Genomic DNA, 81397 nt, shown 5'->3' on the forward strand with positions numbered 1-81397 from the left:
ATCGCGCCGACCAGCCATTCAATAAGCTTTCCTACGGAGACCAACGCTTGCTGCTCATCGCCCGAGCCATGGTAAAACACCCACCACTACTAATTCTGGATGAGCCTTGTCTTGGCTTAGACGAGATCAACCGACAACTTGTTCTCGCCCTAATCGAGAAAATCTGCCAAAACTCAGAAACCACAGTGCTTTACGTTAACCACCATGCAGAAGATAAAATTCAAGGCATAGAGCATTATTTGGAATTGAAGAAGTAAACATCACTTCTTCAATTCCATAGCATCACAGTTTTCAGTTTTTTCTATTTAAGGTCTAATACTCACCACATGGCCATTATGGGTTGCTAGCCAAATGTGGTTTTTGCCGTTTTGGCTAAGGTAGAGGTTGATGTCTAGTCTGCCGGGGAGTTTGAAGGTATCAATCACTTCGCTCTTTTGGCTTGTGAATTTCACAAGTTTCAAAGTACGAAAGTCTTGGCTTGGTAGTAATAACTCTATGCTGTTGTCATCATCAAAGTTGGCGGCAATGGCCATGTTGAGGTTATCTGAGCCTATGGTGTGGGTAGAGAAGCCTCGAGATTGGCTTTTCAATTCCAGCTTATCGCCGTTCCATTCATAAAACTTTAGTATACCGCCGATATGAGGCGTTTGAACTAAAGCTACTTGCGGGCTTTGTTTAGCGGAAGGGTTAAAGGGCGCTACGGCTAATAAGTGCATCCATCTATGACTGCGACCAATAAAATCCGACACACCCAGTTGTTTCCCTTCTAAAGAAAAGACTTCAATTCTTGCACCTAAGCTACTATCGCTAACAGTCAGTAATATCTCTTGCCCTTGGTTCTCAGGCACGATATCCACCAGCAAAGCTCGCTTGGTTTCAAATACTTGATGGGTAGCTAGCTGATGAGTGCCAACCACTTGGTCGCCTTTCATCACTCGAAACCCTGTGGCGTTATCAGCTGAGCCAAGAATAGGATGGTAATAACGATCACTGTTGCCTATTAACTCAACACGATAGCCATCGTCTGTACGAGATACATCGGAATTATCATGTAAATCGTTTGGGCGAGCATATTCAGTTAAATTAACGCCACCCTGTTTAAAGATACGCTTATCTTTGAGGGTAAGACCAAACTCTTTTAGGGCATTTTCATCTGAGTAGACAGTCACTTTGGATGGAATAAAACTGTCTCGGCTTGGCTGGTACAAGTTACCATCTAACGGGGTAGTGATATCGTGTGCTAACACAGCAGACACCGACACTAGATTCACTATAATAAACAGCAGTACAAGCTTCATCATCTTTAACCCTTCTTTCAATAGAGACGTCTAACTTAAGTGTGCATTCTCACCGTGGCTAGATCAATAGACTTCTGGGCAGACCTATTACCTATCTACTACTTACCTACTTTCTCCCTTTTCTCAACCAATACTCGACAATCAGTAGATTAGGCACCCAACATAACCAAGCTATGTATACAGAAGCTTCAACATATTGAACTCCCATCAAAATAAAAGCTAGTAACTCCACTCGAAAAGTAACGCCAGCAAAGGTTAGGGCAAATGAACGTATCATCCAACGGCGGTGCTCTACAAAATTACCATTGCGGGCATATTGAATACCGATAACTGTCGTGAGCACCCAAAGAGCCGATAGCAAAGAAAAACCAACTGCTGCGACAATCCCCCTTTCTGCATTAAGAGAAACAATCAGGCCAGAAAGACCACCAATTAGTATACAGACTCCATAAGCACGACCTACCCAACGATGAAGAGTGGGTAAATTGCTACGAATTTTTGCAGAAAATTGTATTACTCCCAATATCAAGGCCATAGGAGAAAATGTGATATGTAAAACAAAAGCTGTTAGGTGCTCGGCAAGATGATTTGGCATAACGGCAAATGCATCTGATAAACCTAAAAATAAAAACCGATATGAAGGTAAAGCAATGAGCAGACAGGCAATCGCCATGACATAAAACGCACTTCGAGATGTAAACATAACAACTCCAAAATAAAATTGACAGTGTCAATATAGAGACGTAAATTGACAGTGTCAACAACTGAGAGATATCATGCTCACTATGACAAAAAAGACAACTTCAACTCCGCACCATCACGGTAACCTTAGGGAAGCACTAATCAATGCCGGTTTAGAGCTGCTAGAAACAGGTGGAGCACAAGCCCTCACCTTAAGAAAATGTGCCGCGCTGGCTGGGGTTTCCCATGCAGCACCTGCCAATCACTTCAATGGTCTAGTCAGTTTAAAAGTCGCTATCATGGCGCGTGGACATTTGCTGTTTGCCGAAACCATGCGACAAGCCAGTAGCCAAGCAGAGTCATGCCCTAGAACACAACTAATCGCTATTTGTGAGGGCTATATTCGCTTTGCGAGAACACATAAAACATTGTTTAACCTAATGTTCCAATTTGACTGTATTGATTTGGAGGGGGTTGATGACGCTTCCAAAAACGAGAAGCGCAAAGCGGGCGAAGAGTCTTACGGTATTTTAAAAAAAGCGTGTCTACCATTCGAGCATAATGGTGGCAATTCTCTCAATACAGAAACCATGGTGTGGTCATTAGTACATGGCTATGCGATGTTATTCGCTAATGAGGGAGCTAGCAAACGGGCCATTCCGAGTTTTTCAGAAATTTTACCCAATCTCCCCCTTAAGTAAGCCTGTTCTTTGTGAACAAGCTTACTAGGCATAATTTCAAAAAATTATATAAGCAAAGTTCCTACTAAGCCTGCAATAACAGCATATGCAACCATAGGGAGAATGGTCTTTTTGATAATATAGCCCTCTTGATTCGCTATCCCCAAGATAGTGGAGACTGCAATGATATTGTTGATACATACCATGTTACCCATAGAAGCACCGACAGACTGCAAGGCTAATATTGTCGTCACTGGCAACCCTACTTGCTCTGCAATGCTGTATTGAATCCCTCCAAAAGTGAGGTTAGAAACTGTCGCTGAACCGGAGAAAAAGCTACCCAGTGCGCCTAACAAAGAAGCAAAATAGGACCAACTACTTCCCGTGATACTTGAGAATGCGTTTGCGATAAGAAAAATTGGTGATTGATCTCCCCCCTGCATCATAAAATTCACCATAATCAGGGCGCCAGCCAGTGAAATCATAGGCGTTTTTATGCGTTGCCCTGTATCTAAAAAAGCGGCTGCCACTTGTTTTCTAGACATTTTTAGCAGTGGAATAGCTATTATTACCACCAATAAAAAAGGAATAATGGCAGGCACATATAAAGTTTTATATGACCAACTAACATCAGTTTGAAATATATTATTTATGGATAAAATGAGAGACTGACTCACACTAAAATATGTACCGCCAATATCAACGCCAAACACAATATTATCTTTTAATAATAAGCCTTTGATTCCCAGTTGATTAATTCTTGTAACGATTAAAATCAGAATTAATAAAATCAAAGGAAATAAGGCAACCAACAATTTTCCTAGTTCTACCTTCTCGTTTGTTAATTTACTATTTTCTACGGCACTTAAACCAATACCCTTGTTTGCCAGTAGGACACTGACTATTAAGCCAATCGCCCCTCCTAATAACGCAGGAAATTCGTAATTGAATTGAGCCAAGCACCAGTAGGGTAATGTACAAGAAAGAATACTCAGAAGTATGTAACCTAGGTTAGGTTTAATAAGCGACCAACTAACCACAAACCTCAAAGCCAAAATAGGGATAATGAAACCAGCAACCGCATTAATAAAAGCGCTTTGACTAGATATAGAAAGGAGCGTGTCGTTATCTAGATTCAATACATCGTAACCAAACCACAGAGGGGTACCAACAGCCCCAAAAGACACAGGGACTGAGTTCATAATCAAAGCTAAGATTGCTACCTGAATGGGTTTAAACCCTAAACCGACCAGTATTGGCGCAGCTATGGCCGCTGGCGTCCCAAAACCTGAGGCTCCTTCCAGCATAAAAGCAAATGCCCAACCAATAATCATCAATTGTGCTACGGAGTTATTACTAATAGATTCAAGCCAACTGGCTATCACATTCTCCGCACCCGATATAGCCAGCACTCTGTTTAGTAATATAGCGCCTGCTACTATCGAAATAGGCGTTAAAACAGACAGAACGCCAGCAACAGTGTTTGCCATTAATAATTGAATATCAGAGTAAAAGTAGAAGATTTGTATTAGGCCAGTTAGCAAGGCAACAAAAGGTAAAGCAATATGAGAAGGCCAAGCCTGCTTTTTAGTCATCACGATAATAAGTAAGAAAATAGGGAAGGCAGAAATAATGGTATCCAACAAGGCCATTCTGGTGCTTATCCTTTCACAACATCAACTAAAATAATTACTGCTATCAGGTTACCAATAACGACAATAGGTCAGATATAAGATTTAATTTTTTTTGACGCATTCATAACATAGATCAATTTTTTAGAAAATTCGGCGATAAAATAGGCATTTTTTTCATCGTTATTTCGTTGTTTATGGGCTCCAAAAAAGGCAGAATAAGTTATAACACGTGAGATTTTGTAACCTTAATGAGTTACTTTTTACATAAACACTCATAAAGCCGTAAAAGCAAATATGTGATAGGCTGTTTATAAGACTAATATCCTAAAGAAGACTTGAAAGGTAAGCGCCCTCTGTAATGCTTATCGTAAGCCCCAAAGAAGTGTTAATTCATAAACCAGACAGAATGGCACTAAGGACATTATGCACTTACCCTTAGAACTTCAAAGAGACAAGTTTTTCCGCCTCCGACTCATCACTATATGTGTTTGTGTCGCCGTTGTTGTTTCTGCAATTTATGTTGTTGTCACTTATCGTTTATCTGCTGACCTTGGAATCAAATCCGAATTAGACTCCCTTCATAAGCAAGCTATGCTATTCCACGCAGAGGTACTTCATGCGGAGCAAGGTTTCAGTCACGGTGATACTCATGACGATGCTAATATGCGCTTGACTGAACTGGCTGAACTGATTTATTTGGATGGTCGCGTCGCTCCCAAACGTCGTTATATGGAAGCCTTTGGTGGAGACGTAAGCTGGTCTTTGCAACAAAACATACCATTTAGATACATCACAGCTATAAAAGACACTGTTGAAAAAGTAACGCAGAAAAAACAAAGTTTAGATGGTAGCAGTCAAACCGATTCTACAGACCGCACAGACCACACAGACCACACAGACCACACAGACCACACAGACCACAGCCATTCAAGCATGCCGCATTTGATGATCAATGGCAGTGAAGAAATCGACGGACAGTATTTTCTATGGCAGCTTGTAAAAGGAGACAATTACACTGTCTTTTTTATTGAGGTATCACAGAGCTTAGAAAACTCATTAGTTTTCATTATAAATCGCTTAATTATTACCTCTATTTTGGTATTAGGGATCGCTATTTGGTTAGCTGCCATGCTCTCTGCTTGGGTAGGGAAAAAAGTAAAAAGTAAGAATGAGTCTCTAAGAAGGCTCGCTGGACACGATCACCTCACAGGCCTCCCAAATCGACTTTATTTAACTGGCACTATGAAAAATGTCATGCCAGAAAAACCAATCATCAAGAAAACCAGCGAAGATCAGATATTTAGCGAAGTGGAACCAAAACCAACAATAAACGGTTGTTTATTTGTTATCGACTTAGATAAGTTCAAAGAAGTTAATGATGCTTTCGGCCACTCGGCTGGCGACCATTTGCTAATAAAAGTATCTTCTCGCCTTCTTGCCTCGATAGACCCTAAATATACTCTAGCTCGAGTTGGTGGCGATGAATTTATTATTTGGGCGCCTCATCTCCCGCTAGAACAGTCAATCCCCCTAGCGAAGGAGTTGGTGGCTGTATGTAACGAGCCCGTCATGATCAACCAACTCGCCGTTAATACTGGTGCTAGTATTGGTATTGCCCATTACCCAAACCATGCGACTAACATTGAGTCCTTAATACTCTGTGCCGATGTCGCCATGTATGATGCAAAACAAAATCATAGTGGTTGGAGTGTATTTAATGTTAGAGACGCCAACACGAATAGGGAAAGGTTGCGTTTGCGAGCGGATCTGGTCGACGCCTTCGAGCAGCGTCAAATTAAGCTGTACTATCAGCCTAAGGTGCAGCTATCTGATGGCAAAGTAATTGGTGTTGAAGGGTTAGCCCGTTGGCATCATCCAACGGATGGCGTTCTACAACCGGGTAGTTTTATCGACTTAATTGAGCAAAGTGGCTATGTTCAAGAATTTGGTCGCTACATTATAAAAACAGCCATTAAGCAATTGGCTGAGTGGCAAGAACAAAGTATCTATACCTCTATTGCCATTAACTTATCGCCATACAATCTATTAGACTTAGGGCTATTAAATTTCACTCTTGCCTTGTTAGACAAGTACGATATAAGCCCTTCTCTACTGGAAATTGAGCTTGTTGAATCTTCTACTAATATGAACCTTGAACAAATCTCAACCCAGCTTAAAAAGTTCCGCGAAGCCGGAATTAAACTCGCTATAGATGATTTTGGTACAGGTATGAGCTCTCTATCCTATGTAAGTTCACTCAATGTTCATATGATAAAAGTAGACCGTTCTTTTGTTGACAATGTTGACCTAGATGCCAAAAAACAGGCCGTTATCACAACAGCTATTACTCTAGCGAAGTCTTTTAAAACGAAACTTTTGGCTGAGGGAATAGAAAGCCAAGCCCAAGTTGAATTGCTCATTGAGATGGGCTGTTTATATGGACAAGGATATCATTACGGTAGACCTATTCCTGCTGAAGAAATGGCAAATTTGCTCCACTTAAAACAACCACTTCCTTACTCAGAAAACTAAGCCATATTGATCTTTATGAATGCTTCTAGGAAGTCATTTCGAAATTCATCTCAAGTCAAATATAAGGCGCACAGTATTAATCTACCGTGAGCCTTATATTATGAAACTATAGTACCCTATTCGCCCTTTAAAGCTTGATCAATATCTTGCGCTGAATGACGCTCAGCTAAAGCAACATCCCCCCAAGATCGATTCACTATGCGTCCACGCTGAACTGCAGGGCGCTCTTCAATGGCCTTTGCCCAACGCACCACATGGGTATAACTGGCTACATCTAGGAACTCTGCTGCATCGTACAAATTCCCCAACACTAGGTTGCCGTACCAAGGCCAAATGGCAATATCAGCAATGGAGTATTCGTCTCCAGCAAAATATGTGTGGCTCGCAAGGTGCTTATCCAGTACATCCAACTCACGCTTTACCTCCATAGCAAAACGATCAATTGGATACTGCATTTTAGTCGGTGCATAGGCATAAAAATGGCCAAAACCACCTCCTAGATAAGGAGCAGAACCCATTTGCCAAAACAGCCAGTTTCGACATTCTGTTTTCGCTAAATGAGTGGTTGGAATTAGGGCGTCAAATTTTTCCGCAAGATATTGAAGGATTGACCCTGATTCAAATACCCGAGTAGGTGGAGTTGTACTGTTATCCATAAGAGCGGGTATTTTCGAATTTGGATTAACTTCTACAAAGCCAGAAGAAAACTGGTCACCTTCACCGATATTAATTAAGTAAGCATCATACTCAGCACCCTTTATACCCAGTGCCAGCAGCTCTTCCAACATGATGGTGACCTTCTGACCATTAGGTGTCGCAAGCGAATGGAGCTGTAACGAATGCTCACCTACATCAAGCTGTTTATCATGCGTTGCTCCTGATATTGGGCGATTGGTACTTGCGAACTTGCCGCCATTATCGGATTCCCATTTCCATACTTTAGGTGGTACATAAGTGTGCTCTGAACTCATTGCTTTCTCCATAAATACCATTCATTGTAAGAAATCTATGCTGCTTCACGTCTAACATTTAAACATTGATGATTCAGCGGCGTATTTTTCAATTAAGAATCAAAATATTAATCGCTTTATCATAACGACAATCGAACCACCCAAAAAAGGACATAAGATGAAAGTTCAATTCGGTTTACTTAAAAGCACTTTAGGTGCAGTTGCTATGATCGGCGGTATTGCTATCACCAATACAATTCAAGCAGCTCCCCAAACAATGATTGTAGCAGGCGGATGCTTCTGGTGTGTTGAGTCCGATTTTGAAAAGGTAGAGGGTGTGACGAAAGCGGTTTCTGGGTATATTGGTGGACACCTTGATAACCCAACTTATAAACAAGTTGCCCGCGGTAAAACAGGCCACTTTGAAGCTGTAGAAATTACTTTTGATGATGAAGTGGTTTCTCTCGATACCCTAGCTCACTACTTTTGGAGAACCATCGACCCTACCGATGCTTATGGGCAATTCTGCGACAAAGGAGCACCCTACAAAACCGCTATGTTTTATCAGGATGAAGCCCAAAAATCTGTTTTTGAAGCGTCTCTGGCAGAGGCAAACGAAACCAAGCCTTTCAAAGCAGACATAGTAACGGAAATATTACCTGCCGATACCTTCTACCTCGCTGAGGAATACCATCAAGACTATTACAAAAAAAGCCCTGTACGGTATGGCTTTTATCGATCAAGCTGTCGACGTGACAGTCGTATAGAGAGCTTATGGGGAAGTGTTGCAAGCAAAGAACATCATTAAGCTCACGCCCTGACGGATTAAGTGCCTTAAAGTTTCTAGGCACTTAATCACTGACCCAGTTAGTGACTTTGACGATATGTTTTTAAGCCTCTAAGATAATCAAACTTCTTATTGAGGCCGTAACTATGAACCCTATTCTTGACGCTCAACAAACTCATACATCCATTCGACAATACACCAATAAAGCTATTGATGAAGACTTATTAAGAAAGCTAATCCAATGTGCACAAGGCGCAGCTTCATCAAGTTTCATCCAAGCTTACTCAATAGTACAAGTCACCAACACAGAAAATAGACAGCAAATTGCAGAACTCTCTGGCGGACAGAAATGGGTAGAAACATCAGCAGAATTCTTAGTAATTTGTGCCGACCTCACACGTGTTGAGCAATGTAGTCTACAGCAGGGCTTAGGCCCACTTGAGGGTAATACAGAGCATTTTATCGCTGCCACAACAGATGCAACTTTTATGGCACAAAATCTGATGCTTGGAGCGGAGTCTGTCGGCCTTGGAGCCGTCTTTATTGGCGGTATTCGTAATGACCCAGCTCAGGTATCAGAACTCCTCAATTTACCAGACCAAGTTTTCCCGATTTTTGGTTTATGTTTAGGCTACCCTGACGCAGAACCAGAAATAAAACCTCGCTTACCGATAGATGCTATTCTTCACAAAGACCGTTATGATACTTCCAGCTGCATAAAGGATATATCTGACTACGATGCTCAAATGCAAAGCTATTATCAAAGTCGTGACAGTAATCATAAAAGCAGTAACTGGTCTATTCAGACAGCCAACGCCGTACAAAAGAAGAAACGTGAGCACATGCTCCCCTTTCTCCAAAAGCGTGGCTTTTTGAAATGTTAACGGCTTCAAAAGGCTGACGACCTCACCGCAAAAATAAACCCTTAACTAGAGAGAGAAACTATGATAAATCAAGTACCTAACGTTACTTTTAAGACTCGTGTTCGCAACGAAGCTTTAGGTGGACCAAATCCGTTTGAATGGAAAGACGTTACTACTGATGATCTATTCAAAGGAAAGAAAGTTGTCGTATTTTCTTTACCTGGTGCATTCACACCGACTTGTTCAACATCCCACCTTCCTCGCTATGAAGAACTATACAGTGAGTTTCAAGCGCAAGGTGTTGATGCCGTAATTTGTTTATCCGTAAACGATGCGTTTGTTATGTTCCAGTGGGGCAAAAGCCAAGATGCAAAAAATGTATTCTTGCTTCCTGATGGTAACGGTGATTTCACTCGTCAAATGGGTATGTTAGTGAAAAAAGACAACCTAGGTTTTGGCATGCGTAGCTGGCGTTACAGTATGTTTGTTGAAGATGGCAGCATCACTAAAATGTTCTCTGAAGCTGGCTACCAAGACGACGCTCCAAGTGACCCATTTGAAGTATCCGATGCAGACACTATGCTAGATTACTTAAAATCTCGCTAAGATAAGCGGTTTTTTAGTATTACTGAAAAAAGCGGTGGATTTTAATCCTCCGCTTTTTTAATTTTTCATAGCCGTCTAAATATCTTCTACTCTAAATAATTACTACTTCCATTCAAAGTTTCAAAATTATATCCCCACTAAGACTAGATTTTATTTTTCCCATTATTATATGATAAAACGGAATTTACTCTTTAATAGCACAGCATCACGCTAGATATTAAACGCTAGGGATATTAATGAACTCCTTTATAAAAACGACTGCTGTTTGGCTAATTGCTATTTTGACCGCCAATAGCTATGCAGAGGAATTAAAACTTGGAACAGCTCGTGAGGGTGGATCTTATTTCTCTATGGGGAATACCATTGCGGAGCTCGTAGAAAAATACAGCCGAGAAGATACAAGCATTCTCACTGTTACAACAGCTGGTAGTGAACAAAACTTACACCTTCTGAGCAGTGAAAATATAGACTTGGCGCTGACCAATACGGATTTAGCGACTCTTGCCATTGCAGGTAAAGGCCCTTATCGAGGCCATCAGGTAGATGTTCAAGCGATAGCGACTTTACACCCAAGCGTGTTGCATATCGTTGTATTAAAAGACAGTAAAATCCACACTATAAATGACTTCAAAGGAAAAAAAGTCGCCGTTGGACCTTCTGGAGGTGGGACATTAGATCTACTCAACTTCCTGTTCTCTCTACACGATATTTCCTTACGCTATATGTCACCTAGGTATTTATCTTACGCATCAGGGTTAAGCCAATTAAAAGATGGTTGGGTGGACATCGCATTTTTGTCTTCAGGTTACCCAGCAGACGCCATGCCTGAAAAGCTTGAAGAACAAGGCATGAGGCTAATTCCATTAACACAAGAAACCTTTACCAAGATGCAAGAAAAACAGCATCCTGCTTACAAGGTAATGACCATTCCTAAAAATGTCTATCAGACAAGCAGTGACATCCCGACTATAGGCATTAATAACGTTCTGGTCACTACGGAAGAAACATCGCCTGAGGCTGTTGAAGACATATTACACTCGATATTTGATCACTTTTATGAGTTCACCCAGCGTAACAAGCATGCAGCTCAAATTTCGCTCAAAGAAAGCCTAGAGTTGACAATGCCATTGCATGAAGGTGCGAAACAATACTTTGATAAGCTTGGTATAAAAGCAGAATAGGCCATTTAAATAGGCATTAAATACAAAGCAAGGAACCAAGCAGCTCCTATTAATAATGAGAAAACGACTCCCCATCGAGGTGTTTTCACCTCGCTCCTCGCAGCTTTTGTATATTTTTTATGGCCATGAATCATAGCGGCTGTTAGTAGCTCTTTAAGATAAAATTCATGATAAAGCACAGCAAGTATATGAATTATTGCTGCACCGATTAACCAATCTGGCAATGCATAGTGAATATAAGACATTTGACTAAGCCATGACACCGGCAATAAAGCACTAAATGGCCCATACCAAAAAATGTCATCACTATTAAAAAGTCCTGTAATCCACTGTAGTGTTAAGACTAATAATAAAAATACCGTCATCAGGCCACCTAGGGGATTATGGCCTAAATACTCTTGCGGTTTACCAGCTAAAATCGACTTAACATAATTAAAAGCATGTCGTGGCTGTTTAACAAATTGACTAAACAGCGCATAGCGTGACCCATAAAAGCCGTACAAAACCCGCACGATAATAACTGCTGATAACATATACCCCATATAGAAATGGTATTGCATATAGTCTTCATCCGCTTTACCTGTATAGATTAAACCAGAGAAAAGCAGCACAATTAACCAATGGCATAATCTAATTGGCCAATCCCAAACTAATGTCGATTTCATGTTCATTACCTTCTAAATAAGCCCATCACATAAAGAAGTTATTTGTTGCTAATTAATAGTACTAAACACTATGCTGTCAAAAGACATAATATTATCGATACTCTTGAAGCACATTATCTACCCATCTCAAACAAAAAGCGTCTCTGATGAAATAAGGTTTATATATGCTTACATTACTACTGCTAGCCATACTATTCATTGCTTTATTTTGTGTTTATTTTTACTTCGCCAACAAACGTTTCGTTGGCCGTTATAACGCTTCAATACCCATTTCTGCTAACCATGCCTACCAGCAACTAAGTCACCTAGAGTCTTGGCCAGCTTGGTTACCATGGCTTATCTATGATCAAGAAGCTTCAATACATTACTCTGAACACTCACATAATCGCTCGATGGAACAGTCCTTAACTTGGCAAGGGCAACTCATAAAGCATGGTCACCTTACTATTCACCCAACACGACCAGATACAACCTATTTCCACACCACACTTAATGCACCTGCTTTTTACCCGTGCGATATATATTTCAATATAGACTTCGCGAAGCAAGAGAAAAGTTCAACGATTACTATTCAGCTCACGGGGAAACTGCCAATTTTAAAACGTTGGAGAGCCAAACATTATCAGCTTAAAGCCAGTAAAGATGCTGAATTAGCTATATTGTATTTATGTGATTTATTAACCAAAGCAAGCGCACGTTATTCTCAATATTATAATGCTCCGTCTTTTCATTACCTTGCTAGAACTCAGTTAAACAATATTGATGCTGTTACCCGCCCATTTGATGTGGGCAGCCAACCCATGTCACAAAAAATGGAGCAAGGGTTCCATGATTTATTCACCCAATTAGGGCCAGAAAACCCACCAGCCGGCCCCTGCTTTGCTCTTTATAAGAAGGCTGACATTATTCACCACTACTTTACTGGCAGACTAGGTATTCCCGTACAAAACATAGTTCCCTGTCAGTTATGCCCAGAAAAAATCACCTTCTCTGGTGACTACTTACATCTACGATATGTTGGCAGCTATCAAAAGCTTTCTTTAGCTTGGCATGTACTTTATAACTACATGAGATTAAATAGATTGCATGTCCATAGTAGGCGCTGTGGTATAGAAATATTTGAAGTTGGCCCAACCCAAGCAGAAAATAGCCAAGACTTCGTAACACTGGTCTACCTTCCGATAAGGTAAAGATATTATGCTGAGTTTTTTATTATGACCCAAGGCTACCAAGAACATTTAGCCGAACTCTCTCGTCGTTACCAAGATGCTATGACACACTTCGAACTCGATGCCATCGTATTGGCAGCGGGTAAGAAAAACTATTACTTTAACGATGACCAGAGCACACCTTTTCGAGCTTATTCTGGCGCTCAACAATGGTTACCCTTTACTTTAGAAAGTGACACATATCTCATTATACAGGCTGATAAAAAACCCACTTTAATATGGTCATCAAATGATGACTTTTGGCATGCTCCTAACCCTGTTCCTAATGGGGGTTGGCAGCATCACTGGAATATCATTGAAGTAAGCAGTGATACAAAGTGGTTTAGTAAATTACCGAAGAAGACGGCTTGGCTTGGCCCGAATGCCATGGATCTCGCTGTTTCCTGCCCTAAACTACAAAGCTTTATCGACTTTAATAAAGCAGTTAAAACACCCTATGAAATTGAACAGATTCGCCTTGCTAGTCAAAGAGCTGTTAAGGGGCATATTGCAGCGAAAAATGCTTTCTTAGCAGGCGAGAGTGAATTTCATGTTCATTTAGCCTTCTTAAAAGCGAGTCAACAAACAGCAGACCAAGAGCCTTATTCCGGTATTGTGGCTATTAATGAAAACGCCTCCATTCTTCATTATGAACATAAATCGATTCAAGCCAGCAAGTCTCCACTTAGCCTACTCATTGATGCTGGGGCAAAGGAGTGCGGTTATGCGTGCGACATCACACGCACCTTTTATAAATATAACGATGAGTTTAGTGACTTGGTGGATGACCTGAATATTAAGCAACAAAGCATTGCTAACTTAGCCCTCTCTGGGACGCCTTTTAGGCAGTTGCACACGGAAACCCTAATTCATATCGCTCAACTATTAAAAGACCATGATCTTTGCTCTTTAGAAATAGAAGAGCAATTAGATAAAGGCATCCCGCAGATTTTCTTTCCTCATGGTTTAGGGCACCTATTAGGCCTACAGGTTCATGATGTAGGGGGATTTTTAGCAAACCAAAGCGGCGATTTGAAAATGCCTGATGAGGCAGCTCCTTTCTTACGCCTAACTCGAACTTTAGAAGAAAACATGGTCATCACCATTGAGCCCGGCTTATATTTCATTCCAATGCTCATTAACAAGATGATAGCGGAACAGCCAAAACACGGTTGCAACCTGAATAAAATAAAGGCTCTTATGCCCTATGGGGGAATACGTATAGAGGATAATATCCTGGTGAAAAACAAGCAGGTAGAAAACATCACTCGGCAAACATTTCTAGAGCAAGGCGTTATTGAGTAAGTTCTTTATATCTAACAAGTAAGTATAAAAAACCGCGGCCTATTTACACAGGCCGCGGTTTTACATTGGCTAAACTTATTTTGTAAGCTTAGATACTAAACCTTGCATACCAAGCACATACCCTTGCACTCCCATACCAACGACAATACCAATAGCCGCTGCAGAGATATAAGAGTGGTGACGAAATGACTCACGGGCATGCACATTGGATATATGAACCTCGACCACAGGCACATCCGCCCCTTTAATCGCATCCAGTAAGGCTACCGAGGTATGCGTAAAAGCAGCGGGGTTAAATACTACCCCTAGCAGCTCTCCACTTTTGACCTTGCGCCCGGCTTCATGAATTAAGTCCACTAATACACCTTCATGATTAGATTGATGAAACTCAATACCGTATCCCAAAGAAGCCGCCGCCTCACGACATAGCTCCTCTACATCTGACAAGGTTTCAAAGCCATAGGTTTCAGGTTCACGCGTCCCAAGTAAATTTAGGTTAGGACCATTCAAAATCATAATGTTTTGCATGTTTTATTTTCCAATAGCAGTCTACTTAATATCCCATAAGCCTATCATTAATCTTGTTCAGGCAGTAGAAATTAAGATAAATCGAAAACTGCCAGCCATCTTCATATTTTTAATAAAACAACATTCTGATTACTTGAGGTCACAAGACCAAAAAAACACAGTTGAGACATAAGATAAAATTATGATAAAACAACTGTAGTTTGCTGTTTTTTTAGAAAATAAAGCCTATAGCTGTGTTCTAGGCATAGGGTATAGACAATATACTGGATTAAGGAATAACCATGTTTATCAAAAGAACACCCTATATAGAAGAAGGTCACCAAAAAAAATCGAGTAATGATCACTATATCTCTGCCTTAGAAAAGCACTGCGCAACAATTTACTTTACTCCTGATGGAGAAATTTTAGACGCAAATCCTCTTTTTCTCGGTGCCGTTGGTTACTCCCTAGATGAATTGCAGGGGCAGCATCACTCTATTCTGTGCCCTGATGAAATATCTTCAAGTTCTGAATATCAAAGCTTTTGGTCTACTCTTGCCGATAATCAGGCGAAGGAAGGCATTTTCTTACGTAAGAAAAAAGACGGTTCCCATTTATGGCTAAGGGCGACTTATTTTCCTGTCCTAGTGGACGGAAAAGTAGAAAAAGTCATGAAGATCGCCTCCGATATTACCAGCGTAAAAGAACTCTCTGATAATCAGGCGGCCATCTACAACGCTATTGACAGATCAAATGCCACTATAGAATTCGAGCCAGATGGCACTATCATTACCGCTAATGCAAACTTCTTATCTGCTATGGGATATAGCTCTGTCAAAGATATCGCTGGCCAACACCATAAAAAGTTCTGTAAGGAAGAGTTTTACTTAGAATTTCCAAACTTTTGGGCTGAGTTAGCAAAAGGCGACTTTAAGACAGGACAATTCGAACGACTAACCAGTTCAGGCGATGTTATTTGGCTTGAGGCCAGTTATAACCCTATTTTTGATAGTCACGGTAAAGTTATAAAAGTCATCAAGATGGCTACGGATATCACGAAAAATGTCAAAAGGCAGCAAGCTATCCAGCATGCTACTGAAGTTGCGCACGCTACCTCTGTAGAAACTGCCCAAGTATCTGAAAATGGTGCAAAAATCCTGAAGAAAACTGTCGAAACATCTAATCAAATTTCATCAGATATAGAAGAATCTTCACGTCTCATAGACGGACTGAATCAACAATCAGAAAAAGTTGCAAAAATCGTCACCACAATCAGCTCAATAGCAGATCAAACCAACCTATTGGCGCTAAATGCGGCCATTGAAGCGGCTCGTGCTGGTGAGCATGGCCGTGGATTTGCTGTAGTTGCGGATGAGGTACGAACACTAGCAGCCAGTACCAGCAAATCCACTGTTGAAATAGAAGAAATGGTATCTAAAAACAGTGAGTTAACACTTAAAGCTAAAGCCAGTATGGAAGCGGTTACTAAATGCTCAGGAGAAAGCGCTTTACTCGTCGAAGAGGCATCAGGGATTATTAATGAGATTTTAACCGGTGCGGAGCATGTAGCTAATACCGTTAATACTCTTATGAATTCTAGTGAGTAGTACACTATTCAGATAACGGGATATCTCTTTACTCCATATCGAATACACAACCTAATTTGCAATTTCAAAATTGCCTCCCAGATGATAATACAAGCAACATTAGGGGGGCATTTTATCCCAGAAGAATAAACCTACTTGACTCTATAGAACTGCGTCACAAGTTTCCTTAAAGCCATTGATTTCATTCAATTCGTCAATCTGTTAAATTGTTGGTTTTCTATTACTGTTTTGATTTTTACTCTATGGATTCTCCTCTTTACGAAAAAATTGCTGACCAAATTGAACATCAAGTTCATGAGGGTATTTTTTTGCCTGGAGCTAAAATCCCTTCAGTAAGGAAATCCAGTAAACAAATGGAAGTGAGTGTTGCTACTGTCCTGCAAGCGTATAGCCTTTTAGAAGACAGAGGCGTCATCAAAGCACGCCCCCAAAAGGGATACTTTGTACAAGACACTCAAATGCAAAGTGTTGAGTCTCACGATTTAGTAACAAGTGATACAGATGTAACCGACCTTGCCTTACTTCAGCGCCTTCTAAAATCATCCGACGATGAGACCCTTGCTCAATTTGGGGCCAGTGTACCTAACAGCCAGTTTTTACCTATTAGGCAATTACAAAGGTCTGTAGGTCGTTTAATGCGATTAGAGCCTGAGATTTGTACCGCTTACGAGTTCACACCGGGCTCTCTCAATCTACGCAGACAAATTGCAATTCGTATGCTGGATGCAGGCTGTCAGCTACAGCCGGATGACATAACGATTACCTTAGGTTGCCAAAATGCTCTTGTGTTATCTCTGCAAGCCGTCACTCAACCGGGCGATACTATCGTCATTGAAAGTCCTACTTATCACGGCGTGTTACAAGCCGTTGAAATACTGAATCTAAAAGCCATTGAGATTAACTGCTCTATAGACACTGGGCTAGATTTAGCACTTCTTAAAATGGCCGCAAAAGAACACAAAATTAAAGCCTGTGTTGTCACGCCAAATAATCAAAATCCGACAGGTGCAACATTAAGCGAAAAAGCTAAGAAAACACTTATCGAATACGGCAATAAATATAAGTTCACAGTGATTGAAGATGATGTTTATGGTGAATTAAGCTACCAAGAAAAAAGAGAAAGAGTACTTAAAGCAGACGACCTAGATGATAATGTAATTTATTGTAGCTCTTTTTCAAAAAGCATTGCCCCCGGATTCAGAATTGGTTGGGTTGTGGGCGGAAAGTTTCAAACAAGCATAGAACATTACGCTTATGTACAGTCATTAGCTATCCCGACATTAACACAAACCGCCATTGCTAACTTTTTAGAAAATGGGGCCTACGACCGCCACTTAAGAAAGACCCGCTTGAACTACCAAGAAAATTTACGTCACTGTACAAAAATTATCACCGCACATTTTCCAATAGGAACCAGCTGCTCTACACCTAATGGCGGTTTCCTATTGTGGGTAACTTTACCCAGTAACGTTAACGTCATGGCGCTACATAATTTAGCAATTGAAAACGGCATTGCCTTCCTACCTGGACTAGCCTTTAGTCGTACTAGCCAATTTAGCCATCACATCCGGCTAAACTATGGGATACACTGGGATAAAACAATGGATAACGCCTTAAAAACATTAGGTAAATTGTGCCAAAATCAGCTAAATTAACCATAAATAAAAAGCATAATTAGAATACTTAAGTTCGAGTGTGAATATCTTCCCAGTGATATAAAAAAAAGATATATTAGAACGCTTCATTATTCTAAAATACATGTATACAGATCGAGCAAAAAGCGTACAATTCGCATTCTTTTTTAAACATTTGACCCAACGGTCCGATAATATAATTATCTGAATAATAAGCTGGCTTATTGCGATGGAATTTGTCACACACCCAAAAGAGCTTCCATTAGAAATCACCCTAATAGAAGACCAGTCTTTTCCCCTCTTAGATGAACAAAGAGATGGATTTGTTGGCGTTATTTCTCACTCTTCTTGCCAATTCAATAGTGGACAATCAGTCAAAATAACTTTAGAAGAAATCGACCCAAATTTTTGCGTATCAGGCCGTGTTGCTTGGTGCAGAAAAGAATCAGACGGTTATCATGTTGCAATTGAGTTTCCAACCAAAGAAGAATGTTATTGCGTTCGAATGGTTGAACAACTTTCCCAGATCGAACACTATCGCCGCCAAGCAAAATCACAAGGGCGCCGATTAAATTATAATGAAGCAGCTTCAGAATGGATTCAAAAATTTGCTGCAACTTTTCCCTCTTTCAGTGTTTAACACTTCCCATCAAAACCTCTATTACAAACGAAACTATGACCCAGACTCTCTCTCAACGAGATATTGATATTATTTCATCTCAGTTAGGACGTACTCCTAGCGGCATAAACAAGATTGCTCACTACTCGCCAAATGGCACTCCACAAGTATTGGAAATGGAGACTTGGGTATTCAACCAACCTTTCCCGACTTTATATTGGCTATCTAGCAAAGCGATTGATAAGGCTCTCGCTAAAATTGAAAGCCAAGGTGTCGTTAAGCAATTAGAGCAACGAATTCAAGAAGACGAAGAGCTGAGAGAGGCTTACCATGCATCTCACCGTGATTATATTGCTCGCCGTTGGGAAGTTATGAGTGATGAGCACAAGCAAATCATCGAAGAAAAAGGCTTTAAGCCGCTTTTTGAAAAGCTCGGTATTGGGGGCATAGCTAACTGGGATCAGGTGCGCTGCTTACACATGCAGTATGCTCACCATTTAGCTGGAAATAACGTTATTGGTAAAATCCTTGATGAAGAATTCCAAATACGTGGCGTCGCTGACGCTGAATAAGCGAAATTCGCGCACAAAAAAGGAGCTAAATATTTTAGCTCCTTTTTTTTGTAGAAACGGGTAAGTCTTAGCCTTTAAGTAAAGCTTCTAACTCCGCAGCCGTAGAGACCTTTGGTAATACTGCGCGAATCTTATTAAATGCTGCTTGAGCTACTGCTGCACGCTGAGCATAAGTTGTTAGTGCACCACCAGTCCAACCTGCAAGCTTAATCATGTCATTTTTAAAGTTATTTCCGTTAACACCGTGACCACCCAATTCCATGAGAGCATCTTCGATAAGCAAATAACTTGGACGCTCGCCACCAAACTTCATGAAATCATCTTGTTGCACTTCTGCAAATTGTTTAGACATTACTCAACCCTTAATATAATAAAAATCTATACGTAAACTTAACCAGAATCTTACCTATTCGCAAGAGCTTGTGAAGATAAAATGAAATTATCTAATCAGCTTTAGTACGCACTCTTTCTACAGCCGTTTTCCAGCCTGCATATCTTTTATCTCTCACTTGCTCGGACAAGTCAGGTGTAAATGACTTATCCACTTCCCATAATGCTGAAATGCTATCTGTAGATTCATATAAACCAATATGTAAACCAGCCAAGTAGCTAACACCAAGTGCTGTTGTTTCTACTACCGATGGCCTTTCAACTGTTACATCAAGTAAATCACTTAATGATTGCACCATGACATCATTCACCGCCATGCCGCCATCAATACGAAGTTTATTAAAAGATGCTCCATCCAAAGCCATTGCACCGACTAAATCCTTTGTCTGATAACAAACAGATCTAAGCCCTGCGCTGACAATGTCCTCAACACTTGTATCACGAGTTAACCCTATCATGGCGCCTCTTGCATCCGGATCCCAATAAGGCGCACCTAGACCCGTAAAAGCCGGTACAAGATAAACTGACTCATCATTCTTAGCCTTACTAGCTAAACTCTGAGTCTCTTTAGCATCAGCAAACAACTTAAGACCATCACGCAACCACTGAATTGCAGCACCTGCGACGAAGATACTACCTTCAAGGGCATAAGTAACTTTACCGTTAAGACGATAGCCAACCGTTGTGAGTAGTTTATGATTGGACTTTATCGCTTTATCGCCAGTGTTCAGTATCAAAAAGCACCCTGTACCATAAGTACTTTTTACCATACCGGGAGAGAAACAAGCCTGCCCCACAAGCGCAGCTTGCTGGTCTCCTGCCATACCATTAATTGGGATCTCCGCTCCTAACCATTCACTGTTAGCTACTCCAAAATCCGCGCTACAGTCCATGACTTCTGGAAAAAGAACATCAGCAATACCAAAGTGCTCAATTAATTCCTTATCCCACTCTTGAGTATGGATATTAAAAGCCATGGTTCGTGCTGCATTCGTCGCGTCGGTTTTAAAAGATTGCCCTTTTGTAAGGCGCCATAATAAAAAACAATCCACGGTGCCAAATGCCAATCGCCCAGCTCGGGCTTTGTCAGCCGCTCCCTCTACATTATCCAGCACCCAGCGTATTTTGGTGGCAGAAAAGTAAGGGTCAATTAATAAGCCTGTTTTGTCTTGAACCTCTTGCTCTAGCCCCTGATCACGCAACGCTTTGCATAATTCACTAGTGCGTCGATCTTGCCAAACAATAGCGTTATAGACTGGCTCACCTGTTTGGGTATCCCATAGGATGGTGGTTTCTCGTTGATTGGTAATACCGATGGAAACGATGTCATTTACATCCACACCTGCCGTTTCAATCGCTAATTGGCAAACAGAGATTGTTGAAGACCAAATTGCTTCAGGGTCATGTTCGACCCAACCGTCAGCAGGAAATATTTGTGGGAACTCTTGTTGTGATTTAGCAAGGCTCTGACCTTGCTTATCAAATAGAATGGCTCTTGAACTAGTCGTTCCCTGATCTATTGCGAGAATATAATGTGGCATAATGTTTTCTCTTTAGTCGGCAGTTCTTTTATACTGCACGTGATTATTTTTATTTTGCTTTTAGAACATACATGTTCAAATTCGAATATCGCCTATTAAAAACTAATCTTTATACACTTAGCAAGCGACGCCCTTTGAAATAGGAATAAAATACGATGAGCCAAATCGCCAGACATGACAAAATTGTCACCATCGCAAAAGAAAAAGGCTACGTCACCATAGAAGAACTTGCTACCCACTTTTCTGTTACACCACAAACTATCCGTAGAGACATCAATGAATTGGCTAAGTCTGGCAGTATACGTCGACATCATGGTGGAATAAGTTACGACTCTAGCACCACCAATATGACGTATGCGACTCGCCAAATTCTTCAGTTATCAGCAAAAGAACAAATTGCCAAAAAAATCGCAGCAGAAATCCCCAACAACGCTTCCTTGTTTATCAATATTGGCACCACAACAGAAACCGTCGCTCGCGCTTTGTTAAATCATCAAGGCCTACAAGTGATAACCAATAACCTGAACGTCGCAACTATTTTAAGCTGTAAGGAAGATTTTAACGTCATAGTGACGGGCGGGACCGTACGTTCAAGGGATAGAGGTGTAATAGGTGAGGCCACTATCGACTTCATCAATCAATTTCGTGTGGACTTCGGCATCATAGGAATCAGCGGCATTGACCCTATGGACGGCTCTTTACTTGATTATGATTACCAAGAGGTTCGTGTAGCACAAAGCATTATTTCCAACTCTCGCACTGTATTTCTCGCTGCAGACAGCGCAAAATTTGGTCGTCACCCCTTGGTTCGACTAGGTAATATCACTCAAGTGCACAGACTATTTACGGACGAGCAGCCTCCTGAGCCAATCTCATTATTGATGCAAGAGCACAAAATAAAGCTAGAACTTTGCTCTGACCAATAAACCTTTCTTTCCATAAAACAGTCTCAAAAAATTAAATAATTCACGAATCCTTCACATTGTTGTGTTGTTATTTTCACTTGTGAAGAATAATATCGAACATACATGTTCACTTTCGAACATTTAACAGTAGGATCCAATATGAACCAATCACACTTCGATGTCTTTATTGTAGGCGGAGGAATCAACGGAACAGGCATTGCGGCAGATGCAGCTGGCCGAAATTTGTCCGTTGGCCTATGTGAAATGGGAGACCTTGCACAAGCCACTTCTTCATCTAGCAGCAAGCTTATTCATGGCGGCCTACGATATCTTGAACATTACGAGTTTCGCCTCGTTAAAGAAGCCTTAACAGAACGTGAAGTATTGCTGAAAGTCGCACCTCACCTCGTTACACCTATGCGCTTTCAAATGCCCCATCGCCCTCACCTACGTCCAGCGTGGATGATAAGAATCGGGCTTTTCCTCTACGACCATCTAGGTAAACGCGAAACCTTATTAGGCTCAAAAGGCGTGTCCTACAAACAGCCTGACAGCCCATTAAAAGCCGATATTACTCAAGGCTTTGAATATTCAGACTGCCAAGTTGATGACGCTCGACTAGTCATCACCAATGCATTAAGCGCCAAAAATAACGGCGCGGAAATATATGCGCGTACGCGTTGCGTCTCAGCGAAGCGTATTAACAAGCAATGGCAAATTGAATTAGAAAACGTGCTAACTAAAGAAACGAAAACAGTAACAGCCAATGCTTTAGTTAATGCAGCAGGGCCATGGGTATCTTCTTTCATTGAAACTAAGCTAGAGAAAAAAGCGCCCTATGGCATCCGCATGATAAAAGGCAGTCATCTGGCGGTACCAAAGTTATACCAAGAAAATAACGCTTTCATCATGCAAAACACAGATAAGCGTATTGTCTTCGCTATTCCATACCAAGATAACTACACCTTATTGGGTACAACCGATGTGGAATATAAAGGTGATGCCAGCAAGGTGTCTATTTCGGATGAAGAAGTAAACTATATTCTACAAGTGACCAACGATCACTTCCAAAAGACGCTGTCCCCAGACGATGTAGTATGGAGCTATTCTGGTGTTCGTCCGCTATTAGAAGATGAATCATCAGACCCCTCAGCCGTGACCCGTGATTACACACTTCACTTAGAAGGCGCTCAAGACGAAGCTCCATTACTTAGTATTTTTGGTGGCAAAATCACAACCTATCGCAAACTTGCTTTATCCGCTCTGGAAAAGCTTGCTCCTTTCTTTGAGCAACAAGGCCCAGCTTGGACTCATGAGAAGCCCTTACCCGGTGGAGATTTCAAGCAGACGCTAACAGACTTTACTCGCCAGCTACAAAATCAATATGCATTTTTGCCATTAGATTTGATTCAGCGATTGGCGCGCAGCTATGGCAGTTTGACTCACAAGTTATTGATAAACATTCATTCGAAAGATGAACTAGGTCAGCACTTTGGTGCGAACTTGTATCAATTAGAAGTCGACTACCTAATAGAAAATGAATGGGCACATACAGCAGAAGACATTCTATGGCGTAGAAGCAAACTAGGCCTTGAATTTTCAGACCAACAAACGGCTGAATTAGACAGTTATATACAGTCTAGGTGATATCTAACATTAACAGTAGCACCCCTAAATAGCCTGCCAAGCAATTGCTCTGCAGGCTATTTTTGTTTAACTTCTAGACTATAGAAGTAAATCTTACAATAGGGATATTGCAGTATGGAATTTTTGGATAGCACCTTCTTCGGTTTGTCGTTATGGCTCTACCTAGCACTGTTCGTTGCGGCATTTATAGCAGGTGTTATTGACGCCATTGCTGGCGGTGGCGGGCTTATCACTGTCCCTGTTTTATTAGCGGCCGGACTATCACCTGCTCAGGCACTTGCAACCAACAAACTTCAGGGCTGTGCTGGCACGCTTTCAGCATCCTACCACTTCATCAAAAAGAAACAGGTCAAGCTATCTGAAATGTGGCTTTCGATTTTATTAACCGGAATTGGCGCGGTAGTAGGCACCTTGCTGGTATCTTACCTAGACAGTGGACTACTCCTAAAGGCAGTACCTATCATTTTGATTGGTGTTGCTATTTTCTTCTACTTCCTACCGAAAGTTCAGCCCTACATAGCAAGTAAGTTCTCACTAACACAATCCCAATTCGCTCTACTCATTGGTGGCAGTGTGGGGTTTTACGACGGTCTAATCGGCCCGGGGACAGGAGCATTCTTCTCCACCGCTTATCTATGTTTTATGGGTTACTCAATCGTTTCTGCAACCGCCCATACAAAAATATTGAATGCGACCAGCAACCTAGCTTCTCTTATTATATTCACCTTTAGCGGCCATATTGTTTGGGCTCTTGGTATTGTTATGGGAGTAGGTCAATGGTTCGGGGCACAACTTGGCTCTCGGTTGGTTATCACTAAAGGAGCCGCCTTGATCCGCCCTATGGTAATCATTATGTGTCTGGCTATTTCCGTGAAGCTACTGTTAGACAATTAACCCACAATAGATAGCCTCTCTTTTAGATACAAACCATAAAAAAGCGATGCTGCATTTACCGCAACACCGCTTTTTTTGTTATTTTGATCGCTACTAGTCTAAGCCGCTTTATCGTTTTCTATCAATAGTCCATCTAACTTCATCATAGACAGCTTTTCCATCAAACGAACTACTTGGCAGCTGTAACCGTATTCATTGTCGTACCAAACGTATAAAGTCACTTGATTACCACGCACTTTGGTCGACAAAGCATCGACGATGCCTGCTTGCTCTGAGCCGATAAAATCAGAACTCACTGCGTCTGGCTCTTCACTAAAGCCTATTTGACCGACCAACTCTTTAGTATTTGAAGCCGATTTTAACAATGCGTTAATCGTCTCAACCTGAGTCTCTTGCTTCAGGTTTAAGCTCAAAACAGCAATAGAAACATTAATTACGGGAACTCGAATAGCACTGCCGCTTAGCTTCCCTTCTAAAGACGGGATAGCCTTCGCAACAGCTTTCGCCGCACCAGTTTCTGTCATTACCATATTCATACCCGCCGCTCGACCACGACGATCACCCTTATGAATATTATCAATCAGATTCTGGTCATTCGTATAAGCATGGACTGTTTCTACATGCCCCGACTCAATACCAAATTGCTTTTCCAGTACGGATAATATTGGTGTTATAGCGTTGGTCGTACAAGAAGCTGCTGAAATAATGTCATCTTCTGTGGTGAGATCCTGATCATTCACACCAAAGACAATGTTTTTCATCTCTTTACCGGGAGCCGTTAGAACCACTCGCTCAATACCGGGGCGGCTTAAGTGAAGATTCAAACCCTCTCTATCTCTCCAGCGACCTGTATTATCAACCAATAGAGCCTTCTCTATACCGTGGCTTTGGTAATCTACCTCAGTTGGATCAGAAGCATAAATCACCTTTACAGATAGACCATTTATGATGAGAGACTGACTTGCTTCATCAACACTAACCAAACCATCATACACGCCGTGGACAGAGTCATATTTAAGTAAGCTAGCGCGTTTCGCTAAGTCATTTTCGCAGGACTTACGCACTACAATAGCAGCAAGTTCCATTCCTAACGTGGTATGACCCATTGCACACATACGACGTACTAATAGTCGACCAATTCGGCCAAAACCATACAAAACCACAGGCGTTGTATCTGCGTCATGTTCACGCGCTTGAGTTAGAAGATCTTGGGTAGATTCTGCAAGTAGAGTCTCTAACTCAATTAAAGTATTGGAAGCCTCCGACGCCTGAATTTTTTCTAGTGCGCCATAGACTTGATTAAGATCTAGTTCAGGATATTGTTCAAATGTTGTCATTAAACCGGTTACTGAGTCAGCCATAAGCGTATGGCCAGCCAACTGCACTTTCACTCCCTTATCACGTCCTAGCTTCCCTAAAAGGGGAATCATAGATTCAACTTGAGACAAGGATTGTAACCAAGCATTACTCGTCATTTTTTACTCCTAAAAGATCGACTGCATTGAAAATTTCCTGCATCTTAACGTCACAAAATGGCAATAACAAATTGTAATAAGACAACAAAAAAACCTTAAAAAGCAGTGTTTTAGAGCGTTTTTTATATAAATAACGAAATTGAAAAAGAAGGGTAGGAACTTTACAACGAAACTAAGCGAATAGAGCCTATTTTCCTAAAAATGGATGCTTTATGTTGTGATTAGGCAACAAAAAGCGGTAGAAACTTTCATAAAAAAACTTACAAATGTCGCTTTCTTTCAGCCAAAACACCTAATAAGCAGAAGCAAAAGAAGAGCGCGAGAGGACGATACACTAAATCGATTTGCACAATCCCCCAATAAACTATTGGTTGCCCCCATAAGGTCAGCAGACCATACCCAAAGGTGCACATGAAGATAAACGCCGTTACCCTTGCAATAAAATGCCAAGAAGCAATCAACTTTTTAATAAAGCCGTTCACCTTATCCCCATAAATAACCAAGCAAGTTGCAATTAAGGCGAGAGAAATATCTTCAAGATAGGGTTGCATAAAACGCGCTAAGTTGAGGTTTAGGTCAAGAAGAAACATATTGATACTACCCAAAGCCTATAGAGGTGAATTAGCGGGAACGGCGAGCCAGTGCTTCAACATCAATTGACCCTGATCGAGATACTGCTTTAGGGGTCCCATCTGCATAAGTTATAGACACTTCAGTTGTGGCATTATAAAAGGCGATTCGAGTCCCATCTTCGAATTGCCATTCTGCTCGACCATAACCGTCATCCAACATGCCTATATGTGGCTTACCGTATTTCTGTTCTAATAAATTACCTAGCTTTTGACGATTCTTTGAGCTGTTAACTGTACCTGAAAGATGTGTTTTTCGAATATAGCCCGAGCGGTTATAGAAAATAGCGGCGTTTTTTACGCCTAAAACCCCATGTCGCCCCAAACTGTAATTTGTAACCCCTTCCTTATAGGATGGATAGGATTTAAAGCCTAGACTATTCATCTTATTTTCCAGCTCAGACAGGGATAAGTCATTTAGCGGCAGACCAAATAGTTCTGCAGTATTAGCATTAGAGGAATTCACCTCACTTTCAATGGCAAAAGCGGGTGTGGCAAAAAAAGTAGCGAAAAGAATAGAGAAGAATGAAAAAAGTACTTTAAAAAACATGTCTAAATAGTGCTCTGGTATATCCGTTTAACAAGAGAAATATGCAGGATTGGAATAAGAAAGTATCAACTCGTAAAATAGCAGTTATTCATACCGCCCCGAATCCAATCTAATATATAATACAATAACTCCCTTCAAGCTAAAGGGGAAGCAACTTTATTTTTCTGAGGTAATACATGGCTCTTGTTATTGGCATTACAGGTGTGTCAGGTAGTGGTAAAAGTCGACTATGCTCTCTCTTAGCAGAAAGCCAAGAAGACAAAATTACAGTTATCTGCCAAGACAGTTTTTATAATGGATGCGGCAGTATTGACCCTGATGTTTATAACTTCGATGACCTAAGCTCCCTCGATATAGAAAGCTTAACACTAGCGATTCACAACTGTAAGAATCGTCAGCAACCAAATGAAATTCCCGTTTACGATCATTCTCAACACAAACGAGTTGGCTACCGTAATATCGATGCCTCCCATGTTGTCCTAGTTGAAGGTCACATGATGTTCCAAGATGCAGGGATTCGTGATGCGGTAGATTACTTGTTGTACGTTGATACCGATATGGACATTGCTATTGTGCGTCGTCTCAAGCGTGATATTGCAGAACGAGGAAGAGATGTAAATGAAGTGACAAGCCGTTATATGCGCCATGTCCGTCAAGCATCACTAAAAACCTTAAACATTCGCAATAAAGCCGACTTCATTATTCCAAACAATCAAAGTTTTACGAATGCAGCTAACCTGCTCCGTCATTACATTGACTACTTACTAAAAGAAAAAGGCGCTAAATAAGCGCCTTTTTTTATAGGTTGTGTTGATTAACCTTACTATTTTTTGATGTCATCAAAAAAACGTTTCACACCATCAAACCAGCTAGATTGTTTAGGTGAATGATTACTTCCCTCACCCATACTATCCGCAAACTCAGTCAATAATTCTTTCTGACGAGCTGTTAGATTGACTGGAGTTTCAATCACTACCTTACAAATCAAGTCACCTACTGGACCACCGCGAACAGGCTTAACACCTTTGCTACGTAGGCGGAACAATTTATCAGTCTGACACTCTGCTGTTACTTTCAGGCGTACTCTACCATCTAAAGTAGGTACATCAATTTCACCGCCCAATGCCGCTGTAGTGAAGCTAATTGGCACTTCACAGTACAAGTTCGCACCATCACGTTCAAAAATACTGTGTGGTTTTACCGATACCTGCACAAATAAATCGCCAGCAGGAGCACCGTGAGATCCAGCTTCGCCTTCGCCTGATAAGCGAATACGGTCTCCAGTATCCACACCAGCAGGGATTTTAACGTTTAGTGTTTTGTATTCTTGGGTACGGCCTTGACCATGACACTCGTTACAAGGATCAGAAATAACCTGACCTGCACCGTGACATTCTGGACATGTCTGCTGCACAGAGAAGAAACCCTGTGACATACGCACTTGCCCAGCACCACCACAAGTACCACAAGTTTTCGGAGTAGAGCCCTTCTTAGCACCTGATCCACCACATGGCTTACAGTTCACTAAGGTTGGAATACGAATTTTTTCTTCGCATCCCCAAACGGCTTGTTCAAGATCTAGCTCTAGTGTGTAGCGTAAATCTGAACCACGGCGAGTTCGACTTTGACCGCCACCACCGCCACCAAAAATGTCGCCAAATACATCACCAAAAATATCACCGAAGCCGCCAGCACCGCCGCCGTAACCGCCACCTGCTTGACCATTAACCCCTTCATGTCCAAAGCGATCGTATGCTTCACGCTTCTCTTCCGATGAAAGGATCTCATAAGCTTCCGCAAGCTCTTTGAATTTTTCTAATGCTTCAGGGTTGTCTGGATTTTTATCCGGATGATATTTATTCGCTAAAGAACGGTAAGCTTTTTTAATTTCTTTCTTATCCGCGCCCTTGGCAACACCCAGAACTTCGTAATAATCTCTTTTGCTCATCGCAGGTATTCCTGAATTGATAAAATCTGATTTCTATAAAGCCTCACTTGTTATAACTAGCAAGGTGAGAATATAAAAGTCGTTAACTAAGCAATGTTAAAACAGCAAAGCACGGTGCTAAAACCGTGCTTTTCTGGAAACAGCTCCCTAGGAAGGGAGCCATCATAATAAGCGTTTTAGCACTTATTTTTTGTCGTCTTTCACTTCTTCGAATTCAGCATCTACAGCGTCATCTTGAGGTCCAGCTTGCTCAGCACCCGCTGGCTGTTCTGCACCTGCGGCTTCCGCTTCAGCGTACATTTTCTGAGCCAAAGAACCAGAAGCTTGAGTCAATGCTGTTGTCTTCTCTTCGATTTTCTCTTTATCGTTTGAAGTCAAAGCTTCTTCAAGTTCAGTGATCGCAGCTTCAATCGCTGTTTTCTCTTCTTCTGTTGCTTTATCACCAGCATCAGTCAAAGTCTTGCGAGTCGCGTGGATCATGCCGTCAGCTGTGTTACGAACTTGTACAAGCTCTTCAAACTTACGGTCTTCTTCCGCATTCGCTTCCGCATCCTGAACCATTTTTTCTACTTCTTCATCACTTAGACCAGAAGAGGCTTTAATGACGATAGACTGTTCTTTGCCTGTCGCTTTATCTTTCGCAGATACACTCAAGATACCGTTGGCATCGATGTCGAAGCTAACTTCGATTTGAGGCACACCGCGTGGCGCAGGTGGAATCTCAGCCAAGTCGAAACGACCTAGAGATTTGTTCTGAGACGCTTGCTTACGCTCACCCTGTACTGCGTGAATCGTTACTGCACTCTGGTTGTCTTCTGCTGTAGAGAAAGTTTGCGATTTCTTAGTAGGAATCGTTGTGTTTTTCTCGATAAGAGCCGTCATCACGCCACCCATTGTCTCGATACCTAGAGACAGTGGAGTTACGTCTAGAAGAAGAACGTCTTTTACGTCACCCGCAAGTACCGCACCTTGGATAGAAGCACCAATTGCTACCGCTTCATCAGGGTTTACGTCTTTACGAGGCTCTTTGCCGAAGAACTCAGATACTTTAGCTTGTACTAAAGGCATGCGAGTTTGACCACCAACCAAGATAACTTCGTCAATGTCAGAAGCACTTAGATCAGCATCTTTCAATGCTTGGCGACATGGAGCCAAAGAGTTAACTACTAATTCTTCAACCAAAGACTCAAGCTTAGAGCGAGTCAATTTAACATTTAAGTGTTTAGGTCCTGTTGCATCAGCTGTGATGTAAGGAAGGTTAACTTCCGTTTGTGCTGCTGAAGACAACTCAACTTTCGCTTTCTCACCCGCTTCTTTCAAACGCTGAAGAGCTAGTGGATCGTTGTGTAGATCGATACCAGTTTCTTTCTTGAACTCTGCTGCTAAGAATTCGATAACACGCATATCGAAATCTTCACCACCTAGGAAAGTGTCACCGTTTGTAGACAATACTTCAAATTGCTTCTCACCATCTACGTCAGCGATTTCGATGATAGAGATATCGAAAGTACCACCACCAAGGTCATATACAGCGATAGTAGAGTCGCCTGCGTTTTTATCTAGGCCGTATGCCAAAGCTGCTGCTGTTGGCTCGTTGATGATACGCTTAACATCAAGACCTGCGATCTTACCAGCATCTTTTGTTGCTTGACGCTGAGAGTCATTAAAGTAAGCAGGAACCGTGATAACCGCTTCAGAAACCGTCTCACCCAAGAAGTCTTCTGCAGTCTTCTTCATTTTCTTAAGAACTTCAGCAGAGATTTGTGGTGGCGCTTTCTTCTCGCCTTTCACTTCTACCCAAGCATCGCCGTTTTCAGCTGCTACGATTTTGTAAGGCACCATAGAGATGTCTTTTTGTACTACGTCGTCTTGGAAGCGACGACCGATCAAACGCTTAACAGCAAACAAAGTGTTGTTTGGGTTAGTTACCGCTTGACGCTTAGCAGATTGACCTACTAGAACTTCACCGTCATCAGCAAAAGCGACGATAGAAGGAGTGGTGCGATCGCCTTCAGCATTTTCAATAACGCGAGCTTTTTCGCCATCCAATACTGCAAGACAAGAGTTTGTTGTACCTAAGTCAATACCAATGATTTTACCCATTGTTGTTCTCCAATAATTTCGTTTATTTCAGTAATAATTCTGTATTTGGGTACGCTTCAGAGCATTTCAAGCGCCAGTGTCAAAAAAATGACAATCTATTATGCTGCGCTTGAAACCACCACCATTGCTGGGCGTAAAAGACGTCCATGCAAGGTATAACCTTTCTGAACCACATCCATAACAGTGTTCGGTTCTAGTTCTGGATTCGGCACCATAGTCATCGCTTGGTGTAGATCTGGGTTGAATGGTTCGCCATGTGGATCAACAACTGCCACATCGAAACGCGCCAAGTTTTCAATCAAATCTTTTAATGTCAGCTCAACACCTTCACGAATAAGATCTGGTTCATCCGTTGCTGGTGTAGAAGCCAATGCACGCTCAAGGTTATCAGCCACATTCAAGACAGCTTTAGCGAATTTCTCTACGCCAAACTTGTGGGCTTTTTCAACATCTTGTTCTGCACGACGACGTACGTTTTGTGCGTCAGCTTGGGCACGAAGTGCAGCTTCTTTGTATTTAGCCGCTTCTTCTAGGGCCTTAGCCAATTCTTCATTTTCTTCACCTAGAAGCTCTGCTTCTGGTTCTAAAAGCTCTTCTACCGCTTCGTTTTGCGCTTCGCTTGTCACATCTTGCTCCGCATCTAAATTAGAATTTTTTTGATCTTCACTCATTTTTGCACTCCAAATAACAGAAACAATTCATTCTCTGTGCTGCTTATATGGGGATGGCTTTTTGCCTTTCAACACTAAAACCGCATTAATTTTAAGGGAATTAAATTTAATTTTGGGTCTTGTCAAAAAACAGAAAAGTACTGTATAAATAACCATATAAATTTTTCTCATTCTTGGAGACTAGTATGCTGACGAGTATCACCATATCCAACTTCGCCATTGTTGATTCATTAGAGCTTGAGTTCAAAAAAGGCATGACTGTGATTTCAGGGGAGACCGGCGCAGGGAAATCCATCATGGTCGATGCCCTATCCATTTGTTTGGGGAACCGTGTGGATGCGTCAGTGGTACGTCATGGGGAGAAAAAGGCCGATATAAGTGCCAGTTTTGATATTCAAAACTACCCTCACGTTCAAGCATGGCTAGAAGAAAGAGATTTAGAACACGACCAGCATTGCATTCTGCGTCGTGTCATCAGTAAAGAAGGCCGCTCTAAAGGCTATATCAATGGCCGACCTTGCACACTAAGTGACTTAAAAGACGTTGGTAGTCACCTTGTGGACATTCACGGTCAGCACGAGCATCAGTCGCTACTTAAAAAAAATGCGCAAAGACAACTGCTCGATGAATACGGGCAACTCACCGAGCTAAGCAAACAAGTGAGCCAACAATTTAGCCAATGGCGTAACATTAAAGACGAGCTATCTGCCTTACAGAATCGTTCCTCTGAGCGCGATGCAAAATTGCAGCTACTTAATTACCAAGCACAAGAGCTTCAGCGCCTTGGTTTAAAAGAAAACGAAATAGAGCAACTAGAAACCGAACAAGCTTTTCTATCCAACATTGCCGATTCACAACTCAAAGCTTATCAAGCAAGTGGGCTACTGACAGATGGTGAAGAAGGCAATGTCTGCTCCCTACTAAACCAAGCCATTAGTAGTGCCAGCCAAATTAGCCCAGCGACAAAAGAGCTAGAAAGCGCTTTAGAAATGATGAATGTGGCTTTAATACAAGCTGAAGAAGCCGCAGATAGCCTTCGCCATTACCAAGATACACTAGAACAAAACCCCGAACGTCTTATGGAAGTTGACCAACGTTTATCCGAAATTTATGACACAGCGCGCAAACACAGAGTACTGCCCGAAGCCTTACTCATGCTGCAAGCTGATGTGGAAGGACAACTAGACGAATTACAAGGCAGCGGTGAAAGCCTAGAATCGCTAAAAGAGAAAGAAGAGCAAGCCTACGAACAGCTGACCGCTCTCGCCACTTTGCTAACTGAGAAGAGAATTACAGCAAAAGACGATCTCGCCAAAAAAGTGGAAGAGCAAATTCATGGTTTAGGCATGCCCCATGCTGGCTTCTTTATACAATGCCAACCACTCAACCAAGTGACAGCTAATGGCTTTGAAGACATCGAATTCATGATTGCTTCTAACCCCGGGCAACCCGCTCAGCCATTACGCAAAGTCGCATCAGGTGGTGAGTTATCTCGTATCAGTTTAGGCATTCAAGTGGTTACTGCACATACCTCAATCATTCCGACCCTTGTCTTCGATGAAGTGGATGTTGGTATTAGTGGTGGAATTGCGGAAGTGGTTGGTCGTATGTTGCGTTCCGTTGGTAAGCGCGGGCAAGTCTTCTGTGTCACCCATTTGGCGCAAGTAGCAGCACAGGGTAACCAGCACCTTAGAGTCAGCAAGAAGGTCGCCAACGAAGCCACCTCTTCTAAAGTCGATCTATTGCAAGAGCAAGATAGAACGCAAGAAATTGCTCGTTTATTGGGTGGTTTAGAACTAACAGAGCAAACCCTAGCCCATGCCAGAGAAATGCTAGGGAACGTTCAGCTACAATAAATAAGGCTTGTTGTTCGCCTTAATTCCATAAAAAAACAGTCAACAAAAAAGGGGTCAAGCCATTCGGCTTACCCCTTTTCGAATTCTTTGCACTCTAAGTAAAAGGCTTACTTTTTCTTAGGTCGCACGTAAATGATCAAACTGTGATCTTCAATCTCGTAACCGTATTCTTCAGCAATTTCATGCTGACGTTTTTCGATTACTGGATCAACAAACTCAATCACTTTACCTGAGTCTAGGCAGATCATATGGTCATGGTGGTCGCCCTTCGCTAGCTCAAATACCGCAGTACCTGCTTCGAAGTGGTGACGCTGAACCAAACCCGCTGTTTCAAACTGAGTTAACACACGGTAAACCGTTGCCAAACCAACATCTTCTCCTTGATCTAACAATGTGCGATACACATCATCCGCACTCATATGGCGCTCACCGGCATTTTCAAGGATTTGTAAAATTTTCACTCTAGGTAAAGTTACCTTGAGTCCTGCTTTCTTTAGCTCTTGATTTTCGCTAGTCATGAGTCATTCTCTATTCGATCTTGTTGATAATTACTTTATCATAGGCACACCAGAGTAAGGATGATACCAATGAAAAAAACAGTTTTAATTTTATGTGCCGCTTTATCACTCAGCGCATGCAGTTTATTTCCACCACCATACAAGGTTCCAGTACCGCAAGGAAACCTTATCACAGAGGAACAAATTTCTCAGTTACAAATCGGTATGTCGGAATCTCAAGTCATTTACCTATTAGGTAACCCAATGATCCGAGACACTATCAAACCCAACGAGTGGCACTATTTGTTCAGTGTTAAACATGCTACACCAGAAACATTAACCAGTGGCAGTGATAACCTAGTTTTAACCTTTAATAATGGCACTTTAACACAAATTAAAAATAACTAATGCTTATAGCGTATTACCAATTAGTAATACGCTATTTTTTCGCTGCGCGGTTGGCTCTCGCTTGTTTAGGGTCATATTTCAATTCGCGATACAACTCTACTCGCTCGCCTTCTTTCAGAATTTGCTCTTCAGGGTTACGAACCGCTTTCCCGAAAATCCCTACTTTAATATTTTCGACATCAATATGAGGAAAAAAGGTCGTAATATTTGAGCGACGCACCGCATCACGTACTGTGCAGCCTTCTTCTACTTCGAACGCCAAAATCTTTTGTTTTTCTGGCTCGGCGTAGGCAACTTCAACTCTCATAGTTTTATCTCGTCTGCTTATTTCGTCTTATTGGCCGTAAACCACTTTAGCGCGTTTACTAAAAGAGTCCACCATAGCGTTAGCCACTTGACTAAATACGCCGCCAAAAGCAAATTTCAACATGCCGCTCAACTCAAAATCAATGCTCAGCATAATCTTGCAGCTGGTTGGCGATATTTCCGTAAAGGTCCAAATGCCATGTAACTTTTTAAATGGCCCAGAGACAAGGTTCATCTCCACCCTATGGGGTGCCTCTAACGAGTTTCGCGTCGTAAAAGACTGGCTGACAGGGCCTTTTCCCACATCTAAAGACGCCACAATTTCGCTGGAGGTTTGCGAGATCAATCGGGCACTTAAACAACCAGGTAAAAACTCTGGATAGGCATTAATATCGTTCACTAAATCAAACATTTGCTCACAACTGTAGTTTACGTGGGCAAAACGCTCTATATAACTCAAATTAGGCTCCTAACCATCCCGCTAGTGTAATCACAACCAAGGCAGGAATGCTTATGTATTTCAATACGTTATACCACCAATGGAAGTGGTCAGTGTTCTTCGTAATCATCTCATTAAGCAACATATCACGAGGCATAAACCAAGCCATCAAAACAGACAGTAATATGGCGCCAATGGGCAATAAAATATAAGTCGTTACATTATCTAGTAGCGCAAAGAAATTCATTCCAAACACTATCTCAGTATCCCAATGGTTAAAGGATAACAATACCGCCACCCCAATAAACCAAATTGCTAACCCTAATACGAAAGCCGCATTCAAACGAGGTACATAAAATCGCTCATGCAACCAAGCAACAAACAGCTCCAACATAGAAATAGCCGATGTCAGCGCCGCAACCACTAATAATAGAAAGAAGATACCTGCGAAGAATTGACCACCAATCAAGTTACCAAAAATGATAGGCAAAGACACAAAGGTCAAACTTGGCCCTGATTGCACATCAATTTGCGATTCAAACACCAGAGGAAAAATAACCAAGCCAGCTAACACAGCGACGATCAAATCAAATGCCACTACTATGCTACAAGCCCGTGCAATCGACATGTGTTTGCTAATATATGCACCGTAGGAGAACATCGCCCCCATACCAATACTTAAACTAAACAAAGCCATACCAATGGCAGATAAGACCACATCAAAAGTGACGTCCTGCCATGACCAAGCAAACATAAAATCCAGCGTGGAAGGCACATCACCAATCGAGAAGGAATAAGCGGCCATCAAAACCAAAGCAAGTAATAAAGTCGGTATGAGAATTTTCACTACAGTAGACAAACCACGGGTCACGGATTGCCCTACTACTAACACCACCAATACCATAAAAATGCTATGCCATAGCAACATTTCTGTTGGATCGGCTTTTAAATCATCAAACATGCTGATCGCGACAGACGAGGTAATCCCCATGAATTCGCCAGAAAGGGCGCGCTCTAAGTAGGCCATCGCCCAACCGGCGATCACACTATAAAAACCGAGAATCAAAAAGCCCGTAATACCGGCCACCCAAGGCACAACGACCCAAGCAGAGTGACATATATGGCGCTCACTTAAATCGTTAACAGTATCAATAGGGTTAGAACGAACTGTACGCCCCAATGCGACTTCTGCTACAAGAACAGGCAAGCCCACCAGTAACAAACATAAACAATAGACGACGAGAAACGCACCACCGCCATTTTCGCCTAATACGTAAGGAAACTTCCAAATGTTCCCTAACCCGACAGCCGCCCCACTTGCAGCAAATATAAAGATCCATGGGCTTGACCAAATACCTTGTAAACATCGAGTTTCGGACATAAATCTCGGCTCTAAAAATAGAAATAGCAGTGAAAAATAGAGGAAAAATGACTAGCACGAACAAGGCTAACATCTGACCAAACTTAAAAACCTTATTAATGGCTGCGAATTTTCCAACATTCAGCTACATACCTCAAGAAAAGCATAGGTTTTTCTCGTTATGAGCCGTATAATTTTCGGCTATGAGTAAAGTAAAGAAAAAATCCAACAGCACAGGCACTATTGCACTCAATAAACGTGCCAAATACGACTACTTTGTTGACCAAAAGTTCGAAGCTGGACTTGTCCTCTCAGGATGGGAAGTAAAAAGCCTTCGTGAAGGCAAAGCGCAACTGGTTGACTCGTTTGTCATCATCCACCAAAACGAAGCTTGGCTTGTCGGTGCCCGAATTACCCCATTGCTTAGCGCCTCTACCCATGTAGTGTGCGAACCTATGCGCCAGCGCAAATTGCTTTTGAACCGTAAAGAGCTTGATCGCATCATTCAAGTCACGGAACAAAAAGGCAAAACTTGTGCGGCTATGGCCCTGTACTGGAAAGGCAATAAGATCAAATGTGAAGTTGCACTAGTAACGGGTAAGAAAGACCACGACAAACGTGACACGGAACGTGACAGAGACTGGTCAAGAGACAAAGAACGCTTAATGAAACACAAGGTTTAATCAGCTTTTCCTAGCGTCTGCTTATGCTTTGGGCTAGAATTGCGTTACTTTTTGGGGGCGACATGGTTTCGACGTCGGTTACAAACCCAAAGGTGCATGTCGAGAGTGATACGTGATCTCGTAAATCCCCCGTATCAATTTTATAGTCGCAAACGACGAAAACTACGCTTTAGCAGCCTAAACCCCTGCTAGTGTGCTGCCCTCAGGTTGCTTGTAGCCAGAGACTCTGCAGTATCATAAATTACAAGATGCTAACTGATGCCCCGCCTAGGGATAAGGTTCTAAGATTAAGTAGGCTCGCCATTAACACCCTGTCCTTCGGGCGGTTCGTGGTCAAAAAGTAGAAGTGACTATGCATGTAGAGCCGATGGCAGCGGACTGACGGACGCGGGTTCGATCCCCGCCGCTTCCACCAATTAGAGGCTTGATTTTAAAAGGGTTTGCACTTTTTGAAATGAGGTCGGTGTACTTATGATACACCAAATAAAAAAACCACCTTCGGGTGGTTTTTTTATTTCTGTAGAAAATAAACCTGTTATGGAATAACTCTATGCGGAATAATTACGTACGCGTATCATTTACATACACCTCTACTTATTCTGCATACAACTAAGCAACTTACAACAAAGTCATTTTCTACTATCCATTAAAGATATGGACATATTTATTTGAGTCACTTAAGCTTTTGCCGTCTCGTTATCATTTTAATTCTACTGCGGCGTTGAGCGGAAGAAACTGATGATGCCAAAGCTAATTTACTCGTTATAATGGTAGCTCTACGGCGACGTTGAGCTACCATAACCAATGCTAACAAGGCTAAAACAGGTAAATAAATAAGTTGTTTTGGTGGTTGATCTTGAGGCACTTCAACCCCTGTAATGATCTGATCAAACTGCAATCCCGCCTGCTCAGCCACACTATCATAACCAACAAAGTCAACAACGACATTACCGCCACTAGTGATCAATTCAACACCACTAGAGATTAGGCTGTCACCTTCATTTAATGTTAGCTTAATTAAGAATGAACGTGCATCACCGACACTATCTTCACCTTCAATCCATAAACGTAATTCATTGCCTAGTTGTAAATTATAAGCATTTTCAACTAACTCAGAAGGTGATATTTGCTGGTAAGGCGATTCTATACGATCCATCCAGAAACCTGGGCGAAACAGTGAAAACGCAATCAACAATAGTAACAATGACTCATACCAACGACTACGTATAATAAAGTAGCCTTGCATGGCTGATGAGAACACCAGAATCGCTACAGTAGCAATAATAAAGACTTGAATGCCCTCGAGCCAACTAACGTCAATCAACAATAAGTCCGTGTTAAAGATAAACAAGAATGGTAATACTGCGGTTCGTAAACTGTAGTTAAAGGCAACAAAACCCGTTCGAATAGGGTCGCCACCCGATACTGCCGCCGCCGCAAACGAAGCCAACCCAACCGGAGGTGTAACATCGGCCATAATACCGAAGTAGAAAACGAACAAATGGACTGCAATAAGAGGAACAATTAACCCAGACTCTTGACCCAAGGAAACGACAACAGGCGCTAATAAAGACGACACAACAATGTAATTCGCTGTTGTAGGCAAGCCCATTCCAAGAATCAAACTTAGTACAGCCGTTAGAACCAACATTAACAATATGTTGCCCATTGATAGAATCTCTACCAAATCCGCTAAAACAGAACCCACACCCGTTTGAGAAACCGCACCAACAATAATACCTGCCGTCGCTGTCGCAATTCCAATACCTATCATGTTTCGGGCACCAACAATTAAACCATCTATTAAGTCATTGAAGCCTTCACTCCATTTAGCAGCAAAGTTATTTTGTTGACGAAAGAAAGACAGAATAGGACGCTGAGTCACTAGTATTATCATCATTAAAACGGTTGCCCAGAAGGCAGATAGACCAGGTGATAAACGCTCTACCATTAAACACCAAACTAAGAGCACCACAGGTAATAAGAAATGTAAGCCTGACTTAACAGTACGACCAACTTCTGGCAATTCGACCATAGGCTTATTTGGATCATCTAAAGACAAATCAGGTACTTTTGAAGCCACTTTCAGAAGAAACAAATACACAGCAAGCAGTAATACAGCAATGATTGTAAACGCGTATTCACCGAATGTAGGCTTTATCCAACCAATTCCGTAATACACAATGGCGGCAATGGCCACTGTCACTAGAAACCCACTAAGCACGCCAATCAAACGTAAATGCCAAGGCTTAATTGCAGCACGACGCGGCATGCCTTCCATGCCCAGTTTTAATGCTTCTAAATGCACGATATAGATAAGTGCAATATAAGAAATCAAAGCAGGTAAGAAAGCGTGCGTAATCACGTCAACATAGGATATCCCTACGTATTCAACCATCAAAAATGCAGCAGCACCCATTACTGGGGGCATGATTTGACCATTAACAGAAGAAGCGACTTCAACAGCTCCGGCTTTTTCGGACGAAAAACCAACCCGCTTCATCATAGGTATTGTAAAAGTACCAGTAGTAACAACATTGGCAATGGAAGAGCCAGAAATGAGACCTGTTAGACCAGATGAAACAACCGCCGCTTTAGCTGGACCACCACGCATGTGGCCCAGTAGAGAAAAGGCTACTTGAATAAAGTAGTTACCAGCCCCAGCTTTGTCTAACAAAGCACCAAAAAGTACAAAAAGAAACACAAAGTTAGAAGAAACACCTAAGGCAATACCAAATACGCCTTCGGTGGTTATCCACTGATGGTCTGCTAATTCAGCTAGGGTCACACCTTTATGTGCAATTATTTCTGGCATGTAAGGGCCAGCTACGGAATAAACAATGAAGACAATCGCGACGATCATTAAAGGCGGTCCGAGAGTACGACGTGCAGCTTCGAGTAATAATAATAAACCAACCGCAGAAACCATCAGATCTTGGGCGATAGGCAAACCTGGTCGGCTAGACAATTGATCGTAGAAAATAAAAATGTAGGACGCACAGAAGGTGCCGACTAAACACAATACAACATCATATAAAGGAATCTTATTGCGAGGAGAGCTTGCTAAGGCAGGATAAGCCGTGAAAGCCAGAAAAATAGCAAACGCTAAGTGAATAGCACGAACTTCAGTATCATTAAAAATACCAAAGCTGCCAATCATCGGCCAATCATAAAATGGTAAAGGCGATGCTATCCAGAGCTGAAAAAGAGACCAGAATAAGGCGACTCCAAGTAATAACTTACCACTCCATCCAACTGGTACTCGTGCACCAGTATCATTAGCGGCGACCATCTCCTCTAATGCTTTCGCATCTACTTCGGTATGGTTTTTAGACATACTTCCCATATACAGCTCCTAAAATAACAATCATATGAATCAAAAAAAAGAGACGCTCAAGCGTCTCTTTCAATCTACGGGATAATTACATCCAACCTTGTTCTTTGTAATAACGAACAGCGCCATCATGCAATGGAGCAGAAAGGCCATTTGAAATCATATCTTTTGGTTCTAGATTAGCGAATGCAGGATGTAAACGCTTGAAACGATCAAAGTTATCAAAAACCGCTTTCACAACTTGATAAACTGTTTCGTTATCTACTTTTGCAGAGGAAACCATTGTTGCCGCATTACCAAATGTTTTCACATCATTGTCGTTACCGTTATAAAGACCACCTTTCACAACAGCTGGAGCGTAAAAGTCATTACCAGCAATTAGCTTATCTATCTCCGGACCAGTCACAGGAATGATACGTGTATCACAAGACGTTGTTGCTTCTTTGATCATACCAGATGGATGACCAACGTTTGCTAGAATAACATCTAGTTTATTATCACATAGCGCTTGAGATTGTTCGGAAGACTTAAGCTCAGCAGCCAGCTTAAAAGTGTCGTTCGTCCACCCCTTCTCAGCCATGATCACTTCCATTGTTCCACGAGTACCAGAACCTGGGTTGTTTAGGTTCACACGCTTGCCTACTAAATCATCAAACGTTTTTACACCAGAATCAGCTCGAGCAACAACAGTGAAAGGTTCACCATGAATAGCAAACAATGCACGAAGATCTTTATAAGGGCCTTGCTCAATAAAAGAGGTGTGTTTTGTACCGTTTAGCGCGTAATATTGCCAATCTGATTGGGCTACACCTAGATCACGCTGTCCTTGACGAACTGCATTAATATTTGCAACTGAACCACCAGTAGAGGGGGCCGTACATTTAATACCATGTTCATCCGTGTCACGATTTACAAGGCGACACATAGATTGACCAACAACATAGTAAACACCTGTTTGACCACCTGTTCCAATTGTTACATAACTTGGTTCAGCAGCATTAATCGCAGTAGCACTAATAGATGCGGTGATACCAATAGCAGCGGATACCACTAATTTCGAAAATGTACTCTGTATAGACATTTGTTTTTCCCCTAATATGATTATCAATTATCTTCAAACTATTTTTTTATAATTCCTAGAAGCTGCTCTAGAAAGAATTCAATTTCCTCTTGCGTGTTATAGTGAGCAAAAGAAACCCTTGCGACAGATTCCAGTCCCAGTGGGCGTAAAATATTTCCAGAATAAAGGTCATTGGAGCGAGCATGAATTCGTATTCCACGTTCGCCTAGCAAAGCCACTAAATCAGTTGCTGACCAGCCTTCAACACTAAAAGCAACGACACCTTCACGTTGTTTAATATCTGTTGTACCGACCATCGTGATGCCTTTAGTATTAAGAAGGCCTGTATATTTTTTAGTACCATTGAAAAGAGTTGAAATTAATCCATGCTCGTGATGCTGCATGATTTTTCCTGCGACGTGTAATTGGTCTCGAGTACTGGTTTTTTGAGTGAAGCGCCCTCCCAACCAAGCTAAATAATTCACCACTTCTGTAATTGCAACCAAAGCAGATGGGTCACGACTACCTAGTTCCCAAACACTATCCGGCTTACCAATTAACCTATCATGGGGAATGATACTCATACGTTCAGACACCCATGCATAACCATTATTGAATTTGGAATACATCTTATATAACGACAGCACATAAGCGTCCGCACCGTAACTTTCTACATCAAGATAGCCATGCGGTGCATGCTGTATACCATCAACAATAATAAAACACTCGGGTGCAATCGCTCTTATTGCATCGACAATCGCTTTTACATCCATTACAACGCCTGTCACTGGGTTAGTGTGAATGACAGTAGCAACACGGGTATCTGGTCGAACAAAAGCAGCATAATCTTCTGCGCTAACGACACTGGTTTGCGTGTTAAAAGGAACGTCAATCCAGTCTCTATTTGTGTTTTTAGCCCAAATTTGAGTAGCACTGTAGGTTGATGGGTGCTCAACGGCACTAGATAATATAGAGCCACCTGACCTAGCTGCCATTGAGGCACTTCTCACTAACCGAAAAAGACACTCGCTGCCTGTTTCTCCACCAAATACGACGCCACTTTTCGCTCCAAAGAAAGTTTTAAGGTCTTCTATCCCTTTTGAGACAATCTTAGTTAAGGCTAGTGATGCCGGATTATTGCGGTGTTCGTTATCTGGAACAGCGCTTAACATCGAAGAGTGCTCAACTACAGACTTTAATGTCAGTGATCCACCAGCACTTTCAAAATAGATACGTTTACCAGCATAAGGGCACTCATCTACATAATGGAATTTAGAGCGCACTTCTTCCATTAGACTTTTATTAATTAAACTCGCACCTGCGGTAATTTCGGAGATCTTACTCATGAATAAACCTTGTTGATTAATACAGAGGTTAAAGCATGCATTCGATTAGACACCCTCACGCAGCTTTACATTCTTAAACTCAGTCTATTTAGAAAAAGAAATAAAAAAAGCGAATAATAGGAATGATGAAACATTCCTTTTTGTTAACAAAAGTGGGTGCAAATGAACATTTATTGAAATATCTTTATCTACTTAAAGATCATCAGACATTAAAGTACAGCTAGCTTACATATTTCGTTTTTGGATATGTAAGAAGCAATTTATTGACAGCCTGAATAGGCTTGTTTAATGTATTTTCTATAAAAATTCGTCATTGCAATCACTGATAAAGGAATTTTTATAGGTCTATTCCTCTAGGTAAAAACTACCTCAAATTGCTTTCTTAGATACAAATTTAAACGTATTAAAAAGTACAACTTAGACGAGAAATACATGATTACATTCAAGCAAATGGAAGCCTTATATTGGATTTCAGAGTTGGGAAATTTCGAGTTAGCAGCCCAAAAATTACACACGACACAGTCTGCAGTTTCAAAGAGGATTAATGAGCTAGAGGTCATTTTTGGTATGTCTATTTTTGACCGATCTCGTCGGTCGGCTCGACTAACCGAAAAAGGTCACGAGCTATTACCCATGGCAAAAGAGTTAATCGAATTAAGAGACAAAACAATTGAATGTATGGCAAGTCCAACTGTTTTGCATAAGCGTTTTAGAATTGGGGTAACAGAATTAACCGCATTGACTTGGCTACCCAATCTGGTCAATTTAATTAAACAGAATTATCCAAAAATTATAATTGAGTCGCATGTTGAACTTAGCTCTGTACTCTTCGAAAAAATGGATAATGACTTACTCGATTTCATTATTGCTCCTGATGTACAAAAAAGCCTACGTTTCAAAATACACACTCTTAGCACGGTCGAAAATGCATGGATGTGTACGCCCGATTACACTGAAAACAAAGACACTATTGAGTTAAGAGATATTTCACAATTCAATGTGTTAACACAAGGCACACCTTCAGGAACTGGATTAATTTATGACCAATGGCTTGCTCAGCACAAAAGCGCCCCCTCTCAAACGCTAATCAGTCATAACCTAATCACTCAGATTGGCTTAACCCTATCGGGGTTTGGCATCACTTACTTACCGTTAAACGCCATGTCTTCACTTATAGAAAACAATCAATTGAAAGTACTTAATATTGTGCCTAAATTACCTGCAATACAATATGCGGCTATACACTCCTCAGATCGAAATTCACAGATTTATCAAGATGTTGCAGACTATGCTCAACAAACTTGTGACTTTAGTCATTTTTTACTAACTCCCTGTTAAATATAAAAATACATACTATATATTAAAACTCTGACTTTAATTTTTTCAAAAATATTGCTAACAAATGTTTACTAGACAGATATTCTAAACCTCAGCCATTGGAAATCGAGAATATGCCAGATGCGCTCGGAATAGTTACTTAAAAAAAACCACCAGCTGCTTCAAGTCTCCAAACACTCTTTCGGTTTGTTTAAAACCTGATATATCTGGTGCTGTACCACATAAAAGCAAGTGTTCACTTTCTTTTAAAGCCTTTGAAGATAAAGCCTCTTCATTATCCTTCCATGTTCCGTCTTGGTATATCACTACTTTTGACGCATTGAGTTTGCTTAGCGACTCTATAGCGGTCGGTATGGTGAGCGGCAAGGCAAACAAGTAGACTTTATGGTCTAGGTCTGTCAGTTCTAATGCCGCTAGTGCCAATCGCCACATGGGGGCTTGGTTACCACAAATAAGGGTAATGCTAGTTTGGGTTTTGCTTTTGGTAACCTTGGCATTCAGGCGCATGACAACGTATCGGTACACTTCACTTTCTAAAAAGGCCATAAAGGCCGATGCGGCTTGTTTATGGGACAAAGCAGCGAAGCTTGGTTCTATCAGGCGAGATAACACAATGTCTATCGGGTAACTAGATAAAGTCTGCTGCAGTTGGCTTTCCACTTTTGTAACGGATAAGGCCTCTACCGATTCCACCAGCTGCTCTACCGCTGGTTGCCATGTATTTGACACTTCCTCTTCTTCTATTTGGGTAATGTCTTCTTTAAGTAATGGTTTTACTTTGCCAATGGGTACACCACGGGCCATTAGGGTCAGTACTTTTTCAATTGTGGCGACGTCTTGTTCTGAATAAAGGCGATGGCCTTTCTCCGAGCGCTGTGGCTTTAACAAACCGTATCGTCTTTCCCATGCTCGCAAGGTGACTGTGTTCACTTGAGTTCGAGCACTCAACTCTCGTATAGGAAAACCCGCTTTTTTTTCTTCTTGTATTTGGCTCATGCCATAACACCTTAACTACCAATATAATCAAACATAAAGTTGTACAAAAAATAAAACTGTACAATGCATGAATTATACACTATATTTTTTTGTATAAGTTTTTAGGGAGTTTAGCATGAATACCGATATAGCCATAATAGGCGCAGGCACATCAGGCTGTTTTCTTGCCTATCAGCTCCAAAATAATGGCGTTGACTGCGTGTTGATTGAAAAAAGCCGTGGCTTAGGTGGGCGTTGTAGCCGACGCTTTATCGATTCGGACTACAGCATCGACCTTGGTGCACCTGCTTTCAAAATCAACTCTATGGTTTCTCCTCAACTCCTTGAACACATAGACACTTGGGTTAATGCTGGCACCTTGATTCCTTGGACACATAAGAAAAGTCGTTTTAACACTGTAGAATCCATTAGCTCCACTACCGCATTTTGTGCCGCACCTTCCATGAATGCGTGGCACAAGACAATGGCAAAACAAACACCTGTCTTAGCTCAAAACAGAGTGCATACAGTTTCTAAAGTAGACGACGCTTGGCACCTTTTAAGCGAAGATAATCAACTTATCTGTATCGCCAACAAGGTAATTTTGACCTGCCCACAAGAGCAAGCCTTAAACCTGTTAGAGCCTCTTAGTGTGTTTGATACGGATGAACTGAAACAACACAGCAACTTGCCTCAATATGTTTGCGCCATTTCTGCAGACCATGCTGAGGTTGAAGTCCCTTATTTTCAAGGTGGCCACTCTGTATTGGATTGCGCTATTTCTGAAAACCATAAACCAGACCGAGAATTATCCAGCGAGTTAAAACAAGTCTGGTTGTTACACAGTACCCATGAATGGGCAGAAGAAAACAGTCATTTAAAACACGATGAGGCGGCTTTGGAGTTAACCCAAGCCTTTTACGAAGCCCACCATTTAGAGCATAGGCCAAGCATACTTACCTCCCACTATTGGCGTTTATCTCGTCATCAAGTGGCAGCTAAAGAAAAGCCCTATTTGTGGAGTAAAGAACAAGGTATTGGCTGCTGCGCTGACTGGCTCAGTAGCGGCGACATAGCGGGGGCACTCACCAGTGCGCTCAGTTTATTTGAAGAAATAACATCTAACAGTGAGAGGACATTCCCATGAAAAACCACACTGTCATCGCAAGTGATAAAAATAGAAACGACAATAACGAAAGCCACCAGCCAGATATTAAAATTGGTTTAAGTGCCTGTTTAGCCGGCTTCGAAGTACGTTATAACGCCGGTCATAAACAGTCTCAGCTTTGCCTTAAAACATTGAGCAAGCACTTTAGTTTTAAAACATTTTGCCCTGAAGTATCCGCTGGCTTTAGCACCCCAAGACCGACCATGAGATTAATCGGTAACCCAGATGAGCCAACGTTAACTTACACCAAAGACAGCTCAGAAGACTTAACCGATCAACTAAAGCAGGGCTTCCAAGATGAGTTAACACAATTGGATGACTTAGATGGATATATATTAATGAGCAAGTCGCCAAGTTGTGGCCTAGAGCGAGTGAAGGTATATCAAGAAAGCGGCATGCCACATCAAAAATTTGGTATGGGCTTGTACGCAAAGGCTCTGAAAGAAAAGTACCCATTAATGCCAATGGAAGAAGAAGGCCGTCTCCATGATGATGTGCTGTACGACAACTTTGTGACTCGGGTATATGCTCACCACAACTTTCGTAAAGAAGTATTGGAGCAGCCAAGCATTGCTAACCTAATGCAGTTCCATGCTAGCTATAAATACATGCTGATGGCACATCAACAAAAAGACGCAAAAACCTTGGGCAAACTGGTCGCTTCCCACAAAGGCTTAAGCTTCGAAGAGCTAACCACTCAATACTTAGCGCTGTTTATGAAAATCATGTCTAAGCCAGCGAACCGAGGCAACCACACCAATGCTTTGCTACACATGTTGGGTTACTTAAAGCAGTCTGTATCGTCAGATGCACGCCAAAGTATCGTTGATGCTATTTACACTTATAACAATGGCATGACGCCTCTTGTCACACCCTTAACCCTATTGAAGCATTACTTTAAGCAATATGGTTCTAGCTACATAAATATGCAGAGGTACTTACAGCCTTATCCTGAAAACATTCACCCAATACGTAAATATTGTCGTTAATGGCGGTACGAGAACACACTATGAATACACCATTAACCCTTATGTGGTTTGAGCAAGATTTACGATTGGAAGATAACCCAGCCCTTACGGCTGCACTCGCCCATGACAATGTATTAGTGCTTTATATTTTGGATGACCAGAATGCAGAGCAATACAAAATGGGGGGCGCTAGCCGTTGGTGGCTGCACCACTCTCTCGCGTCATTGGATAAGCAATTTGGTAATAAACTGAACTTTTACCAAGGGGATGCAGAAAGTATTTTAGAGTCCTTGTGTTCTCGACTTCACGTTGACCATGTATTTTGGAACCGACGCTATGAGCCATGGCGCATCGCCAGAGACAAGAAAATTAAAGCTTCTTTGCTCGAGAAAGGCATACAAGCGAAATCCTTTAACGGCAGTTTATTAAACGAGCCTTGGCAAGTAGTTAAGCCTGACCAAACGCCCTATAAAGTGTTTACGCCTTACCACAATCAGGCCAGCAAAATGGAACGAGTAGATCATCCTCTACCTATTCCGAACCTGACCAGCTCTTTTCAAAAAGATGATAAGGCCACAACTCTTAAAGCACTTAGTTTATTGCCAGAAATTTCGTGGGATAAAGACTTCTACACCCATTGGACGCCGGGTGAAGCGTCTGCCCAAGCTTTTTTAAAGACCTTTCTAACCGATGGCTTGGACACCTATAAAGAAGGGCGTGACTTTCCTGCGTTGCAGAGTGTGTCTAAATTATCACCTCACCTGCATTTTGGTGAGATATCACCCAGACAAATTCATCATGTACTTAAGGGTATAGCGGAAGGTGACAATAAAGAGCATTTCTACAAAGAGCTACGCTGGCGTGAGTTCTCCTATTATTTGCTGTTTCATTGGCCTGAGTTGCCCACAACTAACCTAAAAACGAGTTTCCGCTTCTTCCCTTGGACCCATCACGATGCCAATTTGCAACGCTGGCAACAGGGTTTAACGGGCTACCCTATGGTGGATGCAGGTATGCGCGAACTATGGCAGACGGGCTATATGCATAATAGAGTTCGCATGATTACCGCCTCTTTTCTCGTTAAGAACCTATTAATAGATTGGCGCTGCGGAGCTCGCTGGTTTTGGGACTGTTTAGTGGATGCGGATCTTGCGAGCAACAGTGCGAGCTGGCAATGGGTAGCTGGCTGCGGAACCGACGCTTCTCCTTACTTTCGAATCTTCAACCCTGTGACACAAGGTGAGAAGTTCGACCCTGAAGGAGAATACACAAGACGCTATTTACCTGAGCTAAAAGACTTACCGAAGAAATACCTATACCGACCTTGGGAAGCACCTGAAGAAGTATTGAAAGCGGCGAATGTGGTATTGGGCGAAACCTATCCTCACCCCATGGTAGACATTAAAGAGAGCCGCGAACAAGCGTTAAGTGCATATGAAGTGACTAAACAAATGCTTTAAATTCAATTCGTTAGAAACTAAGTATATTAAATACTAAAAAGCCGATGTGGAAACATCGGCTTTTGTTTTTATGAACAGCAATTAATTGTCTAAAGCATTATGACTCTCAAGGTATTCGGCGGCTTCTGGACGCCCCATGTACTTACCTAGAGTTTTAACAGGTACACGTCTTAAGTCTACGACGATCAAACCATCCAATGTATTATGGAAGGCTGGGTCAACGTTAAAACACACTAACTTACCATTCATTTTCAGATACTGTCGTATCAAGACAGGTAAGCCTTTGCCCTGCTCCATTCTGGTTAGCACCTTAGACAGTAAGGTCACGCTTGCTAATGCAGACAAGAGGTTAGGTTGCCAAAACACAGACGAGTCTGAACGCAAGGGTGTAGAAGGTGTTACTAACTCGGCTTTTTCGTCATCATAGTAGTGGACAGAAAGCGTCGCCGCCATTAGCTGTCGTGCACTGTCGCTGTAGTCATTACTGATACTCACAGGGCCAAAAAGGTGGGTGTATTTAGGGTTCTTGTAGGCAAAAGTAGCCAAGCCTTTCCACAACAATAACAAGGAGTTAAGGTTTCGCTGGTAGACTTCAGCAACGACCGAACGACCTACTTCGATACTATGATCAAGCGTGTCGATAAAGGCTTGGTCGTAGTTAAACAAACTTCTTGAATAGAGGCTCTCAATGCCCCGCGCCTCTATCATTTTATCCACCATACAAAGGCGGTAAGAGCCAACAATTTGCTTGTCTACTTTGTGCCAAACGAACAGCTGCTGGTAATAGCTATCGTATTCATCAATATCACAGTCTAGCCCCGTACCTTCTCCAACTGCGCGGAAGCTTTGCTCGCGAATACGACCAATCTCTCTCATCAAATTAGGGATAGCTAGCGTAGGCGCACAGTAAACCATGAAGTCGCCTTGCTCATGCAAAATACCCTCATCAGGAATAGCGCTAATTTCTTCTTCTAATAAATGCGTTGCAATCGGCTCTATTACAGCAACAGTATTCTCTGCGGCATCAAGCGAATTTTCAGCGCCTTGGTTAGAGCTCATTAGATAAGTATTCAGGCGCAAGTAATTCACTAAATCTTTTTCATTTTCGAAGCCAGACAACTCAGAGTACTCAATAGCATCGCCAATCGAAATTTCAATTTTAGTTGAGGCTTTGTTTAGCAGTTCTCGACCCAGCATGGCGGTACGTAATAATGGATGAACCTTACCGGCTTTATAGAATAAAGGGCTATTTTTACCATTGATAAAAATAGGTACCGTTGTCGCTTCACTGTACTTTATGAATTTAGCAACTGAGTTGCGCCACTCAATATCCGATAAGTTGGCATCGCCCTTTTGATAGGTAGAAACTTCACCAGCTGGAAAGATGATCAAGACTCCGCCATCAGCAAGGTGCTGATTGGCTTCTCGAATCGCTAAGGCGTTGGTGCGCTTTGCGGTTTTGCCGCCGAAAACATCCACCCCAATAAACAAGTCGCTAATTTCTGGTAAACGCTTAAGCATTTGATTCGCCAGTACTTTTACATCTTTTCGTACTAAGCCTACCAAGTCGGCTAAGATCACCCCTTCAATAGCACCTAATGGGTGGTTCGCGACAATTACCACTGGTCCTTCTTGAGGGATATTCGCTGTGGAACCACTCCCTAACTCATAATCTACATTAAGAGCGTTTAGGGTATAGCGCATGAAATCGAAGCAGGTTTCTGTTTCTGGGCGCTTTTGATACAAGCCATCTAACTTAGATAAACCTGTCATCCATTCGACAAAGGATTCACCTAAACCAAATGGCGTTACTCGTGGTAAACGAAAAGGACTATTGATCATGCCTCAGCTCCTTTGCCAAACAGGCATTTGGACCATTTTTTCAATACGCCCGTCTCACTTTTAAGGTCACGTATTGCCAAAAAAGACGCACTTAACCAAACCAAGCAAGCCATTCCAAACAGTAGACCTGCATCATCGCCGATGATTTCACCTGTTTCACCAAAGGCAGGCATCACCACTCCTAGCGGCGTGAATAAATGGAAGAAAATCGCCCCTGTCATCACACCCACACTCATTAGTGCGCCTAGCCCGTGCCAACGGGAAAATAATAAGGCCGCTGCGATTAGCTCTCCGCCACCCACCATGTAGGCACCGTAATCAGCAAACCAAGCAAAGCCTGACCATTCACCTAAGGTGCCAAAAATAAAGTCGGTTTCTGGCGACCCTGTAAATTTAAAAAACAGTGACTGAACAAATACAAAGGCAATGAATGCAGCTGGTACATGCTTGGTTAATTGAAAACGCATTATCTATTCCTTACTTTATCAGTGCTGGCCAGTTTTTATCGGCTTGCGAAATATGCGATGCGCGGTCTGCATCCCACTTGTTTTTTACATCTTGGTTGTAGTTTAAGTAAAGCTTCCCGTCCACAATTGCCCACTGTTTAGGGTCTGATGAGGCAAAGGCGTTGTTCGCTGATATCGCCCAAGCACAGTAACCGCCGTATTGAGGAGCGTATTTTTCTGGCTCAGCAACAAATATGTCTAGGTTCGCTTGGGAAGAGAAGTACCAATTAGCACCTTGATATTTTGTCTTGTATTTCGAGTCACCTTTTACTGGCTTTCCTTCTGTGAAATAAGCCACAGTATCGTAGCCACTTACGGCTTTATTGCTAAAGTAACCTGTCGAGATAAGGTCTGCTGAATAACCAATTTGGCTTACAAAAAACAAAGCAAACGCGATAATTTTTTTCATAACTCACTCCTTATTTTAAGCTAATGCCAACGCGCTGTGTCGGGATGGCAAGCTGGTAACATTTTGCTCTAATGCTTCTGAAGTCAGGTTCTGGCAAGGAGAGCCCGCAACATAAAGCATTTTCTGAGAGTCTTCGGATACGATCACTTGGGTAAAACTCACGGTTTCAGCATCGTCACGGTGCATACACACTGACATGTGCGGATGATCTGGATGATGCTGACGATGAAAAGCGTGTAATTCCTGAGGAGTAGGTTGACCGCCCACCATGGAGTCGAACATACCTCTGCGGTACTGAGTTACATTGTCTAAATCCACTCCCGAAGAGAAAAGCGGTGAGTCCGCTTCATGGATGAGCGAAGTTAAGCCATTCCACTCCAGCGCCATGACCTGCTTATCGCCTTGGCAAATATCTAAATCAAAAGCCAATAATATGAAGGGCGCAAAATGCGGCAAGGTAAGACGAGTAAAAGCCTCGCAGACAGATTCGACACTGCCTTCTTTCGAAAGCTGTTTTAGCAATAAACCTCGGCTAAACAGAGCTTCCTTTGGATTCTTAGCTTGATAATTGTTCAATAGGCATAAGCTCAAGCCCATATCATTAGTGCTTATCCAACTGCCCTGACCTACAGGGTCGACTGGCATTAACACTTTGGCATCATCCATATGTAAAGTACGAGGAGGCAAGGCTTTTTCGCGCGTTTTCTGCTCATCGCGATTAAAGAATATTTGGTAGCCTTGTTCTTCTATTAACCAAGAAACGGAGCACATGATTACTGCCCCCTCAAATAGGAGAGTGTGGCTGGTGCTAAGCCAAAATCTTGATTGGTCTCTAAGCCAAGTAAACTGACAACCACTTTAACCATAGCGAAGTGGTGATTGGCATGAAGTGCGACAAAGGTAAGCTCTCGCTCTAACGTTGACGACATGATGTGAGCTTCCTGTTGCGTCAAAGAGACTTCCGTCAAAATATTTACTGGCGCTTTTAATTCTTTCGCGCTTAGTTCTTCCAACCAGCCAATGAAGTGCATCAACTCAGATACTGCCTGAGCTCTGGTTTTTTCGATCTTATGGCCACGTCGTCGAAAATTGTAATCAATAACCTTTTCTTGTTCCGTAGTTCCTTGAAGATTATGCGCATCGTATATGGCATGAAAAAGGTCTAACAAGTGGCGAAAATGCTCGCCAATTGTGCTCGATACATGGGGCGCAGCGGCCAATGTGTATTCTTTATCACCCAGTTGATTTAAGCATTGCAAACCCTGCTCTAGAGTTTCCATACAACCTAGGGCGACAGGTAACTCTCGCCCTTGTGGTTCCTGTTGAGTGCTTGCTAGTCTTGAAAGCATAATCTTCTCTTGTTAATTCCTTGTTCAGGTAATTAATCCATTACCCAAATATTCAACTCTGATAGTTATTCGTTTATTTCACTACTAATCGGTGTTTGGGTATTGCTCAGTTAGCTCTTTCTCTTCTCGCCACGCCGCTAATAATTCTTTAAAAGAAGGCGGTTTGTAGCCCAATTTTTTCTGCTTAGCGCCGATCGAGTACAACAGACGGTATTGAGTCAGTAACATGCCAAAAATCGATTTCAATGGTGTGTTTCTATCCCATATATGGGCCGCTTCACTACTCGCCCCGTTTAGCTCAAGAATGGTAAATTTTTCACCCTTCATGAAGTCTTCGAGGTTATCGAATTTGATGTCCAAGCGACCATAATGATAGCCCTGCACATCATGTAAGATGACATCAAGTTTCTGAGTTAGTTCTTTGCTGATGAATTGATTCCCATCTCTAAAGATTGAGCCTCGGCTATGACTACCCGCAAAAGCGAGCTGAAATTCTTCGCCTTCTTTTGGCACCCAATCTAGCTTATCCGTGTGCCTAGGGAGGTAAAGGTGAGCAAGCTGACCTGCCCTTGGGCAAGCTTCTATTAACGCTTTCAATGTACGTTGACCATCTCCTACCACTGAAGGGGCATACTTTAAAGTAATGGAAATAATCTCACCTTGCTCTGCATCAGGCTGGCGAACATAAAACACACCCGCCTCTGCTTTATACGGTGCTTTTTGCTGAAGTAGAAAACGTGCGTTCTCAGGGAAGTCCGTGATATAGCTTTCCAGTTGACTTTGGTTATGGAGTAGTTTCACTCCCACGCCGCGACAACCTAGGTCGGGCTTACCTACCACAGGAAAGTCTAAATTCGCATCTCGCAAAGCGTTCATCGCTAACTCAACTTGCGTTGATACACTCTCTTGCGTTTTGGTGAGTGTCACAAAAGGTGAAATCCAAGGCTGAGCTATATCACCTGCTAAACGCATAATGTCGTGTTTTGACTCACCCACCATGCCGCTCAATTTAATGCTAGGGTTCGCCACTAGAGGCAAACGAAAATCTCGGTAGTAAATACCCTGACAAATACTTTGTAACACCACTGGCGTATAAAAGAACCAAGTAGGTAAAAACTCATAGGGAGATATACTGCGCTTCGAGTCTATTTCCAATACAGGCATACCTGCATTAATTTTATCTTGTGGTATTAAATGAACGTCTAACGTAGAACTCATGAACGACCTTTAAATAATGACTTATTAATAACTCGATTAACGACAAACAATATGCCGATACCGATAGGAATAAGCATCCATTGATATTGAGATGCCTGTAGCCATGCTTGGCTACCAAGAGAATAAATAATGCTAAAAATGACGACTGTCCAAATGGATGTCGCCAAAATGACAGCACATAAAAACAACCATAATGGGATGGCAAAGAAACCGCTTAAGGTAAAGCCAACACTTCTCAAACCAGGTACAAAACGAATGATGAAAAGATTAACAAAAGCACCTTTATGTAAGCGCTCTCGTAGTGCTTTAAAGTGAGGATTGGTCAATGCTTTATAACGTAAAAAACGCACTTTACGGCCATATCGACCTAATACATAAAGCCCAAGATCACCACTAGCAATACCTAAAAAAATAGCAAATAAAGCAATTGATGGAGACACAGCACCTTGCGCAGCTAATGTACCAGCCGTCACTATTGCTAAGTCCTCTAAAAGATAAGACAGCAGGATAATGCCTAAAAACAGCAGTAATGTAGATGATCCCTGATTCACCAGGAATGCTTGTAACTCAGCGACCAATTTCGGTTCCTTTATTTAAAATCTCGATACTAGAATATTGATAACCAGTAATACGAGGCCGTCATTTCCATCATTAAGACGTTAGTCGTTAGCAGGTACAGTATTATTACAGATTTAAGAAGTTTTTTTCTCTTATGTTATGAGAGAGTTTGTAAGTACTCGAAAAAATGAAATAAATCCATTATTTATCAAATAGATGAAGTATTTTATTGATTTATAAAAAGGCATAAAAAAGCCGAGCATCTGCTCGGCTTTTTCATCGGGGATGATTACCCCCTAGATATTAAAGAGTGATTTACTGCTTAACACCATCTTTATTAATGAAGACTTGAGTTGAATATTCTTCCAGTGGAAGCTTATCAATCGTGCCTACTTTAGTGATGTAGTCCACAAAGCTTTGTGCGTAATCAAGGTATGTATCAACAACGCGACCTTCTTTGAAGACTTCGCCAAACGTTACATAACCATCTTTACCACGGGCAATGTAGTCATTTGTCGCTACTTTGTAAGATGCTTGAAGATCAAGTGCTTTCCAGCTGTCGCCTTTTTTCATCACTTCAACATCATAGAAACGTTGACCTTTCGCTTTAGAAGTATCTACCTTCCAACGAAGACCTGAAGCATAAGGGTATGCACCAGTTGAACCACCTTCAACAATGGCGTAATCAAGCGCTTCTTCAAGTACTTTCTGAATCTCAGCACCTGTCATGTCTAATTCAACAATTGTGTTAGCAAATGGTAGAAGAGTGTAAGCATCACCGATTGTTAACTCACCTTCAGCGATATCAACACGTACACCACCACCGTTTTGGATAGCAATGTCAGATGTTTTACTCATATCACGGAATGCTTTAGCAACGATATTGGAAATATCTGCGCCGTGGCTTGCCGTCATCGTACGATCACACAACTTAGAACGACCTTGACCAGGAATACGTTCCAAACATAGGTTCGCAGCAGACTTACCAATCACTTCACCTTTTAGCTCATCTACTTTGCCAGAGAACTTAGCCAGTGTAGCGCTCGCATCAGCATCTGCTTCTACAATAGATACGTTGTCAAGCTTCTCGATATCCGCATATACTGCATCACGAGCCGCACCTGTTAACTCAACACGCTTGCCGTCTGAGTTTTTACGTTTAAAGCTATCCGCTAACATTAAGTGTGGCGTACCAGCACAGCTTGTTACGATACCGTCTTTATCCCAAGAAACGTCTAGCTCACCAACAACAGCAGAGTACTGCCAAGCTTGAGCAACACATACTTGATTACCAGCCGCATCCGTTACTTTCGTTGGGTAAGGGCCAGCAGAATCTAAGCCTACAGCAGAGAAATCACCTAACAATGTGTGAGAGTCACCACCTATGATCACGTCCGCACCAGTCAACTTAGAAGCTAGAGTCAAATCGTTTTGGTACTGGTAATGAGTAACTAGGACAATTTTATTAATGCCCATGTCTTCTAATTCGTTGATGTATTTCTGCGCAGTCTCTACTTCATCTAGGAAGATAGTCGTTTCATCTGGGCTAGAAGAGTTTTTCGTTTTGCTCGCAATATCAATACCGATAAAGCCAACTTTCTCACCGTTATACTCTTTTACCGTGTATGGAGAGAAATAGTCTTCTGCTGTTTTCAGTGTTAATGGAGAAACACCTACTTCAGGTTTAACGTTTGCCGAAATCACATCTGTTGAACAAGCTGGAGCAGCGTTCAACCAATCAAGAAACTTAACTAATCCTGCATCACCAGCATCAAACTCGTGGTTACCTAGAGCGAATACGTCAAAACATGCTTCGTTCATTAGTGCTGCATCTGCTTCACCTTTGAATAAGGTGTAGAACAAGTCACCAGTGATCGCGTCACCCGCATGCACTTTAACAACAGGAGATGATGTGCTTGTCAGCTCTTTGATTTTCGCTACAACAGATGGGAAGCCACCAACAGCTACACGAGTACGATCTCCACCTAATGTTAAATCACCACTGTCAGAAGATAGGTGAGAGTGATGGTCGTTAACATGAACGATCTTTAGATCTAGAGGTTGAGTTGGCTCTGGCGCAGCTGAAAACATTTGACAGCCGGTCAAGAACAACGAGGCTGTAGCAGCCGTTGCAAAGGTTTTTCTAAACATTAGGGTTTCCTTTATTCATCAGACATAAATTGATAGCAATTATTGCAGAAAAGTTTCAGTGAACTTATCTCTTATAATTATCACTTCTTTTAAATTCATGAAAGTAAAATATCAATCAATTATGACCAAATGGTTAAATACTGTGTAAATCCTTTAAAAGGATGAAGTGGCAGCAAGTCGTGTGCATTATTAAATGACTAAAAACATTGCTCAAGCACCATTTTGGAGCATAAAATCGCAGCTATTTATTGCATCGCTTCACACAGCTTTACCCCTATTTCGCGAGTTTTACCCTTTCACTTTCTCGGCATCCGAGGCAATCGCCTACAAGATCCCTAATAGAGGCATTCTTAATTTGCAGAGTTGTGATTTTTTATTAACTTATTTTTGTCGTAAATCTATGCTATTTTAGTTTTGTCAAAAAATGTTACATTCATTACATTAATGATTTACAAGCACTTTATTAAATAATAATCAGTTAGATATATGGTTTTCATGGTTGAAATAAGTATCTATGGCAAGATTTTTTGAAGTCACGAAAAACGCTACATTGACCATACATACTCCAAATAATTTGCGACGGGAGCTGTCCATTTGAATACGCTAATTTGGCTACCTTTTCTTCCTTTATTAGGTACATTGATTCCTCTCTTTTCGTCTCGTTATAGCCGAACCGCTTGCGCATTTTATACGGCGGCACTGCCTGCATTAACTCTATTCCTCGTCTTGTCTTACGCTGGCGACATTTTTCAAGGCGAGCGTTTCCAAGCCGCTATCCCTTGGATACCTAACATAGGCCTTGAACTTGCCTTCCGACTGGACGGGTTGGCTCTACTGTTCTCGATACTGATTTTAGGCATAGGTCTATTGGTCATCTTATATGCCCGTTATTACCTTTCTGAGAAAGACCCAATCGGTAAGTTTTACGCCTTCTTGATACTTTTCATGTTTGCCATGCTAGGCGTGGTACTGTCTGACAATCTGATTCAACTTTGGTTTTTTTGGGAATTAACCAGTATCAGTTCATTCTTGCTGATCAGTTTCTGGGGGCACAAAACAGAGGCTAGAAAAGGCGCAAGAATGGCTCTCACAGTCACAGGTGCTGGTGGTCTTGCTTTGTTGGCAGGCTTACTGGTTTTAGGCAACACTGTTGGAAGTTATAGCTTGCAGGTCGTTCTTGATAGTGGCGACTTAATAAAAAGTAGCAGTAACTACCCAGTGATTGTTGTGCTTGTATTACTAGGCGCTTTTACTAAATCTGCTCAGTTCCCTTTCCATTTTTGGCTTCCAAATGCTATGGCGGCACCAACCCCAGTCAGTGCATACCTTCATTCGGCAACTATGGTAAAAGCCGGTATCTTTTTAATGGCGCGTTTTTATCCAGCCTTGGCGGATACAAACCTATGGTTCCTTATTGTTTCACTAACAGGCTTAGCTACCTTCCTAATGGGCGCTTACATTGCGCTGTTCCAACATGACCTAAAAGGTCTATTAGCTAACTCAACCATTAGTCATTTAGGACTTATTACTTTATTACTTGGTATGGGCACCGACTTAGCGGCTGTGGCGGCCGTATTCCATATTATCAACCATGCTATTTTCAAAGCATCCTTGTTTATGGCTGCCGGCATCATTGACCACGAGTCTGGGTCACGGGATATGCGACAGTTAAATGGCCTATGGAAATATATGCCATATACAGCAACGCTCGCTATGGTCGCCTCTGCATCTATGGCAGGGGTACCCTTACTAAATGGTTTCTTGTCGAAAGAAATGTTCTTCACTGAGACACTACATCAAGCTTCTTTAGGTTCTTTGTCTTGGATTATTCCTGTGCTTGCAACCTTAGGTGGCGCATTAGCGGTTGCCTACTCAACACGCTTTATCCACGATGTATTTTTTAATGGCGAACCAATCAACCTACCTAAGACACCCCATGAACCACCTCGCTACATGCGAGTACCTGTCGAAATTCTTGTAGGCTTATGTTTGCTTGTCGGTATTTTTCCTGGATTTTTGGCTGGTGACCTTCTTGCCTCAGCGGCAAGCGCAACACTCAACGGCCCTATTCCTGAATACAGCCTGTCCATCTGGCATGGTTTCAACCTACCGCTATTAATGAGTGCTATTGCTGTCGTTGGTGGTTTGATTGTTTACAAAAACCGCTCCCACATGTTCAAGTTTCAAGCTCAGTTCCCAAAAAGTAATCCCTTGATGGTATTCGAAGCCAGCGTTCAATTTGTTACTAGGCAAGCCGGCACTCTTATTCGCTTTACTGAAAATGGGTCCTTGCAACGCTACATATTTGCGGTTTTAGGCTTAATGGTGATCATGACGATCTCGACGCTTGTGAAGCTTAATACAACCGCTGGCCTTCGCCCTGAAATTCCCGTTGACGCTATGACGATCACGGCCGCTTTTCTATTGTGCGTGTCTGCTCTAGCAACTGTGATATGGCATAGGAAGCGTGTTGTTGCTTTGATTACACTCTCAGTAGTGGGACTTATTGTTTCTCTCGCCTTTGCGCAATTTTCAGCACCTGACTTAGCATTGACACAGCTTTCCGTAGAAGTGGTTACCGTTATTTTGTTAATTCTGGCCTTGTTCTTTTTGCCTCAAAAAACACCGAAAGAATCTCACCCTCGAATTGTTATTCGTGATTTAAGCATCGCATCCTTAATTGGCGGTATCATTGGCACCATTTGTTACGCCATTATGACTCGTCCTCTAGATACTATTTCAACCTTCTTCACTGCAAACAGTAAAACTGGAGGCGGTGGCACCAATGTGGTGAACGTAATTCTGGTCGATTTCCGTGGCTTTGATACTTTAGGTGAGATCACTGTTCTTGGTATTGCCGCTCTTGGTATCTATAAGCTAATTGCTAGAATGCGACTCTTTATGCCTTCTAGTGATGGCAAAGGCCGACCTTGGTCCGATGACAAACACCCTATTTTGTTGTCCGTTATTTCCCAAAGTTTATTACCACTGGCGCTATTGGTTTCAGCTTACATCTTCTTAAGAGGTCACAACCTTCCGGGCGGTGGTTTCATTGCTGGCTTGATTACTTCTGTTGCCATTATCCAACAATATATTGCCCACGGTGTTATCTGGATTAAGACTCGACTTAAGCTGGACTACCAGATCCTCATTGGTTCAGGTATCGGCATCGCCACATTAAGCGGATTAGGTAGCTGGGCATTTGGCCACGCTTTCCTTTCCTCATGGTTTGATTATTTCTACTTACCAGCCATTGGTAAGTTCGAGCTAGCTAGCGCCATGATATTTGACTTAGGGGTTTACCTAACCGTAGTGGGTGCCACCATGCTAATTTTGGCAAACCTTGGCCAGCTCACTACCAGCGAGCGACCTGTATTGAAGGAGGACGAATAATGGAAGGTATATACGCATTTTGCGTTGGGTTATTAACTGCCTGCGGCATTTTTCTCACTCTGCGAGGACGTAGTTTCTCTGTGGTTATCGGCCTGACTTTATTGTCTTATGCGGTAAACTTATTTTTATTTGCCAGCGGACGCTTAAAGCTAAATGCAGCAGCAGTACTGGGACAGTCTGAACAATATAGTGACCCTCTTCCACAGGCGCTCGTGTTAACTGCTATCGTTATTGGCTTTGCCATGACAGCCTTTGCCGTTATTCTCGCTATGCGTGCCCGTGCAGACCTAGGAAACGATCATGTGGATGGCACACTGCCAAGCAACAATGAAGACTCCCAACGTTCAGGGGGACAACACTAAATGCAACACCTCAGCATTTTTCCAATTCTAATTCCTTTGCTTTTTGGCGCCATCATGCTGCTGCCACCTATCTCTAGGGAATTACAATCACAACGCATTAGTGCCATTATTGGTACTTTGTTCTTACTTATCTCATCCGCTACTTTGCTAATCACAGTGGATCAAGAGGGCACTCAGCTTTATGCCCTAGGTGGCTGGCAAGCGCCTTTTGGTATCGCCTTGGTAGCGGACAGAGTTTCTAGTTTATTAGTACTACTCACCTCATTTATCGCTTTCGCTATTATGTTGTTTGCCATTTCAGGCAAAGACAAAGGCGGCGCTTATTTCCACCCACTATTTATGTTTCAAGTAATGGGTATCAACGGTGCTTTTTTAACTGGCGACATATTCAACTTATTCGTTTTCTTCGAAGTCTTATTGATCGCATCCTACGCATTACTACTACACGCTGGTGGGAAGCAAAAAACTCAATCGGCCATGCATTACGTCCTTCTCAACCTAGTCGGCTCAAGTCTATTTCTATTTGGCTTAGGCATTTTATATGGCACTTTGGGAACACTTAATATGGCGGATATGGCCATTAAAATTGGCCAACTCGAAGGGGAAACTACCACTATTGCAAAAACTGGGGCGTTGCTTCTATTGATCGTCTTTGGTCTCAAAGCAGCCATGTTACCAATGCATTTTTGGTTACCAAGGACCTATGCTAGTGCTAGCGCACCTGTTGCGGCTCTTTTCTCCATCATGACGAAAGTAGGCATTTACAGCATTTTCCGCGTCTATACAGTCATATTTGGCGATGAAGCTGGGGAGCTGGCGAACATTGCGCAAAACTGGTTATGGCCTTTGGCACTGCTGACCATTGCTGCAGGTAGTATTGGCGCTTTTGCGAGTCCAAACCTAAAAACGCTTAATGCTAATCTTGTCATTGTATCGAGCGGTAGCTTACTTGTCTGTGCAGCTCTTAACTCGGAAGGGGCGACGTCTGCAGCACTGTATTACATGGTGCACAGTACACTGGCTTCAGCTGGCCTATTTTTGTTAGCTGATATTATTGCTAGGCAAAGAGGCAAAGCAGAAGATCGAATTGTACATTCTCGTCCATTCTCCCAACCAAGATTAATTGGTTTCGCTTTTGCACTTTCAGCTATGACGCTAATTGGTATGCCACCTTTGTCCGGTTTTGTCGGTAAAATCATGATTCTTCAAGCTACTCAGTCCATGGCTCAGACTCTGTGGATATGGCCACTAATTATCATTAGCAGCCTAGCGGCACTTATCGCCCTTTCCAGAGCAGGAACCACTTTCTTTTGGCGCCACAACGGTTCACCCTCAACAGATGACATAGCAGCCAAACCAACAGAAATTGCAGGTATTGCCCTATTGATATTAGCATCGCCATTACTGGTTTTATTTGGCGGTGAATTAAGTGAATTCACCCAGCAAGCTGCGAATCATCTTCATAGCATCCAATCATCGGCTTACAGCCTATTACCAGGAGTAACACCATGAAGTTATTCCCTATGCCTTTCCACAGTATTCTACTATTTGTAGTATGGCTGCTGCTGAATAACTCATTTAGCGCTGGCCATATTGTCTTAGCGACCTTCTTCGCAATTGGTATCCCACTGTTAGTGGGTGATATGCGCGATGAGCATCCAAAAATACAAAAACCATGGTTAGCCATTAAATATGTGCTCATGGTGTTAAAAGACATCGTCAGTGCCAACATAGAAGTTGCATTACTAATCATAGGCCCCGTTTACAGACTGTCGCCTGGATTCGTAGCCGTACCTATCAATATCAATTCTGATTTAGGCATTACGGTATTGGCCAGTACAGTTTCGTTAACACCGGGTACCGTAAGTGCTGAAGTGTCGAAAGACAAAAAGTGGCTTTACATTCATACCCTACACCTGATGAATGAAGCTAAGCTGGTTGAAGAAATTAAAAGCCGATACGAAAGCCCGATTAAGGAGATTTTTGGATGCTAGATATCACGATCACTTTCGTCGCCGCCATTATTTGTATCGCACTCTTTCTAAATTTATGGCGTCTTCTGCAAGGGCCAACACTATCCGATAGAATTCTTGCTCTAGATACTATGTACATTAATGCTATAGCACTTATCCTTTTGTACGGAATATCATCATCAAGCGCCCTGTATTTTGAAGCCGCCCTTTTAATCGCTATGCTTGGTTTTGTTAGTACTGCAGCCCTATGTAAATACTTACTTCGCGGCGACATAATTGAATAGGAAACACTATGCCTTTTTATCTTGAAATTATAATTTGCCTATCTCTCATCATTGGCGCTAGTTTTTTATTCATTGGCTCCTATGGGCTAATCCGTTTGCCCGATATTTATATGCGCCTACACAGCCCAACCAAAGCCTCTACATTAGGTATTACTGGAGTGCTTGTTGCTTCTATGATTTTTCAAAGTTATGAGAAGGGAGGTTTTTCTGTACAAGAACTTCTGATTACGCTTTTTCTACTTATCACAGCACCTATTGCGGCAAACATGATTGCTAAAACAGCTCTACATCATAAAATAAAGCCATTAAAAAGAACGCAAAACCAAGACCTCATTGATTCAATATGCGAGCGTGAAGAGCCTAAAAAAGCTGATGAGAAATCAGTTTAATCTAGAGTGTTCAGGATAGTGCTCATAAGGGAGCCCTTTCTAATGAATCACTTTCTAGCGCTCAGCAGCTCTTCAATCTTCTCTATACTCATAGGCTTATAGTAGTAATAGCCTTGGAAGACATCACAACCTAACTGCTTTAACGTACTTGCCTGGGATGCCGTTTCAACGCCCTCAGCGACAATAGAAAGCTCTAAATTACGGGCTAAATGGATAATAGTTTCACAAATTTTCGTGTCTTCTTTATCCAAGTCGCACTCCTGAACAAAGGACTGATCTATTTTAAGTGTATTCAAAGGCAAACGTTTCAAATAACTCAAAGAAGAGTAGCCTGTACCAAAATCATCCACAGACGTCTTAACACCCAGCCCTTTCAAATCAGCCATCACTTCAATGCAACGCTCAATATCTTTTAAGAATACGCCTTCTGTAATTTCAAGCTCGAGATACTGACCGTCGATATTATATTGATTGAGTTTTTGGGATATATAAGACAGTAAACCATCCGATATTAAATGTCGGCCGGATAAATTAATCGAAATAGGTACCATGGGAAGGCCTTTATCCTGCCAAGCCTTAAGCTGCTTTAACACAGCATCAATAACCCATTCATCAATAGAGATAATAAGGTCAGACTCTTCTGCCATAGGTATAAACTCGGCTGGCGAAATGATCCCTGAGCTAGGGTTGTCCCAGCGAATTAGAGCTTCTAAGCCGAGGATTTTAGTATTGTCTATATCTACCTGAGGCTGCAGCAGCAAAAAGAAATTATCCGCTGCTAGTCCCTCTAGCACTTCGCCCTCAAAACCAAACTTCTTATTAACGGCAACTGCCATATCCGAGGTAAAGAACTGGGCATTGTCACGCCCCTTCTCTTTCGCCTGATACATGGCAATATCAGCGTGCTGTATAAGCCTGTCAGCGTCCACGATGCCTTCATCGGATAAAGCAATACCAATACTGGTCGGGATAGCGAAATACTGTCCAGCCAAGCAGAAGGTTTCACGCATCACAGTTAAAATTTGGTCACCACGCTCAATAGCTTTTTCTCTTGAGACACTTTCTGTCATCATGACAACAAATTCATCTCCGCCCCAGCGAGCAATCACATCTTGTTGCTCAGAGGTTGCCATGAGGCGTTTTGCCACTTCGCACAAGAGTTCATCCCCGGCCTTGTGCCCTAATGTGTCATTAATCATTTTGAAGTTATCTAGGTCTAAGAAAAGCAAACCCACTTTAGTATTGTGCTCTGATGCAAACAGCAAGGCCCTAGCCAAATCGTCCATCAGGTAAGTTCTGTTATATAGATTTGTGAGAGGGTCTCTATAGGCTAAAAAACGTAATCTATCTTGTAACTTCTCTTGCTTGGTCATGTCTTTTATATGGAAAGTATATTCTGCCAGCTTAAGTGATTTTGTGTTCACCTTAGTAATGGCAATCTCTGCTGAAAAGGCACTATTACTACCACTTCTTAGAAGTCTCAGTCGGTTACGTCTATTCAATATCAGATCATTGGTAGAAAAGCCTGAATTCAAACTTTCTTGAATTTTTTGCTTATCTTCCTCAACTATAAATAAATCAAGGAAGTTCTTACCTTCGACCTGAGTTTTGATATAACCAAATGTTTTCTCTGAGGCTGGATTAAACTCAATGATTTCACCAAGACGGTTTATCGTTATGATGCAATCCATTGAGGAATTTAAAATAGCTGACTTTTTGATTTCACTTTCTTTAAAACGCGTGATTGCTTCTTCTCGGTGAGATATTTCAACATTAACGCGCTCAATCACCTGATTATATTGTTGCGCTATCTGACCTACTTCAGTAAAAGGCTCTTCTGGTACAGGGTTAGAAAAATCAGCATTCGACTGCTGGTATTGCATGGTTGTCAGTAAATCTAGGAGCTCTGTGGTGGCTTTATGTTCAGCAACATTTAACCCCATTACTTCCTCATCTTCTTTCGCACGTAATCGCATAAAGCAATTACACAGTGACAACAAGACAAAGCCAATTACAAAGCAGTAAACACCAATGATGACAACACCAAACAACTGAACGCCTAGTTGCTCCCAAAAACTTAGGCCATTTCCAATCTTCTCGGCTTGACCAAAAAGAGCAACACTTATGGTTCCCCAAGCTCCAGCAAACAGATGGGCAGGCACGACATCCAAGGCATCATCAAGTTTCCAAGACACCATAAGCAAGCTGCCATAGTAGACAACAGCACCAGAAACACCACCAACCAAAATAGCGGCTGAAGGCGAGATAATATGACAACTTGCAGTAACCCCAACTAAACCGGCAATAGCGCCATTTAACATATGGCCAACATCTACAAAACCATCTCGAAAGTAACTTAATACTACGGCAACAAGACCACCCCATGCAGCGGATATAAATGTATTCAATATGATTAAAGGAACATCATCGGTTAGAGAGAGCGTGCTTCCACCATTAAAACCAAACCACCCAAACCAAATAAGTAACACACCGAGCGCGGATAGAGGTAAATTGTTTCCTGCAGGCAAGCGTTTGTCATTATCAAAGCGACCAATTCGTGGGCCGATAATAATGATAGCAACCAGAGCAATCCAGCCACCAACAGAGTGAACAACGGTAGAGCCCGCGAAATCAATAAAACCCATGGATTCAAGCCAACCATGAGTGCCACCGGCTTGATACACACCACCCCAAACCCAGTGCCCTACTACTGGATAAATAACAGCACTCAATATTACGGTAACAGCCACATAACCAAGGAAGTTCATACGTTCCGCAACCGCGCCAGAGGTGAGAGTCGCCGCGGTACTACAAAACATCATCTGGAAAAGAAAGAAACTAATTTGCCAAGGCGTATGTTCTTCACCAAAAAGAAAGTCACTCACCCCAAATAGTCCACTTACAGAGTCACCAAACATAACCCCAAAGCCAAACAGCCAAAATAACGTAGTAGATATAATAAAATCGGACATGTTCTTTGCAGCAACATTGATACTGTTCTTACTGCGAATACGCCCACTTTCTAGGCATAAAAAGCCCGCTTGCATGAGAAAAACAAGCGCGGAAGAGAATAACAACCAATAATAATCAGACATATACACCCTAGTAAAACATCACATCAAAAAGTTCAAAGAAGTAAAACTATTTGCTCTCAATCAAACTCATTATTTACTGTGCTTATCAGCCGGTACCTAGATGTAATTAAGCCCTTAACTCTCAACACTATCTATTAAGAAGCTATAACAAACTTTTATTATGAGAATCTTTATTAAATAAATTGTGTCTAATAATAAAAGTAGCAACTGGTTAAATTTTAAAAGCTACCTTTTAAACTAATCAAAAAACGAAAAGATTTTCAAATGGAAATTTTGTTTATTTCACATTACCGACCTTCACGGGCTATTTACAACCATCGAACACAGCAAAAATCTTGTGCCCTAGCAGGAGAAAAAAGAATACAAAGGCTATTTTTTGTACTATTATGAGAGAAATTACTAGTAATTCATTAGGGTGATTGTTTTGTCTGTCTCTTCTATTTCAAACAATTCAATGTATCTGCCAATTTTGTCTAACCAGACAGAGGCAAATGCAAACTCCAATTCTGAAAGATATCCAGACGTCGTTCAGCTGTCTGACCGCGCCAAGAGTTTGGTTATCTCACAAAATCAAGAAGAACTAGAGAAGTCAAAAGAAGAAGAGACTGCTGGCAAAGAGTCTGTTCAAGTTTCATCAAGTATTGGAAGACTTTCCCGCATTACTGGCTTACAACGTGACGAAGTCGCTGCCTTATACAGATCTATTGATAAGCTAACTTAACTAAAAGTTAGCTTATATCCACTCATTTCTAGATGATCAGCTTCTTTTTGCAAACTTGCCATTGTTAATGGTCTCGCAGCTAACCACCCATCTAAAAATTCAGCATGCAATTCTCTTTTTTGCGCTTTTAGCGTGAAGATTGGCATATCACCTTCCTTCCTATCGCTATGCAATAAAATAGACAATCTTAAGATAATGCTTAAACAATCTAATTGTTGTTGATCACTTTTAATAAAACGATAGTCAAGAGATTGAGTGAACTTGCGTCTATGTCTCAGAATAAGATTGGCCAACGCCTCTTGTTCCTGTTGAGAAAAGCCCGGCATATCAGATTCTTTAATAATATATGCGCCATGCTTATGATAACGGCTATGGGAGATACCTAAGCCCACTTCATGCAATAGGGCCGCCCACCTCAACATATCTTCACTAGAGACACTATTTAACCCCCAGCTGTCTTTCACTTGAGCTAACGCCGATGTCGCTGTATGAGTCACCAACTTAGCTTGCTCCATATCGATATGATATTGGTTGAGCATATAGTTCACCGTTCGCTCCCGAATATCGGTTTCACCATAGCGACCCATAATGTCATATAGTACCCCTTCCCTTAGAGCACTATTGGAGAAGTCCATTTGTTCAATGGAAAAGCATTCAAAAACAGCAGTCAAAATGGCAATACCAGCTGCTATGGTATGTTTTCTTTCAGGCTTCAGTCCTAATAAGTCGATATTATCTGCATGACCTGCAGAAAACAGCGCTTTTTGTATAAGCTTTAGCCCTTTGGGCGTAATGCCTTTTTTACTCCAATCATTCTCTTTAATAATATTGAAGGCCGCTTTCGCCGTACCCGAGGAGCCGATTGCAACTTCCCAAGATTCATCTAAAAAGTCATCTTGAATACTTAACAGCTCTAGGCGAGCAGCGGTGACGGCTTTTTGAAATTGGGACTGGGTAATCACACCATCATTAAAAAAGCGTTGCTGATAACTCACACACCCCATATGCAAACTTTCAGTCAGAATAGGCTCAAGCTTTTGCCCAATAATGCATTCGGTACTGCCACCACCGATATCAATAACTAACCTTTTAGCATTCCCATGATCCATCGACCTTGAGACACCCACATAAATTAAACGCGCCTCTTCTCGACCGGCAATAATTTCAACTGGATGGCTAATGATATCCATTGCATCACTAATAAAATCATAGCGATTTTTCGCAACACGTAATGCGTTAGTCCCCACGATTCGGACCGAACCTAACGGCATATCTTCAATCACTTGCGAGAATTGCGATAAACAGGCTAGTCCTCTTTGTTTTGCTTCATCATTTAAACAGCTGCCTTCTAAGCCAGCCGCCAGCCTTACTTTATCGCCAAACTCACCAGTAATACGAAGTTGACCATGAGTAACTTGCGCCACAACCATATGAAAACTATTTGAACCTAAATCGATGGCGGCAATTTTTTCAAAAGGAAAGTCATGGGACTGCTGCAAAAAAAGTGATTGCATAGGAGAAGCCTTTAAATTAAAGAAAGTAACGAAAAATACGAACTTAAAGTATAACGATTAAATCATGTTACACGATTTACCAAGATACTGAAGCACTACAGCCAATCGCCTAGCTCACTACACACATTAATTTAAAAAAAACCATAAAAAATCCTTTTTTACTAGATTTGGCTATAGACCTCACCAAAAAGGGTGGCTATAGTAGTGTTGGTTGATATAAGAACAACTATTATTTATTAAATTCTTGTGGATACCCCAATCAAATATATATCGACACTCTTTTGCAGAGAATAAAGCTCAAGCGTAGCGATACATTTTAACCAACTTCCAGACTCAGATTATTGTTGCTTATTGATTAACTATAATTCCGTCATTATTCTTCTAATTAGCCAAAAAACCCATTTATGAATCTTACCGACTTAAAACAAAAATCAGTACATGAACTTTTAAAAATTGCCGCAGAAATGGGCCTAGATAACATGGCTCGTTCCCGTAAACAGGATGTCATTTTTTCTATTCTAAAGCGTCATGCTAAAAGCGGCGAAGACATATCTGGAGACGGTATTTTAGAAATCCTCCAAGATGGTTTTGGCTTCTTACGCTCACCAGACTCATCTTACTTGGCTGGACCTGACGATATTTATGTTTCCCCAAGTCAAATACGACGTTTCAACCTTCGTACAGGCGACACCATTGCAGGTAAGATTCGTCCACCGAAAGAAGGTGAAAGATACTTCGCGCTTTTAAAAGTTCAAGAAATCAACTTTGACAAGCCTGAAAGCGTTCGTAACAAAATTCTTTTTGAAAACCTTACGCCTTTATTTGCCGATGAGCGCCTAGTAATGGAAGCGGGTAACGGCTCTACTGAAGACGTTACATCCCGCATTATTGATCTAGTATCTCCTATGGGTAAAGGGCAACGTGCCTTGGTCGTTTCTCCGCCAAAAGCGGGTAAAACTTTCATGCTGCAAAACATTGCCAATGCAATCACCAAAAACAACCCAGAATGTCACCTTATCGTATTGTTGATAGATGAACGTCCTGAGGAAGTAACTGAAATGTCTCGCACAGTTCGAGGCGAAGTGGTTGCTTCTACTTTTGATGAGCCACCTGCACGCCATGTTCAAGTTGCAGAAATGGTTATCGAAAAAGCAAAACGTCTTGTCGAGCATAAGCGCGATGTTGTCATCCTTCTAGACTCCATTACCCGTTTGGCTCGTGCATACAACACTGTTATTCCTTCATCAGGTAAAGTATTGACCGGTGGTGTTGATGCTAACGCCCTAGAACGCCCTAAGCGCTTCTTCGGTGCTGCACGTAATATTGAAGAAGGCGGCAGCTTAACTATCATAGCGACAGCCCTAGTTGATACTGGTTCTAAGATGGATGAAGTTATATTTGAGGAATTCAAAGGTACAGGTAACTCAGAGCTTCACCTTGATCGAAAAATTGCTGAAAAGCGCACCTTCCCTGCTATCAACATTCGTCGCTCAGGCACACGCCGTGAAGACTTGCTGACATCAGAAGAAGAGCTACAACGCATGTGGATTTTGCGTAAGCTACTCAATCCAATGGAAGATATCGATGCCACCGAGTTCTTGATTGACCGTTTACGTGTCACTAAGACCAACGACGAGTTCTTCGAGGCAATGAAAGGCAAAAACAAATAACCTTGTTTAAACAACAAGGATAAAAAGCCACTGATATAGTGGCTTTTTTTTACTGACATAAATTAATAAAAGATCGGCTTCTTTCAACACAAGCCAACATCGGAGCTAATATATGGAAAACATTACCGCCAAGGTAAAGTCTGTCGAGCTAGTTAATAAAGATGTGTATCAAATCGCACTGCAGGCAGATGACCTTACTTTCCACGCTGGCCAGTACCTTATGATTGTTTTACCGACTGGTGAACAAGTACCTTACTCTATTGGTAGTGCCCCCCATGAACTACCTAGCCTAACACTTTACATCTTAGTTTCTGACGCAGAGTCTTTAGCTCATAAAGTAGTAGAACATATCAAATCGAACTCTCAGATCAGCATTAAAGCGGCGGGTGGCGATTGCCACTTAGCGAACGGAGTATTATCAACGACACCTGATCACATTCTACTTATTGCAGGCGGTACAGGGTTCGCGCAAATCAAAAGCCTTTACAGCAGCTTGATCGAACAAGATTACCAAGGAAAAGTCTCTTTTTATTGGGGTGTTCGCAGCTATGAAGATATTTTCGCAGAAGGCTGGCTAGAAGAAGCGAAGGAGCATGCAGCTTTTTCTATCAATATCGTGGTCAATGAGAAAAGCGAAGAATGGCAAGGCCGTACAGGATGGCTATACGACGCAGTCATTCAGGACGTCGAAGATTTAAGCCACTGTACTGCGTTTATTTGTGGTTCTGTGAATATGGTTTATGGAACATTAGACCAGCTAGAGCAACAAGGCTTACAAGAAAGTAACTGCTTCTCTGATGTATTTGCTTACGCTCCACGCCCAAAGAAATAGCACTTTAAAGAGGCGGTACTTATGCTGCCTCTTTCTATCCCAAACTTCGTTTATTTTTTATACTTCTTCACACACTGATTTCCATAATGTCAAAATCTTCTGCTGATCGTCTTCTGTGACACTTTCTGCATCAAGTGTTTCCTGCAAGGTTCCTGTAAAAGCATTATCAAACTCGGCACCATCACCTTCAACACTACTGTGCAAACCTAATAAGCCTAGCAGATACGCACAGTAAAAAAGCTGATCACCATCAGCAGCATTATGTTCTATGTCTCGTAATTTATCGCACAATTGATCAGCACGTTCAGCAAATGTCATCGTCATACTCTTTCTCAAAAATTCTCTTTATTAAAAATAGAAAAAGCTGGGGAAAACCCAGCTTTTTATTAACATCTATAAGTTAAAATTGATATTACGGTTTCAGCTTCAATGTATTTAGTGTTCTTTCACGAATGGAAACTAATAAGTCGGTATTCTCTACCAAGGACTCACCATAAGATGGAACCATTTCCTTAGCCTTCGCTTGCCACTCATCAGAAGCCAAGCGATCAGCAAAACAGCGCTCTATAATACCTATCATGGTATTTACCGTCGTAGAAGCACCGGGCGAAGCCCCCAATAATGCTGCCATTGAGCCATCTTCTGTAACAATAGCCTCTGTACCAAACTCCAGTTTTCCAGAGCCATCTTCATTTTGCTTAATGATTTGCACTCGTTGACCCGCATAAGCAAGCTTCCAGTCTTTATCATTAGCATCAGGGAAGAATTGACGTAAAGAATCACAACGATCTTTATGAGACTTCATAACCTCACTAATCAAATAACGCGTCAAGTCCATGTTGTTTTTACCAACACTTAACATAGGCTTAAGGTTATCGAATTTGACGCTTTTCATTAGATCAGTTACAGAGCCAGTCTTAAGGAACTTGGTTGTAAAACCGGCGAATGGCCCGAACAAAATAGCTTTTTTACCATCAATAATTCGTGTATCTAGATGGGGTACCGACATAGGTGGCGCACCAATTGGCGCAGCACCGTAAACCTTAGCAAAATGTTGATCGACCAACTCTGGGTCTTCACATACCAGCCATTGACCGCTAACAGGGAAGCCACCATAACCTTTACTTTCTTTAACGTTCGCTTTCTGTAACAGTGGCAAAGCGCCACCGCCAGCACCTAAAAAGACAAACTTAGCATCAATAATACTCGATTCACCATCAACTTCTACAGTGACATCCCAACGGCCATCTGCACGTTTTTTCAGCTCTTTAACTTCTGTATTTACACTTAAATCGAAGTTATCAAGGCTTTGCAAATGTTGCCCCATATTACGAGCAATAGCACCAAAGTTAACATCTGAACCATGTTCTACTCGTGTTGCCGCTAGTGGCTCACCTGACTGACGATTTTTCATTATCAGTGGCATCCACTCGCTCATCACCTGAGTGTCTTCAGTATATTGCATTTCTTTAAAGGCAGGATGCGCGCTCATTGCTTCGAATCGCGCCTTTAATGCATCAACATTATCCTTGCCCCATACAAAACTTTGATGAGGTACTCGACGAATAAACTCTTCCGCTTCTGGTAACAAACCTTGTTCTACAAGATAAGACCAAAATTGCAAACTTACTTCAAAAGCAGCATTAATACTGACAGCCTTATCTATATTGACTGATCCGTCACTATTTTTAGAGGTATAATTTAACTCGCAGTAAGCGGCATGCCCTGTGCCTGCATTATTCCATCCATCTGTACTTTCTTGTGCCAAACCGCCCAAGCGCTCGACCATTTTCATCGTCATACTTGGGTCAAATTGCTTAAGTAACATAGCCAGAGTTGTGCTCATCGCACCACCGCCAACTAATAAAACATCTACAGAATTCGAGGTCATTTGATTTCGCCGTCTCGTCGCCAATTGTGAATTAAAAGGTGTTTAAGGAAGGTACTAACAAGTCCACTGACTTCAGCATGAGGATAAACCTTTATTATTCGAGACAAGCTTCGCAGTCCAATATTGAATATATTGGCAAGAAGCTTAACAAAGAATAAAAAGCGTTTAGCTCATGCCCTTCGGGTCTTTCAGAGAAACGGCTTCTCTGCGTTAAGAGTGATTGAAAGGTATTAACATTCCTACTCACTCTTGCCTTGATATGCCATTCCTCTGATAAGACTGAAGTTCAGAAGACTTGTTCGTACCTTCCTTGAAATAGCCAATCTGTAATTAACTATTAGAAAAAATAACCCTATTTAGGATTGTTACAATTATACGGATTTTAAAACTAAAGTCTTGGAAGGCATCTTTATCAAATTACGCGAAAGTGCTCTACAAGATTATAAGATAGTGCCTATTTGTTTGACTTTATCTACAAGAAAGGCGATGTTAGCAACATTAGTAAAAAAGTGTCGCTGATTTTGTTTTTATATTTAAATAATAATATTCAGTATAAACCATGTAAATCTCTAAATAGATACAGACAAGGAGTATTGTTATGAAAGCACAAGATATTATGACAAAAGAAGTCATATGTGTGGATATGGACAAACGCTTACCTGAAATAAAACAAATTATTGAGACAAATGCTTTCCACCATTTACCTGTTGTAGATGAAGATAGAAAAATCGTCGGCATTATCTCTGACAGAGATTTACTGAGACAAATAAGCCCTTTTATCGATCACGCCTCAGAACAACCTAGAGATGTAGACACCCTTAATCGCGCGGCTCATCAGGTAATGACACGCCAACCTGTTACAATAAAAGCAGAGACTTCCATGAGTGAAATTATTTCATGGTTTCAAAGAGTTGATATTTCATGCTTACCAGTAACGGATGAGGAAGGTCATGTCATTGGCATCATATCGTGGCGCGACTTAATTCTTCACGCCACTTTTAATTGATAAGAAACAGTTAGTGAGTTTTCGCTTGATCACCCAGTAAAGCTAACAATTCGGCTTCCGAAAACTCATACTCTTCTGCACAGAACTGGCAATCCACCTTAATTTTACCCTGCTCTATTAAGATTTCTCGAACCTCTTCACTACCAAGAGACATGACGGCATCCAATGTTCTCTGCCTCGTACACGAACAGCTAAATTGCATAGCCTTAGCATCGTACATTCGCACTTCTTCTTCGTGGTACAAACGATGTAGTAAAAGCTCCGTATCAATACCTAATAGTTCTTCCTCTTTTACCGTTGATGCTAGGTGAGACAAGCGTTCCCAAGCATCTTCATCGCCCTGCTTCGCTTGTTCATGGGGTAAGCGCTGTAGGAACAAACCACCACATTGAGCACCATTAGCTGCCAACCATACTCGACTAGGCAATTGTTCAGATTGTAAAAAGTACTGCTCCAAACACTCGGCCAATGTATCACCAGCAACATCAACAATACCTTGATAGCGTTGCCCTTTACGCGGCTGAATAGTAATAACTAGGTAGCCACCCTTTAATGCTTCCTTTAGTGAAATAGCATCAGGAGTTTCTTGTGACTCGTCCCATTGAGCAATAGCACGTAAGTTCTGATGCTCATCACACTCGGCCATCAAAGTAGACAAAAAACCATTGCCTTTTGCCTGCAAAGATAAAATACCGTCAACCTTAATAATATCTCTCAGTAAAGCGATAGCCGCTACAAACTCACCTAGCAAGATTTCTAGAGGTTCAGGGTATTGCTTACGCTTTATAATTTCTTGATAAGCTTCATTCAGTAACACACGTTCACCACGAACATTGGTATTATCAAAAGAAAAGCGTTGAATTTCATTTATAGACTGGACGTTCACTAAGCACACCTTAGATAGCTAAAAGCTTTAAAAAATTTAATATTGAATAATAGCTATTTTACCCGTGCGCCCCCCAATCATCCACTTTTAAAAATGGAATAAAAAAGAGAATATTCCCTCTTACTGTTTCGTTTGTTCTACCAGCACTCTAAAATGTTACCCATTCGAATATTTATTAAAAACACCTCATTTTATTCCTCCCATTGAGGCAAGAGATTTCTACTTTTTATGATTCAGTTTTCCGAAGTTAGCTTACAACGTGGCACACAGTTCTTATTAGAAGAAGCCGATCTAACCATTTTTGAAGGCCAGAAAGTAGGCTTAATAGGTGCAAATGGAGCAGGTAAATCATCCTTATTCGCCATGATAAAGGGCGAACTTAACTCAGATACGGGGGAACTAATTTTACCCGGTCAGCGTCGCATTGCTTTTATGGCACAAGAAGTTGAAGAAACTCAACGCAGCGCATTAGATTACTGCCTTGATGGTGACGATAAGCTAAGAGAGATAGAAAAAAATATCGCCAAAGCACAACAGGATGGCGACGATCACGCCCACGCTAACTGGCTAGGTGAGTTTGAAAGCGCTAACGGCTATACCGCACAATCAAGAGCTGAAACACTACTGCAAGGCTTAGGCTTTAAAATGGCGGACATGCACAAACCCGTCTCTGATTTTTCAGGCGGCTGGCGCATTCGTCTTAATCTCGCCAAAGCTCTTATGTGCCCTTCTGACATTCTATTGCTGGACGAACCAACCAACCACTTAGACCTTGATGCGGTTATGTGGCTAGAAAACTGGCTAAGACAATACCCTGGCACATTATTACTCATATCCCATGACAGGGATTTCCTAGATGCCATTTGTAGCCATATTGTTCACCTATATCAAAAGAAGTTAACGCTTTATAAAGGCAACTACTCAAACTATGAACGTCAACGAGCAGAACACCTCGCACAACAACAAGTTAACTATGAGAAACAACAAGCAAAACGAGCTCATTTGCAGCAATACGTAGACCGCTTTCGTTTTAAAGCAGATAAAGCAAAACAGGCACAAAGCCGTTTACGCATGCTAGAAAAAATGGAAACTATAGGACCTGCACACATTGACTCACAGTTTGAGTTTTCCATTCCTGTCGCTGAAAAAACTTCACAACAGCTCGTTAATCTATCCCATGCAAATTTAGGCTATATATCTGAAACTGGCACTCAAACAGTTCAACTTGAAAATAGCAACTTTGCGCTTAGAGATGGCCAACGCATCGGTTTACTTGGTCCCAATGGCGCTGGTAAATCGACCCTCATAAAATCTATAGTCGGTGAGCTCCCAGTTTTGTCTGGCGAACGAGTCACTGGTGAAAACTTAAAGGTTGGATATTTCTCACAGCACCAACTAAGCGCTTTAGACCTAGAAGCTTCGCCACTATTGCATATTCAGCGTCTTTCTCCGAGGGTACTGGAAAGTGAGATTCGCCGTTACTTAGGTGGCTTTGGATTTATAGGTGACGATGCATTACGAGCGGTTAAAGGCTTTTCAGGTGGGGAAAAAGCCCGTTTAGCGCTGTCTCTTATCGCATGGACTAAGCCAAACCTTCTGGTACTCGATGAGCCGACTAACCATTTAGATTTAGAGATGCGTCAAGCACTGACTGAGGCTCTGCAAGCCTTCCCCGGATCAATCCTGCTTGTTTCCCATGATCGCCATCTTCTCAACAGCACCGTAGATGAGTTTTACCTTGTAGCCGACAACTGCATTCAAAATTTTGATGGCGATCTAACGGCTTATTACGCTTGGTTACAAGCAAGACAGAACAATACTGCTCAAGTAGAAAAAGCGAAGCAAGAGGTCGTAAAACTGGATAAAACCGACCGCAAGGAAGAAAGAAGAAAAGCTGCCGAGATGCGTGAAAAACTTCGTCCTCTTCGCAAAAAGATAGAAAAACACGAAAAAGCCGTTCAAAAAGCACAAGAATACCTAGACAAGATTTCCGAAGCCATGTCGGATACATCACTCTATGAAGCTGAACAAAAAGATAAACTGCAGTCTTTATTAGAGGACGAAGCTAAATGGAAAAAGTCATTAGCTGAAAATGAAGAGGCATGGTTTGAGGCACAAGAAGAGCTTGAAGAAGCCGAGTCTCAATAGGCAGCTATATAAGCGAATTAATCTTTAAGATACAAGAATATACGCACCGCTGACTTAATACTGTCATAATAGTTAAGTAGATTCATACCCTGAACATAGGAGAGATATTGGATGACATTTCCATACACCCGTATGCGCCGCATGCGAAAGAATGATTTTTCTCGACGCTTAATGCGAGAACATCATTTAACTGCTAACGACCTGATATACCCTATGTTTATTCTTGAAGGTAGTAATGTTCGTGAAGAGATTCCCTCCATGCCGAATATTAGTCGGGTGTCTATCGACCTTCTTCTCAAAGAAGCACAAGAGTTAGTCGAATTGGGCGTTCCTACCATCGCTATTTTCCCAGTGATTGAAGAAAATAAAAAGTCATTGCTTGCTGAGGAAGCTTATAACCCCGAAGGCCTAGTTCAACGGGCAGTACGCGCTTTGAAAGCCGCTTTCCCTGAACTTGGCGTCTTAACAGATGTCGCTTTGGACCCTTATACCACCCATGGTCAAGATGGCATTATTGACGACACAGGTTATGTATTAAACGACATCACCGTCGATACCCTTGTGAAGCAAGCCGTTTCTCATGCTCAAGCTGGTGCAGATGTCGTTGCCCCTTCAGACATGATGGATGGCCGTATAGGGACCATTCGTGGTGAATTGGAATCTGAGGGATTCATCGACACCTTGATAATGGCTTACGCCGCTAAGTATGCCTCTGCTTATTATGGCCCATTTAGAGACGCAATTGGCTCAAGTGGTAATCTAGGTAAAGGCAATAAATCTACCTATCAAATAGATCCAGCCAACTCAAACGAAGCCATACGTGAAGTCATTCTGGATATTGAGGAAGGTGCCGATATGGTTATGGTGAAACCTGGCATGCCATATTTAGACATTGTTCGACGCGTCAAAACAGAACTTGAAGTTCCAACATTTGCCTATCAAGTCAGTGGTGAATATGCCATGCACATGGCTGCCTTTGAGAAAGGTTGGCTAGATAAAAATACCGTTATGATGGAGTCTCTATTGGCCTTCAAAAGGGCTGGAGCGGATGGGATTTTGACCTATTTCGCTAAAGATGTAGCACTTCTCTTAAAGAAACAAAAATAGCTGAAAAGCTATCTACTCAGTAGGTTGCTTTTCATTTTTGAAACAGGCTTTTCTACCTCCAGAAAAGCCAAAGATTGCATTTATTAAAACCGATGTTTGAGGTTATATAGAGTATGTCTGAGCAACTAAACAGTGAAAAAATCGAAACAACAAATATACCTGTTGTAGAGAAAGAAGCAGATGAGCTCATATTGGAGCCTATTCCAGAGCAGCCACAAGACATTAAAAAGCTGGCTATTGAAGAGCGCTCGCCTGAGGAAATCGATTTATCGGACCCAGAACTTTATTTCAACAGAGAGCTGAGCCACTTACAGTTTAATGCTCGAGTTCTAGAGCAAGCAATGGATGAAAACCATCCTATCCTCAATAGATTGATGTTCCTATGTATATTCAGTTCGAATATGGATGAGTTTTTTGAGATCCGAGTTGCAGGTCTAAAAAACCAAGTAGAATATAGCCGTGAAGAAAACGGTCCTGATGGCATGCACCCAAAAGAGGTGCTTAAACTCATCAGTGAACAAGCCCATAAATTGGTAAGACGCCAATACAAAATACTGAATGACATCATCTTCCCTAAGCTTTCTGAAGAGAATATCCACTTTATTCGCCGTAGTTTATGGACAGACAAGCAAGCACTGTGGGTAAAAAATTACTTTAAAGACAATGTGCTTCCTGTCATCAGCCCTATCGGCCTTGACCCAACTCACCCATTTCCGCGTCTTGCAAACAAGACCTTCAACTTTGTTGTTGAACTAGAAGGAAGAGACGCATTTGGTCGAGAGAACGGACTCGCTATCGTACCAGCGCCAAGCTCATTACCACGTTTAGTGAAATTACCTGACAGCGTATGTGATGGCGGTGACAACCTTGTCTTTCTTTCTGCGATCGTTCACGCCCATGCCGACCAACTTTTCCCCGGCATGACAGTAAAAGGTTGTTACCAATTCCGTCTGACACGAAATGCGGACTTAGAAGTAGATTCAGATGATATCGGTATCGATTTAGCAGGCGCTCTACGAACAGAGCTACAAAGCCGTCATTTTGGTAGCTCTGTAAGGCTAGAGGTTGCTGAGAATTGTCCATCGCATGTTATTGATTCACTCCTAAAACAATTCGATTTAGAAGAGCAGGACTTATATCGTATAGATGGCCCAGTTAACCTAAGCCGAATGCTTGCTGTTTTGGATTTTGTTGACCGTGGCGATCTGATGTATTCACCATTCTCTCCAGGACTACCGAAAAAGCTATCTAACTCCAGTAATTTATTTGAGTCGATCAGACAAAATGATTACTTGTTAATGCACCCTTTTGAGAGTTTCACACCTGTTATTGACCTCATTAGCGAAGCGGCTAAAGATCCTCATGTTGTTGCAATACGTCAAACGCTGTATCGCACAGGTTCGCGCTCACCTATTGCCAATGCGTTAGTAGAAGCGGCTCGTAACGGTAAAGAAGTCACTGTTGTTATCGAATTAAGAGCACGATTTGATGAAGCAGAAAACCTTGCTCTAGCAAGTCGCTTACAGGAAGCAGGGGCGATCGTCGTTTACGGCGTTGTACATCATAAGACTCATGCCAAAATGATGATCATCGTCCGTAAAGAAGGCTCTGAGCTGAACAGATATGTTCACTTAGGGACAGGTAACTACCATGCAGGTAATGCAAGACTCTATACAGACTACAGCTTCTTAACATGCGATAAGGTCATAGGTGATGATGTGCACCGTGTCTTCCAGCAGCTAACTGGCATGAGTAAAGAACTGAAAATCAAAAAGCTACTCCATGCGCCGTTCACTTTGCGTGACAGACTATTGGATATGGTCAACCGCGAAGCAAAAAATGCAAAAAATGGTGACCCTGCTCGTATTATCATTAAAGTGAATTCTTTAACTGAGCAGCGTTTAATTAAAGCACTTTATAAAGCATCACAAGCTGGTGTAAAAATTGACCTTATTGTCCGAGGCATTTGTACTCTTAGACCGGGTGTGAAAGGCGTATCTTCTAATATTCGTGTGCGTAGTATCATCGGCCGTTTCTTGGAACATACCCGTGTTTACTACTTCTATAACAACCGTAGCCCAGAGGTTTACCTATCGAGCGCTGACGGCATGGAACGTAATCTGAACAATAGGGTAGAAGTGGCCTTCCCAATTCAAGACGGCAAATTATCTCGCCGAGTGAAACAGGAATTAGAGTCTTACTTAACGGATAATACCCAGAGCTGGTTGTTACAAAATGATGGAACCTATCAGCTATCCAAACCTAGAAAAGACCAATACAGAAGTGCACAGCGTACTTTGCTGAGTAATTTATCTAATAGCTCTCGCTAATTTAAATAGATTACTTCATCTAAAAGGGCCTCTTATGAGGCCTTTTTTATACTTTTAGAAAATAACCCCAAACTCTTAGCAGCCTATTCCAGAGGCTCAGAACCCCTGACAGCATTGCTATCAGGGCTTCTATTGTTTAATAGCTTTGTCACCTGTTCTCACATGCGTATCCTGTAGGGAGTCCCACACTCTCATCGGCGATGGTGAGCGCCTGCGGCGAATAAAGAGTCACTTCTGAGTTCGGGATAGGGTCGGTGGTTCAACGCCTTAATGGCGATCAGATAATTTTAACTTCCAAGCACTTTTCTAATAGACACAAAAAAGCCCTGACAGCATTGCTATCAGGGCTTCTGTTGTTTAAAGCTTGACGACGACCTACTCTCACATGGGATCCCCCACACTACCATCGGCGATGGCGCTTTTCACTTCTGAGTTCGGGATGGGATCAGGTGGTTCAACGCCTCTATGATCGTCAAGCAATTC

General features: G+C 41.8%; 72 protein-coding genes, 1 rRNA gene and 1 other RNA gene (1 of these 74 running past the window's edge). 38 read left to right on the forward strand and 36 right to left on the reverse strand.

What is annotated here, in order from left to right:
* Positions 1–257 carry the 3' portion of a molybdate ABC transporter ATP-binding protein ModF gene (gene modF / locus OFY17_RS12165; protein WP_263531004.1) on the forward strand. The gene continues 1183 nt to the left of window position 1, outside the view, so 257 of the gene's 1440 nt are visible here — the last part of the coding sequence; its start codon lies beyond the left edge, outside the window; the stop codon is at positions 255–257.
* Between the two features lie 48 nt (positions 258–305).
* Here modF and OFY17_RS12170 read toward each other — a convergent pair whose 3' ends face one another.
* Together OFY17_RS12170 and OFY17_RS12175 are read right to left on the reverse strand one after the other, a co-directional pair.
* Complete coding sequence (locus tag OFY17_RS12170) at positions 306–1301, reverse strand: hypothetical protein (protein ID WP_263531005.1); 996 nt, start codon at positions 1299–1301, stop codon at positions 306–308.
* Between the two features lie 103 nt (positions 1302–1404).
* Positions 1405–2001: a DUF2306 domain-containing protein gene (locus OFY17_RS12175; protein WP_263531006.1), complete on the reverse strand. Its 597-nt coding sequence runs from the start codon at positions 1999–2001 to the stop codon at positions 1405–1407.
* A gap of 73 nt (positions 2002–2074) precedes the next feature.
* Between OFY17_RS12175 and OFY17_RS12180 the strand changes: the two genes are divergently transcribed.
* Positions 2075–2680, forward strand: coding sequence for a TetR/AcrR family transcriptional regulator (locus tag OFY17_RS12180; RefSeq protein WP_263531007.1), 606 nt, complete (start codon positions 2075–2077; stop codon positions 2678–2680).
* A 44-nt stretch (positions 2681–2724) separates the two neighbouring features.
* On the opposite strand, the gene OFY17_RS12185 is transcribed toward OFY17_RS12180, so the two are convergent.
* Positions 2725–4311 (reverse strand): L-lactate permease, encoded by a 1587-nt coding sequence (locus OFY17_RS12185; protein WP_263531008.1) that lies wholly within the window; start codon positions 4309–4311, stop codon positions 2725–2727.
* Between the two features lie 405 nt (positions 4312–4716).
* Here OFY17_RS12185 and OFY17_RS12190 point away from each other — a divergent pair, with 405 nt between their 5' ends.
* Positions 4717–6825: a putative bifunctional diguanylate cyclase/phosphodiesterase gene (locus tag OFY17_RS12190; protein WP_263531009.1), complete on the forward strand. Its 2109-nt coding sequence runs from the start codon at positions 4717–4719 to the stop codon at positions 6823–6825.
* Between the two features lie 116 nt (positions 6826–6941).
* Here the strand turns inward: OFY17_RS12190 and yghU are convergent, their stop codons facing one another.
* A complete protein-coding gene (gene yghU / locus OFY17_RS12195) occupies positions 6942–7796 on the reverse strand; it encodes a glutathione-dependent disulfide-bond oxidoreductase (RefSeq protein WP_263531010.1) in 855 nt (284 codons plus the stop codon).
* 157 nt (positions 7797–7953) lie between these two features.
* Between yghU and msrA the strand changes: the two genes are divergently transcribed.
* The 4 genes from msrA to OFY17_RS12215 all read left to right on the forward strand — a co-directional run bounded on the left by msrA (position 7954) and on the right by OFY17_RS12215 (position 11212).
* Positions 7954–8583: a peptide-methionine (S)-S-oxide reductase MsrA gene (gene msrA, locus OFY17_RS12200; RefSeq protein WP_263531011.1), complete on the forward strand. Its 630-nt coding sequence runs from the start codon at positions 7954–7956 to the stop codon at positions 8581–8583.
* Between the two features lie 125 nt (positions 8584–8708).
* Entirely contained in the window at positions 8709–9446 is a 738-nt protein-coding gene (nfsA, locus tag OFY17_RS12205; RefSeq protein WP_263531012.1) for an oxygen-insensitive NADPH nitroreductase, read from the forward strand.
* 60 nt (positions 9447–9506) lie between these two features.
* Positions 9507–10031, forward strand: a complete 525-nt coding sequence (locus tag OFY17_RS12210; protein WP_263531013.1) for a peroxiredoxin — start codon at positions 9507–9509, stop codon at positions 10029–10031.
* Between the two features lie 236 nt (positions 10032–10267).
* Positions 10268–11212, forward strand: coding sequence for a TAXI family TRAP transporter solute-binding subunit (locus OFY17_RS12215; protein ID WP_263531014.1), 945 nt, complete (start codon positions 10268–10270; stop codon positions 11210–11212).
* Positions 11213–11217: 5 nt separating this feature from the next.
* On the opposite strand, the gene OFY17_RS12220 is transcribed toward OFY17_RS12215, so the two are convergent.
* Positions 11218–11877, reverse strand: coding sequence for a cytochrome b/b6 domain-containing protein (locus tag OFY17_RS12220; protein WP_263531015.1), 660 nt, complete (start codon positions 11875–11877; stop codon positions 11218–11220).
* Positions 11878–12041: 164 nt separating this feature from the next.
* Here OFY17_RS12220 and OFY17_RS12225 point away from each other — a divergent pair, with 164 nt between their 5' ends.
* Together OFY17_RS12225 and pepQ are read left to right on the forward strand one after the other, a co-directional pair.
* Entirely contained in the window at positions 12042–13067 is a 1026-nt protein-coding gene (locus OFY17_RS12225) for a GyrI-like domain-containing protein (protein ID WP_263531016.1), read from the forward strand.
* A 24-nt stretch (positions 13068–13091) separates the two neighbouring features.
* Positions 13092–14390, forward strand: coding sequence for a Xaa-Pro dipeptidase (gene pepQ / locus OFY17_RS12230; RefSeq protein ID WP_263531017.1), 1299 nt, complete (start codon positions 13092–13094; stop codon positions 14388–14390).
* A gap of 75 nt (positions 14391–14465) precedes the next feature.
* Here the strand turns inward: pepQ and aroQ are convergent, their stop codons facing one another.
* Positions 14466–14918, reverse strand: a complete 453-nt coding sequence (gene aroQ, locus OFY17_RS12235) for a type II 3-dehydroquinate dehydratase (protein WP_263531018.1) — start codon at positions 14916–14918, stop codon at positions 14466–14468.
* Between the two features lie 281 nt (positions 14919–15199).
* Between aroQ and OFY17_RS12240 the strand changes: the two genes are divergently transcribed.
* From OFY17_RS12240 to OFY17_RS12255, 4 genes are all read left to right on the forward strand, one after another.
* On the forward strand, positions 15200–16504 hold the full coding sequence (locus OFY17_RS12240) for a methyl-accepting chemotaxis protein (protein WP_263531019.1): 1305 nt from the start codon (positions 15200–15202) through the stop codon (positions 16502–16504).
* Positions 16505–16746: 242 nt separating this feature from the next.
* Positions 16747–18159, forward strand: a complete 1413-nt coding sequence (locus OFY17_RS12245; protein ID WP_263531020.1) for an aminotransferase-like domain-containing protein — start codon at positions 16747–16749, stop codon at positions 18157–18159.
* A gap of 208 nt (positions 18160–18367) precedes the next feature.
* Positions 18368–18778, forward strand: coding sequence for a PilZ domain-containing protein (locus tag OFY17_RS12250; RefSeq protein WP_263531021.1), 411 nt, complete (start codon positions 18368–18370; stop codon positions 18776–18778).
* A 35-nt stretch (positions 18779–18813) separates the two neighbouring features.
* Complete coding sequence (locus OFY17_RS12255) at positions 18814–19329, forward strand: DUF501 domain-containing protein (RefSeq protein WP_263531022.1); 516 nt, start codon at positions 18814–18816, stop codon at positions 19327–19329.
* Positions 19330–19396: 67 nt separating this feature from the next.
* Here the strand turns inward: OFY17_RS12255 and OFY17_RS12260 are convergent, their stop codons facing one another.
* On the reverse strand, positions 19397–19681 hold the full coding sequence (locus OFY17_RS12260; RefSeq protein ID WP_263531023.1) for a hypothetical protein: 285 nt from the start codon (positions 19679–19681) through the stop codon (positions 19397–19399).
* Between the two features lie 91 nt (positions 19682–19772).
* The gene (glpK, locus tag OFY17_RS12265) at positions 19773–21260 is read right to left on the reverse strand and encodes a glycerol kinase GlpK (protein WP_263531024.1); all 1488 of its coding nucleotides are present in this window, start codon (positions 21258–21260) and stop codon (positions 19773–19775) included.
* A 155-nt stretch (positions 21261–21415) separates the two neighbouring features.
* On the opposite strand from glpK, the gene OFY17_RS12270 reads away from it, so the two are divergent.
* The 3 genes from OFY17_RS12270 to OFY17_RS12280 all read left to right on the forward strand — a co-directional run bounded on the left by OFY17_RS12270 (position 21416) and on the right by OFY17_RS12280 (position 24706).
* Entirely contained in the window at positions 21416–22186 is a 771-nt protein-coding gene (locus OFY17_RS12270; protein ID WP_263531025.1) for a DeoR/GlpR family transcriptional regulator, read from the forward strand.
* A 138-nt stretch (positions 22187–22324) separates the two neighbouring features.
* Complete coding sequence (gene glpD / locus OFY17_RS12275; protein WP_263531026.1) at positions 22325–23812, forward strand: glycerol-3-phosphate dehydrogenase; 1488 nt, start codon at positions 22325–22327, stop codon at positions 23810–23812.
* Positions 23813–23926: 114 nt separating this feature from the next.
* Positions 23927–24706 (forward strand): TSUP family transporter, encoded by a 780-nt coding sequence (locus OFY17_RS12280; RefSeq protein WP_263531027.1) that lies wholly within the window; start codon positions 23927–23929, stop codon positions 24704–24706.
* A gap of 98 nt (positions 24707–24804) precedes the next feature.
* Here OFY17_RS12280 and OFY17_RS12285 read toward each other — a convergent pair whose 3' ends face one another.
* From OFY17_RS12285 to OFY17_RS12295, 3 genes are all read right to left on the reverse strand, one after another.
* Positions 24805–26181 carry a glyceraldehyde-3-phosphate dehydrogenase gene (locus OFY17_RS12285; RefSeq protein WP_263531028.1) on the reverse strand — a complete coding sequence of 459 codons (1377 nt, stop codon included), beginning with the start codon at positions 26179–26181 and terminating at the stop codon, positions 24805–24807.
* Positions 26182–26441: 260 nt separating this feature from the next.
* On the reverse strand, positions 26442–26771 hold the full coding sequence (locus OFY17_RS12290; protein WP_263531029.1) for a DUF3392 domain-containing protein: 330 nt from the start codon (positions 26769–26771) through the stop codon (positions 26442–26444).
* A gap of 31 nt (positions 26772–26802) precedes the next feature.
* Entirely contained in the window at positions 26803–27360 is a 558-nt protein-coding gene (locus OFY17_RS12295; protein ID WP_263531030.1) for a uridine kinase, read from the reverse strand.
* Between the two features lie 176 nt (positions 27361–27536).
* On the opposite strand from OFY17_RS12295, the gene OFY17_RS12300 reads away from it, so the two are divergent.
* On the forward strand, positions 27537–28148 hold the full coding sequence (locus OFY17_RS12300; protein ID WP_263531031.1) for a uridine kinase family protein: 612 nt from the start codon (positions 27537–27539) through the stop codon (positions 28146–28148).
* Positions 28149–28183: 35 nt separating this feature from the next.
* On the opposite strand, the gene dnaJ is transcribed toward OFY17_RS12300, so the two are convergent.
* From dnaJ to grpE, 3 genes are all read right to left on the reverse strand, one after another.
* Positions 28184–29308, reverse strand: a complete 1125-nt coding sequence (gene dnaJ / locus OFY17_RS12305) for a molecular chaperone DnaJ (protein ID WP_263531032.1) — start codon at positions 29306–29308, stop codon at positions 28184–28186.
* Between the two features lie 183 nt (positions 29309–29491).
* Positions 29492–31411 (reverse strand): molecular chaperone DnaK, encoded by a 1920-nt coding sequence (gene dnaK, locus OFY17_RS12310; protein ID WP_263531033.1) that lies wholly within the window; start codon positions 31409–31411, stop codon positions 29492–29494.
* Between the two features lie 98 nt (positions 31412–31509).
* Positions 31510–32082 (reverse strand): nucleotide exchange factor GrpE, encoded by a 573-nt coding sequence (gene grpE, locus OFY17_RS12315; RefSeq protein ID WP_263531034.1) that lies wholly within the window; start codon positions 32080–32082, stop codon positions 31510–31512.
* Between the two features lie 185 nt (positions 32083–32267).
* Between grpE and recN the strand changes: the two genes are divergently transcribed.
* Positions 32268–33938: a DNA repair protein RecN gene (gene recN, locus OFY17_RS12320; RefSeq protein WP_263531035.1), complete on the forward strand. Its 1671-nt coding sequence runs from the start codon at positions 32268–32270 to the stop codon at positions 33936–33938.
* A 107-nt stretch (positions 33939–34045) separates the two neighbouring features.
* Here recN and fur read toward each other — a convergent pair whose 3' ends face one another.
* On the reverse strand, positions 34046–34456 hold the full coding sequence (fur, locus tag OFY17_RS12325; RefSeq protein ID WP_263531036.1) for a ferric iron uptake transcriptional regulator: 411 nt from the start codon (positions 34454–34456) through the stop codon (positions 34046–34048).
* A 69-nt stretch (positions 34457–34525) separates the two neighbouring features.
* Between fur and OFY17_RS12330 the strand changes: the two genes are divergently transcribed.
* Entirely contained in the window at positions 34526–34843 is a 318-nt protein-coding gene (locus OFY17_RS12330; protein WP_263531037.1) for an outer membrane protein assembly factor BamE, read from the forward strand.
* A 31-nt stretch (positions 34844–34874) separates the two neighbouring features.
* Here OFY17_RS12330 and OFY17_RS12335 read toward each other — a convergent pair whose 3' ends face one another.
* Genes OFY17_RS12335 through OFY17_RS12345 form a run of 3 tightly spaced genes read right to left on the reverse strand, consistent with a single transcriptional unit; the run spans position 34875 to position 36969 of the window.
* Complete coding sequence (locus tag OFY17_RS12335) at positions 34875–35150, reverse strand: RnfH family protein (protein ID WP_263531038.1); 276 nt, start codon at positions 35148–35150, stop codon at positions 34875–34877.
* Positions 35151–35177: 27 nt separating this feature from the next.
* Positions 35178–35609 (reverse strand): type II toxin-antitoxin system RatA family toxin, encoded by a 432-nt coding sequence (locus OFY17_RS12340; RefSeq protein ID WP_263531039.1) that lies wholly within the window; start codon positions 35607–35609, stop codon positions 35178–35180.
* A gap of 1 nt (position 35610) precedes the next feature.
* The gene (locus OFY17_RS12345; RefSeq protein ID WP_263531040.1) at positions 35611–36969 is read right to left on the reverse strand and encodes a sodium-dependent transporter; all 1359 of its coding nucleotides are present in this window, start codon (positions 36967–36969) and stop codon (positions 35611–35613) included.
* A gap of 182 nt (positions 36970–37151) precedes the next feature.
* Between OFY17_RS12345 and smpB the strand changes: the two genes are divergently transcribed.
* Positions 37152–37631, forward strand: coding sequence for an SsrA-binding protein SmpB (smpB, locus tag OFY17_RS12350; RefSeq protein ID WP_263531041.1), 480 nt, complete (start codon positions 37152–37154; stop codon positions 37629–37631).
* A gap of 53 nt (positions 37632–37684) precedes the next feature.
* Positions 37685–38046: a transfer-messenger RNA gene (ssrA, locus tag OFY17_RS12355) on the forward strand.
* A 258-nt stretch (positions 38047–38304) separates the two neighbouring features.
* On the opposite strand, the gene OFY17_RS12360 is transcribed toward ssrA, so the two are convergent.
* The 3 genes from OFY17_RS12360 to OFY17_RS12370 all read right to left on the reverse strand — a co-directional run bounded on the left by OFY17_RS12360 (position 38305) and on the right by OFY17_RS12370 (position 43371).
* Positions 38305–40977, reverse strand: a complete 2673-nt coding sequence (locus OFY17_RS12360) for a TRAP transporter permease (RefSeq protein ID WP_407659441.1) — start codon at positions 40975–40977, stop codon at positions 38305–38307.
* A 76-nt stretch (positions 40978–41053) separates the two neighbouring features.
* The gene (locus tag OFY17_RS12365; protein WP_263531042.1) at positions 41054–42046 is read right to left on the reverse strand and encodes a TAXI family TRAP transporter solute-binding subunit; all 993 of its coding nucleotides are present in this window, start codon (positions 42044–42046) and stop codon (positions 41054–41056) included.
* Positions 42047–42084: 38 nt separating this feature from the next.
* On the reverse strand, positions 42085–43371 hold the full coding sequence (locus tag OFY17_RS12370) for an aminotransferase class V-fold PLP-dependent enzyme (protein ID WP_263531043.1): 1287 nt from the start codon (positions 43369–43371) through the stop codon (positions 42085–42087).
* 432 nt (positions 43372–43803) lie between these two features.
* Here OFY17_RS12370 and OFY17_RS12375 point away from each other — a divergent pair, with 432 nt between their 5' ends.
* Complete coding sequence (locus OFY17_RS12375) at positions 43804–44709, forward strand: LysR family transcriptional regulator (protein WP_263531044.1); 906 nt, start codon at positions 43804–43806, stop codon at positions 44707–44709.
* 135 nt (positions 44710–44844) lie between these two features.
* Here the strand turns inward: OFY17_RS12375 and OFY17_RS12380 are convergent, their stop codons facing one another.
* Positions 44845–45705, reverse strand: a complete 861-nt coding sequence (locus OFY17_RS12380; protein WP_263531045.1) for a MerR family transcriptional regulator — start codon at positions 45703–45705, stop codon at positions 44845–44847.
* Positions 45706–45820: 115 nt separating this feature from the next.
* Between OFY17_RS12380 and OFY17_RS12385 the strand changes: the two genes are divergently transcribed.
* From OFY17_RS12385 to OFY17_RS12395, 3 genes are read left to right on the forward strand one after another with little or no spacing between them, the layout of a single operon-like run.
* The gene (locus tag OFY17_RS12385; RefSeq protein ID WP_263531046.1) at positions 45821–46831 is read left to right on the forward strand and encodes an NAD(P)/FAD-dependent oxidoreductase; all 1011 of its coding nucleotides are present in this window, start codon (positions 45821–45823) and stop codon (positions 46829–46831) included.
* Positions 46828–47841, forward strand: coding sequence for a YbgA family protein (locus tag OFY17_RS12390; RefSeq protein ID WP_263531047.1), 1014 nt, complete (start codon positions 46828–46830; stop codon positions 47839–47841). Before OFY17_RS12385 ends, OFY17_RS12390 begins: the two co-directional genes overlap by 4 nt.
* 20 nt (positions 47842–47861) lie before the next feature.
* The gene (locus OFY17_RS12395; RefSeq protein WP_263531048.1) at positions 47862–49280 is read left to right on the forward strand and encodes a cryptochrome/photolyase family protein; all 1419 of its coding nucleotides are present in this window, start codon (positions 47862–47864) and stop codon (positions 49278–49280) included.
* An 81-nt stretch (positions 49281–49361) separates the two neighbouring features.
* On the opposite strand, the gene OFY17_RS12400 is transcribed toward OFY17_RS12395, so the two are convergent.
* The 8 genes from OFY17_RS12400 to nadN all read right to left on the reverse strand — a co-directional run bounded on the left by OFY17_RS12400 (position 49362) and on the right by nadN (position 57313).
* A complete protein-coding gene (locus OFY17_RS12400; protein WP_263531049.1) occupies positions 49362–51122 on the reverse strand; it encodes a lysophospholipid acyltransferase family protein in 1761 nt (586 codons plus the stop codon).
* Positions 51119–51589 carry a hypothetical protein gene (locus OFY17_RS12405; RefSeq protein WP_263531050.1) on the reverse strand — a complete coding sequence of 157 codons (471 nt, stop codon included), beginning with the start codon at positions 51587–51589 and terminating at the stop codon, positions 51119–51121. The genes OFY17_RS12400 and OFY17_RS12405 overlap by 4 nt, the downstream gene beginning before the upstream one ends.
* Positions 51590–51599: 10 nt before the next feature.
* Complete coding sequence (locus OFY17_RS12410) at positions 51600–52037, reverse strand: YHS domain-containing (seleno)protein (protein WP_263531051.1); 438 nt, start codon at positions 52035–52037, stop codon at positions 51600–51602.
* A 15-nt stretch (positions 52038–52052) separates the two neighbouring features.
* Positions 52053–52808: an NRDE family protein gene (locus tag OFY17_RS12415; protein WP_263531052.1), complete on the reverse strand. Its 756-nt coding sequence runs from the start codon at positions 52806–52808 to the stop codon at positions 52053–52055.
* 2 nt (positions 52809–52810) lie between these two features.
* Entirely contained in the window at positions 52811–53386 is a 576-nt protein-coding gene (locus tag OFY17_RS12420; RefSeq protein ID WP_263531053.1) for a DinB family protein, read from the reverse strand.
* Positions 53387–53470: 84 nt separating this feature from the next.
* Positions 53471–54604, reverse strand: a complete 1134-nt coding sequence (locus tag OFY17_RS12425; protein WP_263531054.1) for a D-alanine--D-alanine ligase — start codon at positions 54602–54604, stop codon at positions 53471–53473.
* The gene (locus OFY17_RS12430; RefSeq protein WP_263531055.1) at positions 54601–55182 is read right to left on the reverse strand and encodes a DedA family protein; all 582 of its coding nucleotides are present in this window, start codon (positions 55180–55182) and stop codon (positions 54601–54603) included. Before OFY17_RS12430 ends, OFY17_RS12425 begins: the two co-directional genes overlap by 4 nt.
* Positions 55183–55477: 295 nt before the next feature.
* Positions 55478–57313 (reverse strand): NAD nucleotidase, encoded by a 1836-nt coding sequence (gene nadN, locus OFY17_RS12435; RefSeq protein ID WP_263531056.1) that lies wholly within the window; start codon positions 57311–57313, stop codon positions 55478–55480.
* Between the two features lie 594 nt (positions 57314–57907).
* Here nadN and OFY17_RS12440 point away from each other — a divergent pair.
* The 6 genes from OFY17_RS12440 to OFY17_RS12465 are packed head-to-tail and all read left to right on the forward strand — an operon-like array spanning position 57908 to position 63714.
* Positions 57908–60706, forward strand: a complete 2799-nt coding sequence (locus OFY17_RS12440) for a monovalent cation/H+ antiporter subunit A (RefSeq protein WP_263531057.1) — start codon at positions 57908–57910, stop codon at positions 60704–60706.
* Positions 60706–61068, forward strand: a complete 363-nt coding sequence (locus OFY17_RS12445) for a Na+/H+ antiporter subunit C (RefSeq protein WP_263531058.1) — start codon at positions 60706–60708, stop codon at positions 61066–61068. The genes OFY17_RS12440 and OFY17_RS12445 overlap by 1 nt, the downstream gene beginning before the upstream one ends.
* Positions 61069–62580 carry a monovalent cation/H+ antiporter subunit D gene (locus OFY17_RS12450; RefSeq protein WP_263531059.1) on the forward strand — a complete coding sequence of 504 codons (1512 nt, stop codon included), beginning with the start codon at positions 61069–61071 and terminating at the stop codon, positions 62578–62580.
* The gene (locus tag OFY17_RS12455; protein WP_263531060.1) at positions 62577–63062 is read left to right on the forward strand and encodes a Na+/H+ antiporter subunit E; all 486 of its coding nucleotides are present in this window, start codon (positions 62577–62579) and stop codon (positions 63060–63062) included. The genes OFY17_RS12450 and OFY17_RS12455 overlap by 4 nt, the downstream gene beginning before the upstream one ends.
* Positions 63056–63325, forward strand: coding sequence for a K+/H+ antiporter subunit F (locus OFY17_RS12460; protein WP_263531061.1), 270 nt, complete (start codon positions 63056–63058; stop codon positions 63323–63325). Before OFY17_RS12455 ends, OFY17_RS12460 begins: the two co-directional genes overlap by 7 nt.
* An 8-nt stretch (positions 63326–63333) precedes the next feature.
* The gene (locus OFY17_RS12465; protein ID WP_263531062.1) at positions 63334–63714 is read left to right on the forward strand and encodes a Na+/H+ antiporter subunit G; all 381 of its coding nucleotides are present in this window, start codon (positions 63334–63336) and stop codon (positions 63712–63714) included.
* A gap of 47 nt (positions 63715–63761) precedes the next feature.
* Here OFY17_RS12465 and amt read toward each other — a convergent pair whose 3' ends face one another.
* Positions 63762–66809: an ammonium transporter gene (amt, locus tag OFY17_RS12470; RefSeq protein WP_263531063.1), complete on the reverse strand. Its 3048-nt coding sequence runs from the start codon at positions 66807–66809 to the stop codon at positions 63762–63764.
* A gap of 469 nt (positions 66810–67278) precedes the next feature.
* On the opposite strand from amt, the gene OFY17_RS12475 reads away from it, so the two are divergent.
* Positions 67279–67530, forward strand: a complete 252-nt coding sequence (locus OFY17_RS12475) for a hypothetical protein (RefSeq protein WP_263531064.1) — start codon at positions 67279–67281, stop codon at positions 67528–67530.
* Here the strand turns inward: OFY17_RS12475 and OFY17_RS12480 are convergent.
* A complete protein-coding gene (locus OFY17_RS12480; protein WP_263531065.1) occupies positions 67527–69044 on the reverse strand; it encodes a Ppx/GppA phosphatase family protein in 1518 nt (505 codons plus the stop codon). The genes OFY17_RS12475 and OFY17_RS12480 overlap by 4 nt on opposite strands.
* A 404-nt stretch (positions 69045–69448) precedes the next feature.
* Here OFY17_RS12480 and rho point away from each other — a divergent pair, with 404 nt between their 5' ends.
* Entirely contained in the window at positions 69449–70714 is a 1266-nt protein-coding gene (rho, locus tag OFY17_RS12485) for a transcription termination factor Rho (RefSeq protein WP_263531066.1), read from the forward strand.
* 112 nt (positions 70715–70826) lie between these two features.
* Positions 70827–71546 (forward strand): NAD(P)H-flavin reductase, encoded by a 720-nt coding sequence (locus OFY17_RS12490; RefSeq protein ID WP_263531067.1) that lies wholly within the window; start codon positions 70827–70829, stop codon positions 71544–71546.
* A gap of 57 nt (positions 71547–71603) precedes the next feature.
* Here OFY17_RS12490 and OFY17_RS12495 read toward each other — a convergent pair whose 3' ends face one another.
* Together OFY17_RS12495 and mqo are read right to left on the reverse strand one after the other, a co-directional pair.
* Positions 71604–71864 carry a hypothetical protein gene (locus OFY17_RS12495; protein ID WP_263531068.1) on the reverse strand — a complete coding sequence of 87 codons (261 nt, stop codon included), beginning with the start codon at positions 71862–71864 and terminating at the stop codon, positions 71604–71606.
* Positions 71865–71958: 94 nt separating this feature from the next.
* Entirely contained in the window at positions 71959–73437 is a 1479-nt protein-coding gene (gene mqo, locus OFY17_RS12500; protein WP_263531069.1) for a malate dehydrogenase (quinone), read from the reverse strand.
* 598 nt (positions 73438–74035) lie between these two features.
* On the opposite strand from mqo, the gene OFY17_RS12505 reads away from it, so the two are divergent.
* Positions 74036–74443, forward strand: coding sequence for a CBS domain-containing protein (locus OFY17_RS12505; RefSeq protein WP_263531070.1), 408 nt, complete (start codon positions 74036–74038; stop codon positions 74441–74443).
* A gap of 10 nt (positions 74444–74453) precedes the next feature.
* Here the strand turns inward: OFY17_RS12505 and hslO are convergent, their stop codons facing one another.
* Entirely contained in the window at positions 74454–75329 is an 876-nt protein-coding gene (gene hslO, locus OFY17_RS12510) for an Hsp33 family molecular chaperone HslO (protein ID WP_263531071.1), read from the reverse strand.
* A 228-nt stretch (positions 75330–75557) separates the two neighbouring features.
* Between hslO and OFY17_RS12515 the strand changes: the two genes are divergently transcribed.
* The 3 genes from OFY17_RS12515 to ppk1 all read left to right on the forward strand — a co-directional run bounded on the left by OFY17_RS12515 (position 75558) and on the right by ppk1 (position 80914).
* Positions 75558–77477, forward strand: coding sequence for an ABC-F family ATP-binding cassette domain-containing protein (locus OFY17_RS12515; RefSeq protein ID WP_263531072.1), 1920 nt, complete (start codon positions 75558–75560; stop codon positions 77475–77477).
* 111 nt (positions 77478–77588) lie between these two features.
* Positions 77589–78584 carry a porphobilinogen synthase gene (gene hemB, locus OFY17_RS12520; RefSeq protein ID WP_263531073.1) on the forward strand — a complete coding sequence of 332 codons (996 nt, stop codon included), beginning with the start codon at positions 77589–77591 and terminating at the stop codon, positions 78582–78584.
* A 113-nt stretch (positions 78585–78697) separates the two neighbouring features.
* A complete protein-coding gene (gene ppk1 / locus OFY17_RS12525) occupies positions 78698–80914 on the forward strand; it encodes a polyphosphate kinase 1 (protein ID WP_263531074.1) in 2217 nt (738 codons plus the stop codon).
* A 362-nt stretch (positions 80915–81276) separates the two neighbouring features.
* On the opposite strand, the gene rrf is transcribed toward ppk1, so the two are convergent.
* Positions 81277–81391, reverse strand: a 5S ribosomal RNA gene (gene rrf, locus OFY17_RS12530).
* Positions 81392–81397 lie beyond the last annotated feature (6 nt).

The sequence above is a fragment of the Marinomonas sargassi genome (assembly GCF_025716875.1).
Classification (GTDB): Bacteria; Pseudomonadota; Gammaproteobacteria; order Pseudomonadales; family Marinomonadaceae; genus Marinomonas; species Marinomonas sargassi.

Coding starts and splice junctions, on each gene's coding strand:
- ppk1 (WP_263531074.1), top strand. CDS start 78,698: ATGTCTGAGCAACTAAACAGTGAAAAAATCGAAACAACAAATATACCT.
- OFY17_RS12385 (WP_263531046.1), top strand. CDS start 45,821: ATGAATACCGATATAGCCATAATAGGCGCAGGCACATCAGGCTGTTTT.
- OFY17_RS12260 (WP_263531023.1), bottom strand. CDS start 19,681: ATGTCTAAACAATTTGCAGAAGTGCAACAAGATGATTTCATGAAGTTT.
- OFY17_RS12370 (WP_263531043.1), bottom strand. CDS start 43,371: ATGAGTAAGATCTCCGAAATTACCGCAGGTGCGAGTTTAATTAATAAA.
- mqo (WP_263531069.1), bottom strand. CDS start 73,437: ATGACCTCGAATTCTGTAGATGTTTTATTAGTTGGCGGTGGTGCGATG.
- OFY17_RS12410 (WP_263531051.1), bottom strand. CDS start 52,037: ATGAAAAAAATTATCGCGTTTGCTTTGTTTTTTGTAAGCCAAATTGGT.
- OFY17_RS12290 (WP_263531029.1), bottom strand. CDS start 26,771: ATGTTTCTTCTTGACCTAAACCTCAACTTAGCGCGTTTTATGCAACCC.
- amt (WP_263531063.1), bottom strand. CDS start 66,809: ATGTCTGATTATTATTGGTTGTTATTCTCTTCCGCGCTTGTTTTTCTC.
- OFY17_RS12365 (WP_263531042.1), bottom strand. CDS start 42,046: ATGTCTATACAGAGTACATTTTCGAAATTAGTGGTATCCGCTGCTATT.
- dnaK (WP_263531033.1), bottom strand. CDS start 31,411: ATGGGTAAAATCATTGGTATTGACTTAGGTACAACAAACTCTTGTCTT.
- rho (WP_263531066.1), top strand. CDS start 69,449: ATGAATCTTACCGACTTAAAACAAAAATCAGTACATGAACTTTTAAAA.
- dnaJ (WP_263531032.1), bottom strand. CDS start 29,308: ATGAGCAAAAGAGATTATTACGAAGTTCTGGGTGTTGCCAAGGGCGCG.
- OFY17_RS12280 (WP_263531027.1), top strand. CDS start 23,927: ATGGAATTTTTGGATAGCACCTTCTTCGGTTTGTCGTTATGGCTCTAC.
- OFY17_RS12245 (WP_263531020.1), top strand. CDS start 16,747: ATGGATTCTCCTCTTTACGAAAAAATTGCTGACCAAATTGAACATCAA.
- OFY17_RS12465 (WP_263531062.1), top strand. CDS start 63,334: ATGCCTTTTTATCTTGAAATTATAATTTGCCTATCTCTCATCATTGGC.
- OFY17_RS12335 (WP_263531038.1), bottom strand. CDS start 35,150: ATGAGAGTTGAAGTTGCCTACGCCGAGCCAGAAAAACAAAAGATTTTG.
- OFY17_RS12215 (WP_263531014.1), top strand. CDS start 10,268: ATGAACTCCTTTATAAAAACGACTGCTGTTTGGCTAATTGCTATTTTG.
- OFY17_RS12175 (WP_263531006.1), bottom strand. CDS start 2,001: ATGTTTACATCTCGAAGTGCGTTTTATGTCATGGCGATTGCCTGTCTG.
- fur (WP_263531036.1), bottom strand. CDS start 34,456: ATGACTAGCGAAAATCAAGAGCTAAAGAAAGCAGGACTCAAGGTAACT.
- OFY17_RS12210 (WP_263531013.1), top strand. CDS start 9,507: ATGATAAATCAAGTACCTAACGTTACTTTTAAGACTCGTGTTCGCAAC.
- recN (WP_263531035.1), top strand. CDS start 32,268: ATGCTGACGAGTATCACCATATCCAACTTCGCCATTGTTGATTCATTA.
- OFY17_RS12180 (WP_263531007.1), top strand. CDS start 2,075: ATGCTCACTATGACAAAAAAGACAACTTCAACTCCGCACCATCACGGT.
- OFY17_RS12345 (WP_263531040.1), bottom strand. CDS start 36,969: ATGTCCGAAACTCGATGTTTACAAGGTATTTGGTCAAGCCCATGGATC.
- hemB (WP_263531073.1), top strand. CDS start 77,589: ATGACATTTCCATACACCCGTATGCGCCGCATGCGAAAGAATGATTTT.
- OFY17_RS12505 (WP_263531070.1), top strand. CDS start 74,036: ATGAAAGCACAAGATATTATGACAAAAGAAGTCATATGTGTGGATATG.
- OFY17_RS12490 (WP_263531067.1), top strand. CDS start 70,827: ATGGAAAACATTACCGCCAAGGTAAAGTCTGTCGAGCTAGTTAATAAA.
- OFY17_RS12495 (WP_263531068.1), bottom strand. CDS start 71,864: ATGACATTTGCTGAACGTGCTGATCAATTGTGCGATAAATTACGAGAC.
- OFY17_RS12375 (WP_263531044.1), top strand. CDS start 43,804: ATGATTACATTCAAGCAAATGGAAGCCTTATATTGGATTTCAGAGTTG.
- OFY17_RS12415 (WP_263531052.1), bottom strand. CDS start 52,808: ATGTGCTCCGTTTCTTGGTTAATAGAAGAACAAGGCTACCAAATATTC.
- OFY17_RS12170 (WP_263531005.1), bottom strand. CDS start 1,301: ATGATGAAGCTTGTACTGCTGTTTATTATAGTGAATCTAGTGTCGGTG.
- grpE (WP_263531034.1), bottom strand. CDS start 32,082: ATGAGTGAAGATCAAAAAAATTCTAATTTAGATGCGGAGCAAGATGTG.
- smpB (WP_263531041.1), top strand. CDS start 37,152: ATGAGTAAAGTAAAGAAAAAATCCAACAGCACAGGCACTATTGCACTC.
- OFY17_RS12185 (WP_263531008.1), bottom strand. CDS start 4,311: ATGGCCTTGTTGGATACCATTATTTCTGCCTTCCCTATTTTCTTACTT.
- OFY17_RS12455 (WP_263531060.1), top strand. CDS start 62,577: ATGAAGTTATTCCCTATGCCTTTCCACAGTATTCTACTATTTGTAGTA.
- OFY17_RS12270 (WP_263531025.1), top strand. CDS start 21,416: ATGAGCCAAATCGCCAGACATGACAAAATTGTCACCATCGCAAAAGAA.
- OFY17_RS12360 (WP_407659441.1), bottom strand. CDS start 40,977: ATGGGAAGTATGTCTAAAAACCATACCGAAGTAGATGCGAAAGCATTA.
- OFY17_RS12190 (WP_263531009.1), top strand. CDS start 4,717: ATGCACTTACCCTTAGAACTTCAAAGAGACAAGTTTTTCCGCCTCCGA.
- aroQ (WP_263531018.1), bottom strand. CDS start 14,918: ATGCAAAACATTATGATTTTGAATGGTCCTAACCTAAATTTACTTGGG.
- OFY17_RS12420 (WP_263531053.1), bottom strand. CDS start 53,386: ATGCTTTCAAGACTAGCAAGCACTCAACAGGAACCACAAGGGCGAGAG.
- glpK (WP_263531024.1), bottom strand. CDS start 21,260: ATGCCACATTATATTCTCGCAATAGATCAGGGAACGACTAGTTCAAGA.
- OFY17_RS12255 (WP_263531022.1), top strand. CDS start 18,814: ATGACCCAGACTCTCTCTCAACGAGATATTGATATTATTTCATCTCAG.
- nadN (WP_263531056.1), bottom strand. CDS start 57,313: ATGTTTAGAAAAACCTTTGCAACGGCTGCTACAGCCTCGTTGTTCTTG.
- OFY17_RS12390 (WP_263531047.1), top strand. CDS start 46,828: ATGAAAAACCACACTGTCATCGCAAGTGATAAAAATAGAAACGACAAT.
- OFY17_RS12515 (WP_263531072.1), top strand. CDS start 75,558: ATGATTCAGTTTTCCGAAGTTAGCTTACAACGTGGCACACAGTTCTTA.
- glpD (WP_263531026.1), top strand. CDS start 22,325: ATGAACCAATCACACTTCGATGTCTTTATTGTAGGCGGAGGAATCAAC.
- OFY17_RS12285 (WP_263531028.1), bottom strand. CDS start 26,181: ATGACGAGTAATGCTTGGTTACAATCCTTGTCTCAAGTTGAATCTATG.
- OFY17_RS12425 (WP_263531054.1), bottom strand. CDS start 54,604: ATGAGTTCTACGTTAGACGTTCATTTAATACCACAAGATAAAATTAAT.
- pepQ (WP_263531017.1), top strand. CDS start 13,092: ATGACCCAAGGCTACCAAGAACATTTAGCCGAACTCTCTCGTCGTTAC.
- OFY17_RS12460 (WP_263531061.1), top strand. CDS start 63,056: ATGCTAGATATCACGATCACTTTCGTCGCCGCCATTATTTGTATCGCA.
- OFY17_RS12250 (WP_263531021.1), top strand. CDS start 18,368: ATGGAATTTGTCACACACCCAAAAGAGCTTCCATTAGAAATCACCCTA.
- OFY17_RS12295 (WP_263531030.1), bottom strand. CDS start 27,360: ATGTTTTTTAAAGTACTTTTTTCATTCTTCTCTATTCTTTTCGCTACT.
- OFY17_RS12220 (WP_263531015.1), bottom strand. CDS start 11,877: ATGAAATCGACATTAGTTTGGGATTGGCCAATTAGATTATGCCATTGG.
- OFY17_RS12400 (WP_263531049.1), bottom strand. CDS start 51,122: ATGATCAATAGTCCTTTTCGTTTACCACGAGTAACGCCATTTGGTTTA.
- OFY17_RS12300 (WP_263531031.1), top strand. CDS start 27,537: ATGGCTCTTGTTATTGGCATTACAGGTGTGTCAGGTAGTGGTAAAAGT.
- OFY17_RS12380 (WP_263531045.1), bottom strand. CDS start 45,705: ATGAGCCAAATACAAGAAGAAAAAAAAGCGGGTTTTCCTATACGAGAG.
- OFY17_RS12330 (WP_263531037.1), top strand. CDS start 34,526: ATGAAAAAAACAGTTTTAATTTTATGTGCCGCTTTATCACTCAGCGCA.
- yghU (WP_263531010.1), bottom strand. CDS start 7,796: ATGAGTTCAGAGCACACTTATGTACCACCTAAAGTATGGAAATGGGAA.
- OFY17_RS12450 (WP_263531059.1), top strand. CDS start 61,069: ATGCAACACCTCAGCATTTTTCCAATTCTAATTCCTTTGCTTTTTGGC.
- OFY17_RS12445 (WP_263531058.1), top strand. CDS start 60,706: ATGGAAGGTATATACGCATTTTGCGTTGGGTTATTAACTGCCTGCGGC.
- OFY17_RS12405 (WP_263531050.1), bottom strand. CDS start 51,589: ATGCGTTTTCAATTAACCAAGCATGTACCAGCTGCATTCATTGCCTTT.
- OFY17_RS12240 (WP_263531019.1), top strand. CDS start 15,200: ATGTTTATCAAAAGAACACCCTATATAGAAGAAGGTCACCAAAAAAAA.
- OFY17_RS12395 (WP_263531048.1), top strand. CDS start 47,862: ATGAATACACCATTAACCCTTATGTGGTTTGAGCAAGATTTACGATTG.
- msrA (WP_263531011.1), top strand. CDS start 7,954: ATGAAAGTTCAATTCGGTTTACTTAAAAGCACTTTAGGTGCAGTTGCT.
- OFY17_RS12225 (WP_263531016.1), top strand. CDS start 12,042: ATGCTTACATTACTACTGCTAGCCATACTATTCATTGCTTTATTTTGT.
- nfsA (WP_263531012.1), top strand. CDS start 8,709: ATGAACCCTATTCTTGACGCTCAACAAACTCATACATCCATTCGACAA.
- OFY17_RS12480 (WP_263531065.1), bottom strand. CDS start 69,044: ATGCAATCACTTTTTTTGCAGCAGTCCCATGACTTTCCTTTTGAAAAA.